We start from the raw sequence: 115,343 nt of genomic DNA, 5'->3' as shown, positions 1-115,343 counted from the left end.
TCATATAAGCTGATTGACAACGTTTCCTTGGATACATCAATTCCCACTACTTTCTCATAGCTCTTCATCGTAAAGCTCCTCATTTTTTTACTTGAGCTTTGCTTTCCTATACGCTATCATCGTAACACATGCAGGCTTTATGCCTAATGTTCCGTTCAGGTTTCGGAAAGCTGAAGGTGGGGACAACATTTCGAACGGTTTCGTTGAACCAATGACAATTATGTCCTTTATCACCTTCAGTGCTCTGGAACCTTATACAACTTTTTAATAGCCTGTTAAACAATTTTTCCTACTTTCTTAATATACGATGACAAAACATAATAAATTGTCTGGCATCCTCCCGAAAGAAGCCGAAGGATCTCACTCTATAATATTAATAATTTATGCAAATCTACTTATCTCAAATACTTTTAATTACCACCACTTCACGCGTTACACTTTACGCATCACGGTTTTAAAAATACTTGAAAAAACTGTTGAAGTTATTTATAATCATCCTAAACTATACTGCATTGGTAATACAATATTTTTGTGTTATAATTGTAAAAAAAGGAGGTAGTTTTATGGGAAACATTGGTGAATTTGTAAAAACAGCGGATTATAAGAACGAGAAGCATGTACCGGTTATTGAATGCCCTTCAGGTCTTAAAAAAGGTGAAGCATCCGATGTAGTGGTGAGTGTGGGAAAAGAAATTGCACACCCTAACACTACGGAACATTTTATCAGCTGGATTGCTCTGTATTTCAAACCTGAAGATGGTAACATTTACAATCTCGGCAGAGCTGAATTCCTTTCCCACGGTGAATCCGTTAAAGGTGCCAATGAAGGCCCTGCATACACAGATCCTGTGGCATGTTTCAGAGTTAAGCTCGAAGAAAAAGGAAAACTTGTTGCAGTAAGTTATTGCAACATTCACGGGCTCTGGGAAAGCGAAGTGGATGTGTCATTCTGATAACTAATGCAGGGGCATCTGTCCCCTGCTTTTATACAACACAGCCAATTGCAGCATTGTATTGATAATTTTCCAAAACATTAATCTCCTTATCCAGCAGCTCTTGCAGAAAATATTTTACGCCGTAAAGACTGACAACTCCACCGGCTCCGTATATTTCATATCTTGAAAAACGTTTTATTAAAGGCAGCAGACGTCTGGCAACGGACAAATTGACACCTGCAGATATTTCCTCAGTGGAAACACCTTCTGCAATTTTACCGACAATTTCGCTTTCGGAAAAAATTGCACAGGTACTGCTTAATTTACACGGTTTCTCCGTATAGGCAGCCATTTCATCTATATTTATACGTAAAATGTTAGCTGCATTTTCCAGAAACCTTCCTGTACTGGCGGCACATTTATCGTTCATAACAAAATCATCGATAAATCCGCCTGAAGCTTTTATCACTTTGCTGTCCTGACCGCCTATATCTATCAGTACAAAATCATCCAAACCGGTCTGTCTTCTGGCTCCCTGAAAATGAGCCTTTATTTCGGAAATGACCTCTGCATTGGAGAAATTCATAAGATTCCTGCCGTATCCGGTAGCTGTAATTTTAGAGTTAACGTTATCCAGCAAACTGTGCTCTATTTTAAGCTGGTTGGAAGAGTCCCTGCTTACATATTTTTTATAAAAATCTATTGTGTTATACTTATAAAAGCTTAACTCTCCCTCATTTTCTATGCAGATTTTTACAAATCTGCTGCCCAAATCCATGCCGGTTTTTGTCATTTTTTCCTTTCCTCAAGCATTTCTATAAATGATTCAACCCTTATTTTTGTTCTGGCGTCAACTCCGCCCGGCTCATTTCCCTCAATCGTTATCACGGGAACATCAACCTCTCGCTTGATAATCAAATCCTGCAGCTGTCTGTAGCAAAACGATTGCACATAATGAATAATACCATCCAGCTTCCGCTTTTTTATTTCACGATTAATATCTTCAATTCTGCAGGAGATATCATAAGGATAAGTGTAATCCAGATATTTTTCCACAATATCCCTCTTTTCAGAAATAATGGAAAACTGACGCTGAACCTCATTAAATGCAACATGCACACCTTTATTCTCAAGAAATTTATACAAATCTGTGAATATCGGCGGAACCCCTACAAACCCTATTCTGAGATTACTTTTTATCCTTTCTCTTCTCTCTGCTTCGTCTAAAAAAGTATCCAGATTATCTTCAAAACTCAAATAATCGCCGTTAAAATCCGTTGAGGATACAAGCCACAAATGATTTTCAAATCCGCTCACTTTATTATCAACGGTGAGTTCATCCAGCCTTTTTAACTTACTTCTGACTCCCTGTAAATTTCCCTGAAATTTCTGCACAGTATCAAGATCCGTACCAAGCTCATCAGCTAAAAGGCTCATTTCAGCTTTAAGGGAAACATAACGACTCTTGTTTTCATACGGGTAATTGAAAGTGGTAACATCTATACCTTCCGATCTGAAAATTTCGGTTAATGCATGATTATTACTGCAATCACCGCCTGTTACAGAAATAACTTTATCAACGCTGTTCTGCATAACAGAAGTATAAATACCTTTAATCCAGTTACAGGTATTCCTGGGGAGGCCTTCCTGCTCGGCAAAATCGATAAATGTGTGGGGGTTATTATCCGTTATAAAAATATTGTTAAGATCAACAGGGATAAGGTTTGCTGCAAATATTATTTCCACGGGGATAGTAGTGGTAAAGCCGACTTTTTTCATGAGATACTGAAATCTATATACCTTCTGATTTCCCTGTGGAGACCTTTGCGGTTTTTAAAATTGATATGATTGTTTTCAAAAAAGTTGTCAATTACATTGAAATCAGCTAGGTCTATCTGCCGTCCGTCCTCCAGGGCAACCCTGATAACCTTTGTTTCATCGTTTTCAGCAGTAATCTTCCCCTTTAATTTCTCATCAGATTTTAACAGTGTAACCTCAACAGTACTGCCGTTTTTCTCAAAATCGGCCTCATACCAGTTCATGTTGGAAAATACAGCCATCCATTTTGGTTCCATAACTAACCCTTTATAACACATATTGGTTTAATTCTCGCCGTTTTTTCGGCAATTTTCAGATTATGCACCACATCAACAACGTTTGCAACATCTTTGTATGCATCCGGCATCTCTTCCTTGAGTGTTTTTTTACCTCTGCTCATCACATAAATATTTTTAACCTTTAACTCCATTGCAATATTACGATCTCCGGCAGTTTTGACTGCTTTTTTGCGGCTCAGTACCCTGCCGGCGCCGTGGCAGGCCGAGTTAAAAGAAAGTTCCGGAGCATTTTTTGCACCCGAAAGGATATAGGAATATCTGCCCATATCACCCGGAATAATCACAGGCTGACCGGCTTTTTTAAGATGCTCCGGCAAATCCTTATGACCGGGAGGCAAAGCTCTGGTAGCTCCCTTCCTGTGTACATATATTTCACAGTTTTTAGATTTTAAATCAAAAAACTCTTTTTTTACTATATTATGAGCCACATCATAAATAAGCCTGTAATTTAAATTTTCCGGTTTTACTTTGAAATAATCCGCAACTGCTGAAACTGCCAGATTCATAAGGATTTGTCTGTTAGCCCATGCAAAATTGGCAGCACACGCCATGGCAGAAAGATATTTTCTTGATTCATCACTGTCAACAGGTGCACAACTCAGCTGCTTATCGGGAACACTAATTTTATATTTTTCAAGTGCCCTTTCGAAAATCTTGAGAAAATCGGTACAAATCTGATGACCAAGCCCGCGGGAGCCAGAATGAATCATCAGTGTTAATTTTCCTTCTTCAAGCCCCCAAAATTTTGCCGTTTCATTATCAAAAATTTCATCCACTAATCCAATCTCAAGGAAATGATTCCCGCTCCCCAGAGTTCCGCATTGATCTGAACCCCTCTCAATAGCTCTTTCTGAGACCTGCGACGGGTCTGCTCCGGAGAGGCATCCGAAGGATTCAGTGTTGTACAGGTCAGATTCGTTACCGTAGCCACTATTCACTGCCCACTTTGAGCCTTCCTGCAGCAGCTTTGTCATTTCTTTATTTGAAAGCTTTATATTTCCACCCTCACCCACTCCGCATGGAATCTTTTTATATAAATGCTTCACGAGAGACTCAGGGTTTTTAAGTTCCGATTTGTTAATATCAAATGTAATCAGTCTGACACCGCAGTTTATATCAAACCCGACACCCCCCGGCGTGATTACGCCTTTGTCGGCATAAACAGGAAGCACTCCGCCGATAGGAAGGCCGTAACCGTAATGAATATCGGGCATAGCATACACTCCGTTGGCTATACCGGGGAGCATTGCGGCATTCTTCAGTTGTGTAAGGCTTTGATCATTCTCTATATCTTCCATCATCATATCTGATGCATATAAGAATGCCGGTACATTCATTTCAGGATAATCATCTCTGGAAATTTTATATACATTCGCCCGTATTTTGTTTATCTTCACATTTACCTCAATTTTAAAATACTTCTACCATACAGTTTTGGTTTTGGCTCCGTCCACAAGAAGCGTAACACCGCTAATATAACTTGAAGCATCGGACAGTAAAAAAGCACCGGCTCTGCCTATTTCATCCGTTGTGCCATATCTTCTTAATGGAATGGAGGACATTTCATTTTTCTTATGTTTTTCCAGTGGGATATTCAGCATTTTTGAGTTTATTTCATCAAGGTGCTTTACCCTTTCCGTGTCTATTCTTCCCGGTACTAAATTGTTGAAACGGATATTTTCCGGACCGAATTCTACAGATAGACTTTTCATCAAGCTGGTTACACCGGATCGCATAACGTTTGACAGCAGCAGTGACTCTATAGGCTCTTTTACGGATGAGGAGGTCACGGACAAAACAGATCCCTTACCTTTTTCTCTCATTTTAGGCAGTACAGCCTTTATCATCCTCACAGCGCTCATAAGCGTTAGTTCAAATGCACTCTGCCAGTCTGAGTCGTAAAAATCCAGAAACTTTCCGGCAGGAGGGCCGCCGGCATTTACAAGCAAACCATCGGGGTCTCCCAATTTTGCCGTTCCGAATTCTACCCACTCCTTTATGGATCTGGCATCCGAAGCATCCAGAAAATGACCGACAACTCTGCCCTTTCCCAACTTATTCAATTCAGAAACACTTTTATCAACCTGCTCTTCATTTCTGCTGCCTATTAAAACATCCGCATCTTCCTCAGCCAAAGCTTTTGCCACACCTAAACCGATACCCTTTGATGATGCTGCCACAAACATTGCTTTGCCCTTTAGCCCAAGATCCATGGTTATACCCCTGTATTTTAGTATATTGAGCCCCTTGAATAAGTACCCCACCCAACCTCCCCTAATTTAGGGGAGGAGCTTTATCTCCCCTCCTATCAAAGAGTTAGGAGGGGATTAAGGGGTGGTAAAATTTATAAGAATACATTATTCAAAGGTCTCATATTTTTAAATATTTTACAAAATATCAATTTTACAAGTAGAAATCCGTTAAAAACATTAAATAGAAATCAGAAAACGATTAGATTATCGAAAGTATTTCTTCGGCGGCCTTCTTGGATGGATCGATTCGATCAAATTTACTGCTGATATTTTCTATATCTTTTTTAAACTTATCGTAATTATTAAGAATCATCTCAGTTTTGTTAATAATATTTTCTGCATTCATATCGCTCTGCAGTAATTCAGGAATAATTTCTCTGCCTTCAATGATATTAGGCAGTCCGGCATATTTTGTTTTTACCAGCATTTTGCCGATAAACCAGCTTAACGACCCAACTTTATACAACAAAATCATCGGCGTTTGATTTAAAGAAGTTTCCAAAGTTGCAGTCCCGGAGCAAACCCATGCAAGCTTGGAATATTTCATCACATCATAAGTACAGTTTTCTGCCATTTTGACTTTAGTGTTATCTGTATACTCTGCAATTACATTGGCATTCACACCGGCCGCCTTCGCAACAACAAATTCAAAATTATCTGCAAAATGTTCAGAGGCCTTAATCATTTCCGGCAACAATCCGGAAATTTCCCGTTTCCTGCTACCGGGCAATAGCCCGATAATCTCTTTATTTCCATCTAATGAGAGATATTTACAAAATTCGCTTCTGTTTGCAAATGTGTACTTCATATTGTCCACTACAGGATTGCCCACATAGGTCGCATCTATACCTTCCCGCTTAAATAGTTCTTCCTCAAAAGGGAGAATGCATAAGACTTTATCAATATATTTTTTTATTTTGTGTACCCTTGAATAATGCCACGCCCAGACCTGGGGAGCTATGTAGTAAACTACTTTACAATTTTTCGCATGTGCTTTTTTGGCAAACCTCAGATTAAAGCCGGGATAATCAACCAGTATAACCAAATCCGGTTTAACTTCATCGAGCTTTTCTTCAAGTGTTTTGAACATTCTGTAAATGAAGGGGATATTTGAAACGATATCATCCAGACCGATAATCGTCATTTGGTCTGTTCTGAAATACTGCTCCTGACCCAGTGATTTGAGGTTATCCCCGCCGGTACCGTATAAAGAAACATCCGCCAGCTTCTGCAGCTGACGGATGAGATTACTTCCGTGAATATCGCCGGACTCTTCGCCGGCAATCATAAAAACTTTCATTTATGCACAGCCGTCAACCACTGACTCGAATGATGAGATGGAATCCCCCTCACTTACAAATCCACATTCATAAACAAACGTTATAATGATTAATGCTAACATAAAATGCTTCATAATACTCTCCTCCTAAATAACTATTCAACCACTCTCGGGGTTATAAAAACCATTAATTCTTTTTTATCAACGATCTTTTGTTTAGACTTAAACAGCCACCCTAAGAACGGAATATTTTGTAAAAACGGTACACCCTGCACCGTGCTTGTTTCCGAATTTTCATAAATGCCGCCTATAACGGTTGTCTCACCATTTTCAAGCAAGACTTGAGTGGAAGCCTTCTTTTCTTCAGTAGTTGCAGTATTTGCAGTAACCTGCCCCAATGTACTTTTTTCAACCTCTATGTTTAAAAAAATCATGTTATTCGGTGTGATCTGGGGAGTAATATTAAGTTTTATACCCACATCCACTTCTTCAGTTTCTGTATTATCCCCGGTGGGAACGATTATAGCTGTGCTCCCGCTTTTGATTTCAGCTTCCTGGTTGTTCAAGGTAGTTATTCTTGGGCTGGATACTGTTTTAACTTTATTCTGAGTTTCAAGCGCGGATAAAGCAACATCCAGATTAAAAGTATTTGCTACATTTCCGAGGCTAAGGGCTAAAGCTCCTGCAGGATTCCCCACAGGTAAATTAACCAAATATCCGCTTCCACTCGGACCCGTTGCTGCTGTATTGCCTTCTACATTAATTGTATTAGGAAAATTTGCGGTGGTTGCAGATTGGTTATAATTACCGCCCCACTGGATACCAATATTCAGGTTGTTTGTGTCAAAAACTTCAACAATACGGGCCTCGATCTCCACCTGCGGTATAGGCTTATCAAGTTTCGCCAAAAGTTCTTTCGCCCTCTTAATCCCGGACTTAGTATCTGAAATAATAAAACTGTTAGTCCTGCTTTCTACCTGTATTTTGCCTCTCTCAGAAAGGACACTTGAAATTATTCCTTTGTACTCTGACGCATTGGAATAGTTTACAGACACTATTTCCGTATGGATAGGCTCAAATTTCTGTTGTTCTTTCTCCTGCTGTTTTGCATCAAGTTTAGCCTGTTGCATCTGCTGATAGCGTTCTTTGGTAACCACCCACGTAATATTATTTTCTTTAACTTCCATCAGATTGCTTTCTTTATATATCATCTCAAGGGCATTTCTGTAGTCCACTTTATCCAGATAGAGAGTTACTGTTCCCTGAACGTTTTTGCCGAAAACGAGATTCTCCGCCCTTCCGTAATAAACGAGTCTGATTGCCTCTTTAACATCCATATTTTTAATATTGATACTGATGAGGTCTTCTTTCTTAGTCTCTTTCTTTGATTTTTCCGCTGATTCAACTGGCTTAGCTTGCTCTTTCATCGTTATATCGGCTTTTGAAAACTTACTAAAGCTGCCGGTTATAAGTATGCCTTCGGGCATTTTATCAACTTTTGCGTAAATATCTCCATTGGGTTCAACAATCAAAGATGTTTTCCCGTTTATCTCCAAAACCTTTACTTTCTTAAAAGGCTGATTATCAAAAGCCACTACATTCTTAACTGAGTTTAAAAGTTTTAGCGGGGCATCAAAAGTAAGCACAAGATTGCCATCGATAACCTTTTTAGTGAAAGGTACGTCATTTGTCAGCTTTAATACAATACTTTGGTAATTGTTTACAAAAATATTGTCCATTGAAACAATATACTTTGCTTCCTCGGGTACTTCTGAAATATTGTTTGAAACTACAAGATGGTTGCCATCTTGTCCCGCAAAAATAGGCATGGATTTGGTGATTTCAAAAATAAATCTCACTTTCTGAGGTGGGTAATAACTGCCGACTTTAACGGATTCGATTAAGCCTTTCCCCGGATAAGCATCCCTGGCAAGTTCACTCTTCACTCCAAAAAGATCCAGGTAAAATTTACCGTCATCAAGATAACCGTAATCATATCTGACTATACCATCTACACCAATATTAACGAGAAGATCTGATCCGCTTGACAGATTGTTATAACTTTCCACGTAATTTGCCACTGTATGTTCGGATACATTTATACTTCCGGTATCCAAGCCGCTTTTGCCAATAACTTTTGTTTCCGATAAAGGTTTAAAATTTACTGTCAGCTGCCGGGCACTTTCATTGAAAGAATAGCTGACATCCTGTTTCAGCTTTACTTCTATCGTGGCGAAATTAGCAGAGGGTATAAGACTTACATTTTCAACTATACCGGCTGAATAATTATATGCCATCAGATCAGCTGAAAAATCTGCACTTTCCACCATTGCAATTATCTTATATGGCGTTTTTGAGTAATATGTATTAAATAAAGCCTCGCCGTCTGTGGCAATATTCATTTCATAGGTGTTATTATTTTTATCGACAGAAATGTTCGTAACGGAAATTTTTTGTGTGTCCTCATCAGCAGTCTTAACCGGTTTCTGAGCACACGATACCAGCAGAACAAGCATAATAAAAACGGAGAGCAGCTTGAGGAGATAAGGTATATGCAAAGCTCCCCGGCTAATATCTTTATAAGTGATTGGCGAATTTATTTTTCTACTGATAGTGGATTTCATATTACTTCCTCCTTAGGCTCCAATGTTAATTCTTTGATAACACTACGAACATTTCCAAAAATATCCTGTTCTCTTTGCCTTATACGCATTTTATTTCCGGAGATGTCAATAATTACACCTCCGTTTTTACCGATTCTATCGCCCGTTTTAACATAATATGTATTTCCTTCGGCATTGAGCACACCTATTACTCCTACATCTCCCTGCAATGTGCCTACCAGAGATATCTTTTCTAACGTAACATTCCTTAACGGATTAGCTGAGACTCCTTCCTCGAGTTGAGATTCTTTGTATATTTCGACAACTGACCTAAACGGATTCTTCTGGAACGTATATTCCAAAGGCACATATTTGTCAGCAAAAAGCCTCTTAAGCTCTTTGCCCTGCTCTTGAATATTACTCACATCAACCTTAACAGGCTTAACTGGCTCTTCTTTTCTCGGCGTGAATTCTGTTTTTTCAGAAAAACCGGGGATCATATCGCATGCTGCGAACAAAAGCACAATAAGCAATATAAAACAATAAACCAAATATTTGTTTAACATACATGGCCCCTTTAATAAATTACGGTATAATATACGCATCATCAATTCCCCTTCGGGACATTAAACATATACGAATTCAAACCCAAATTAACATTTAAAACAATTTCTCCTTCTTTATCTTTTATCCCTTTTATCTGCATACTCCTCAAATTTATAATTTTATCAAGATAATTCATTCTGTATAAAAAGCTTATTAACTCCACATACCCTGCTTCAACATTCATATTAAAATTAACTGATGAATGGAAATTATCTATCCGATTCAACCCAGCAGGCTGAAAAAGCAGAACCTTAACTCCGTTTTTCTCAGCCAGTCCTACAATTTGATCATACAGCTCATTATAGCTCCTTTCATTTGGCAGAACCTCCAATACCATGTTAAATTGTTTATTTAGCAGCTCAACTTCCCTTTTAAACTGGTCGTAACTTAAAGCAATCGGCTTCAGTCTTGAAACCTTAAGACTTAGCGAATCATACTGCTGTTTAAGCTGCGTAATTTTTTCCACCCTGGGCTGATACATAAAATAATAAAATAAAGCAACCAGGATAACTATTACTAATACTTCAACAATAATTCTGTATCGTAGTGGAACCTTTTCTAAAAAACGCATAATCACGCCCCACCCAAACGAACATCAGCGGTAATACTGAAGTCATTTATATCTATATTTTCTACCGTCTTTTTTCTTACGACCTGCAGATTAACATTTGTAAAAATTTTTGATTCATACAGATTAACAATAAATTCGTTTACCGAGGCTGTTCTCAAAGATGAACCGGATACATTGATACTGTTGCCGTCAAAACTGATAGAGCCTACCCAGACATCCTCCGGCATAGCCTTCTCAAAAACGGTTAAAATTTTATAGTAACCTTTTTGATCCTGTTTTAATTTCTTTACAATGTCAATTTTGCTTTGCAGTTCCTGTTTCTGTTGTTTAAAAGCATCAACTTCTCTTTTCACCTGTTGTAATTCTCTGTACTCTCTGTTCAACTTATCAATTTCTGTTTGAATCAGCTGGGCTTTACTGTTAAGTCCTTGTACAATGAGATTAAAACTAAAAACCAAAGCTACGACAATTATAAAAAACAATAGTAGCTCAAAATATACAGGACGAAATTTTTTCTTTTTACTTAGTAATAAATTAATTTTTATCATTTGTCACCCGCCTTTCGTAAAGCAAGCCCTACTGCAACGTTAAATAAGTACATATTCTGATTAAGGTAATCTAGATCCACTTTCTTATCCACTTCAATATTGGTAAAGGGGTTGAAATAGTTCACATCCAGAGAGGTTTGCTTGCTTATATTTTCTTTGACATTGTACAGATTGGAGCCTCCGCCGCAAATATAACATTTTAATACATTCTGGTGGCTACTGGTATAAAACATATCGAAAGTATTTTTAACTTCTGCGGCAAGCTGACTGCCGAACTCATCAAAAACACCCTGCAATTCCTCATTAAACTCCACCGCCTCTGCATCCCTTAGCAAAGTAGTGGCTTCTCTTTCGTTGACATTTAATCTCTGCTGAATAAGCTCGATACAGTCTTTCACTCCAAAGTTTGTTTCCCTGGAAAACTCGTACAAACCGTTCTTGACAAACAAAATGAGCATAGAAGAATGACCTATATTTATAATTGAAGTAATGTCGCTGTCTGTTCCATAACCCATTTCAAAAGCATTTATTAGTGAAAAGACTTCCAAATCAATCAACTCGGGTTTTAGTTTTGCTGATTCCAGAACGCTTATCATATCAGCTATCAAATCCTTCCTTGCAACTGCCAGCAAAACATCCGCCTGATCAACCTCCTGATCTTTGTTTAATATTTGATAGTCTATATTTACTTCATTTATATCCATTTGAATGTACTGTTCAGCTTCCCATCTAAAAACTTCATCGAAATTTTTAGCATCTATAGATGCTACAGTGAGGCGTTTGGCAATAACTGCATTCCCCTTGAGGGCACCCGCAACTCTCTTATGGGAAAATTTGTTGTTTTTGAAAATCTCCACTATCGAATTGACCAGTTCGCCATAATCAACGATTGTTCCTTCTGATATAACATCTGCAGGCAATTCCTTATGAGTGATATTGCTTAGAATATAGCCGTCTTTCTTGCTTTTCAGTTCCAATACTTTTACAGAGTTGCTCCCTATATCAACACCGATGAGATTTTCTTTTTTACCAAACATGACAACTCCTAAATATGCAATTTTCTATAAAAACAGCTCCGTCTCCCGGTATGACATGCAGGTCCTTTCTGTTCTACCAGGTAAAGGAGACAATCTCCATCGCAGTCCAGATATACTTCCCTTACTAATTGAATATTACCAGAACTTTCACCTTTTTGCCAAATTTTTTTTCTGCTTCTGCTGTAGTAATGTGCATAACCCGTTTCCTTAGTTAACTTTAAAGCCTCTTCGTTAACATAAGCCTGCATAAGAACTTCTTTATTATCAGCATCCTGCACTACCACAGGCAGCAACCCGTTCATTTTTTTCCAATCAATCAACGTTATCTCCTTTTATATTAACAAAATATTAAATAATCTGCAAATAAACTTATATAAATTATTTTTTCAGATAATTCTGAAAAAGCTCTTCAAACACCCTTTTTTCTTCCTCTTTGGTTAATTTAAGTCCTCTCATCTTCATTCCATGAACCAGCTTTCTCCACTCTTCTCTGGTTCTCTTTTTCTGATAAATTCTTTCCGTTGAATGACAGGTGCCGCAATGTTCTTCAATGACCTTATTTCTCTCGTAATCGGCACAACCTATCAATGTAAAAAAACTAACAAATACGAGGCAAAAGCTCACCAACCGGCATCTCGACATTTCTGATTCCCCCTATAGGTGTCTTAAGCATTACTTTATTTTCGCTGCATACTTCTCCTATCAAGGCAGCATCTGCCCCCACCTTAACACTTTTAATTTTATCAAGAATTTTAGAAGACAAGGCTGATTCAACTATCAGAAGAGCTGCACCTTCATTGGCAACACTCAACGGGTCAAATCCCAAAAACTCGCAGAGATACTTCACATCCTCCCGCATAGGAATTTCATCTTCATCAACCAAAAAACCGAGGCCGGTCTTATCAGATATTTCATTCAGCACTGCTGCTACACCCCCTCTTGTAGCGTCCCGGGCGAATTTAATCCCTTTATAGCCTGATACCTCAAAAAGCGGATTTAAATCTGCACAATCCGATTCAATTTCACTATCGATATTGAGCCCCTCCCTTTTTGATATAATACACATTCCGTGTCTCGCTATATCCGAAGTTAATATAATTTTGTCGCCGGTTTTTATTTTACCGTAGTCGTTAAGTTTCTTTTTTAAAACCCCAATGCCGGCGGTATTTACAAGTGGGGATTTCAGCCCCGAAGCAGAGATTACCTTTGTATCTCCGCACACTATCTGTACACCTGCCTCCTCGGCGGCAGCTCCGGCAGATGCAACAATTTTCTCCGTATCTGAAAATTTGTACCCTTCGGGAACAATTAGTGAAAATGATAAAAATTTCGGTTTGGCGCCGGAGACCGATAAATCATTGCAGGTTCCGTATACTGCCAGTTTACCGATATCACCGCCGGGGAAAAACTCCGGTTCCACAACGAACGAATCAGTGCTGAATGACAATTCTCCGTTTATATCCAGGTATGCGGCATCACCCAAATTTTCAAGAATACTATTACCAAAGTATTTGCAGATAATATCTTTGACAAAATCGTTTGTAGACTTTCCTCCGCTTCCCAGAGCCGAGGTTATTTTTTTATCTTCCATTTTTATTCAGCATCCTTCAAAACATTCTCAATTAAATTTATAGTATGCAGAACATGCTCCTTCAGACGAAACCATACAGGGCCCTACCGGATTTTCCGGATTACACTGCAAACTGAATAAAGGGCACAGATTTGGTTTTATATGCCCCTTCAGAACATCACCGCATCTGCACCCTTTCTTTTCACTAACCTGAGGTACTCTCACATTAAATTTCTCTAATGAGTTGAAAAGACTGAATTCTTCTTTTAAACCTAAACCGCTGTCTTCCAACTCTCCAAGGCCTCTCCATACAGCGGAACAGGGCTCAAATACAGTATCCATTATTTGAACGGCTTTCCGGTTTCCATTATCACTTACAACACGTGAATAATTATTATATACGCAATAATCTCCACTGTTTACCTGTCTGATAATCTGCAATATTGAGGAAAGGATGTCCAAAGGTTCAAAACCTGTAATTACAGCTGCCTTCCCCTTCTGTGCCAAAGGCTGATAAATGTTCTTGCCGGTTACCACTGAGACGTGTCCGGGGCATAAAAACCCGTTTATATCAAGTTTAGGATCATCCAGAAGATAACCCAAAACTTCGGGCATGGTTTTGCAGTAAGGAAGTATGGAGAAATTATTTAGTCCCATATTTTTTGCTTCAAGCACTGCCGAAGCGATTGCAGGTGCAGTTGTCTCAAAACCTATACCTACAAAAACGAATTCACGGTCAGGCTCTCTGGCTGCAGTTTTTACTGCATCCAGCGGGGAAAGCATCACACGGATATCTTTTCCTTCTGAGCGTAAATTAATAAGATTTTCACCACTTGAGCCGGGAACTTTCATTAAATCACCAAATGTCAGAAGTGACACATTATTATTTTTAACAATTTGAAAAATGGCATCTATTTCCCCCTGTGATGTTACGCAGACAGGACAGCCGGGGCCTGATATTAGCGACACATTTTCCGGCAGTACGCTCCTTATACCATATTTGAAGATGGATACAGTGTGAGTTCCGCAAACTTCCATGATTGTATATCCGGATTCTGAAGAAGATTCTTCTTCTATTTTTTTAATTAACCGTCGGGAGATCTCCGAATTGCGAAAATCAGTAATCAATTTCATCCGCTATCTCCATAATAGTTTCAAGAGTCTTTCTGGCTTCTTCAGGATCCATTTTGGAAATGGCAAATCCGACATGCACCATAACATAATCACCAATGCGGACTTCTTCAGGAAGCATCATCAAAGATACTTCTCTTTTTGTACCGCCTATATCCACAACAGCTGAAAACTCATCTTTCTCAATAATTTCCCCGGGAAGTCCCAGACACATATTTCACCCCGCTCTATAGTAACGCTTTCTGTTTATAATACAAATTAAAATACCTGAAAAAAACCCCCCAATATGAGCCCACCATGCTATTCCTCCTCCTGACGCAACAGCAGCCTGAGTGGAACCGCTTATGAACTGAATAAAAAACCATACCCCCAAAAAAATTATCGCCGGTATATCCACTATTGTAATGAAAAATATAAAAATTACCAGTGTCTTGACAGTGGCATGGGGATATCGGATAAAATAGTAGCCCATTACGCCCGCAACTGCTCCGCTTGCACCTATGGTGGGGATTCCGGAATTGGAAAACATAATAACCTGAGTTATTGCAGCTGCAAGTCCAAACATAATATACACGAACAAGTATTTTACATGCCCCAGGTCATCTTCTACATTGTCACCGAAAATAAACAAAAAATACATGTTACTTATCAAATGAAACCAGCCTCCGTGCAAAAACATCGAGGTGAAAAACGGATAAATTTTTTCAATGGCAGGCACAATTTCAAATGGAGCAAAAACTTTCAGAGGTATTAGACCATATTCAAAAATAAAATACCTCATTTCACTGCCCAGTGAAAGCTGATAGAAGAATATTGCAATGTTAAAAATTATAAGGAATGTGTTAATGTACGGTTTTCGCAAGGCTTTGATTGAATCGCTTATCGGGAACAATTGCCACCCTTCTTCTTTTTAAACAATTCTAATGACTTAAATGATATTTTACAATAAAAAAAGCGACCCCGCAGGGTCGCTTTTGAGTTATTTATGGCAGGTGTTACAACTGGTTCCCCTCGGAACTCTCTCTTCCTTATGGCATGGAAAACACAATTCCTGGTGGAATGAATTATTTATTCCAGAAAATTTTGTAAGATCTGCCTTAAGGGTTCCAGATTCTGGTTTATCGTGACATTCAGAGCACTCAAAATTCTGATAGTGCATCTTATGATCAAAGATAACAGGTTTCTTCGTTGTTTCAATGTTGTGCCTTTCGGCAAGATTAATTGTTTCAGGAGCAATCGCTACAAGCTCAGGCGGATTTGAAACCTTCTTCTCTTCTTTTTCAGCTTTTTCTTCCTCTTCTCCGCCGCCGATCATTTCGCCTTCTTCTTTACGCTCAATCAGACTTTTATAACCGCCTTTTGCACTTTCCTCGTCATAATTGTGGATTTTTTCGATAAGAGCTTCCGCTTTATCCATCATCATGGAAAAATAATCGGGGTTGTGCACTCCGGATGATCCGTCCATCTGCATTGCTCTGACCAATCTCTTAAGATCAAGGAAAAGATCTCTCTTTCCTTCCGGCATTTCAAGCCTTTCGTGGAAAAGCTCTTTATAATCTTCCTCAATTTTGCTCAGACGGCTTTCAAAAGTATCCTGGAACATAACCATCAAGTCACCATATGATGAATCGTGGCATTGCACGCAGGTTTCTGTTGTGGGTCTCGCATAAGGGTCTGTGTGACAGTCTGTACATGCAAGACTTTCCATATACCACTTGAGATTTTCAACACCCTGTTCTTTTGCAAACGTACCCGCCTGAATATCCACCTGAAGCTTATGGCATTCTGCACATTCCATATTTTCAGGAGCGGAAATGTTCGGATTCTCTTCCCTCTCATTATGATGGCATTCAAAACAAGTGGCCATTTTAGGCAGGTTGTGAAGCTCGCCCTTGTGGGCAACACCAAGGTGACAATCTACACAATTCAGGCCAACTTCTTCAATATGGAATTTGTGATTGGGTTTTACACCCACATCAACACCTTCATCCATAATATCAGGTCTTCCGAATGATTTTCTGAAACCGGGGTTATGTACCGAATCAATAAGACGAAAATCTATACCAACATTCATCAATCTGTTATTCCAATGCTTTTTATTCACACTGTCCGTATGACAGTGCATGCATGTTTCATTAGGAACCAATTCAGCGGCATATTCCTTATCAGTTGCCCCTTTCATGAGAATTTCCATTTTATGTTCCTGGGATTTGAAAAATTCACCATACAGATCTTTCAAACCACCCACCTTAGCTTCCATATATCCGATAATTCCCGGGTCACCGTGACAGTCCAAACACTCCACTTCAGCTGTGGCATGAAGACTCTTCTCCCAGGTATAATATTCTCCGAGCGGCCCCACTTTTTCCGCGGGATGGCAGTTTTGACAAAATTCAGGCTCCGAAGTATAGTGTAGAACCTCAACATTGGCAAAAGTAAATCCTACAATAATTACAATAATAATAGCTACAAATAAAACAGGATCTTTTCTGGTGAAATCTTTCAGTTTCTGCCACATAGTATCCTCCATAAAAAAAGGAAGGGGAGAAATCTCCCCTAAAGATTGTTATACTACAAAAAGAAGTATCAAACTGACAACAAGTGCATAAATTGCCAAAGACTCGATCATAGCAAGACCGATGATCATAGGAGTAATGATTTTACCTGATGCACCGGGATTTCTGGATATACCTTCAACAGCTTTAGCTGTGGCATTACCCTGACCTATACCGGTACCATGTGCAGCAATTCCAATACCAAGGCCTGCACCAAGATAAATTGCCCACTCAGCAGATGATGCACCACCATCAGCAGCAAAAGCGCTTGCTGAAAATGCTCCTATGATCAACGCCACGTTGATCAGAATACGTAATACTTTAGACATACTACTACCTCCTGCGGTTTATGTTGCTTAATGTGCTTCTTCAAGAGCACCACTAATATAAATCATTGTTAACATCATAAAAACATATGTCTGCAAAACGGCTACAAAGATGCCGAGAAAATATATGGGCAGAGGCACCAGAAATGGTACAAGCATAAAAAGAACCATAAGCAGCACTTCTTTACCAAAAATGTTTCCAAAAAGCCTCACAGAAAGGGATACAGGTCTTGAAATATGACCTATAACTTCAATTATTATCATTAGAGGGGAAAGCCACAAAATTGGCCCCATAAAATGCTTAATATACCCAGCGCCGTGTCTTTTAATGCCTATAAAATTATACGTAACAAACACTATTAACGCCGGGGCAAGTGTAGTGTTGAGATTTGCAGTGGGAGAACTGAAACCCGGGACTAAACCCAGTACATTCGAAAAAAGCACATATAATCCTATGGCAAAAACCAAAGGGAAATAAGGTTTTCCGTCTTTACCCATAATGTCCATACACATATCATAAACGCCGTTAACTGCCAGTTCTATAGCGTTTTGGCTTCTATCAGGCACCATTTTGTTTTTCCTTGAAACAATAAGTCCGATTGCCAGTGATATAAGAATTACTACAAAAGTCATCAGAACATGAAGATATTTGGCAGTAATTTCATGCGGTAAAAAGGAAAAAATATTAAGTGGGTGTTCCATCAGTATCCCTCCTGAGTTCTAATATTCCACCTACGGGTATAGATATTGCATTTATCAGTAAACCGGTAAGCAAGCCTATATAGCTCACTTCAAAATTCTTAAAAAAAGCAAAAAGCAGTATCCCTGTCAGCAAAAGTCTGAACTGAGAATTAAAAACCAAAGCCTTTGCATATCCACCGTTAAGTGTGCTCTTCAGTTTAAACGCAAGTCCTATAAAATTGCCAAACGAAACAGCCCAGCCTGCTGCAAGGCTTAACGCAAAAGTACCGCTGTAGAAAATCTTGAATACTGTATACAAAATCACAAAAAAAATCAATGAGATTATTACGATTTTTTTAATTCTCATCGTCTTTATCGTTTTTATCATATATATCCGTCTTCTTTAAGAAATAAAAAACATTTTTAAAACCTGCTATTATTCCCAAAATCATAAAAATAAGTGTCAGCCAGGGTTTGGTACCAAAATATTTATCGAGATACACACCCATAAGGGTTCCCACAACAATGGCAAGCACCATGGAAATACCTATGGTACTTGCGTTAAGCCATTGTCTGGAATTTTTATCAAACTTTCCTTTACTCATCAATATCCCTTTCTCAGCGTTATCTTGAAGCAAGCCCGTAAGCATTATCTATATCTATCGTAAAAGCAACACCTGTACCTGGCTCATCGAAATTGATAATTTTATCCAGCCCGCTCATAAAATCTTCCAGAAGCTCATTCTCCACTGTGGTAAAAACAACCTTATTGGATGCCTTACTGCCAACCATGAGCTCTTTAAAAGCAGCAAATATAGGAATATCATATGTAAGAATCTTGCCCATACCTACCGAATCCATTACTGTACCGCCCTTCACATCTTTTTCCACGAAGTATTCAATAACCTCCTCCAAAAGATCGGTTTTGTTCAGCACAATAAGGACTAGCTTCATCTTAATCTTCTATAAATCTTTAAGCGCATTGTAATGTGCTTTAATAGTGTACTCAATATCTTCATCAGAATGTTTATCGGATACAAAAGTAGCCTCAAATTGACTGGGAGCTATCGTAATCCCCTGTTTCAACATCCCGTGGAAAAACTTCGCAAACTTATCCGTATCGCTGGATGTAGCCTCTTTAAAACTGGTGACTTCACCTTCTTTGAAAAACAAACAACCCATAGACTCTATAGTATTGAAAGCATAATTCACATTGAGTTTTCTGCAATTATCACGCATTCCCTGCCAAAGTTTTTCCGATTTCTCAGCTAAGTTTTTATGAAATCCGGGAGCGCAGACTTTATCAAGAGTAGCCAGACCTGCAGCCATAGCCAATGGATTTCCGCTCAGCGTCCCGGCCTGAGTAACTGGTCCGGTGGGAGAAACCATCTCCATAATTTCCTTCTTGCCGCCATAGGCACCAACAGGAAGACCTCCTCCTATAATTTTACCCATCGTTGTAAGGTCAGCATCAACACCAAAATATTCACCTGCCCCGCCGGGAGCAAGTCTGAAGCCTGTTATTACTTCATCAAAAATAAGCAGGATACCTTCATTTTTACAAAATTCTTCCAAATCTTTCAAAAAACCGTCTTTTGGCAGTACAACACCCATATTGCCGGCCACTGGCTCCACAATAACTGCAGCAACTTCCCCTTTATTTTCTTTCACCAGCTTTTTAACTGAATCGAGATTATTATACTCAGCCACCAATGTATTTTTTGCATAATCATCCGGAACACCAGGGCTGCTGGGCTGACCGAAAGTCAGTGCCGCACTGCCGGCTTTAACAAGCAGACCGTCTGAATGACCGTGATAACATCCTTCAAATTTTATTATTTTATCCTTTTCGGTATATGCCCTTGCCACTCTGATTGCCGACATTACTGCTTCAGTGCCTGAGTTCACCATGCGGACCATATCCATAGACGGAACATTTTCCACAACTTTTTTTGCAAGTTTCAGCTCCAGCTCAGTGGGGGCACCAAAACTCGTACCATTTTTGGCAGCATTGACCACGGCATTAACCACATCCTCGTCTGCATGGCCTAAAATCAAAGGACCCCATGAGCAGATATAGTCAAGGTATTCTTTATCATTGATATCATACACTTTAGAACCATGAGCTCTTTTGATAAAAACCGGATCTCCACCAACAGAACCAAAAGCCCTTACCGGACTGTTTACACCGCCCGGTATATATTTTTTGGATTCTTCAAAAAGATTCATACTTCCCCCTTTTCTAATTTTTCCAGCTCATCATACTTATAAATTAATTCTTCTTCAAGAGAATCTATATTTTTATTCACCTCGGCCAGACGTTCCCATTCCGTTTCCAGTTCGTTTCTTTCCGAATAAAGCTCTTCCAGCTGATCTTCTATCTCCAGGATCATCTCTTTAGCCTGATCCACTTTAAAATTGTTAACCCGTTTCTTTTTAACACTAATATTTTTACTCTCTCGTTTTTTCTTATCATTAACAGACTGATACTGCAAAGAATACTTTTCAATAATATTATCAATACTGCCATAATCCTCAAAAATGCCTGTATCTTTAAATACTATATATTTATCTGCGATACCTTCCAGAAAGTATCTGTCATGGGAAACAAGCAAAACTGCACCGGAAAACCTCAACAGTGCTTCCTTCAGAGCTTTTACACCCTCAATGTCCAGATGGTTGGTAGGCTCATCAAGTATAAGAAAGTTGGCACCTTTTAAAACAAGTTTAATAAAACAAACCCTGGTTTTCTCACCACCGCTGAGTACTTCGATTTTTTTATTCATATCTTCACTTTCAAGCCCAAGTCTTGCAGCTGTACTCAGCACGTCATTCACATCAAGCTCAGTGCTCATATTCAGAAGCTCTTCCATGACAGTGTGATCCGAATTCAAATTTTCAAAATTCTGATCCAGATACCCAACCTGCACCCTGCTGCCCAGAGAAAAATCACCGGATAACCCTTTCATACGCCCCGCAATCACTTTCAGAAAAGTCGATTTTCCTGTGCCATTAGAACCTATAAGAGCAGTTTTTTCTCCTTTGTATAATTTAAAGGAAATGTTTTCTTTTATAATATCGCTTCCATAACCTATCCCAAGCTTAGTAACATCAAGGACCGTTGCATTTTCCTCTCTGTTTTTGCCTATATCAAAAGATGATGTATTGTTTTTTTCGGGTGTAAATAGACTCTTTTCCTGATTTTCTAAATCATCTAGCATTTTTTCTCTCATTGTTACCTGCTTGGATTTAATACCTGCCCTGTATTTCCTGATAAACTCTTCAAGCTCTTTTTTCCTGTCATCAATTAAACGTTTCTGCTTTCTTCCCTTTTCAATCTCTATATTCAAATGCTTTTCAAATTCTTCATAATTCAAGTTAAAACTCATCAGATTTTTATCAGCCAAATAGAGAACACCTGTTGCTGTATTTCTGATAAATCTTCTGTCATGACTCACAAAAATAACTGTTTTGTCCGTATTCTTAATAAAATTTTCCAGCCAGATAATCATACCGATATCAAGATGGTTCGTAGGCTCGTCCAACAGCAGAATATCGCCTCTGCCGGCTAATACTCTTGCAAGTTTCCCCCTTATCTTTTCCCCGCCGGATAATTCGCCGAAATCTCTCTCCCACTCAGATTCTGCAAAACCGAGACCTTTAAGTACTGTCCTTATTTTTGCTTTATATTCATATCCGCCTTCCTTTTCATACTTCAGCATTAATGAATCCAGCTCATCAGGTGTCAGATGCTTCTGCATCTCTGTTTCCATCTTTAATAAGTCTCTGTAATCTTCAGTCATAAACTCAAACAGTGTCCCTTTAAAACAGGTTTCCTGGCTGATCGAAGCGATTTTTGATGACTTGGCCAGAATAATATCACCGGAATCTGCCGGAATGTCCCCGGAAATAATCTTCAAAAGGGTGGATTTGCCACTGCCGTTTTGTCCGATAAGTGCAACCTTCTCACCTTTGTTAACAGAAAACGAAACATCACGGAAAACAGGATCGGCAGCGTAGCTTTTATTAATATACTTAACATTTAGTACATTCACACATCATCCCCGATAATATATCTGTTCAAGGACGGTCTTTTTGCTGACATATTCCAAAGCTGAAATTCTGACATAGGCTTCTTTCAATGATGAAGCCTGGGCAAATACACCATGTTCCTTCACAACCACAAGACAGCTTTTTTCGGCGGCAGACGCCACATTCTCAGCCAGCTGCATACTGCCGCTTCTGCCTTCAACAACCGGTATGTTCTCCAGGAAAGGCAACACTTCGGAAAGCTGAAATGAAAGTTGTGATTCATGCTTTGAAAGAATAACTGTATATAAGCTGTGGGTGTGTATTACGCTTTTAAAAGATGTTCTTTCATATATCTTACGATGAACACACAATTCAGATGAAGCACTTTTTTCAGCAGGAAATTCCTTTTTAATATTAAGCTGCAAAATATCATTTTGTCCCAGATCGTCAAGCATAGCTCCTGATGCAGTAATATACAGCAGATCACCCTGCAAAAAAGAAATATTACCGAAGAATGAGGTTGTCATCCCCTCTTCTACACATTTTTTGCCATAAAAAACAAACTGATCTTCTATTCTCATAACAAACCTCTATAATTTAACAATCTTATCAGCATGAACAGTTTGCCTGACCCTGTTTGTGGTATAAAGAATGCTTTTACCATTTCCGGCGTAAACTTTCATTTTATCAGCGATAAAATTAATACTCCTGCGGTCAAGAGATGTAAAAGGCTCGTCGATAAAAACCAGTGTATGCGAAACAAACAGCGACATGAGAAACATCAGTCTTTTTTGCCCCTCACTTAAAAGCATAGGAGAAACTGTACTTTTACCTGTCAGCCCCAGATTTTGCAAAACCTCATCAGCCAATCCTCTGTCTGAAGTTAAGCTTATGATTTCTTTCTCAACTGTTGAATGATATATAAGGTGTTCCGGAAACTGCAGACAGGCACCTATTTCATTATTATCAACAAACTTTCTAATTTCCCCTCTGTCAGGTTGTATGAGCCCCAATAATGTTTTTAGCAACACTGTTTTTCCGGAACCATTGCATCCGTAAACACATGTAATACTGCCTTTTAAAAGCTCAAAAGAAATATCATGAAATATTGTTTTCCCATCCGCAGACAAGCTCAGCTGATCAGCATAAAAATACATCTATCTCTCACAGATTAATTATCACTTCAGCTACATCATCCAGAATATTTTCATGTGTAGCAATAACAAATCCCTTTTTACCGGATTTCTCCACTATTGTTTCATAGACATTCATCATTTCATTATCATCAAGCATCTCAAAGGGCTCATCTATTATAACAATATCCTTATTGCTTTCAACTGCAATCAAAACGGATAGTTTTTTAAGCTGACCGCCTGATAATTCATCAATATCCATATTATTGTAGCTGTCAAACTTATCAGAGTTCAATCCTGCTATTTTAATCTCATCCTGGACGTTTCCCATTACAAAATTAAATTCGGGGTTGGCATGAACAAAATATTTAGTACTTTCTACATCTTTATATTTAAGCGAGACCATGCCGGAATCGGGTTCAAAGATATCTGCAATTAATTTCAAAAGTGTGGTTTTGCCTGTGCCCACCATTCCTTTGATAAGACAGACTCCACTAAAAGCGCCGGTGAAATTGATATCCTTCAAAATTATTTCATTGTTTCTTGAAAAATTCAGATTTTTTGCTTCTAAAAAAAAAGGGGGGCTTTTAACCCCCCTTTTCATATCTGATTTATTCATATATGCTTATTCACTTTTTTCTGCAGTTTCCTCATTTTCCGAAGATTGCCCGGGTGTACTGATATCCTCTACAAATTCTATTATTGCAGAATTAGCGTTATCACCTTCCCTGTATCCAGTTTTCAGTATCCTGGTGTATCCACCCGGTCTGTTTTTGAATTTAGGTGATATTTCATCGAAAATCCTGTGAACCGCTTTTTTATCGGGGAGTCGTCTTAAAGCGAGTCTCCTGGCGGAAACATCACCTTTTTTGCCAAGTGTGATCAAGGGCTCAACAAACTGTCTGAGAGTCTTCGCTCTGTCTACAGTTGTTTCTATTCTTCCATGTTCCACTAAAGATTTAGCCATGTTTCTCAACATAGCATATCTATGTGGTGTTGATTTACCTAACTTTTTTCCGGATATTCTGTGACGCATTTATTCCTCTCCCTCAGATTCATTTTTCTCAGTATAACCGATACTCTCCAAATCCATTCCTAAGCTCAGTCCCAGCTCACTCAAAACTTTTTTAATCTCTTCCAGTGACTTTCTTCCAAAGTTTTTTGTTTTCAGCATTTCTGCATCAGTTTTGGAACAGAGCTCAGCCAAAGTCTTAATTTCAGCATTTTTAAGGCAGTTATATGCCCTCACTGACAGCTCAAGCTCTTCGATGCTTTTATCCAAAAGTTCAAGGATTTGCTCATTCTTCTCATCAACTTCATCTTCCTCTTCTTCATACTCCGGCTCTTCAAAATTGATAAAAAGTTCCATATGATCTTTTATAATTTTAGCAGCAAATGCAATGGCATCTTCAGGGTTGATGGAACCGTCGGTTTCAAGCTCAAGGATGAGTTTATCATAATCTGTACTGTGGCCAACCCTTGCATTGTCAACTGTGTAGTTAACCTTTCTTATTGGTGCAAAGACAGCATCAACAGGAATGATATCCACTTCATCAAATTTCTCCTTCATATCCTCAGCAGGGACATATCCGACGCCTCTTTCAACAAACAACTCCATATTGAGCGTTACATTGGGATCGGTGATGGTTGCAATGTGCTGACTTCCGTCCAGAACTTCAACATTTGGATCACCAATAATGTCGGCAGCTGTAACGTTGCCTTCACCTTTTTTCTCAATTCTTACTTTTCGCTGCTCATGGGTATGAAGCTTAAGATCAAGAGATTTGACATTAAGAATAATATCAACAACATCTTCAAGAACTCCGGGTATAGTTGCATATTCGTGGTTTACACCATCAATTCTAATGCCGACAACAGCACTCCCTTCTATCGAAGAGAGCAAAACCCTTCTTAAAGCGTTGCCCACAGTAATACCGAAGCCTTTTTCATACGGTTCTATAGAATATTTCCCGTAATTCTTTGTAACTTTTTCCTGCTCAATTTTTTTCGGCTTTATAAGGCTTCTAAAATTCATTACTATCATTAAATAATCCTCCAATACTAACTAACCTATAGTTACTTAGAGTAAAGCTCGACAATCAGGTGTTCGTGAATGTCATAAGCTATATCATCTCTAGCGGGCAATCTGTTAACAGTGGATTTATATCCCGATTTGTCGACTGCAACCCATTCCGGAATTCCTCTGCCTTCCGCCGTTTCAAGCGATTCATTTATACGTGGAATTTTGCGGCTTTTCTCTTTCAGTTCAACAACATCCCCGGGTCTAACCTGAAATGAAGGGATATTTATTTTTTTGCCGTTTACAACAAAATGATTATGATTGACAAACTGCCTTGCTTCGTTCCTGCTGCTTGCAAAACCTGACCTGAAGACAACATTATCCAGCCTTCTCTCAAGTATCTGCAGCAGATTCTCACCGGTAATGCCTTCCCTTTGCACCGCTTTTGCAAAATACACTCTGAACTGTGCCTCTAAAACACCATATATCCTTTTAACCTTCTGTTTTTCCCTTAGCTGCATTCCATAATCACTGATTTTTTTACGCATCTGACCGTGCTGACCGGGTGGATACCCTTTTTTCTCAAAACCGCACTTGTCTTTAAAGCACCTTTCACCTTTCAAATACAGCTTTTGTCCTTCTCTCCTGCATAATTTACATACCGCTTCTGTATATCTAGCCAAAGCTAACCTCCAACATTATACTCTTCTTTTCTTTCTCGGTCTGCAGCCGTTATGTGGCACAGGAGTAGTGTCCCTGATAACTGTTATCTTAATACCTGCAGACTGAATTGCCCTGATTGCATTTTCCCGGCCCGCTCCTGGACCTTTCACATTAATTTCCACCTCTCTCATTCCGTTATCAAGAGCCTTTTTGGCAGCAGATTCAGCTGTCAGCTGAGCTGCATAAGGGGTGGATTTTCTCGAATTCTTAAACCCTTCTCCGCCGCTGGCTGACCAGCAGACCGTATTGCCGTTAATATCGGAAAAAGTAACAATTGTATTGTTAAATGTCGACTGAATGTGCGCTACACCCTTGGGGATATTTCTTTTTTCTCTTCTTTTTCTTGGCTTAGCCATGATTCCTCCACTCTATGCTAAACTTATTTTCTTTTTATACTGCCTCTTCCGGCCATGCCCCTTCTTGTGCGGGCATTACTGCGTGTTTTCTGCCCTCTGCAGGGCATATTGTTTTTATGTCTGTATCCTCTGTAACAGTTAATCTCCATGAGGCGTTTAATGTTCATAGCCTTTTCTTTACGCAGATCACCTTCCACCATCAGATGAGAGTCGATAAATTTCCTGATTGCGGAAATTTCCTGCTCACTGAGTTCACTAACTCGTTTTGTGCGGTCTACCCCGGATTCTTCAACAATTCTCAAAGCGGTACTCGGACCGATTCCGTAGATATAGGTAAGCCCCACTTCCACTTTTTTATTATTAGGTATGTCAACACCAGCTATACGTGCCACTAATTGCCTCCTTAACCTTGTCTTTGCTTGTGACGGGGGTTTTCACAAATAACTCTTACAATTCCCCTGCGCTTAATTACTTTACACTTTTTACATATCGGTTTTACACTAGCTTTCACTTTCATTACTGACTCCTTGCTTATTTGTGCCTGTAAGTAATTCTTCCTCTTGACAGGTCATACGGGGAAATCTCTACGGTAACCTTATCACCCGGTAGAATCCTGATAAAATGCATACGCATCTTGCCTGATAAATGAGCCAAAACTTCGTGTTCGTTTTCCAGCTCTACTCTGAACATTGCATTGGGCAACGCTTCAAGTACTGTGCCTTCAAACTCGATAGTATCCTTTTTCCCCATACCAATTCCTTAGTTTGTTAATATTTCCGGCCCGTTATGGGTAATTGCCACAGTATTTTCATAATGTGCAGCAAGCCCCCGGTCTTTTGTCACGACTGTCCAGCCGTCATCCAGAGTTTCAACCTCATAACTGCCTTCAACAACCATAGGTTCTATTGCTAAAACCATGCCAGCCCTAAGCCTTGTGCCGCGGTTAGGTTTCCCGTAATTAGGTATAGCAGGGTCTTCATGCAACTCCCTGCCGATTCCGTGTCCGTAATAATCCCTTATTACATTAAATCCATTTTCTTCGACATAAGTCTGAATAGCATTAGAGATATCAAGCAGTCTCCCGCCGACTTCAGCCTTTTCAATTCCTTTAAAAAAACTTCCTTTTGTTACGTCTATCAGTTTTGACGCTTTGTCACTTATTTCACCGACAGGGTATGTCCTGGCGGCATCTCCGTGAAAACCGTCTTTATATGCTCCAACATCCACACTTATTATATCGCCGTTTTTGAGAACATTCTCTCCTGGTATTCCGTGAACAACCACTTCGTTTATCGATACACAAGCTGAACCGCTGAACCCCCGGTAATTTTTAAACGAAGGCGTAGCTGAGCGGGAAATTATAGTATCATAAACATATTTGTCAATAGTTTTTGTGGTAACACCGGGTTTTATAATATCGTATAAACCGTTAAGAACCTCTTTTACAATTGCCCCGGCTTTTCTCATATATTCCAGTTCACTGGAAGATTTCAATATAACCATATGTCAGCTTAAAATATCTTTAATATTTTTATATACCTCATCGGGAGTTTTTTCACCGTCCACAGTTGTCAGTATACTCTGTTTTCCATAGTAATCCTTTAACTGCACTGTCTGCTCGTGATAAACGTTCAGTCGTTTTTTTATTGTTTCCTCTTTATCGTCATCCCTTTGAATAAGCTGAGTGTTGCATTCATCACAAATTTCTTGCTTTTGCGGGGGATCAAAAGAAATATGGTAACCTCTGCCGCACTGCGGACAGGTTCTTCTGCCGGTCAGCCTTTCTATAATTTTTCCGTCATCCACTTCCAGAGAAATCACATGTGTCAGAGATATATTCAGATCTTCTTTAAGCATTTTATCCAGAGCTTCAGCCTGAGGTATGGTTCTGGGAAAACCGTCAAGTATGAAACCGTTCTGGCAATCATTTTCTTTCAAACGATCTTTTACAATGCCTATAATCACATCATCCGGCACCAGTTTGCCTTCATCCATATACTGCTTGGCAAGTTTTCCGAGTTCACTTCCATCTTTTACAGCTTTTCTGAGGATATCACCTGTTGAAACTTGCACAATTCCAAAATCCTTAATAATCTGTTCAGACTGAGTACCCTTACCCGCCCCCGGAGGGCCCAAAAAAACCATATTAATCATGCAAAACCACCTCTTTTAACTTTTCCTCTCTTTAAAAATCCGTCATAATTATGTGTTATCAGATGCGATTCAATACGCTGAATAAGATCAAGCCCCACACCTATTACAATAAGAAGACTTGTGCCGCCGAAATAGAACGGAACGTTAAACCAGGATATGATAAACTGGGGCAAAATCGCCAAAACAGAAAGATACAGTGCTCCAATAAATGTCAGTCTGGAAAGGACATAATCGATAAAATCTGACGTTGCTTTGCCGGGTCTTTTGCCTGGTATGACTCCACCGCTTTTCTGTATATTGTCAGCTACATCATCCGGATTAAAAATGATAGATGTATAAAAATAAGTGAAAAACACAATCATTACTACATACAAAATATAGTAAACTGGCGATGAGGGGGAAAACCACACACCGATCTGAGAAAAAATTGAATTTTGTGAAAAGGTAGAAAGAGTACTGGGGAATGACATAATGGACGCGGCAAAAATTATCGGGATAACATTTGCCGGGTTCAGCTTCAGGGGCAGATAAGAATTAGAAACATTCCCGCCTCTGGTTCCGGCTCCGGCCTTCCGGACATACTGAATAGGCAGTCGTCTGCTGGAAATCTCCACATATACAATAGCTGCCGTAACACCAAGTATAATCGCAAGTACAACAATCAGTGTGATAATCTGAAGTTCCCCGGTCTGCATCATTCTAAAGGTGTTTGCCACTGCAGCAGGAAACCTTGCAACAATACCAGCAAATATTATAAGGGAAATACCATTGCCGATACCTTTTTCCGTTATCCTCTCACCCAGCCACATAAGAAAGACAGTACCTGTTGTCAGGGTCAGAGCTGTCACGAGTCTGAATCCCCACCCCGGAAACATAACAACTGCCGTGCCCGTTGGAGAATTCATGGCTTCCAGCCCTATAGCTATACCAAGCCCCTGCACAGCACTTATGCCAACTGTACCATACCTTGTGTATTTCGTTATTTTCTCCTGGCCTTCTGAGCCCTGTTTCTTCAGTTCAGCCAAGTGCGGAACAACAACTGTTAATAACTGTATAATAATTGAGGCGGAAATATAAGGCATAATACCAAGTCCGAAAACGGTTAAACGACTGAGAGCACCTCCGGTAAACATGTCAACCATACCAAGAATGTTACCGGACTGCTGGGCAAAAAACTGCTGCAGCGCATCAGAATTTATACCTGGCGTGGGTACATGTGTACCGATTCTATAAACTATTAACAAGGCAAGTGTAAACAATATCCGTCTTCTTAATTCGGGTACCGAAAATATGTTCTCAATCTTTTTAAACATTAATAACCTCAATAAATATTATATTTCCGCGTTCCTGTGATTCTTTTGATTTGTATATCCCGTCAGCTGAGCTCGCTTCCGGCTTTTTTAATCTTCTCTTCCGCAGAACCGGATACTTTATCAACATCAAACGTTAATTTTTTGGAAAAATCACCTTCACCGAGTACTTTTATCAAATCTTTTTTACCCTTTATAAGTCTTTTTTCAACAAGTGTTTCTCTGTTTACAGTTTCCCCGTCTGCGTACTTTCTCTCTATATCCGCTAAATTCACAATTTCGACAGTTTTGGCAAATTTCGAGTTATCGAAACCTCTTTTAGGCAGTCTTCTGGTAAGCGGCATTTGACCGCCTTCAAAGCCTGGCCTCACGCCTCCTCCGGATCTTGCCTTTTGACCCTTATGACCTCTGCCGGAAGTGGTACCAAGACCACTGGAGCCGCCTCTGCCGCGCCTTTTTCTGTTTTTATTGGCATTATCTGCCGGTTTTAAGTCGTGCAAATTCATTTAGACACCTCTTAGATAATTTCCTGTACAGTTTTTCCTCTTGCTGCGGCAACTTCTTCCAGAGTTCTTATACTTAAAAGCCCGTTTAATCCTGCATAAAGAAGATTCAAAGGATTTCTGCTCCGTGTGGATTTAGCAAGTATGTTCTGAACCCCTGCAAGTTCAAAGAGCGACCTCGTAACGCTCCCAGCAATGATACCCGTACCGGGGGCAGCAGGCTTCATAACAATTTCGGCCGCACTGTATTTTCCAATCGTTTCGTGAGGAATAGTCCCCTTTACCACAGGAACCTCCACGAGATTCTTTTTGGCATCATCGGAAGCCTTTTTTATGGCATCAGGTACTTCACGGGCTTTTCCCTGGCCTATACCTACTCTCCCATTGTAGTCGCCTACCACAACAATAGCAGTAAATCTGAAAATTCTACCGCCTTTTACAACCTTTGTAACCCTTCCTATGTTTACAACTTTATCCACTAACTGGTTATCATTTGTGCTCAATGTATCCTCCTTGTTTAAAATTCGAGGCCGGCCTCTCTTGCAGAATCTGCAAAGGCCTTGATATTGCCGTGATAAATATATCCGCTTCTGTCAAAAACAACCTCTTTGCAGCCCTTTTCCATAGCTCTTTCGGCAATCCTCTTGCCGACATCTGTTGCAGACTGCTTATTTGCATTACCTCTATGGTCTTTCTCTATACTTGATGCTGATGCCAATGTCACACCGTTTTCATCATTTATCAATTGTGCGTAAAAATATTTATTGCTTTTAAACACACACAGTCTGGGTTTATCAGCTGTACCTGATATTTTTTTTCTTATTCTGAAATGTTTTTTTCTTCTGACTTCACTTCTGCTTAACTTAGCCACTTCTCACCCCACTATTTTCCAGATTTGCCGGCTTTTCTTATGATACGCTCATCCTCGTACCTAACACCTTTGCCTTTATAAGGTTCAGGCTTTCTAAGCTTTCTTATATCAGCCGCAACCTGGCCGACCTGTTGCTTGCTTACACCTTTAACAATGAGTTTCTGATTGCCCTCAACGGCAAATTCAATGCCTTCAGGGGGTTCCACAACAATAGGATGTGAATAACCCAGGGAAAAATCCAAGTTTTTTCCCTTTAGAGCAACCCTGTATCCTACACCTTCTATGAGAAGTGTGCGCTGGAATCCTTCGGATACACCTATAATCATATTGTTAATAAGTGTCCGGGACAAGCCGTAAAGGGATCTACTCTTCTTACTTTCATCATTAATGGAAACCGAAATATTGCTGTCATCAAGATTTACATCAACCAAAGGGTGAATTCGTTCAGAAAGCTTGCCCTTAGGTCCTTCAACAGCTACGACATTATCTTTTACACTAACTTTGACACCGTTTGGTATCTCTATTGGTTTTTTTCCGATCCTTGACATAATTTATACCCCATTTACCAGATTTGACACAGATATTCACCGCCGATTTTTTCATTAATACAATTCTTGACGGTCTTTAATCCATGGGAAGTAGATACGATTCCTGTGCCCAGTCCACCAAGTACAGGGCTGAGATTTTTTGATTTTACGTATTGTCGTCTGCCCGGTTTACTAACTTTTTTAAGGCCTTTAATAACCGGATCACCCAATTCGGAATACTTCAGAAGGACATTAATCGTGCTCTTATTGTTTTCTGTCTCTACACGATAGTTCTTAATATACCCTTCGTTTTTCATTATTTCCAGAATTGATTCTTTTAATTTGGAATATGGCAAACTAACCTGCTGATGATTCACCATATTTGCGTTTCTGATACGTGCCAGCATATCCGATACTGGATCAGTCATTACCATAATTCATCTCCTTTTTTCGAGGTAATCGATATCCAAGCTGCTTACCAGCTTGCTTTTTTCACACCAGGTATCATCCCCTCATTTGCCAGCTGCCTGAAACAAATCCTGCACATATCAAACCTTCTTATGTAAGATCTTGCTCTGCCGCAAATGGGGCACCTGCTATATTCTCTTACCTTAAATTTTTTCTTTCTCATTGCTGAGTAATATTTCGATGTTTTTGCCACAATTTCCTCCTAACTTTCTGCAAATGGCATTCCAAGTGCCCTTAGAAGCTCTCTTGCTTCCTCGTCTGTTTGTGCTGTTGTAGTTATAATAACATCAAAACCTCTAATTTTATCAATTTTATCATAATCAATTTCCGGAAAAACAATTTGCTCTTTAAGTCCGAGAGCATAATTTCCCCTTCCATCAAAAGATTTAGGGTTTACACCGGAGAAATCCCTCACTCTGGCCAAAGCAACATTGATAAGGCGGTTTAAAAATTCATAAGCCCTTTCACCTCTTAGTGTGACTTTACACCCTATAGGCATACCTTCTCTCAGCTTAAATCCGGCAATTGATTTTTTGGCTTTGGTAACAACCGGTTTTTGACCGGCAATCATTGTCATATCACTAACAGCATTTTCCAGAATTTTAGGATTACCAATAGCCTCTCCAACACCCATATTAAGAACAACTTTTTCTATCTTAGGTATCTGCATCACATTCTTATACCCAAACTTGCTTTGCAGGTGTGGAATCACTTCATTTCTGTATTTTTCCTTCAAAACAGACATCCTATACCTCTCTATTAATCTTTATCGACAATTTCGCCGCATGACTTGCAAAATCGCTGTTTCTGTCCGGAGCCGAGGACTTTTATACCTAGCCGCACGCCGGAGTCACATTTTTTGCAGTAATACATTGCATTTGAAATGTCTATCGGCATCTCTTTTTCATGAATTCCGCCGTCCGGATCCATAGGATTCGGTTTTGTGTGCCTCTTTACTACATTGACATCCTCTAAAAATAACTTAGCGTTTTTTTTGTCAACTTTAAGTATTTTAGACTTTTTGCCCCTGTCTTTTCCTACTTTAACAATAACAGGATCATTTTTTTTCAGTTTATATTTTACCAATGCCATTATTACCTCCTAAAGTACCTCAGGAGCCATGGAGACTATTTTTACAAATCCCTTAGCTCTCAAATCCCTTGCAACAGGGCCGAAAACACGTGTACCAAGTGGCTCGTTATTTTTGTTAATCAAAACGGCAGCATTATCATCAAATTTGATATAGGTTCCGTCTGTACGCCTGTTCTCTTTTCTTGTCCTAACTATTACTGCCTTGACAACAGAGCCTTTTTTAACATTACTGTCAGGTATGGCATCTTTTACACTCGCAACTATAACATCACCAATTCTGCCGTATTTCTTTTTTGAGCCACCAAGCACTTTAATACACTGTATTTCTCTCGCACCAGAGTTATCTGCCACTTTTAGATTAGATTGTATCTGAATCATATTTATACCCCTAAACTATTTAACTATTATCTGCAGCCCCAATCGGACGTTCTATCAACTTTACAAATCTCCAGCGTTTGGTTTTGCTGATAGGTCTTGTTTCCATAATTTCCACTATATCGCCCACTTGACACTCATTGTTCGGATCATGAGCTTTAAACTCTTTGCTTCTTTTAATATACTTTTGATATCTGCTGTGAAGCTTTAGCCCTTCAACTTTGACAACGATCGTTTTGTCCATTTTATTACTGGTAACAACGCCCTTTCTTGTTTTTCTTACACCTCTTTCCTGCATCTTATACCTCTGCTTTTTTCTCTTTTAAGATTGTTTTCAATCTGGCGATATCTCTGCGCGTCAACTTAATTTTCGACGTATCTTCCAGCTCTCCGGTTGCCAGTTTAAATTTGAGTCTGAACAAATCTTCACGAAGCTCTTTTTCCTTATTTTCTATTTCATTAGCTGTCATTTCTCTTATCTCTGAAGGCTTCATTCTTCGCCTCCTTCAACCTGTGATTTTCTGACAAACTTACACTTTACAGGGAGTTTGTGGGAAGCAAGTCTCAAAGCTTCCTGCGCTTTCTCTTCTGAAACTCCGCGTACTTCGTACAATATTGTACCTTCTTTTATGGGAGCTACATAGAATTCCACAGCGCCTTTACCTTTACCCATTCTTGTTTCAGCAGGTCTCTGAGTAATTGGCTTATGGGGAAAAACACGTATAAATACCTTTCCTCCTCTACGTAAAGACCTGTTGATAGCAATCCTGGCAGCTTCTATCTGCCTGCTGGTAATCTTCCCTTTCTGGGTGGCCTGCAAACCGTACTCACCAAATTCTATGGAATTGCCTTTTGTGGCCTTTCCTTTGATCCTGCCTTTAAACTGTTTTCGGTATTTTAACTTTTTTGGCATTAACATGATTAATCTACCTCTGCACTACTATTATTCTTAGCTTCAATTATTTCACCTTTAAAAAGCCAGACCTTAACACCGATTATCCCATATGTGGTCAAGGCTTCGGAATAACCGTATTCAATATCTGCTCTCAGAGTTTGAAGAGGAACTCTGCCTCTTATGTACCATTCGGTTCTAGCCATATCGGATCCGGCAAGTCGCCCGGATGACATTACTTTTATCCCCTGAGCTCCGGCTTTCATAGCCTGCAGTACGGCCTTTTTCATTGCCCTACGGAAGGCAACCCTTCTGATCAACTGGAAACCTATGTTGTCAGCGATTAACTGTGCATCGGTTTCAGGTTTTTTAATTTCCCTGATACCAACCTGTACATCAGCAGCAGTGAACTTATTGAGCTCCTTTTTCAGTTTCTCTATCTCAGCCCCTTTCTTGCCTATAACAATCCCGGGTCTGCTTGTATTGAGAGTTATTTTAAGTTTAGAGCCCATCCTTTCTATATCAACTGAAGACACCCCGGCCTGTTTCAGCCTTTTTTTAAGAAAATCTCTGATTTTAAGATCTTCCATAAGATTTTTTCTGTATTCTCTTTTACCTGCATACCAAACGGACTTCCAGTTTTTATTAACTCCAATCCGAATTCCCACAGGATGTACTTTTTGCCCCACTATTTCACCTCCACTATTCCGACAAAACAACTGTTATGTGACTGGTCCTTTTGCGTATCATAGTCGCACGGCCGTAGGCTCTCGGCATATATCTTTTCAGAATAGGACCGCCGTCAACTCTGATTTCCTTTATCTTCAATCCGGAAACATCTCTCACGCCATGATTTTCTTCAGCGTTTGAAACCGCAGATTTGATAACCTTCGTAATATCTTTCGCCGCTTTCTTAGGAGTAAAATTAAGAATATCTATCGCGGCTTCTGCGCTTTTGCCTCTTACTAAGTCAGCTACGAGACGAGCTTTTCTGGGAGATACTCTTACATACCTTCCTTTAGCTTGAACATCCATGATCATCCCACCTATCTCTTAACTTTTTTATCGTCTTTTTTATGGCCGCGAAACGTACGCGTCAAAGCAAACTCACCGAGCTTGTGACCGACCATATTTTCAGTTACATAAACAGGGATAAATTTGTTACCATTATGTACTGCAAATGTCAAACCCACCATTTCAGGCAGAATCGTACTTCTTCTTGACCAGGTTTTAATAACCTTCTTATCCCCTTTCTCTTTTGCTGTATTTACCTTATCCAGCAAATGATCATCTATAAACGGTCCTTTTTTGAGGGATCTCGGCACGTTATCCTCCTTTATCTACGCCTTGAAATAATATATTTATTTGTCGGCTTGTTACTCTTTCTAGTTTTATAACCCTTAGTTGGTTTACCCCATGGCGTAACAGGGTGTCTGCCGCCGCTTGTTCTGCCTTCACCACCACCGTGAGGATGGTCGATCGGGTTCATGGCAACGCCGCGTACACTTGGGCGTATTCCAAACCATCTGTTCTTTCCGGCTTTACCAACAGACAGATTTTCATGTTCAGGATTGCTAACCTGGCCGACTGTTGCCCTGCATTCGGCATTTACCAGTCTGATTTCACCGGACGGCAGTCTCACGTGGCAATACCCTTTCTCCTTTGAAAGAAGCTGGGAATATGTACCGGCAGACCTTGCCAGCTGGCCGCCTTTACCAGGCCTGAGTTCCACATTGTGCAACACTGTCCCAACGGGGATTTCTTTCAGCAGCAGTGAGTTGCCGGGCTTTATATCGGCATCTTTACCACTTAAAACATGATCTCCCACTTTCAGCCCGATAGGAGCAAGAATATATCTTTTTTCTCCATCAGCATACACAACCAGTGCAATCCTTGCACTTCTGTTAGGATCATATTCTATTGTTTTAACGACACCGGGGACATCAATCTTATTCCTCTTAAAGTCAATTACTCTGTAAAGCCTCTTGTTTCCACCGCCTTTATGCCTGACGGTAATCCTTCCGTAACTGTTTCTTCCACCTTTTTTAGCCAGAGGTTTAACCAATGACTTTTCAGGCTTCTCAGCAGTTACATTGGAATAATCATCATTCGTTCTGAACCTGACACCAGGTGACGTTGGTTTATATTTTTTAACACCCATAACATTCCTCTCTTAAACAAACTCAAGCTTTTGATCTTCTTCTAACATAACCACCGCTTTTTTCCAGTCGTCTCTTCTTCCCAGAGTTAGGCCGAAACGCTTCTTTTTGCCCTTAAAATTCATGGTCTTTACATCTTTAACCTTAACTTCAAAAAGCTCTTCCACAGCTTGTTTTATTTGTACTTTGTTAGCCTGCGGATGAACCGAAAATACGACTTGGTTCTGATCTTCCTTAAGGCTCACGGCCTTTTCCGTAATCAAAGGCTTTTTAATTACATCATAAACGGATATCATTTTTCCAGTACCTCCATAACATTTTGAAGGCATTCCTGAGACATCAAAATATTTTCAGCATGTACTGTGTCGTACACATTTAATCCTTGCACATTCAACAACTTTACATAAGGGATATTTCTAAATGCTTTTATCATCTTTTCATCGTACTCTGTAAAGAGGACAAGCACGTTTCTTTCGGCTTGCGATTTTGCCAAAATCTCAGCAGCTTCTTTAGTTTTGCCGTTTTCAGTAGCAAGTTTATCAAAAACCTTCACGCTACCATCTTTAAGCTTTGAACTAAAGGCAGATTTTAAAGCCGATCTAACTTTCTTTTTGGGCATCTTATATGCATAACTGCGGGGCTGAGGACCAAACATTGTGGCACCGCCGACCCAAAGAGGGGACCTGGATGAGCCTGCTCTTGCCCTGCCTGTACCTTTTTGCCTCCAGGGTTTCTTACCGCCTCCGGATATATTAGCCCTGTTTTTTGTGGCGTGTGTTCCGGCTCTTCTGCCTGCGAGCTGCATTTTAACAACCTCATGAACAAGCCAGGGTTTTTCCGGATAATCCATCAACTGTTCGGATATATCCAATTCATCCACTTTGTCTGCATTCGTATTTATAACATCCAATTTGCTCATAACGACCTCTAATTACTTTTTTGTTTCTTAGTAGATTCCCTTAAAAATACAGTGGAATTTTTATGCCCGGGAACAGCTCCGGCTACTAACAACAGATTTTTCTCCGGCATAACTCTAACTACTTTGATTCCCTGAACGGAAACTTTTTTACCGCCCATTCTTCCCGGCATTTTTCTTCCTTTTGGTGTTTCAGCCGGCATTTCACACATACCGATCGAACCGGGTTCACGGTGAAAATTCGAACCGTGCGAAGCAGGGCCGCCGCCAAAGTTATACCTTTTCATGACACCCTGGAATCCTTTACCGATAGATTTTCCCTGCACATCGACTACGTCACCTTCTACAAAGGCTTCCACTGTAACTTCCTGACCTATCTCAAACTCGTCAGGATTTTCAACCTTCACCTCTTTGAGTACCTTAAAAGGCTCAAGATTGTTTTTCTTAAAATGTCCCAACATAGGCTTGGTTACATTTTTAACTTTTTTAATCTTTTGATACCCCATTTGTAAAGCATTGTAGCCGTCGCTGGCTACGTTTTTCTTCTGTACCACTGTGCAAGGGCCTGCCTCAATAACTGTAACAGGAATTACTTTACCTTCAGGAGTAAAAATCTGACTCATCCCTATTTTTTTTCCTAATATTGCCTTAAACATTGACCTGCCCTACCTTTATAGTTTTATTTCAACATCCACACCAGCTGATAACTCCAGCTTCATAAGTGCATCAATAGTTTGTGGGTTGTGCTCAAAAATATCAACAAGTCTCTTGTGAGTCCTGATTTCAAACTGGTCTCTCGCCTTCTTGTTGACATGGGGAGATTTCAGGACTGTAAATTTTTCCTTTTTCGTGGGCAATGGTATAGGGCCCACCGTTTGTGCCCCCGTCCTCTTGGCCGTGCTGACTATATCCTTTACTGCTTTATCCAGTATTTTATGATCGTAGCCTTTTAATTTTATTCGTATCTTTTGTTCAGCCATTATATACCTCTATTACTCCACGATTTCTGTAACGACACCGGCACCTACTGTCCTGCCGCCTTCACGTATAGCAAATCTCAACCCCTGCTCCATCGCTATCGGTTGAATCAAATCCACGTCACAGCTGATATTATCTCCGGGCATTACCATCTCTACTCCCTCAGCCAATGTTATCACTCCAGTCACATCCGTCGTACGGAAGTAAAACTGTGGACGATATCCGCTGAAAAATGGCGTATGACGACCACCCTCTTCTTTTGTCAATATATATGCCTCACACTTAAACTTACGGTGCGGCGTTATACTACCTGGCTTCGCAAGTACCTGACCACGCTCTACATCATCCTTCTTGATACCTCTAAGAAGTACACCTACATTATCTCCGGCTTCTCCTTCATCAAGTATCTTACGGAACATCTCAACTCCCGTTACCACAGTCTTACGGGTGTCTGTAAGCCCTACTATCTCTATCTCGTCCTGTACCCTTACCTTACCTCGCTCAACTCTTCCCGTAACTACTGTCCCACGGCCGGATATACTGAATACATCCTCGATCGGCATCAAAAACGGCTTGTCTATATCACGCTCAGGAGCAGGTATATAATCATCCATCGCCTGAAGCAATTCCCATATACACTTCGTCTTCTCTTCATCTTCAGCATTCTCCAACGCCTGCAGTGCACTACCCTTGATTATCGGAATATCATCTCCGGGAAATTCATAGGTGTTTAGAAGATCTCTTATCTCAAGCTCTACAAGCTCAAGCAACTCCTCATCATCCACCATGTCGCACTTGTTCATGAAAACTACTATACTGGGAACTCCTACCTGTCTCGCCAAAAGAATGTGCTCCCTTGTCTGAGGCATAGGGCCGTCCGCTGCACTTACTACCAATATCGCTCCGTCCATCTGCGCTGCACCTGTAATCATGTTCTTTACATAGTCTGCGTGACCAGGACAGTCTACGTGTGCATAGTGGCGCTTGTCGCTCTCGTACTCAACATGAGCAGTGGCTATCGTTATACCACGCTCCTTCTCCTCAGGGGCCTTGTCTATATTACCAAACTCAATATAATCTGCGTACCCCTTTAATGACAGTACATGTGTCATCGCTGCTGTCAATGTCGTCTTACCATGGTCAACGTGGCCTATCGTGCCTACGTTTACGTGAGGTTTCTTCCTTTCGTACTTTTGCTTGGACATCCTTTCCTCCTGACTCTATACTCTTGATTTTGCAATTTCTTCAGCAATGGTCGCAGGGACTTCCTCGTAATGGCTAAACTGCATTGTATAAGTAGCCCTGCCCTGCGTTAATGATCTCAGGTTCGTAGCATAGCCGAACATCTCTTTAAGCGGAACATAACTGTTTATAACCTGAGTATTGCCTCTGGAATCCATACCTTCAACTCTTCCTCTCCGGGAGTTTAAATCTCCCATAACATCACCCATATATTCTTCAGGTACAACAACTTCGACTTTCATTATAGGCTCCAGTATAACCGGAGAGGCCTTTTTCATCCCGTCCTTAAAACCCATCGAAGCCGCAATTTTAAAAGCCATCTCTGATGAGTCAACTTCATGAAACGATCCGTCGTAAAGGGTTACTTTAACATCAACAACGGGAAAACCTGCCTGAACACCGGCTTCCATTGCCTCTTCGATACCTTTTTGAACTGCAGGGATGAAATCTTTAGGGATGGCCCCACCCACAATCTTATTTTCAAACTGAAAACCTTCGCCAGCTTCAAGAGGCTCAAGCTCCAGCCAAACATGACCATACTGCCCTCTACCACCGGACTGTTTTATATATTTAGATTCCTGCTTAACGGTCTTTCTAATTGTTTCTCTGTAAGCAACCTGCGGACTTCCTACATTAGCTTCAACCTTGAATTCTCTCAACAGCCTGTCAACAATTATGTCCAGATGCAGCTCGCCCATTCCTGATATAATGGTCTGACCTGTTTCGTCATCCACTTTTACTTTAAAAGTGGGGTCTTCCTGAGCAAGTTTTGCCAGAGCTGAGGACAGTTTATCCTGATCACTGCGTGTTTTGGGCTCAATAGCAACCGAGATAACAGGCTCGGGAAATTCCATAGACTCAAGTTCTACAGGATCCTTTTCATCACACAGAGTATCCCCTGTGGTTGTAAACTTCAAACCGACGGTGGCACAGATATCACCGGCAAAAATTTCTTTAATCTCTTCCCTTTTATTTGAATGCATCTTCAGAAGTCTGCCAACACGTTCTTTTTTACCTTTGGATGCATTGTAAATATAGTTCCCTGCCTCGAGGCTTCCCGAATATACTCTGAAATATGTTAACTGTCCCATATAAGGATCAGTTGTTATCTTAAAAGCAAGCGCTGCAAAAGGATCATCATCAACCGGTCTTCTAACAACCTCTTCCTCAGTACCTGGTTTAATTCCCTTGATGGGAGGTACATCAAGTGGTGAAGGCATATAGTCAACAACAGCATCAAGCAGAGGCTGCACACCTTTATTCTTAAAGGCACTCCCACAAAAAACGGGAGTAAATTCGAGATTATTCGTCCCTTTCCTTATTGCAGAAACCAATTCCTCTTCGGAGATATCTTCACCTTCAAAATATTTTTCCATCAATGTTTCATCTGTTTCACAAACCATCTCAACAAGGCTTTCCCTGTATTTTTCAGCCTGCTCAACATATTCAGACGGAATGTCTATATAGTCATATTTGGCACCAAGCTCCTCACCGTGCCAGACAATACCTTTCATCCTGATAAGATCAATAACACCTTCAAAAGAATCCTCCACACCGATGGGCAGCTGACAGACCAAAGGTCTCGCATCCAGACGATTTTTTATCATATCAACAACTCTAAAGTAGTCTGCACCCACTCTGTCCATTTTGTTGACAAACGCAATCCGTGGCACACCGTATTTATCAGCCTGACGCCAAACTGTTTCCGACTGAGGTTCAACACCACCTACCGCACAAAAAACTGCTACTGAACCATCGAGAACCTTAAGAGACCTTTCCACTTCCACAGTAAAATCAACGTGTCCGGGAGTGTCTATAATATTAATCCTGTGATCCTTCCAGAAACATTGGGTTGTAGCTGAAGTAATCGTTATTCCACGCTCTTTTTCCTGCTCCATCCAGTCCATAGTTGCAGCACCGTCGTGAACTTCGCCGATTTTATAATTTACACCTGTATAAAACAGGATTCTTTCTGTTGTTGTTGTTTTACCCGCATCAATATGTGCCATGATACCGATATTTCGCTGTCTTTCGAGCGAATACTTTCTAGCCACTAATACCTCCTTCTACCATCTGAAATGAGCGAAGGCTTTATTTGCTTCAGCCATTCTGTGAGTATCTTCTCTCTTTTTAATTGATACCCCTTTATTATCAGCTGCGTCCATTATCTCTGAAGCAAGCCTCTCAACCATTGTCTTCTCTCTACGGGCTCTTGCTGCTGCTATCAGCCATCTGATACTTAACGCCTGTCTTCTTTCAGCTCTAACTTCAACAGGCACCTGATAAGTAGCCCCGCCCACTCTTCTGGATTTAACTTCCAGCACGGGCTTTATGTTATCGATGGCTTTTTTAAACACATCCAGCCCTTCTTCTCCGCGTCTTTCCTTTATCATATCCATCGCATCATAAAATACTTTCTCCGCAACGGACTTTTTACCGTCATACATAAGACTGTTAATAAACTTGGTAACCAAAGTTTCATGAAAGATGGGATCAGGGATTATTACTCTCTTTTTCGCTACTCTTCTTCTAGCCATAAAAACACCTTCCTACTTTGGCCTTTTTGCGCCATATTTTGATCTGCTCTGCTTTCTGTCAGCAACACCGGCTGTATCCAGAGCACCTCTGACTATCTTATATCTAACACCAGGTAAATCCTTTACCCTGCCGCCTCTTACCAGCACAACAGAGTGTTCCTGAAGATTGTGGCCTATTCCCGGTATGTATGCTGTAACCTCAGCACCGTTGGTAAGCCTCACCCTTGCAACCTTTCTCAATGCAGAGTTAGGCTTCTTGGGTGTTGTAGTATAAACTCTTACACAAACTCCCCTTCTCTGAGGATTATCTCTCAATGCAGGAGATTTTGTTTTCTTCCCTACTTCTTTTCTGCCCTTTCTCACTAACTGGTTCAAAGTTGGCACCTAAACACCTCCAAAAGTTGAAACGTTTGTATTTTTTATCCCTTTTATATCCTGCTTAATCAGCCTTTTAGGCACTGCAGTATTATCATTACGCATAAATATACTTACCTCAAAATGAGCCTCAGATATTATCAACGGTTTTTACTAATGTCAAGGTTTATTATGCGATTTTATTAACGTATCAAAAAAGCGGGAGAAAATCTCCCGCTTATCAGTTTTTCATAAACTTGAATTTTTCAGTCTTAATGTGTTCAGAACCTGTACCGGCAGGGATAAGTTTACCCATAATCACATTTTCCTTAAGTCCTCTCAGCTTGTCTGTCTTACCGGAACACGAAGCATCTGTAAGTATTCTGGTTGTTTCCTGAAAACTGGCTGCAGAAATGAAGCTTTCAGTGTTCAGGGCTGCCTTTGTAATACCCTGTAGTATAGGTCTGCCTTTGGGAGGTGTAAGCCCCTCTGCTAAAAGGTCCTGCTGAACTTTGGTAAAATCGGCTTTATATACCTCTTCATTAGGCATAAATTCAGAATCACCGGGGTCTTCAATTAAAATTTTCTTTAGCATCTGTTTTGAAATAACCTCAATGTGTTTATCGTTAATAGTAACACCTTGTTTCCTGTAAACTTCCTGTATCTCATTAACGATATACTTCTGCAACTCTTCTTCACCGAGAACTGACAAAATATCATGGGGATTAACAAGACCGTCAACAAGCGCTTCACCTGCTTTAACTCTGTCTCCCTCTCTGACATTTACATATTTCTGGATTGAAATATTGTAGTTCTTCCTATCGCCCGTTTCCTCATTTTCGATAACAACTTTTCTGTAGCCTTTTGTACTGCCTTCTATTTTTACCACACCGTCAATCTCAGCAATGATACCGGGTTCTTTCGGCTTTCTGGCTTCAAAAAGTTCGGCAACCCTGGGAAGACCCACTGTGATATCTTTTGTTTTTTGGGTTTCCCTCGGTATTTTCGCTACAACATCGCCGGGATACACCTCTTCCCCCTCTTCGACTGTTATCATAGCTCCGACGGGAAGGATATATCTCTCCGCAGTTTTATTTTCTTTGTTTTTTATAGAAACTCTGGGCTGCTTCTTATCCCTAGTATTACTAATCACAACTTTCTGTGAAAGTCCGGTAATCGGGTCAATATCCTCTTTCAGAGTTTCCCCTTCAATAATATCACCAAAGGCTACCCTGCCTTCCTGCTCCGTCATGATTACCGCTGCAAAGGGATCCCATTCGGCCAACAGTCTGCCCTGATTAACAGTTTCACCGTCTTCCACAAGGATTTTCGTTCCATATGTAATGTTGTATTTTTCAACTACCCGGCCGTCTTTATCCACTATCTGAATACTGCCGTTTCTGTTAAGAACAACATTCTGTTCGTAGCGGTTTCTGACAAGGTTAATGTCCACAAATTTCACTTTACCGCCGAATTTGGCATTTATACCGGATTCTTCAGCGGACGCTGATGCTGCGCCACCAATGTGAAACGTTCTCATCGTCAGCTGTGTACCCGGTTCACCAATCGATTGTGCAGCAATTATACCAACAGATTCACCTACTTCCACTTCTCTTCTTGTGCCCAGATCCATGCCGTAGCAATGCTTACATACACCATGATCCAGCTCACAGGTCAGCACTGATCTTACGGTAATCCTGTCAATACCAGCACGCTCTATTTTCTCTGCGATGTCTTCCGTTATAAGTGTATTTGCTTCAATAATCAGATCGTCGGTAACCGGGTCATAAACATCTTCAAGAGTATATCTTCCGTATATTCTTTCCCCGAGAGTTTCAATAACTTCACTGCCTTCCATAAGAGCACTTATCTCTATACCCTTAATAGTTCCGCAATCTTCATCGGATACTATTACATCCTGGGACACATCCACAAGCCTTCTTGTAAGGTATCCTGAGTTAGCAGTTTTAAGAGCGGTATCAGCGAGACCTTTCCTTGCTCCGTGTGTTGAAATAAAGTACTGAAGCACTGTGAGACCGTCTCTGAAATTAGAAATAATAGGCGTTTCTATAATTTCCCCTGAAGGTTTGGCCATAAGGCCTCTCATACCTGCAAGCTGACTAATCTGCGCTTTACTTCCCCGTGCACCTGAGTCAGCCATTACAAATATAGAGTTATAAAATTTTTCATGTTTATCTTCCGCACTCTTATCACCGCCAAGGTTAGCCAGATTGGTCATAAGTTTATTGGTGATAGAATCGTTTGCACGTGACCATATATCGATTATCTGGTTATAACGTTCGCCGGCTGTCAGAGCTCCTTCACGGTAATGCTCCTCTATATCCATAACCTTATTAAAAGCTTCATCAACAAGCTGCTGTTTCTCTTCAGGAATAACAAAATCGTCTACACATATCGAAAATCCGGCTTTTGTGGAATAGCGGAAACCTAAATCTTTTAAGTCATCCAGGAACTTAACCGTATAATAGTTCCCATGTTTTTTATATACATAATCAACGAGCTTTGTCAGCTCCTTTTTACCGAGAACTCTGTTCACAACCTCAAAATCCACTCCTGTCGGTACCACTTCAAACAGAATAACCCTTCCGGTTACGGTATCGTAGAGTTTATCATCTATCCTGACCTTAATTCTGGCATGCAGATCAAGCTTGTTCTGATCATATGCAACCACAACTTCCTGAGGTGATGAAAAAATCTTTCCTTCGCCCTTTGCGTTATCCATGCCTCTGGTCAGATAGTAAATCCCCAGTACCATATCCTGAGTGGGAACAGAAAGGGGTTTCCCGTGAGCTGGTGAAAGTACACTGTTAGTTGAAAGCATAAGGGTTCTGGCTTCCAGCTGCGCCTCGAGAGATAACGGAACATGAACTGCCATCTGATCACCGTCGAAGTCAGCATTAAAAGCCGGGCAAACGAGAGGGTGCAGCTGTATGGCCTTACCTTCAACAAGCTTCGGCTCAAAAGCCTGAATACCCAGCCTGTGAAGTGTTGGCGCTCTGTTCAGCATAACAGGATGTTCTGATATGACTTCCTCGAGAATATCCCAGACCTCAGAGCGTTGTTCCTCAACCATTTTTTTAGCCTGTTTAATGGTGGCGGCCAGCCCCTTTTCCTTTTCCAGTTTATAGTAAATAAAAGGTTTGAAAAGTTCCAAAGCCATCAGCTTTGGAATACCGCACTGATGCATTTTCAGATGCGGACCGGCAACAATTACCGAACGTCCGGAGTAATCAACCCTTTTGCCCAGAAGGTTTTGTCTGAACCGCCCCTGTTTACCCTTAATCATGTCACTGAGGGATTTTAAAGGACGTTTATTGGATCCTCTGATGACCCTGCCTCTTCTTCCGTTGTCAAAAAGTGCATCCACCGATTCCTGAAGCATCCTTTTTTCGTTTCGTACAATGATTTCAGGAGCATTAAGCTCAATTAGTTTTTTGAGCCTGTTGTTTCTGTTAATCACACGTCTGTAAAGGTCATTCAGATCACTTGTTGCAAACCGTCCCCCGTCCAGTGGTACAAGGGGTCTCAACTCGGGCGGGATTACCGGCACAACATCGAGTATCATCCATTCAGGCTTGTTGCCACTGCGGCGGAAAGCCTCCATTATCTTAAGCCTTTTGGCAATCTTGAGTTTTTTCTGCATACTTCCTGTTTCTTTAAGCTCAGTTTTCAGCTCAATTATGGAAAGATCAAGGTCAACTTTTTTAAGAAGATCCTTTATAGCTTCAGCGCCCATCTTGGCAACAAAGGAACCGTGACCGTACTCTTCAACCAACTTCCTGTACCTTTCCTCACTGAGCAGTTCTTTCTCTTTTAAAGGGGTTGATTTCGGATTTATTACAATATAAGATTCAAAATATATGACCCGCTCAATATCCTTGATATTTAAATCAAGCATTGCCCCTATACGGCTTGGCGAGCCTTTGAAGAACCATATATGACACACCGGTGAAGCAAGGTCGATATGACCCATGCGCTCCCGTCTTACTTTGGACTGAATAACTTCCACACCACACTTTTCACAGACAATGCCTCTGTGTTTCATACGCTTATATTTGCCGCAAAGACATTCCCAGTCCTTCACAGGACCGAATATTTTTGCACAGAAAAGCCCGTCCCTTTCCGGCTTAAAAGTCCTGTAATTTATTGTTTCTGGCTTCAAAACTTCACCGGAAGACCAGCTTCTTATCTTTTCCGGTGACGCGATTCTCACTCTTAAAGCATCGAAGAAAACCGGGCTTTTATCATCCTTAGTCGGATTACTTTTAATAGCTGTCACTTAGCCCTCCATTAATTTTCTATTTCATCAATTTCTTCTGTCGTTTCCTCTTTGTCGAGCTCTTCTTTTGTCATTAGCTCAACATCGAGTGCCAGACCTTGCAGTTCCTTTATCAGAACGTTAAAAGACTCGGGCATGCTTGCCTCAAAGTCCAGATTACCGTTAACAATTGCTTCATAAACCTTTGTTCTTCCTTCAACATCATCCGATTTAACAGTCAGCATCTCCTGAAGCACATGGGCCGCCCCGTAGGCTTCAAGCGCCCAGACTTCCATTTCACCAAGTCTCTGACCGCCGAATTGAGCCTTGCCTCCAAGAGGCTGCTGGGTAACCAGAGAATACGGACCTGTTGATCTGGCGTGAATTTTGGTTTCCACAAGATGATGAAGTTTTAGTATATACATTACGCCAACAGTGACTTCCTGATCAAAGCGTTCACCTGTCCTTCCGTCAAAAAGTACCGTCTGTCCGTCTGTCTGGAACCCGCTCTTTTTCAACATTTCCTTAATATCTGATTCCTGTGCACTGTCGAATACGGGGGTTGCAATATGCAGACCGAGTGCTCTTGCAGCCCATCCCAAGTGTGTTTCCAATACCTGTCCCACGTTCATACGGGATGGAACACCAAGGGGGTTCAGTGCAATTTCAGCAGGGGTACCATCGGGCAGGAACGGCATATCCTCTTCAGGCAGTATTCTGGAAATAACACCTTTATTCCCATGTCTTCCCGCCATTTTATCGCCTACCATCAGCTTGCGTTTAACAGCGATGTAAACCCTGACGGACTTTAATACACCGGCAGGAAGTTCATCGCCTTTCTCAACTTTCGATTTTAAATCCTTAAAATCTTCCTCAACCATTTTTATTCTATCAAAATATATGGCGTTTATCTGCGACAATTTATTTTCGAATTCATTCTTTTTCTTTACGGGCAGCATTACAAGCTCGGAATAGTCAAGCTTGTTTAACACTTTTTTGGTAAGTTTGCTGCCGGCATCAAGCTTCACACTTTCCGTTTCGAATGAATCCTGCAGAGTTTTGCCGCTCAGCAAGTCGACTATTTTATTCTTTCTTGCCACTTCAAGAGATTCCAGTTTCTTCTTATAGTCGTACTTTATCTTCTCGTACTCTTCGTGCTCAATTTCTTCAGTTCTCTCATCCTTTTCCACACCACGTCTTGTCATACACTGGACATCTACAACTGTACCTGTAATACCAGGAGGAACCCTTAGTGAGGCATCCTTTACGTCTCCGGCTTTTTCACCGAAAATTGCCCTGAGTAATTTTTCCTCGGGAGTGGACTGAGACTCTCCTTTGGGAGTGACCTTTCCCACCAGGATTTCACCCTCACTAACCTGAGCACCCGTTCTTATGATACCGCTTTCATCCAGGTTAGCAAGTGCTTCCTCACTCACATTTGGTATATCTCTGGTAATTTCTTCAGGTCCCAGCTTGGTATCTCTGGCTTCAACTTCGTATTCCTCGATATGAATGGAAGTGAAAGCATCCTCTTTTACGAGTTTTTCAGAAACCAGAATTGAGTCTTCGTAGTTGTAACCCATCCATGGCATAAACGCCACAATAACATTCCTGCCCAGAGCAAGATCACCCCTGTCTGTAGCAGGACCGTCAGCAATAGGATCGCCTTTAGCCACATAATCGTTTTTATTAACAATTGGTTTGTAATTGATGCATGTGTCCTGATTGGATCTTCTGTATTTTACAAGTTCGTAGACATCTATTCCGAAATCATCCTCTTTCTCATAGCGAATAACAACCTTCTCAGCATCTACGTAATCCACATATCCTTCATTTTTGGCAGTTATTACGGCTCCGGAGTCTTTGGCAACTTTGCTCTCCATACCGGTGCCGACTATCGGTGCATCTGTCTTGACCAGCGGTACCGCCTGACGCTGCATGTTAGATCCCATAAGTGCCCTGTTAGCATCATCATGTTCCAGAAAAGGAACAAGTGCAGTGGAAACCGAAACTATCTGCATCGGTGCAACGTCCATATATTGAATATCTTCCTTAGGCGAAGTAACTGACTCTCCTTTGTACCTTGAGGCCACAACCTCTCTGATAAAATATCCGTTTTCATCCAGAGGGGCATTAGCCTGGGCAATGCAAAAATCCTCTTCTTCAATGGCTGACATGTAGACAACATCATCCGTTACTCTGTTGTTTTCAACTTTTCTGTAAGGTGTTTCAATAAAACCGAATTCATTTATCCGGGCAAAAGTCGTTAAAGAGGTTATCAAACCGATGTTGGGTCCTTCAGGTGTTTCAATAGGGCAAATTCTGCCGTAGTGAGATGTGTGAACATCCCTTACTTCAAACCCCGCTCTTTCTCTGTTAAGTCCTCCGGGACCCAATGCCGAAAGTCTCCTTTTATTCGTAACCTCACTTAGAGGATTTGTCTGATCCATAAATTGCGAAAGCTGGTAACTTCCGAAAAATTCTTTTATGGAAGCAGAAAGAGGCTTGGCATTAAGGAGATCCTGAGGAGACAACTCCTCTATATCCTGAATACTCATCCTTTCTTTTACAGTTTTTTCCATCCTGGTAAGGCCGATTCTTATATGATTCTGAAGCTGTTCGCCCACAGCCCTGACCCGTCTGTGACCGAGGTGGTCAATGTCATCTACTTTATCGAGCCCCTGTCTTATATTGTCAAGCACCCTGACTGTTTCCACTATATCTTCCGGTGTCAGTGTAGTTGTATCAAGGGGGGTATTTAATTTCAGTCTTTTGTTAATTTTCAGTCTTCCCACTCGGGATAGGTCATAACGTTTTTCATTAAAGAACAGATTATCAAACAGATTCTGTGCAGTCTCAAGAGTGGCCGGTTCACCCGGGCGCAACTTCTTGTATATTTCCAAGAGTGCTTCTTCCTGTGTTTTAACCTTGTCAGATGCTAAGATATCTCTTATGGCACTGTCGCTTGACTGCCTGTCAATACTCAAAACTTTAAAAGATTCTATACCGTTATCTTTCAACCTTTCAAGAATTTCTTCGCTGATAGGGGTGTTTGACTCTGCAATAATTTCCCCTTCCAGATCAGCAATATCTTCAGCTATATATGTTTCTTCAATATCCTCTATATTTATCGGTATATATTGGATTCCAGCTTTAACAAGCCTCTTTCTTGCTGCTTTTGTAATCTTGTAGTTAGCTTTTACAAGTATTTCACCGGTTTCATCTTTGATTTCACAGCTGTTTCTTCTGCCGATAATTTTTTCCGGATCAAAATCCTTAACCATCCCGTCATCAGTGAAATGTATCGTTTCTGTACCGTAATAAGTACCGAGTATTTTCTGTTCATCCAGACCAAGAGCTTTTAGAAGTACGGTTACGGGAATCTTCCGTTTTTTATCAATTCTGACATACATCACATTCTTTGCATCAAATTCAAAATCTATCCAGGAACCTCTGTAAGGGATTATTCGCGCACTATACAAGTGTTTTTCCACAACACTTTTTCCAGCCGTAGCATCTTCAAAAAATATCCCCGGGGAACGGTGTAACTGATTAACAACTACCCTTTCCACACCGTTAATGACAAATGTACCCCTTTCCGTCATTAATGGAATATCACAAAGATAAACTTCAGCCTCTTTTGCCGATAAAACGGATTTTTCATTGGTTTCTTCATCTATATCATAGTTCACCAAACGAACTTTTACTCTAAGCGGAGCAGCATATGTTGTTTTACGCTGTATTGCTTCAGATGCAGTATATTTTGCTTTATCAAGAGCATAGCTCACATATTCCAAAATAGATGTCTCATTGAAATCGGTAATGGGAAAGACTTCCCTGAATACCTGCTCCAGACCTTTTTCCAGTCTTTCGTGCGAAGGTACATGCTCCTGGAGCAGCTGGGCATATGATTCCTTCTGGACTTCGATTAAGTCCGGTAAATCTACCACCTGTCTGATTTTTGAAAAATTTAATCTTTCGATGGAATTTGAAGATTTTGTCATGTTTTCCACCTGCCGGGAATTATATTTTGATTACTAAGATACATTAAGGGCGCAGCTGCGCCCTTAATGAATATATTGCGTTAAATTTTAAAAATAGTTACTTTATTTCTATTCCTGCGCCGACTTCCTCAAGTTTTCCTTTGAGTTCTTCCGCTTCCTCTTTGGTAACACCTTCCTTAACAGGTTTTGGTGCACCGTCCACAAGAGCTTTGGCTTCTTTAAGGCCAAGTCCGGTTATCTCTCTGACAACCTTAATAACCTGAACCTTCTTATCACCAGCTGATGATAACACAACATCAAACTCAGTTTGTTCAGCAGCTTCTTCAGCAGCTTCGCCGCCTGCAGCCGCACCGGGAGCCATAGCCATAGGTGCTGCAGCAGAAACACCAAATTTGTCCTCGAGCTCTTTAACAAAGTCAGCCAGCTCGATAACAGACATATTTTCGATAAATTCAACTACTTGTTCTTTTGTGATAGACATATCCTATCCTCCATAAGTTAATTATTTTCTTTTTGATCCTTAATGGCATTAAGCACATTCAAGAAGTTCCTTGGAACATTTGCAAGAAGGGAAACAAAATTTCTTGCCGGCGCTGTCATGCTTCCTAACATTTTCGACAACAATTCCTCTCTGGAAGGTATATCCGCAAGGGCAATAATATCCTGTTCGCTTAACACTGCTCCTTCAAAATACCCACCTTTGATATCGAAAGCGTCGTATTCTTTGGCAAACTTTTTGAACTCTTTGGCAACTGCTGTTGGTTCTCCTTTAACAATGGCGCAAGCTGTAGGTTGTACAAGGTGCTCATGAAGTCCTTCTATTTCCTGTTTTTCCAGGGCCAGTTTCAAAAGTCTATTTTTAACAACTTTAAAGTTGCTGTCTAAAGATTTTATTGTACTTCTGACATTTTCCATCTGAGGAAAGTTCAATCCTTTAAAATCTGTAAGGAAAATTGCAGAAGCTTCGGATATTTCGGTTGAAAGTTCTTCTACTAACTGCTCTTTATCACTTCTTTTCAATTTAGTCCTCCTCTTTCCGGCCGCATCTATAACAACCGGTTTCCGCAGGATTTACGTTTGCACACCTGCTTCTTCAACCAGAATTACTTTCGATTTTTACAGTTTCAGTTCTCCAAGCAGTTGTTGTTGGTCAACTTTAAGTCCCGGTCCCATCGTTGTAGAGATATAAACTCCCCTTACATACTGCCCCTTGGCAGACTCGGGTTTCGCTTTTACCAGCGAATCGATCAAAGACTTAAGATTTTCAGCCAACTGTGTGCTTTCAAAACTTTTCTTTCCAACCGGGGCATGTATTATCCCGGCCTTGTCAACCCGGTATTCTATCATACCGGCTTTCAGATCACTTACCACTTCTTTAATATTGTTTGTTACTGTGCCCACTTTGGGGTTGGGCATTAACCCTCTTGGCCCTAATAACCTACCTAACTTACCTACGCTTGCCATCATGTCGGGTGTTGCAACTACCTTGTCAAAGTCAAACCAACCTCCCTGAATTTTGGTCACCAAATCGTCGTCGCCTACATAGTCAGCACCTGCGTCTTTTGCCTCCTGGGCTTTATCCCCTTTTGCAAAAACAAGAACTTTCACGGTCTTGCCAGTTCCATGGGGCAAACTTACAGACCCCCTGACCATTTGATCTGCATGCCTCGGATCTACTCCCAATTTAACAACAGCTTCCACTGTCTCGTCAAAGTTAGCAAAAGTTACTTCCTTGAGCAGGCTCAAAGCTTCCTGCAATTCATAGCTTTTAAGCCTGTCAATCTTACTTAAAGCTTCTTTATATTTTTTCCCATGTTTAGCCATGATTACTCCTTAAATTTAAAGTTCTACTTCCACTCCCATACTTCTTGCAGAACCGGCAACAATTTTAACAGCCTGATTTATATCATTGGTGTTTAAGTCCGGCAATTTAACCTCAGCAATCTTTTTGACCTGATCTGCAGATAATTTACCTATCTTCTCAAGCTTGGGACTGCCGGAGCCCTTTTCTTTGTTCAATTCCTTTTTAATAAGTATGGAAGTTGGCGGTGTCTTCGTAATGAAGGTAAAAGACCTGTCTTCATACACAGTGATAATCACAGGGATAACCATGTCACCCTGATTTTGTGTCGCCGCATTGAAAGCTTTGCAAAATTCCATAATATTCACACCCCGCTGACCCAGGGCAGGACCAACTGGTGGCGAAGGATTAGCTTTCCCCGCGGGTATTTGTAATTTTATTTGACCTAATTCTTTCTTAGCCATTGCATTTCCTCCAAAAATTTAGCCCACACGTTTAACTTGTAAATAGTCGAGCTCAATAGGTGTTTGTCTTCCGAAAATACTCACTATTACTTTTACTTTTTCTTTCTCAGGGTTCACTTCGTCCACTACACCGTTAAAACCTAAGAAAGGACCGTCGACAACTTCCACGGTATCTCCTTTCATATATTTGGCGGCCATACGTGGAGCTTGTGATTTAGCCAGATCAATCATGGCTTTTACATCCTGCTCAGGAATCGGAACAGGGTTTATCCCTCCGACAAAGCCGGTTACTTTAGGTATTGACTTAACCTTATGCCAGTTAGTGGTGTTCATTTCCATATGAACAAGTATATACCCCGGAAAAGTTTTTTTCTTGCTTATTTTCTTTTTTCCTTTTTTGAGTTCAACTACATCTTCTGTGGGTATAAGCACATCATCAATATCATCATATAAATTTTCATTTTTAATCTTTTCTTCCAGCAGTTGTTTAACTCGCTTTTCAAAACCGGAATATGTGTGAACAACATACCATTCTTTAGCCATCAAACTACCCTATCAACAGATTGAAAAGTCTCGAAAGCCCGGCGTCAACTATACCCAAAAATATGGAAATGACAATTACAAGCACAATTACTACAGCAGTTGTACCGATAGTGTCATCTTTGCTGGGCCAGGTTACTTTCTTTAATTCTTCTTTTACTTCGGTTAAAAACGTTGTTATTTTTCCCACAATGAACTCCCAATACAAAAAGGATATGGCAGGCCAGGAGGGACTCGAACCCCCAACCCCCGGTTTTGGAGACCGGTGCTCTGCCAATTGAGCCACTGGCCTACTTATATCTTATTTGGTCTCTTTATGAAGTGTATGTTTTCTGCAATGCTTGCAGTATTTACTGAATTCCAGTTTACCTGTAGTCGTCTTTTTATTTTTCGTCGTATTATAGTTTCTGTTTTTGCACTCAGTGCAAGCCAATATCACAATATCTCTCATTATCTATTACTCCACGATTTCTGTAACGACACCGGCACCTACTGTCCTGCCGCCTTCACGTATAGCAAATCTCAACCCCTGCTCCATCGCTATCGGTTGAATCAAATCCACGTCACAGCTGATATTATCTCCGGGCATTACCATCTCTACTCCCTCAGCCAATGTTATCACTCCAGTCACATCCGTCGTACGGAAGTAAAACTGTGGACGATATCCGCTGAAAAATGGCGTATGACGACCACCCTCTTCTTTTGTCAATATATATGCCTCACACTTAAACTTACGGTGCGGCGTTATACTACCTGGCTTCGCAAGTACCTGACCACGCTCTACATCATCCTTCTTGATACCTCTAAGAAGTACACCTACATTATCTCCGGCTTCTCCTTCATCAAGTATCTTACGGAACATCTCAACTCCCGTTACCACAGTCTTACGGGTGTCTGTAAGCCCTACTATCTCTATCTCGTCCTGTACCCTTACCTTACCTCGCTCAACTCTTCCCGTAACTACTGTCCCACGGCCGGATATACTGAATACATCCTCGATCGGCATCAAAAACGGCTTGTCTATATCACGCTCAGGAGCAGGTATATAATCATCCATCGCCTGAAGCAATTCCCATATACACTTCGTCTTCTCTTCATCTTCAGCATTCTCCAACGCCTGCAGTGCACTACCCTTGATTATCGGAATATCATCTCCGGGAAATTCATAGGTGTTTAGAAGATCTCTTATCTCAAGCTCTACAAGCTCAAGCAACTCCTCATCATCCACCATGTCGCACTTGTTCATGAAAACTACTATACTGGGAACTCCTACCTGTCTCGCCAAAAGAATGTGCTCCCTTGTCTGAGGCATAGGGCCGTCCGCTGCACTTACTACCAATATCGCTCCGTCCATCTGCGCTGCACCTGTAATCATGTTCTTTACATAGTCTGCGTGACCAGGACAGTCTACGTGTGCATAGTGGCGCTTGTCGCTCTCGTACTCAACATGAGCAGTGGCTATCGTTATACCACGCTCCTTCTCCTCAGGGGCCTTGTCTATATTACCAAACTCAATATAATCTGCGTACCCCTTTAATGACAGTACATGTGTCATCGCTGCTGTCAATGTCGTCTTACCATGGTCAACGTGGCCTATCGTGCCTACGTTTACGTGAGGTTTCTTCCTTTCGTACTTTTGCTTGGACATAGTACTCCCTCCATTGTTTTAAAGCCCACGACCGGAATTGAACCGGTGACCTCGTCCTTACCAAGGACGCGCTCTAACCGACTGAGCCACGTGGGCATATTTCTTTTATACAAACAAAAAATAGACGAAGGCACACTTTTACTACCTCCGTCTTATTCTTCTCAAATTTAAGCGGGCGACGGGATTCGAACCCGCGACCCTCAGCTTGGAAGGCTGATGCTCTAGCCAACTGAGCTACACCCGCATTTATGGGGAGAGGAGGATTCGAACCTCCGAAGGCAAACGCCAGCAGATTTACAGTCTGCCCCCTTTGGCCACTCGGGTATCTCCCCTATAAAAGCTGGCGAAGGGACTTGAACCCCCAACCTACTGATTACAAGTCAGTTGCTCTACCAATTGAGCTACGCCAGCAATAAGTAGCGGATGTGGATAGTATCCAAATTAAATTTTTTTGTCAAGTTTTTTATACATTTTTTTCCAAAATTCCATGAAGCAGCCTATCACACTCTCATAAAATAAAAAACTGTCAATTGGGAACAACAAGAACATTTCCCGGCATTAATTTCGCATTCTCAAGTCCGTTCACCCTCATAATTCTATTTACGGAAGTACCGAATCTTTTTGCAATGTCCCATAGTGTATCGCCACGCCTCACTACATATTTTGCACTGCCTTTTTTAGCCACTCTGACATAATCAAATTCTGTTCTCTTGGAAACAACTACAGTATCCCCCGGATGTATAAGACGGGGGTTTATTCCTTTATTCATAGCCAGAAGATCATTAAGGGACAAACCGAAACGGTGTGCTATGTCATAAAGATTATCCCCTTTTTTCACAATATACACAGAAGGAACGTAAGGTCTGACTTCTCTTAGAAACCTGTCATAATAACCGGCAGTATAAAGTTTTTTATTGGGGACAAAAACAATTCTGTCATATACTATCCTGTTGTAATTAATACCGTTTAAACGTTTAAACTCATAAACAGATGTATTAAATTTATTGGCAATTTTCCAAACCGATTCGCCCCTTTCAGCTCTGTAAATTTTCAGACCGAGAAAATCTTTTGGAGACCCTTCAGCAAGAGCAGCTTTCACCATCCCGCCTTTCCCGAATGGTACTCTGAGTGCAAAACCGTCTGTTGGCGGGGTTATAGGCTTTTTAAGCGAAGGGTTAAGCTCTTTCAGCTTTTCCACGGATATATTAAACCTGTCGGCAATGACATATAAATTCACCGGCTGATTAAGGGTAACCTTATCATAAACAAGCGGCGATGTATCCGGAACTTTAAATCCGTATTTCATATAATTGTTATAAAGTATTGTAAGTGCGATAAATTTGGGGACATAATTTTCCGTTTCCCTGTATAAAAATCTGTGCTCTTTCAACTCAAAGAAATTTTTTGTATCATAACGTCTTATTCCCTGGACAACTTTATAGTAACCGCCGTTATAAGCAGCTATTGCAAGAAACCAGTCTCCAAGATTCTCATACAAATACTTTAAATGTTCGGCAGCAGCCTCAGTTGATTTTTCAAAATCCCTCCTCTCATCAACCCAAAAATTATTCTTCAAACCGTATATCTCGCCGGTGGATTCAATGAACTGCCACATCCCTCCTGCATCGGCATGAGAATAAGCACCTACATTAAAACCGCTCTCGGCAAAAGCCAGACATGCAAGATCAAGCGGTAATCCGTGTTTCAGAAAAATATCCTGTACTATATACATATATTTGTAAGACCGGTTCAGCCACTTCTGAAACGTATGGGGATAACGTCTGCCATATAACTCTAAATAATATTTAACTCTTTCAGTAACAACAATGGGGATATCATATTTTGATTGTTCTTTAACTTCAGGGTCAATATCCAGTTTTTCGTCAAAAATACCGGCATGTTTTACCGATAATTCAGGTTTATAGAGATTTTTTAAAGTAAAATCAGGCAGAAAAGGTTCACCTGAAATGTTATCCGTTTTTGACATATTATCTGTACCTGTTTTATAAGAATTTTCAGGTGCAATATTCCCGGCACCTGCCTTCTTATTATGAAAAAACTGACTGCTGTTTATCGACGAACAGGATATCAGAAACACGGACACAAAAACAAAATAAAATATTCTTATCATAAATGACATATATATTCTCCAATTTCCAGAATCAAGTGCATCATTAAAAAATCCATATCAATTTTCACAATATACCGCAAACATTAAATGCGGACTTTCACAGATTTGGCATGAGCTGTTAGTTCTTCACTGTTTGCAATGCCCATAACATCTTCAGCGCATTCTCTCAAAGCATCTTTGGAAAAATTTACAATGCTGCTTCTTTTAAGAAAATCATATGCACCCAAAGGTGAAAAAAATCGAGCCGAACCTCCGGTTGGCAGAGTATGATTGGGCCCGGCAATGTAATCACCGACAGCTTCAGGTGTATAATGCCCCAGAAAAATTGCTCCGGCATTCCGTACTTTAAACATCAGTTCGTAAGGGTTTGCCACGCACAATTCCAAATGTTCAGGAGCAATCTTATCAGAAACCTCTGCAGCCTCTTCAAGGTTTTCAACCAATACAATGGCACCAAAATCCTTTAAAGAAGCCTCCGCTATATCTTTTCTCGGCAATTCGCCCAACTGTTTTTTCAATTCAGCATTTACGCTTTCAGCCAACGCTTTTGAATCGGTAATTAAAACAGATGAAGCCATCTCATCGTGTTCGGCCTGACTGAGCATGTCAGCTGCAACGAATTGAGGACGGGCAGATTCATCGGCGATTATTGTTATCTCACTCGGGCCGGCAATCATGTCAATATCCACAAAACCGAAAACAAGCTTTTTAGCCAAAGCAACAAATATATTACCAGGCCCTACAATTTTGTCCACTTTTTCAACCGTTTCAGTCCCATATGCCATGGCTGCCACAGCCTGAGCACCGCCTATTTTATACACCTTTTTAACTCCACCGAGATACGCCGCAGCCAAAACACTTTCCTGAATTTTGCCGTGTGCAGCAGGAGTTGACATTACAATGTTTTCCACACCTGCAACATTTGCCGGGACACTGTTCATCAAAACTGACGAGGGATAAACCGCTTTGCCGCCGGGAACATATATCCCGACATTTTCAACAGGGCTGATTTTCTGACCGAGAATGATCCCGTTATTCCCGTTAATAAGCCACGTCTTCTCCATCTGTTTTTCATGATAAAAACGGATGGACTTTTCAGCCTTTATCAGCGAATTTTTCAATCCGCTCTCCAGTTTATCAAAAGATGACTTCAGTTCATCCACGCCAATTACATAGCTTTCATTCAAATCATGATTATCAAACTTCTTTGTATACGATTTTACAGCTTTATCGCCGTTGATTCTTACATCTTTCAGTATATCCATCACTATGGACAAATATTTCTCGTCGAAAAGTTCTCCCCTGTTAAGAATTTTGTTAAGTTTATCGCTGTTCTTGTCAATTATCATACACCACCTGCCGGATATTTATCGGTTTTTGGACAGAAGCTCATCCACAATATTTAAAATATCTTCAGAACGCAACTTCTCATCTTCTGCAAAAGAGGAAATTGCCGGAGCGTCAGCATGACCTGTAATCATACCAAGATCGGTATCAAAGCCATTTTCTTTGCATACACTCTTAATAATTTGTTTAAATTTATAAACGATATCGTCATGCACAGAACCGTCACTGTGAGGCATAATAAGATAAAATACATCTCTTCCAAATCTGCCGATCATATCACTTTTACGGAAATTTTCATTCATCAAACCGCCCAGGTCCCTTATAAATTTATCTCCTGCACGATGACCGTATTTATCCACAATCTTTTTAAGATCATCTATTTCAAAAAGGTAAAAATCAAAAGGACAGCCATAGCGCATATATCTGTGAAGCGCTTGATTAAGAAATTCATACATAGCAAGGGTGTTATAGGTGTTACTCGTTATGTCCACCCGGGACTGTCTGTAAAGTTTTTGGGAATCATAAATTTTTCTAAGAGAAACTGAAATCTTAAAAGACAGATCCCTGATAAAATCAAAACTGCTTTCCCCGTCAAATCTTGAAGGATCTTTGCTGTATAAATTAAGGCTGCCGATAATTTTATTATTTTCTATTACAGGTGAAAAAAGATATGAGCCAAAATCATCACCTTTCAAATCAAACTCATTTATCATATTGGTTTTACCCGAATCACAATACGGTCTCTTCTCAAGATAAAAATATCTGAATGTCCGGTCTTCAGTAAAAATTATATTGTCCAGATAATCAATCTCACCGAACACTTCCTCTTCAAAAACCACGTTATTTACAAAAAGCAGAACCCTGTCAATGGAAAAGATTTCTTCAAGATATCTCAGCGGCTTCTCTGAATAATCCTCAAGATTCTCCGACATCAAGAAAGCATATTCAACAACCTTAAAGCCTTCATACTTGGCTTCATTTTCTTTGACCAAACCGAGAATGCCTTCGAGTTCTCTTTTCAACTCACCGTTTTCTTTCAGAATATTGTTTACTTTGCTCATATCGCACCCTTCACAGCAGTGATAATCATTTTATTTCAATGCCCCCAAATCTTTGCCGATCTTCCCTTTAACACTCATATTGACATCCAAATGAACGATTTTTTCCATTATATCTTTGAGTTTATGAAACACTGTATCCACTTCACCATCTTTAATTTCAAAAATCAGTTCATCGTGAACCTGAAGTATAAGTCTGCCGTTAACATTTTTATCTGCAAGATATGCAAACGTATCAAGCATTGCCTTTTTTATAATATCAGCTGCAGATCCCTGTATCGGTGCATTTATTGCAATTCTCTCCGCTCTGCTGCTCAGAGCTTTGTTTTTGCTTGAAAGTTCTTTGACAAAACGTTTTCTTCCAAAAAGTGTTTCTGTATAACCCTGCTCTTTGGCACGTTTTAAAGCATCTTTGATATATGAATCAACCTTAGGGTACAATTTAAAATATTTATCAATAAACTCTTTGGCTTCCTTTTGGCTTACCCCGGTATCTCTGGCCAGACCGTAAGGGCTCAGCCCATAAATAATACCAAAATTCACCGCCTTTGCAATCCTTCTTAAATTACTGTCAACATCCTTTTCATCGATGTTAAAAATGGAAGCGGCAGTTTTTTTGTGTATATCCGCATCCGCTTCATAAGCTTCCAATAATGTTTTATCACCTGATAGATGTGCCAGAAGCCTCAGCTCAATTTGGGAATAGTCGAAAGAGATAAGCGAATAATCCTCCTCCGGTATGAAAGCTGACCTCACCCTGGAAGCGATTTTCCCCCTTTGGGGTATATTCTGCAAATTCGGATTGGAGGATGAGAGACGCCCTGTAGCTGTACCTACCTGGTTAAAAGTTGAATGAACACGGCCGGTCTTTGAGTTTACATAGTCACCGAGTTTCCCTGTATAGGTGTTTTTTAATTTTGAATACTCTCTGTGTGTCAGTATCAACTCCAGAAGCTCTGCATATCCGGGATTCATTATAATTAGATTTTTCAGTGATTCTTCGTTGGTGGAATATCCCGTTTTTGTTTTTTTGTATGGTTTTATACCAAGCTCATCAAACAAAACTTCAGAAAGCTGTTTAGGCGAATTGAGATTGATTTCCTTATTCAATGCTGAAAATATTTTCCCCTCAATCCGACTCAATTCACTTGCAAGCTCATCATCAACTGCTTTCAACTTTTCTCTGCTGAGTTTGATACCGTCAAGCTCCATACAGGCCAAAACCTCGGCTGTAGCAACTTCTATATTTTCATACACATCTTCAAAATCATTCTTTTTAAATTCTGTATAAATACTTTCCGCCTGCTCATTCAGTCTTTTCAAAAATGCACTGACATCCTCTTCCTTCTGTTTTTTTATGCCGCCGGAATCCGGATCGTTGAGCCAGGAAATTATCTCCAGATCAAGGACACCTTTTACAGGCGATTGAAGATGTTTATATATGTTCTTGTATGAAAAAACATATTTAGCCTGTGAAGCTTTTTTGTAATCTTTTTCTACATTGTAGTTGTGTGAATCAGCCGTATAAAACGAACCTTCCACGAAAGCTGCTAAGTCAGGTTTGCCGACATCACCGTTGCCCAGATCTACATTTTCGTTTTTGCCGAAAAGCCTTTGTTTTATCTGATTCAGCTCGTATTTTTCCAGAAACTCCAAAAGACTGCTTTCATCGAATCTTTCACTTTTATCAAATTCAATTTCAGTTCTGATGGGCTCAGTCAATTCTTTGCTTAAGAAAGCGTCATCCCTGTATTTTTCCAGTTTATCCCTCACTGAGGATTTCAAATCATCAAGATGCTTATAGATATTCTCCAGACTCCCGTATTTCTTAAGTAAAGGAGCTGCAGTCTTAGGACCGATACCTTTCACACCGGGGATATTATCAGAAGAATCGCCCACAAGCGCCAGGAAGTCAGGGATCTGTTCCGGAGTAACTTCGAATTTATCAACTACTTCTTTTACACTGATTACCTTATTATTCTGATAATCGTAAATCTTAACTCTGTCATTAACAAGCTGATATATGTCCTTATCTTTGGTAACTATATAAACGTCATCCTCACAATCCTCAGACAGGGTAAAAATAATATCATCAGCCTCAACTCCCTCTTTTGCAAAAACATTCACACCCAGCAGCGGAATAACATTTTTAAGCATTTCAATCTGAGGTATGAGATCCTCGGGAGCGGGCTGTCTGTTTGCTTTATATTCCTCATCCATGCCGTGACGCTCTGTTTTGCCTTTTGAATCAAAAGTCACGATCATTTCCTCAGGATTGAGCTCTTCCTTAAGACTCAGCAGAATATTCAGAAAAGTATGAACCACTGATGTCGGTACTCCCCTAGTGTTCGTAAGCTTGGGAGTTTTATAATATACCCTGTATGCAACTGAATGACCGTCAATAATTAAACGCATAAATCAACCTTTCCAAAACGATTTTTATCTAAATTTACAACATCTCATAAGAATTTAAAAGACAATTTTTATATCGCTTCAATTCAAGTGCAGCAAAAATCTACCAATTGCAACATCCAAAATTTACACATTTATATGCACCAGTCGGAAGTATCTGAGTTAGTTAAGCCTTTTTGGGTAGTAGAGACTGTCCAGGTTCAAGGCTGATGAAAGTTTGGTTATTCCTGGTAATTTATAGTTATTAATTCAAGCAAACTTACCGCTTAACACTAATATCAAGTTTCGCACTTCTCTGTGTCATTGCGAAACCCTGTGAAAACAGGCTTGTGGCAATCTCAAAATAAGAAAAGTATGGAGATTGCTTCGTCGTTATCACTCCCTGCCCTGTTAAATGCCACAGGCAATCAGCGAAGCTGATATTTAACAGGGTGAACAAAGACTTTCAATAGGTGCAAGTGCGAAACTTGAGCTAATATTTTATTCAACTTTATCAACCCTCTCAATCACCTTGCCCCTTGTAACTCAGCCCTTTAACCCTCTCACCACTTCATTATTTGACCATCTCATTATCTCCTTATTAAATTAAGTTAGTGTAAATATTAAAAAATATGAAGTTGCCAATATCTAAAAGTATTGACATATTCATCCGCCGGGGATAAACAAAAATTACATAAAAATATGATAAGAGGGTTATATTATGTTAGAACGTTTATTCAAGTTTTCCGAACACAACACCAACGTAAAAACCGAAATTATCGCAGGTATTACTACTTTTATGACCATGGCTTATATCATTTTTGTAAACCCTGCAATACTTTCCAAAACCGGAATGGATTTTGGAGCTGTAATGCTGGCAACGGTTATTGCGGCAGGTTTCAGTACTATTTTCATGGGGCTGTTCGCCAATTATCCTTTTGCGCTGGCTCCAGGTATGGGTTTGAACGCTTATTTCGCGTTCACAGTTGTAGGTCAGATGGGTTATTCCTGGCAGACAGCTCTCGGAGCAGTTTTCATCTCAGGTGTAATATTTCTTATCCTCACCGTTGCCAGGATAAGGGAAGTCATTGTCTATTCCATCCCAGAATCCCTTAAACTGGCCACGGCAGGTGGCATAGGTCTTTTTATAGCATTGATAGGTTTGAAGGAGGTCGGCATTATTGTCAAGAACCCTGCCACTCTTGTCTCACTTGGTGATATGACAGCGGCATCCGCAATAATGACGATTATTGGAATAATTATAATCGGTGCTCTTATCGCCAGAAAACTCAAAGGTGCTATACTTATCGGCATACTGATTATATGGATCATAGGACTCTTGGCAGGGCTGTCTGAATTTAAAGGTATCATAGGAATGCCCCCGGATATATCACCGGTATTTTTCAAATTGGATATTTCCTCGGCTCTGGATATCGGCTTTTTCGGTATCGTTTTTGCATTTCTGTTTGTTGATTTGTTTGACACAACGGGAACTTTGGTTGGCGTTGCAAAACAGGGAGGATTTATCAAAAAGAACGGTGAATTTCCCCGTGTCAACAGAGCATTAACTGTAGACGCTGTAGGAACCTGTTTCGGTAGTGTTTTAGGGACATCCACCATCACAACATACATAGAAAGTGCTTCAGGGGTAGCTGAAGGCGGTAGGACAGGCTTAACATCCGTTGTAGTCGGCATCCTCTTTCTACTAAGTATGTTCCTTGCGCCCTTAGCCGAATCAATACCGGCCTATGCAACTTCGCCGGCGCTGGTCATTGTAGGAGTTTTCATGCTGAAAACAGTCACCAAAATCGATTGGGAGGATATGACGGAAGCCCTTCCTTCATTTATGGTAATAATATCTATGCCGTTTTCATACAGTATCGCAACAGGTATTGCCATGGGATTTATATTTTACCCCATAACAAAGACTTTGGCTGGAAAAGCTAACGAAGTTAAACTTACCGTATGGATTTTGGCGCTTATTTTTATAGCAAGATTCATATACCTTGGGACTGCGTAAAATATGAAAACACTTTTTGAAAACGTTTTTATCCCGGATTTTGACAAAAACGTATTTTTCAAATCAAATGTTTTGATTAACAACGGTGTTATTGCAGAAATCACCGACTCCAAACCTTATGCGGACGAATACTATAACGGTGACAGTCTGCATATAACGCCGGGTTTTATCGACTGCCACGTGCACATTGAAAGTTCTCATCTCACTCCCTCTGCTTTCGGTGATGTCGTATCGAAACACGGCACTCTTCATGTCGTTACCGACAATCACGAAATTGCAAATGTCGGGGGTATGGGCGCAGTTGAATATTTCATGGATGAAGCGAAACATTCCTTTTGTAATATCAAATTTGCCGTTCCTTCATGTGTCCCGGCAACACCTTTTACCACATCCGGTGCCCAATTGGGTATTGATGAAATATCGTCTCTGCTGGAAAAAGAAGAAACGGTAAGCTTAGGTGAGATGATGAATAACCCAGGGGTTATCCAGGGCGAAGAAAAATTTGTAGTATCAATCGCAAAAGCCAAAGCTTTAGGTAAAGTCATTAACGGCCATGCACCGGGACTTAGCGGAGAAGATTTGTTAAAATATGTTGCTGCAGGTGTGATGGATGATCATGAAAGCGAATCATACCACGATATTAAAACCAAGCTTGAAGCCGGCCTTAAGATATTCTTAAGAGAGGGTTCTGCTGAACACACCGATAATAAAGCTTACGAACTTATAAACGAGTACCCGGACGATATAATGTTCTGCACAGATGACAAATCATTAAACCACATTTTGAGAGACGGTCATATAAGTTATAATGTTAATAAAGCTTTAAAGCTCGGGATACCACCTGTTAACGTTCTGAAAGCCGCCAGCCGAAACGGATTGAAATATTATGGACTGGACAGGTATTCAGAAATCAAGCCTGGAATGTATGCAAGTTTTACCATCGCCGACATCAGCAGTAAATCTTTTGAAATAAAGGATATTTACATCGACGGTAAAAATCTCTCCCATTTTTCTCAAAAAAACAGCTTCACACCGGTCCCTGAAAAATTGCAAAACTCGATGAATATTGCCAACCAGTCCGAAATCCCCCAAATGAACAATGAACAGGCATGCATCCGAGTTAAAGACGGAAGTCTGATAACAGAACATTTGGTTGATTCATCAAAAACATATGACCTGGAAAATGACATACTGAAATTATGTGTATTCGAACGATATGGATACGGAAACCGTGCATCCTGTAAAATTAACGGTTTTAATCTGAAAAGAGGAGCATTTGCTTCTTCCATTGCCCATGACTGTCACAATATCGTGGCTGTGGGCACAAGTGATGAAAGTATCCTAAAGGTTGTAAATTCAGTTATAGACAACGGGGGAGGACTGGCAGTATCTGATGATAACAGCCTCTTCACACTCCCCCTTGAAATCGGCGGGCTCGTAACATCGAAGGCTCCGGGGGCGGTAGTGGAGAGCTTAGTGCGTATCAACGAACAAATCGCAGAAATGGGCTGCACATTGACAGATCCTTTGGGAACACTAAGCTTTATGGCGCTGGAAGTAATCCCTCATCTAAAATTAACAGATAAAGGATTGTTCGATGTGGATAATTTCCGTTATCTTTGAAAAATGCCATTATGGGGGTGGGTGAGTTCAACGTTCAACGTTATTTAGCGCTTAGCACTAACTAAATGTCATAGCTCTTAAAAAATGGGAAGTGAAAGCTTACACAAAGTACTTTTTTGTGTTTTGCAAGTGGGTAGCACCAGCCGGAGGCTGGTAAATATATTGTGTATCACAAATTTATCGGTCTTCGACCGATGCTAGTGGAATACATTACTTCAGTCCCGCAAATCTGTAAATAATGAATTACAAAAAAGGATTTGCCCGGCTAAAGCCGCGCTTCCTGACTTGTGCAAAACTCTTGAAGTCTCAAATATATATTTTTGAAAACAAAAAACCGGAGCGTGAACTCCGGTTTTTCTATATTTACTTCAGATTCTTGGGTATCAGAACCGTTCCTTTTGCTATTTCGTCATTTATACTGCATTTGCCGTCATAGCAGGCATCCTTTCCGGAAAGCACCGTCTCATCAACATCAAAATAATATTTTTTCAAATATCCGTCTACATCTTTCTCTACAACAGCCTTTGTGGACAAATAGTTATTGTGATATCTGGCGTTTACAAAAATTTCTACAGAGCCCTCAGCCGGTTTTTGGTAGGAAAAGGTCGTTTTGTTGACATTAGACTTATTCTCTTTTCTCACAAAACCATCAATCTCATAAAAATCCATTTGCGGATAACCGTTTTGTCCTGCTATATTTTCATTCCAGAATTCCGGTGCTGACTCAGGCAGTTCAATGCCAAACAAAGCCCCCATTTTGGACAAAATATTAACATCGGAAAGTGCTGAATATTTATGCTCATGCACAACATCCGTTTTTATTAATCTGCCATCAAGAGATGTGTAGCTGCTTTCACTTTCAAGAGAAGTAAGCGCCGGCATGATAATATCGGCATTGGAGTTAAATTTATTTTTATACATGTCCACAGAAACAAGCATATCAACATTGTCAATTGATTTATTTAAGGATTTATATGCCCCGTAAGTTTCAGAAGGATAAAAACCAACAGCCAAAACCGCTTTAATTTTAGAATTAACCATTTCTTTATTCAGTTTTGCAGGAGTATATCCGTTATCCAGAATACCCGAATTAACAAGAGCAGTAATATTCGCCTTGTCACTTACGAGGAAGAAGTTTTCCACTTTATCAGAGCCAACATAATCATAGAAAGCATAGATACTTTCAGGCTGCTTTTCAGAGGAGATGTATTCATTACCGACAATAAATGTCACATGTTCTGCCTGGTCTATATATTCCCTTATACTGGCAGGGATATCGTCACCGGCCGTTTTTATATCTTCAAAAATACCTGCATAATTACCGTAGTCGGCAAGGAGACTGGCATCAGTAAAATAATCGTATTCATATTTCTGTGCACCGATCGTGACCAGTTTTGCATTGTTATGAATAACAGCGTTCATAACATTCCATTTGACACCTAATGCCTCATTGGCCAAATCAGAACCTATAACAAAAATCAAATCTGAGCTTTTTATCCCTTCAAGGCTTCCGATATTTTCATAAGTATCAAACTTTTCCTTGTGCAGCTTATAAAAACTTCCGTTCTCAAATTCTATATCAGCTACAACTTTATTAATGTTCAATTCGTCCGAAAGTTTTTTGTATCCAAAAACAGCTTCATTGCTGAGTCTGCTTCCCAGAAGCAGTACTATGGATTCGTCCCCATAGCGCTCTTTAATATTGCTTAATCGGTCTTTAAACTCATCCAGGGCATCGCTCCAGCTTACTTCGGAATGCTTCCCGGAACTTTTCATCAAAGGTGTTTCAATCCTGTCCTTATGTTCCGGATGTTTAAATGCATACCTTCCCAGTGAACAGATAAAACTGTTTTCAGTGGATCTGCATCTGAATATCTCATTATCATGAATATTTACCTCAATTTCACAACCCACAGGACACATATTGCAAAATGTGTTTTTCTTATCCAAATCCCAGGATCTTACACTGTGTTTATAAGGTTTATCCAGTAAAGCACCAACAGGGCAATAATCGACACAGAGCCCGCAGAAGTCACAGTTGAGCTCTGTGCCGTCGGTTGTGTTTATTATGTTGTTAAATCCCCGCTCCTCTATCTTCAGTGCAGAACAGCCGGTTATCTCATGACAGACCTTCACACACCTTTCGCACATTACACACAAATTCGTATCATTTATTATAAAATTCCAGTCAAAAACCGGTTTGTCGGGCTTTACTGAAGGGACACTTTCTTCATTAATGCCAAACTCATATGCCATATCCTGCAGCATGCATTCCCCGGCTTTATCACAAACAGGACAGTCAAGAGGGTGCTTTATCAGAATAAAGTCCATCATCCTCTTTCTGTCTTTTATTACTTTTTCGGTATCGGTAAAAACTTTCATTCCGTCCAAAGCATAGGTTACACAGGCCGCCGCGGGCTTATCTATTCCTTCAATTTCAATCAGGCAGAACCTGCATGCACCGGTGGGAGTTATTTTCTCCAGATAACACATTACTGGAATATAAATATTATTCCTTTTGGCCACTTCAAGTACAGTATCCCCTTCGTTAAAAGGGTATTTTTTGTTGTTAATATATATTTCAGGCATAAACAAACCCCAAGCTATTTATTTTCTTCCAGCCCAACCATGGCCATTCTCATGCATCTTAAGCAACGTGTAGCTTCCATATAAGCCTGCTTTTCACTATAAGGTTTTTCTATTTCTTCAAAATGGGCAACTCTTTCTTCTGGGGATAGTTTCTCCTGGTGCACTCTTTCGATAGTAGCAGGATCGCAGAGTTTTTCATTCTTATCAAAAACTTTACTGTTATAAAGGGTCAGCTCAAGCTTTTCTTCATCGGTCAGATATACATTTCCTTCCATCATGTATCTGTCCATCATTTTTGCCGCCCATCTGCCGGCACCTATTGCTTTCACAACAGTATTAGGTCCCCATTCACAGTCACCGGCGGAAAACACACCCTCAACATCAGTAATATATAAATCATCTTTAACTTTTATCGTATCCCATTTTGTAACATCGATTCCATCTTTTTCACTTAAAAAACTCAGGTCAGGATACTGTCCGATCGCAGGGATAACAGTATCAACCTCCAGCACGAAATTTGAACCTTCAATGGGTACGGGGCGTCTTCTCCCTGAGTCATCCGGCTCTCCCAGCTTCATCTTCACACATTCCACTCCGACAACCTTTCCGTTTTCCGCCAGTATTTTAACCGGATTTGCCAGAAAATGAAAATTAACACCCTCTTCAATAGCATCCTCTATTTCATAGTCCTCAGCAGGCATCTGTTCCCTTGCTCTTCTGTATATCAGACTCACCTCTTCGGTATCCATACGAATCGCTGTTCTCACACAGTCAATAGCAGTGTTACCACCACCGACAACGAGCACTTTTTTTCCAATATTTACTTCTCTTCCGGCGGCAAAATCATTGAGGAAATAAATACCACCTGCAACTACTCCCTCATATCCTTCTTTCTCACCTTCAACGCCCATATCACGGCTTTTCCAGGCACCAATTCCAATCAAAACCGTATCATAATCCGCTTTCAAATCATCCAAAAATATATCTTCACCGAGTTTGGTATTGTATTGAATTTCCACACCGAGAGATTTTATTATATCAACTTCTCTTCTAAGCAAGTCTCTGGGCTGCCTGTAGTCAGGGATTCCCCTTGCAACCATGCCTCCGGGCTCGCTTATCATATCGTAAATTTTTACCGAATGTCCCAACTGAGCCAGATAATATGCCGCAGTCAGCCCCGCAGGACCGGCTCCCACAATGGCAACCTTTTTACCTGTAGGCTCTCTGTATACAGGGATATCGGGGTTTTTGTGGTGGTAATATTCGTAATCCCATGGAGTACGCTTCAAAACCATTATACTTACAGGGTCTTCAGTAAGCCCCCTTCTACAGTTTTCTTCGCACGGATGCGGACAAACTCTCCCGCAGACACCGGGCAAAGGCATAGTTTCTCTGATGATAGCCAGTGCTTCCAAAAACCTGAAATCCTTGATAGCCTCAATAAACTGAGGTATCTTTACATTAGCCGGACACCCGGCTGTACATGGAGCTGTTAAATGACGGACATACTTGCCGGCTTCAGCATTGGAATTATTCTCAGCCTCATCAGCAAAATTATCTATAAATCCCAGAACAGGAATCACAGAGGTTGGAGCAACGGTACACTTCGCCGAATCGTTAATGGAAACACACAAATCACGCAAAAGATTCAATTTTTCTTTGCTGAAATTTTCCCGGAGTTTAAAAAGTTCTTCTGAAACAATTTTTGTTCCCACTCTGCCGGGAAAACATCTTCCACAGCACCCATAGGTACTTATTTCGCTCATATACTCTGCCAGTGCGTTTAAAATATCGGTTTCCTCCTCAAAAACAAGAAAACCGTCCCAATCAACAAACGTCTTTAATTTTTTACCGTTGAAGTCTTCATCGATTTTCACAGGGGCATCAGTCCATTTATCTTTAGACTTCCCCCTGTTATCTATTACCTCACCTTTGAAAAAACCATACAAAACTTTAGCCATTGCCCACTCCAATATTTCATTGTGCTTTATTACACCAACGGTATACTGTATACAGTTGGCTATAACATAAAAATATAACGTTGTCTATATTTTTATTACCATAAGTACTTCATTATTAAATACCAGTCAATGCACAAAAAATGTCCTATTTAAAGAAACGAAAAGAGAAATAATGATTAGAGAGAATCTGCAAATGCAAAACTTTGATTAATTGATTCAAATAAATTATCTAAATTATCAACGTATCGGGCGGTTTTTATTTTCTACACTTGATGTACCGGACAATAGACTGCCGTGCGTCCCGCAATTCTTTCTTTTTTCAAATTATGCTTCACGTCTTTAGGGCATGTCATATCATCCATATGCGCCAAAAGCCAGTCATCCGGAAACGGATTAGCCGGTACGCCGATCTTAATTGCTTTCTCAAGTATATCACGCATCACCTTATAAATCTTTTTCCGCTCGTTGTTGCTTAAACCTTTAATCTTTCTGTGCGGATCAATATCCGCCTGAAATAACAATTCATTGGAATACTCGTTTCCCAGGCCGGCTATATTTGACTGATCCATTAAGAACGCTTTGATATTCTTCCGCTCGTGTTCTGACAAAAGTTTCAAAAATAAATTTCCGGAAAGCTCCAATGCATCCGGCCCCATTTCCTTAATCGTTGCAACTTCATCAACCTTATCCACCAGATACACGGAACCCAGCAGACGTTTATTAATCCAGAACAGACGCGATTCGTCATGAAATTCAATTGTCAATTGAGAATATTTCTTCTCATCCTCCGTCTTGGCTTCACCCTCACGATAAGAAATATTACCGGTCATTCCGAAATGTAAAATCAACATTTTCCCGGAGTTGGCGAGATTTATTATCAAAAATTTTCCACGCCTTTTTGTTGCTGCAAACTGCTCTCCTTTGAGTATGCGACTCAACCCCTGACAATTCGTATTTTTCAAGACGCGCTCATCTCCGCATTGAACAGCTGAGATTTTTTTATGGAGCGCAACTCGGTCAATATAATGCTTAAAATAGGTTACATCAGGAAGCTCAGGCATATCAGATATCCAATGATTTTCTGTGAAGTTTGAAATCTTTCCAAGGGTCTTTCTTTTGCGAAAGTCGCTTGAAAATATTTTTCATATGGTACTTCTGTGAATTCTCAATATACGGCAATTCCTCCCATTCAAGCGGCGTGGCAATCGGAGCACCTTCAACAGGACGAAGAGAATATGGAGCCACGGACGTTTGCCCGAAGGCATGACGCAGATAATCCAAAAACACGCGCCCCTGCCTTTTATCTTTTCGGGGCTCGAGCGTAAATCGATCCGGATATTTCTTTACCAACTCCCTGAGTACATCTCTAACATATTGCCGGATAATATCAAAGTCATATTCAGGTTTTATCGGAATAACGACATGCAACCCCTTTGATCCGGTCGTCATAACATAAGTCACAAAACCCATTTCCTTGAACAAGTCACGCAATTTATAAGCAGCAAACTTCACTTCGCTGAATTCACCGGATTTGGGAGGGTCGAGGTCAAAAATCAGTTTATCAGGCATTTCGATATTGTCCTTTTGCGACAGCCAAATATGAAACGTAATCGCCCCCTGCTCGGCCATATAAATAATATCGGCTTTTTCATTAACAATTGCAATATCCTGTTTTTCCCCTTTCCGTAGTGTAACCGTTTTCCTTTGCACCCATTCGGGGAAATAATCCGGTACCTGTTTGTGATAAAAACCTTCCTCGCCGATCCCTTCGGGGAACCGTTGCATTACCACAAGCCGGTTTCTGATGTGCGGGAGCATGTATTCCGCAATACGGTCGTAATAATTCAAAATTTCTCTTTTGGTAATGTTTGCATTTGGATAAAACACTTTATGCGGGTTGGAAATTTCAATCGTTCTGCCGTTTATCTTTTGTTTCATGTCTTTCGTACTTCCTTGTTTACATATTTGAATTCTTTTTTTGCTGTTTTCTTGTTTATATACCTGCTTAAATGATAACAATAATCGAAAAATCATGCAAAATACTTTTAAAGGGGATATTATTGTAATTAATACTGTATGAGCTATATGCCAGGGAAACGGTTAAATTAGCCTGTGGCTATAACCAAAAAACGATAAAATTCAAAAAGATTAGGATGGTGCCCGGGGCCGGAATCGAACCGGCACGGGAGCAGGCTCCCACAGGATTTTAAGTCCTGTGCGTCTACCAATTCCGCCACCCGGGCAAAGTGGCTAAATGCCTGAATTGTGGGGTTTTTATATGCTTGTTTACAAAAAATGTCAAGTTTAAAAACCGGTAAGGTACTTTAAAATGAAAGTCCGTATCGGCACAATTGCAGCTCCTTTTTGCAAGTCTGATTACCCTAACAAGCACACTTGCATATTTGTTTGCTATATCGTTTCTTACAGTAGAGACCTCTCCGCTTCGGTCGAGGTGACAGTTTTCTGGCTACTCGACCGGGAAAAATGTCATTCCGAGTGGAGCGAAGTGGAACCGAGGAATCTCTATCTATATATTAACGATTTCTGCGTTTCTGCTTACAATGACACATAAACCACTTTTCAAGCATCATTTATTCTTCATTAGCTCATAGATATCCATAGGTAGCTTTCCTTTTTGTTCTGAAAGCTCTTTCATCTGTGATTCAGGAGTAACGCGGAATCCCTTGCTCTTCAAAATCTTCAAAGCTTTATTTATATCAATATCATACTTTTTGCACACTTCCCCCAGAGTCATTTTCCCCAGTCCTGTGGGGACTTCTTCACTTCCTTCAATCTTGGCCGGTTTTATAATCTTGTACACTTCAGCAGGGGTCATCCCGGCTCTCTCAGATATTTTCAAAAGTGTTTCATTTTCGTCTTTAACAGCTATCCCCTTATCCTCAAGAAGTTTTATTGCCTTTTCAAAATCTAAGTTCATCTTGCTGCACAAACTTTTTAATCCTGAAAGTTCGGCATGCCCAAAAGGAGGTGTTCCGTATTCTTGTGCCCAATATTTATCCATGCTGGTGGCAATGTTTAAAAAACTCTCAAAAGGCGGAAATTTATAAAGACTCCCTGCAGTAAAAATCAAAGTTATCAGCAATGCTGCAATAAAATTTGGCGTAAACAAAACTATTCTTTTTGATTTGTTTTTAAGGTAATTCAATATCGCATTCCAATTTAAATAAATATGCAAAACGGAACTAACGAGAAATAATAAAACCCCCACGTCATGGACTTCAGCATATTGAGTTTTATTAAGTCCTAAAAGCTGCCAGTTCACCCAATAGGCAACTTTTCCCTCGGGTACAATAAAAAGAAACACACCTGAATAAACCACTACAGTAAATGACAGCAGCATTACAAGCGAAACAATTTTTCTAAAATTTAGCATTAAAACCCTCCGATATGATTTTACAGTTCAAAAAACTGCATTGATTTCCAGCATCTTTTCTTTCAATAAGGCATATTAAATTTAGATGTGAAATCCAATTTTAATAATCAATATCATTTTTTATGCCAAAAATTAACACATTATTAAGAAAAGAGAAATAAAATATCAACAAAAAAAACAGTGCAAAAATTGCACTGTTTATATGAAAATATTGCACATATTAAAATTGAAAGACAGAAAATCAGACTTATAATTAAAAACAGGGGGCTGACCCCCTGTTAAATCTTTAATAAGCTTCCGCTTCCTCATCATATATTTCTTCTTCCGTTACGGGATCACTGAAAACCTTGTATGTCCAAATCTGATAAATCAGGACAATAGGAACAAAAATAGCCACAACCACCGTCATAATTTTAAGTGTATATACACTTGAGGATGAGTTTATGGCAGTTAAGCTGTATGCTGTATCGATACTCGACGGGATAAGATTAGGAAACAGTCCGTAAATCCCCGTAAAAACCACCATAAGGATTGTAACACATGATGCATAGAATGCTTTGACATACGATGAATTCATAAACACATAACTCAAAAGCAATGCAACAACGGCAAGTACAGGTATCACAAACCCAGCAGGTGCTGCAAAAAAGTTATCATACAGGTTTGTGGCAAACCAGGTGTGAACAAGAAAAAGAACCGCTACAATCAAAAGAATTGGCCAGAGCTTTTTGGCAAGCTTCTGAGCTCTTTTTCTCAAATCACCCGTTGCCTTTATAGACAGCCACAAAGAAGCATGAACAAGAAACAGGCAGACAAAAAGTATACCGGTTAAAATGCCGTATGGATTGAGCAGCGTAAAAATATTTCCATGATAACCTGCCGCATCTATAGGCAGGCCCTGGAAAATGTTCCCGAAAGCCACGCCAAACAGCAATGCTGGAATAAAGCTGCCAATAAAGATGGCAAAGTCCCATCCTTTCTTCCAGCTTTCCGAATCTTTTTTCCCTCTGAATTCAAAAGACACACCTCTGATAATCAAAGCAAAAAGAATAATAAGCAAAGGGGTGTAAAGATAGCTGAACATATAGGCATATGTGGTCGGAAATGCTGCAAAAGTAGCACCTCCTGCGGTAATTAACCATACCTCATTTCCGTCCCACACGGGTCCCAATGTATTGATAACCATCCGTCTTTCCGTATCATTTTTTGCAATAAACGGGTGCAGTATACCTGCTCCCAGATCAAATCCGTCCAGCATAAAGTATACTGCCCACAAAAGTCCCCATAGACCAAACCATATCAATTGAAAAACATTCGCTTCCATAATAATCCTCCTTTAAAAACCTTTTACGCAGTTTTCTCGGGCTCGGGCCCTTTTCTGGAAAACTTCGCAAGAAGAGATAAATCAACAACAGCCAAAATGCCGTAAAAAATGAAAAATCCTATCAGTGACGTCCAGACCTGACCTGATGTCACACTCTTTGAAACGGCGTCTGAAGTCTTCATAACACCGTAAACAATCCATGGTTGACGGCCAATTTCAGCTACAATCCATCCAACCTGAGCTGCAATAAAGGGTAGAGGAATTGCATAAAGCATAAGCCTCAGAAACCATCGTTTATTCTCCAGAGAATCTTTCTTTGAATAAATAAAAGCCAGCAGGCTGAGAACTATAAAAATCGTTCCTAGAAAAACCATCAGCCTGAAACTAAGAAAAGTAGGCCACACAGGAGGCCTTTCATTTCTCGGGATGTCCTTCAGTCCCGTCACCTCAGCATTAAAATCACCGTGGGAAAGATAACTCAAAAGACCTGGGATGGGCAAAAATTCAAAGGCATTTTGCTCATTCTCAGCATCAGGCCATGCAAACATATATATCGGTGCATTCTCCTGAGTCTGCCACAGAGATTCCATAGCAGCCATCTTTGACGGTTGTGTTTTTGCCACTTCCTTAGCATGGAAATCGCCTATAATTGCTATCCCAAGAGACATAATCAAACCAAAAATAGCAGCTATCTTAAAAGACCTTTTGAAAAAATCCAGCTGATTCTTTTTCAAGATATGATAAGCGGCAACACCCATTACAAAAAATGCGCCTACGATATAACCGCCCATCACAGTATGAAAAAATTTCAGCCAGGCATAAGGAGAGAATATCACTTCGGCAAAATCATTTAACTCTGCTCTGTTATTCCTTAAAACATACCCTACCGGATGCTGCATCCAGGCATTTGCGATAAGAATCCATAATGCCGACATATTGGAGCCTAAGGCCACCATCCACATAGCAAAGGCATGAGCCTTTTTTGAAATCTTTTTCCACCCGAAAATCCAAACGCCAAGGAAAGTGGATTCCAGGAAAAAAGCCATAGTGGCTTCAATAGCAAGCGGAGCTCCGAAAATGTCTCCTACATATTTTGAATATTCAGCCCAGTTCATGCCAAACTGAAACTCCATTGTAATACCGGTAACAACACCAACAGCAAAGTTTATAAGAAATAATTTCCCCCAGAACTTGGTCATCCTGAGATAGGTTTCATTGCCCGTTTTCACATACATTGTTTCCATAATGGCCACCAAAACCGAAAGACCCAGTGTCAACGGAACAAAAATAAAATGGAACATTGCAGTCATGGCAAACTGCACTCTGGCAAGCATTAAAGCATCCATAACAACCTCCTTGTGTTAATTATAAAGGCTTTCAAGCTCTTTATCCTCAAAAATAAAATCTTTAACCTTTGCCTTTTTCAGCTGATCAATTATTTGATTTTGAATATTTGAAAAAAAGTAAGTAATGTTACAAATAGGGTTAAGCTCACACTCTTCAGGCTTATCAACACAGATATTTATACTGCTGTTAAACCCCATGCAAACAAGCACATCATAAAGCGTCAAATCAACAATTCTGGGGCTCACTTTAATACCGCCGTTTTTACCGGTTTCAGTAATAATTATACCACATTTTCTTAACTTATGCACAATTTTAATAACTATAGGTTTGCTCAGGTATAGTCTTTCACATATTTCTTTGATCTTAATTTTCTCGTTTTTGCCGGCTAAATATGCAACAATCCTTATTGCGTAATCAGCTTCCCTGTGAATAAAATGTGTCATTGTTTACCTCTTAAGTAAACAAATAAAATATCGGATAAAATTTGTCAATATTTTTTTGCAAAAGTTTTGACAGGTTCTCTGCATTTCTGTAATCTTTTTATAAATTGAGAACTTTGAAAAATTTAAACGTTATAAATTTTACCACCCCCAATTTCTCATAAATCTTTGGCAGGTGGAAAGACGGGGTACTTGTTCAAAGCTCTCTAATCTACACCCGGTCGGCAACGCTCCGGAATTTATCAGAGGTGCTAATGAAAACAGTTTTCTGGTTCAGAAGAGACCTTAGAATAAAAGACAACCCCATTTTGGCAGCACCCAGTGAAATCTGCCTCCCCATTTTCATATTTGACAAAGATATCCTCGGAGATTTCAAAGCAAGCGATCCACGCATCACTTTTATTTTCAATCAAGTAAAGAAGCTGAAAAATGATTTAATAAAAAATGGAATGAATTTGGCAATATTTTACGGCTGTGCTGACGAAATTTTCAGATATCTGAAAAAGGAAGGCTACAACAAGGTCATTTTTTCCCAGGATTATACCAAAAGATCCATTGAAAGGGACAGGCAGATTTCTGAAATCATCGATACTACAGTAGTCCGGGACAATTTCCTTTTTCATCCTTCAGAAGTCAGGAAAAACGACGGAACTCCCTATAAAGTGTTCACACCTTTTTACAGGACCGCGAAAAATCAACTGGATGAGAGCACTCTTATTGAATTCCCATTTAATTATTCGAAAATTGCAGGCTTTAACTACGATAACATTTATATCATTGAAAACAGTGAAATAGTTAAGAAGCCGATAAGCATTGAAAGCATAGGCTTTGTGGAAAATTATGTTGATAATTTTGCTGCGGATAAAAGTCCCGAATATTTATGTGAAAGATTGAAAAACCTGATAAACAATTACGAGTCAAACAGGGAATACCCTGCTCTGGATGAAACTTCTCACATGGGAGTTCATTTGAGATTCGGTACAATTTCCATCAGAGAGCTGGTAAGATTTGTTAAAGCGCTTAAAGAGGATGGTTTTCAAACAGAAACATTTATGAAACAACTTTTGTGGAGAGAGTTCTTCAATTCCGTATTATACAATTTCCCCCACAGCGAGTTTAATAATTTCAAAGATGTCAATATTCCCTGGGAAAATGATTTAAAACTTTTTGAACACTGGAAAAGCGGGACAACCGGTGTGCCGATAGTGGACGCAGCAATGAGACAGCTGAATAAGACTGGATATATGCATAACAGATTGAGAATGGTTGTTGCATCATTCCTCACAAAGGATCTTCATACAGACTGGCGGTGGGGGGAAGAATATTTTAAACAAAAGCTATTCGATTACGAGGCCTCCTCCAATATAGGATCATGGCAGTGGGCAGCAGGCACAGGCTGTGATGCACAACCCTATTTCAGAGTGTTTAATCCTTACAGGCAGGCAGAAAAGTTTGACAAAGACGCTGAATTTATAAAAATGTGGGTTCCGGAATTACAAAGTATTAAAGCCGGCGGGATACACAGAGAAGACTATCTTTTCAAAACTCATGTTAAAAATTATCCGCGTCCTGTGTGCAAGCATAAACACGAAACAAGCAAAAGTATAGAGCTTTTTAGAAAACACTTTAAAAATTGACAAAAAGGCATAATTGATGAAATTTTAATCACTCATCTCTTAAAGCAAGTGATACTGAAAAAAAGCATGTGGAATTTATGTAAAAAATATGTAAAACCTTTTATAAACAAAGGTTTGAAACAACAAAGTATTTATCATATGAGGTAACTTACTATGAAAAAAGAACTATTAAAAATCGAAAAAAATGTTGAAAACCCGGATACCCATCTAAAACACGACGGAGATATTCAAATTGACGCCGATGTTCTAAAAGGAGCTACAGTGGAAGCTGCGGGCAGTATAACGGCTGATAATGCATTCGGCGTGCAGCTGATAGCCGGCGGTGATATCAAAATACGAAACGAAGTGGCTTCTTACAAAAACAATGAATCCGTTATATATTCAAACGGCAGGTTTTCTGCAGAGAAAGTTTCAGGATCCACCGTAGTTGCAGAAAAAGGCGCAGTAATCAACATTGTTGAAAACTCAAGGGTCATCTCCAATGATGATATATTTGTAAACTCATGTATAACTTCCTCAGAAATATCTTCCTTAAAATCCATATGTGCAAGGAAAACCGTAAGCAAAAACAAGCCCACGGTTCTTGAATCCGGACGATCAGTTATTATCGACGAAAAAGTTGCCTCTTTATTCAAAGAAAAGAAAACGCTGCTTTCGAGACTGGATAACATCAAAAGATATCTTGTTAAAATCGATAATGCCGAAAAGAAAGAACAGCTGCAGCGAAAATATGATTCAATAAATGATATGATAACAAAAATCAGCGTTAACATTTCAGAAAACGCAGAATTAGCCAGGGAAAAGGCCGTTTTCGGGATAACTATAAAAGAATCGGCAGAAGCTGGAACAAAATTAATTATGAAAGCCTCAAAACTTGACCTTGAAAATGACGTCACATCTTCTCACTTTACGTTAAAAGATGAAGAAATCATTAGGAAAAACTTAGAAGGAGGCAGCTGATGAAAATAGGTTTAATAGGATTGGGAAAACTCGGCAGTGCAATGGCGAAGAGGCTGGATGAGCAGGGGCATGAATTAATCGTTTATAACAGAACATTAGAAAAAGCTGAAAAATCAGGTTTCAAATATGTTAACTCACCTGCAGAACTTGCTGAAAAAGATGTAAAACAAATAATCATAAATGTATATGACAGTAAGGCTGTTAACGATATTATTGGTGCAAATAACGGACTTCTGGAAGGTAATCTTAAGAATAAAATAATTATCGATACAACAACAAACCACTTTGACAGCGTACCAAATTTTCACAGGCTGGTAAAAAACGCCGGCGGTAATTACCTTGAAGCACCTGTTATAGGCAGTGTTATCCCTGCAGAGAAGGGCATGCTGATGATTGTGGTGAGCGGCGACATTAAAGCTTACGAACAGGCGCGTGTGGTTTTCGATTCCCTGGGAGGCAAAATTTTTCACTTTCCCGAAACTGGAAAGGCAACAAAGATAAAACTGATAAATAACATGGTGCTGGCATCGTTTATGGCGACCCTGTCGGAAGCGGTCTCCATGGCAGAAAAAGCGGGTTTCAGCAAAGATGAGGCTTTAGATCTGCTGGCTGCAGGCGCAGGTGAATCAAAGATTCTTAATGCAAAAAAGGCGAAGCTGCTAAGCGGGGATTTCAGTCCGCACTTTTCAACAAGGGCTCTTGTGAAAGATCTCGAATACATGGAAGAATTGGCCTATAGCTTTCAGCAGCCAGCACTTATAGGCGGACTATTAAAACAGATGTATACAATGACCGGAGCTAAAGGTAATTTTAATGACGATTTTGCAGCAATTTACGATTTAATAAACAACAAGTAAAAGCCGTGATGGGCGAGTTCAACGTTCAAGGTTCAATGTTGAGACAAAGATTACTACTTCACGTAATTGTCGGCATAAAATCGTAGATCCTTCGACTCCGCTCAGGAGGACACAATATACTGTCACCTCGAGCGAATCCGCCTCTGTCCAACAAATACCAGGCGGAGGAGTCGAGAGGTCTCTTTTTTTTAATATAATATAATAAGCATATATGCAATTATGCTTATTATTTAGAACTTATTTTCTCAGCCAGTGCCGGGGCAAACTGGTTGACATCAGCAACAACAAGCACATCGGCAACTTCCGCAATAGGGGCGTCTTTGTCCGTATTTACAGCCAGAATAAAGTCTGATTTTTTCATTCCTGCCAGATGCTGTATTGCTCCGGATATACCACAGGCCACATAAAGTTTCGGCGCAACTGTCTGACCAGTTGTCCCCACCTGATGGCTGTGCTCAACCCATTCAGAATCCACAACCGGTCTGCTTGCCCCAAGCTCACCACCAAGGGCTTCAGCAAGTTTTCTGACATTTTCAACATTTTCTTTTTTGCCCACACCACGGCCTGCACTCACGATTATTTCCGCCTTCGTCAGATCTACACCAACGGCTTCTGCCTTTTCATAGCCTTCAAATTGAATTTTCGACTCTACAGAAGGCACTTCAAGATTTATAACTTCCGGAGTTCCTTCGTAATCATTCTCAGGATTAAAAGCTCCACCCTGTATTGTAATAATACCTTTTCCGCCTGTGGAAACCTTTCTCCAGAGCTTACCATTACAGGCGGGCAGTATAAAATTATCGTCATCTACATCCACAACTTCAGTAACCTGTGGAAAAGCCAGTTCAGCAGACAAACGCGGAGCAAGATCCCAGCCGTATGAAGTGTGTGGCAGAACGATAAAATCTGCCTTCTCTTTTTCCATAACTTCTGCAATCAGTTTTTTATGCAGAGAAGGATTGTATTCACCTGCCTTTTCACTATCGGCCAGATAAATCTTTCCTTCACATTTCGGCAAATCCGTCTCATCCCCCACACCAAACATAACATAATCCGCTTTTAATTTATCAGCAAAAGCAATTAGCTCATAATTTGATTCCAGAAATTTTTTGCTTTTATATTCTGCTACCAAAAGTAATTTCATTTTTTCCTCCTATTTCAAAACAGATGTTTTTTGTTTTAGGATATCCAGGGTTTTTTCCACAAGTTCATTCACATCACCCTCAAGAATTTCTGCGGCACCTTTCTTTTCAGGATAATCTATATCAGTAAATGTAAGCAGATTTTCAGTATCAAGCGGCTCAACCGCTTTTATCTCTTTTTTCTTCGCCTTCATAATATTGGGCAGAGTGGGATACCTGGGGGTATTAAGTCCCAGCTGGCATGTCAGAACAACAGGGGGCTTCACTTTGACTACCGCCTTTTCACCGCCTTCAAGCTCCCTTTTTACCTGAATCTCACTGTCTTTATACTCAAATTCTATAATGGTTGTAATACACGGATAGTCCAGAAACTCGGCCAGAAGAACTCCAACCTGCGCAGAACCCCTGTCCTGAGACTGCAGACCTGTAAAAGCAATGTCAAAATTTTCATCCTTCACATATTCATAAATATTTTTTGCCACCGAATAAGAATCTTTTTTATAATAATCGCCATCCTTAATGTGTACGGCCCTGTCACAACCCATGGCCAATGCCTTTTTAACAGCCTCTTTGGCTCTCTCAGGACCGAGAGATACGACAACCACTTCAGCATCACCGGTTTGCTCTTTCAGCTGCACAGCCTGCTCTACGGCATATTCATCGTATTCATTCATTCTGAAAGCAAGGTCTTCCTCCGAAAACCATTTATTGTTCTTATCAAGCTTGAATTTTGATTCCATATCCGGAACCTGCTTCACACAAACAAGAATTTTCATCAGCTCCTCCTTTTTATCCTGTCAACTAATATTTCAGATATATCTCTGACTTTTATCTTATCCTCCACTTCCGCGGTTTTAATACCGTCCTCAAACATACTGAGACAGAAGGGACAGTTCGAAATCAGCATTCCGCTACCTGTATCAGCAGCCATTTTTGCCCTGGCGGCATTCACTTTTGTACCGATTTTTTCATCAACCAGTATCCTACCGCCGCCACCACCGCAGCAAAAACTCTCATAGCGGTTTTTATCCATCTCATTAATCCTGCCGCCCGCTGATGTTATTAAAAATCTGGGCTCATCCAGAATGTCGTTATAGCGTGCCATATAGCATGAATCATGATAAGTGCACTCAAAGTCTTCAGATTCTAAATTGAAACCTTTTTCTTCAAACATTTTATGTAAGAATGTCGTATAATGCTCCACCTGAATTGAGCCATCCAGCCCCAATTGCCTGTAATCTTTGGAAAGAGTGTTGAAGCAGTGAGGGCAGGTTGTAACAATCCTTTTAACATTATACTCTGAAAATTTTTCTATATTTTCCATCGCCATCATCTGATAAAGATATTCATTACCCAGTTTTCTTGCAGGCTCTCCGCAGCATTTTTCTTCTTTGCCCAGAATACCCACTCTCACGCCCAGCTCATTGCAAATACTGACGAAATTCTTTGCAACATTGATATTTCTTTTATCGAAAGAGGCAAAGCAGCCCGGAAAATACAAAATATCCACATCTGCCTGCTTACTCACCAGGCTTACATCAAGGCCGTCTGCCCAATCCCCCCGTTTGGCAAATCCAAAACCGAGCGGGTTTCCGTTCACTTCCAGACTGTCTGTTGCCGTAATAACTTCGTCACCGGGAAATTCACCTTTCATAAGAACCATATTTCTTCGCATTTCAAGTATTTTGTTTACATGCTCAATATCCGCCGGACACGTTTCCTGACAGGCTCTGCAGGTGGTACACGACCACAAAACATCAGGCGTTACAAAGTCCACCATATTTTCAGTGTTTTCGTAAAATGCAGCCTCCTGAAACTGCTGAATAACTTTCATAGGTGATAAAGGTTTGTCTGTAGCATAAGCCGGGCACCTATCCTGACATCTCTTGCACTTGGTACAGGCATCTCCGTCAAAAATGTCCTTCCATGTAAAATCGTTCAGTTTTTCACACCCGAACTGCTCGGCTTGCTCGTCTTCAAGGTCAGGTGTGTTGATAAATCCTTTTACTCTGTTGTCTTTGAACAACAGATTGGCTGACGTAGTGAAAATATGTCTGAGCTTGGTAAACGGAATCATACCTATAAAAGTCATTGCAAGCAGAAAATGAAACCACCAGATAAACTTGTGAGCACCCTGCAGGCTTCCGGCATCGAAACCTGCAAAAATATTGGCAACAAACAAACCCACCGGAGAAAAATAAGGCAGGATACTGCCGCTTCCCAGCTCGGTAACAGACATTCGCAGCCCTTCAATAACATAACCCGTAATTAATATAACAAGCAGAATCCCGTGAATAATATAATCGTCTCTGATAGTTTCCAGCCCTTTCGGTTTTATGAAAAACCGTCTTATCAAAAGAGCCGACAACATTACAATTGCAGCCAACCCTGCTAGATCAAGCACAAGGGAGAAAACGAGATAAAAAATACCCGTTAAAAATTTAATGCCGAACAGCGGATTGGTAAAATCAGCCTGAATCAAAACCAAAAGGGTACCGATAAAAAGTAACAAAAAACCCCAGAAAAAGATACCGTGAAAGATACCCGGAATTTTCTCTCTTATGACCTTCTGTTGGCTGAAAACATTTCTGAGCATATAAAAAATTCTATCAAAAAGTAAATCCAGACGATTTTCAGAACCGCCCATCTTGTAAACAAGATATCTTTTATAAAAACCGAAGACCATTATGCCTAAAGCAATAAATGCAAGCAAATACATCGGAATAAGAACACCGTGCCCGACATTCCAGTATATCTCTCTTGTAAATTCCATTAACCCCTCCGGCTTTCCCGCTATTTCATCAGCATTTTGGCTATTGTGATACGCTGCACCTCATTTGTTCCTTCATAAATCTCCGTAATTTTTGCATCCCTCATCATCCTTTCCACTTCATATTCCGTTATATAACCGTAACCGCCGTGTATCTGCACCGCCTCAGCCGCAACATAGCTTGCAGCTTCGGAAGCATACAGTTTTGACATCGCCGATTCTATAGCATTTGTTTTTTTCATATCCTTAAGCCAGGCTGCTTTATAAGTGATAAGCTTTGCAGCCTCTATTCTTGTTATCATGTCAGCCAGTTTGAACTGTATCGCCTGAAAAGAGCCTATAGGTTTGCCGAACTGCTTTCTTTCCATTGCGTAATTTTTTGCCTTTTCAAATGCCCCTTCAGCTATTCCCAGCGCCTGGGCGGCTATACCTATTCTCCCGCCGTTCAACGTTTCCATTGCAATTTTAAAACCGTCACCTTCGCTGCCGAGAAGATTTTCTTTCGGTATTTTTACATTATTCAGATTTACAGCCGTTGTATAGCTGCCCTTGATACCCATCTTTTCTTCATTACGCAGAATCTCAACACCATCTGTTTTCAGATCCAGAATAAAGGCCGATAAGCCTTTGTGTTTTAATTGCTTATCCATTGTGGCAAAAAGAATGCCGTAACCTCTGAAGCCGCCGTTTGTGATGAAAATCTTATTTCCGTTTACAACGAAGTGTTCCCCTGCGTCTTCATATTTAGTGGAAATATTCGCAACATCACTGCCGGCTTCCGGCTCCGTCAGCATAATACAGCCTATTTTTTCACCTGAGCACAAAACGGGAAGATATTTCTTTTTCTGCTCTTCGCTGCCGAACTGTAAAACGGGGTCACAGCACAGAGAAGTATGCGCTGAAATCAGAACACCGGTGGACGCACAGGCTTTGGAAATTTCTTCAATGAGAAGTATGTACGACATATAATCCAGACCAGCTCCGCCGTAATCTTCCGGAATATACGAACCCAGAAATCCCAGCTCGGAAATCTGTTTAACAATGCTCCCGGGAATTTCATGCATTGAATCTATTTCAGCCGCTGCCGGCGCCAGCTCTTTTTTTACGAAATCCGCCACCGAGTCTTTTAATATTTTATGATCTTCACTCAGATTAAAATCCATAATATTCACCTACTCCCCTTTAAATTCTGGTTCTCTCTTTTCAAAAAAAGCCTTCATCCCCTCTTTCTGATCTTTTGTGGAAAAAAGTATAGAAAATGCCGATGCTTCAATTGTTAAAGCTTCCTCAAGACTCAGATTAAAGCCCTTATCTATAGTCTGCTTTGCAAGACCTACTGCCATCGGTCCCCGTCCGGCTACTTCCTTGATATATTTTTCCGTTTCCGCAATAAGTTCCTCCGGCTCGGTTACCTTATTAACGATCCCCAGTGCAGCCGCTTCTTCGGCTTTTATAAACCTGCCGCTGAAAATCAGTTCCTTTGCCACATTAGGGCCTGCTACTCTTGAAAGCAGCTGGGTGCCGCCGAAACCGGGGATTATCCCCAGTTTAACCTCCGGAAAGCCGAACAAGGCATTTTTCGATGCGTAAATGAAATCACAGGCAAGAGCAATCTCAAACCCTCCGCCAAGAGCATAGCCGTTTACAGCTGCTATTACAGGCAAAGGGCACTCTCTGAAAGCCCGTATCAGCTTATGACTGTTTTCAGCAAATTCTTTTGCCTCTGACGCACATTTATCCTTCATCTCATTAATATCACCGCCTGCTACAAAAGCCTTTTCGCCGGCGCCCGTCAAAACCACGGCCTTTACATCTGAATCTTTCACACCGCCCACAATTTCCGTCAACTCATCCATAATGCTGCGGTTGATTGCATTAAGCTGCTTTTGCCTGTCGATGGTTATGTAAAGGATATTGTTTTTCTTTTCTGTTTTAAGATACTCGCTCATAATTCCCCCTTTATTTAATGTTAATACGGACTATTAATTATACTATATAGCAATCATACTTTCTTTGTCAATATTTATTATAACACTATATCATTTTAATTGAATAATTATTCACATACAAAAAACCGTTAAAAGTAATACGTAGTAAGTTATGTGTTGTTGAGGTATAATACGCACACTCAACTTTATCAACAATCTCAACCTGGCCAATGTCCTTAACCTCAACTTTTGCAACCACTTTCCTGTCTTACTCCCTCTTCACCTCACTCTTTCCCTCCTTCGCCGCTTCACTATCTCACACAGAACATATTATTCTGGACAAAATCTCTGAAATGTGGTATATAAAACGTTGTTTTCAAATATAAGAATTTTAATTCACAAGGAGTCCGTTATGAGAAAAATCATGCTTCTCCCGGTTATAATTTTATCAATCGTTTTATTTTCTGCTTTCGCAAAAGCTGAACCTGCCAAAACTATTGTCCTTGACAACAACACACTACTTCTCAACGGTTCGGGTTACCGTTCAAAATTTTTTATAAAGGTATACAGAGGCTCACTGTACCTCACAGATAAAATATTGTCTGACACTCAGAGTATTAAAGACGAAGAGGTTATTTTCAAAAGCGGGTATCCCGGTGCAATTAAAATGGAATTTGTATACAGTGAAGTGGAGGCAGAAAAAATCAAGGGTGCTTTCAGGGAAGGAATTGAGAAAAATTCGCCGGAACTATTAAACACTGATTATGTTAATAATTTTATAAGTACTTTTAATTTCAATGTAGTTGAGGGAGATATTATAACCCTTTTCATTAAAAATGAAGATACCGTAACTGTTTTCTACAAAGAAAAAACTTTAAATACCATAAATGGCGGGAGTATCGGAAAAGCTGTTTATAAAATCTACCTGGGAAAAGAACCGGCTGACGGCAGTCTCAAAAGTGATATGCTTGGCGGATAATCTGCATAAGGAGTTTATATGAAATACAGATTCAAGGAAGAAATAAAGGTTCGGTTTGCAGATTTGGATGCCTACGGTCATGTAAACAATGCCACTTTTTTCACTTATCTTGAAACGGCCAGAACAAATACCTTTTTAAGCACATTTAATAACTTGATGGAAAAGGGAATTCTACTGATCGTAGTAAAAGCCGAATGCAGCTATCTAAAACCTATAACTTTGAAAGATCGCGTCTTCGTGGAATTCGGTATTACTTCCAAAGGAAAAACCAGTTTTGTAATAGAATATGAAATCAACAACGGCAAATCTGTAACGTTTGCCACTGCATCAACAACAATGGTTTGTCTTGACAAAAATTCAGGGAAACCCGTTAAAGTACCCGGTGGACTGGAGGAATATCTATTCGACTAAACCAAAAACGGGGGAATTCCCCCGTTTTTTAAAAAATATATTTTTCCGCATCTATAACTGCATCTGCAAGAAGTCTCTGGTTTTCCAGAAGTCCGGCAGCATCGTATTTTGTAAACCTCCTGATACCGCTTAATAACATTGTAAGATTGTCTCCCTCTTCAACAAAATATGCAGCTTTCTTAGCCGCCCTTGTAATGTCCTCAACTTCGTTAAAAAGAAAAACATTCACTGCCGCTTCAAGGAGTTTTTTCTTCTTTTCATTGGATTTATCATAAATTTTAAGCGCCCTGAGTACTGTACTTTCAATGGCAAATATTCCTATTGCCACATCAGCCAGCGCCATGAGAATCTCCTGCTCATTTTTCATCTTTTCCATATGTTTCTGTACAGCTGCTCCTGCAGTTACCAAAAATACCGTTTTCAGATCTTCCAAAATTTTGAGCTCTTTTGCAAACAAACCTTCTTCCGGCTCATCAAAAGATGGCGTCATAAGCGATTCCATGGCTTTCATTGCTTCTTTTTGTAAAGGAAGTTCACCTTTCATAGTTTTTTTAAGAAGAATACCGGGTGTAAGCAGTCTGTTGATTTCGTTTGTCCCTTCAAAAATCCTGTTTATCCTTTCATCCCGATAAAACCTTTCTGCCGGATATTCCTGAGAATAACCGTAACCGCCGAAAATCTGAACGGTTTCATCCACAACATAAGCCAGAACTTCACTGCAGAAAACTTTTGAAATCCCGCATTCAACGGCATATTCTTCAATTGCCTTCTGATATTCCTCGTAATAATTTTCCACATCTTTATCAATATGGGCAAGCCTGTCATCTAACAGTCCCGCAAGCCTGTAAACCAGCGATTCGGAAGCAAACGTTTCGGCAGTCATTCTGGCAAGTTTTTCTTTTATAGCCCCAAAATTGCTGATTTCCGTACCGAACTGTTTTCTTTCATTGGCATATCTAACGGCTTCGCCCAAAGCATCCTTACATGCGCCTGTTGTAGCCGCAGCCAGCTTAAAACGTCCCACATTCAGCACATTAAATGCAATTTTATGCCCTTTGCCTATTTCTCCCAAAACATTTTCCACCGGCACTTTAGCGTTATCAAAATTAACCTGACGGGTGGATGAGCCTTTTATCCCCATCTTTTTCTCTTCGGCACCAAAGGAGATACCTTCAAAATCCCTTTCCACGAGAAAAGCTGTAAAATGCTCCTTGTCCACCTTTGCAAATACGGTGAAAAGATCGGCAAATCCTGCATTAGTAATCCACTGTTTGGTTCCGTTTAGCAGATAATACTTGCCGTCATCAGATAATACAGAACTTGCTTTGGCACCCAAAGCATCACTTCCCGAACCTGGCTCAGTAAGACAGTATGCAGCAAGCATTTCACCTGTCATCAGTTTTTCCAGATATTTCTCTTTCTGCTCCTTTGTCCCGTAATATATTAGCGGCAGCATACCGATACCCGTATGGGCTGCATACGCCACAAGAAAAGAGCCTCCCGGTGCCAGTTTCTCAGCCACCAGCATACTTGTAGCCTTATCAAGCTCAAGCCCGCCGTACTCCTCCGGAGCATCTATCATAAGAAGTCCCAGTTCTCCGCATTTTTTCATCCCCTCAATTACAATATCAAAGTTTTGATTGTCTATTTCCTCAATATGCGGAACGATCTCGTTCATTACAAACTGCTCGGTGGTTTCGGCAATCTGCTTCTGTTCATCGTTAAAATCTTCCGGAGTAAAAACATCATCCGCATCTGTTTTTTTAATCAAATATTCTCCGCCCTTCAGTAATTTTTCACTCATTCTCCACCTCTGCTTAACGTTTTTCATTAATTCCAAAATTATTGTTCTTTATTAATTTCGAGTAAATCCGCAACCAATCACCTATCCCACCCATACTGCCCATAATACCCATAATACTACTGCCCTACCTCACTATTTCACTATCTCCTCACTTACCACTTAGCACTTAGCACTAAATTTTCATATTCTCAAAAATACCGGCAGCGCCCATTCCTTCACCTATACACATAGTAACCATGCCGTATTTCTCCTTACGCCTTATCATTTCATGCAGAAGAGTGGCTGTCAGCTTTGCTCCCGTACATCCCAAAGGATGCCCCAGAGCTATTGCTCCTCCGTTCACATTCAGCATGGATTCATCCAGCCCCAGCTCGTTAATTACAGCGAGTGACTGTGCTGCAAAAGCCTCATTCAGCTCGATCAATCTTATATCGTTTTGTTTCAGACCGGTTTTTTCCAATACATCGGGAATCGCCTTAACAGGGCCGATACCCATAATTTCAGGCGGTACACCCTTGACTGAAAATCCCAGAAATGAAGCTATCGGATCTTTGCCGAGTTTTTTCAGAAAATCTTCTGAAACCACAACTGCTGCTGCTGCTCCGTCAGTCACCTGCGAGGCATTCCCTGCCGTCACTGTACCGTCCGCTTTGAAGACCGGCTTAAGCTTGGCAAGCCCCTCTACAGTGGTATCGGCTCTTATGCCGTCATCCGCATCAACAGTGAATTTCTCTTTTTTAGCTTTGCCGTTCACAAGCTCTGTTTTTTCCACATCCACGGGGATAATCTCATCGGCAAATCTGCCTTCATTTGCAGCTTTGGCAGCCTTTTCATGGCTCATGCAGGCAAATTCATCCTGTTTTTCCCTGCTTATTCCATACTTATCGGCAACAAACTCAGCCGTTATCCCCATGGCCGAATATACTTCAGGCCATTCACTCACCAGTCCCGGATTGGCGGAAAACTTTGTACCGCCGAAAGGAATCATTGTCATTGACTCAACTCCACCGGCTATAATACAGTCTGCAAATCCGGACATAATCCTTTCTGCAGCTATGGAGATGGTCTGCAGACCTGATGAGCAGTATCTGTTCACCGTCTGACCGGGGACTTCATATCCCAGACCGGCCTTCAAAAGTGCAATTCTTGCAACATTAAGCCCCTGTTCGGCCTCGGGAAATGCACAACCCATTATCACATCTTCCACATTCTCCTTTGAAACACCTGTTTTTTCCATAAGTCCTTTAATGACAGCAGCCGCCAGATCATCCGGCCGGGTATCCTTAAAACCGCCTTTCTTAGCCTTGCACCCGGCTGTTCTGTAAGCTCCTAAAATATATGCCCTTCTCATTATATCCTCCGAAATATTAATTTCTTAACGGTTTCCCTTTCTTCAGCATATGCTGGATTCGCTCCAGTGTCTTTTTCTGACCACACAGCTTGAGAAATTTTTCCCTTTCAAGATCCAGCAGATAATCCTCAGTAATAAGTGTTCCGGCATTCACATCGCCGCCTGTGATGACATCAGCTATCATTTCACCGATGTATTTTTCATACTCAGTAATAAAGCCGCCCTGCATCATATTCCAAAGCTGAACTTTTATACTGGCTGCAACACTTCTTCCCGGAGCCTTCAAACCAGTCCTCGGTCTGCCGGGCACATAATTTCTGGCCAAATCAAGCACCTTAGTTTTCGCATCATAAATAAGTCTGTCTATATCCATACAGACGGCATCTCCTTCACCCATATAATCCATATTAAACAGCTCCCACGCACCCATTGAGTGCTGAGCCATACCTATCTGTTTGAAATATTTAAAGATAAACGGAGAAACATCCGTTTCAAATTTTGCCGCTTTATCAATTGCCTTAATAGCAAGCTCCTTAGTACCGCCTCCGGCAGGAAGTAGTCCCACACCGGCTTCCACAAGTCCCATATAAGTCTCAGCATGGGCAACCCTTGCATCCGAATGCAGCGAATATTCACATCCGCCGCCTAGAGCAAGATTAAAAGGTGCCGCCACCACAGGAACCTTTGAGTATTTTATAGACATTGTGGCCTTCTGAAACTGCTTAACCATCATATTGATATCGTCAAATGCCCCCTCTGCTGCAGCAACAGCCAGAAGCATAAGGTTTGCTCCGGCAGAAAAAGCTTTACCCTGATTACCTATAACCAGCCCCGCCCCTTCATTCTCTGCACGGGCAATGGCTTTTGGCGTCATACTCATAATATCGCCGCTGATTGCATTCATTTTCGAATGAAATTCCAGGCAGAACACCCCGTCTCCTATATCCAGAATTGAGGCGCCGGCGTTTGATTCCACAACCCTATTTTTCGATTTCAGAATTTCAAAGTCGATTTTATCATATTTTACAGGAACCTCTTTGTATTCGCCGGATGTTAAATCATAGTAATATTTAACACCGTTCTCCAGTTTATAAAAAGACTCTATTTGTTCCAGTTCGTCCGGAACTTCCACACCGTCATTTTTTGCTTTCTTTACAAATTTCTTTACGCCGATAGCATCCATTATCTCAAAAGGACCCAGCTCCCAGTTAAAACCCCATCTCATTGCATTATCCACATTGACAATATCATCAGCAATTTCCGGTATACGTTTAAAAGCATACAGCAGGCCGTCTCTTAAAACGCGCCAGGCAAATTCAGCGCCTTTATCGTCAAAAGCAACCATCCTTTTTACCCTTTCTCTCGGGTCATCCAGCTGTTTTACCGTCTGAACAGAATTAAACTTCGGCTTTGCCGGCTCTTTATATTCTCCCGAATTATAATCGTAATAATAAATTACGCTTTTACCTTCTATTTTCTCCTTTTTGTAAAACCCTTTTTTCGTCTTATTACCGTGCAGCCCCTTTTCAATCATTCCTTCCAGAAAATCGGGCAATCTGTAAATTTCACGCTCCTCATCATTTTTTAACAGCCCATAGGAGTTCTTTCCGATATGTCCGATGGTGTCGACACCCACCAAATCGGCAAGCCTGAAAACAGCAGTTTTTGGAAGCCCTATAGCCTGGCCGGCTGCGGCATCCGCCTCCTCCACGGTCATATTCATTTCCTGCAAATGTTTAATAGCACTGAAAATAAGATAGACACCAATTCTGTTGCCCACAAAGTTCGGTGTGTCCTTTGCAAAGACTATTCCCTTGCCCAGTCTTTTGCTGATGAATTTTTCCATAAAATCCACAACACTCTTATCCGTATATTTACACGGAACCAGCTCCAGAAGACGCATATACCTGGGTGGGTTAAAAAAATGGGTGACAAGAAAATTTTTCCTGATATCTTCCGGCAAAACCTCCGCCATGTCATTAACCGACAAACCGCTGGTATTTGTGGAAAGAATTGCACCATCTTTATAATTTGGGATAATTTTATTTTTCAAAACATCGTGCTTTATTTTCATGTTCTCAACAACAACCTCGATTATCCAGTCAGCTTCGGATATTTTATGTATGTCGTCCTCAAAGTTACCCGTTTCTATAAGTTTTATATTATCCGGCAGATAAAACGGTGCCGGTTTCATCTTTTTAAGACCGGCTATATTATTGTTAGCAATTCGGTTGCGAACTTCTGGATCGTTAAGCGTCAACCCTTTTGCTTTCTCCTCATCGGTAAGCTCTTTCGGAACAATATCCAGTACCAACACCTCAATACCGGCATTTGCCAAATGAGCCGCTATTGTAGAGCCCATCACGCCGGAGCCCAGAACGGCCGCTTTATTAATCTGTCTCATTGTTTCTCCTCCGTTTTCTCATTTTTATATCCCTCGGGCTGGTAGCCGTTTTCCAGATACATGCTTTCTATCATTTCTCTGTATTTATCGTAAATTATACGCCTTTTAAGTTTCAATGTAGGTGTCAGTTCGCCGCCTGCAATCGAAAAATCTCTCGGCACAATACTAAACTTTTTAATAGTCTCATATTTTGGAAGGTTTGAATTAATCTCTTCTATCCTGCTTCTGAAAAGCTCGGTCACTTTCTCGTTTTTAACCAGATCTCCCACATCAAAAAATTTCAGTTTGTTTTCACGGGCAAACTCGAACAATCTTTCGAAGTTGGGCACAATTAAAGCAGTCAGATAAGGCTTATTGTCACCGTGTACATAAACCTGGGAAATATATTTATCCAGTTTCATTTCATTTTCTATGGGCTGCGGCGCAATATTTTTGCCCCCGGCGGTAACGATTATCTCTTTTTTTCTATCCTTTATAAAAATAAATCCGTCCTCATCAATTTCAGCAACATCGCCGGTTTTTAACCAGCCGTCTTCGGTAAACATCTCTTTTGTCTTTTCATCATCGCGAAAATATCCCTTCATCACGGCGGGACTTTTCACCATTAACTCACCGTCTTGTGCCACTTTAAACTCCGTATACTCGAAAGCAGTACCAACGGAGCCAAATTTAACGTCATCAAGGGTGTTAATGCTTATAGCCGGACTTGTTTCCGTTAGTCCGTATCCTTCCAGTATCGGAATCCCTATCACCCAGAAAAACTCATTAATAGTCTTGTCAAGCGGTGCTCCGCCTGAAACAAAAAATTTCATCCTCCCGCCGAACCGCTGCCTTATTTTTCTGAAAACAAGTTTGTCATAAAACCTGTATTTAACCTTTAGTGATTCGGGCAGATCCTTTGTGATGTATTTTCTTCTGACATATTCTTTTCCCACATCAAGTGCCCGGTGAACAAGCTTGCTTTTTATCACAGACATTTGGTGAATATTGTCAAATATCCTGGAATATATCTTTTCAAAAAGTCTCGGAACGCTGATCATTACTGTGGGGCGAATCTCGGTCATATTTTCGGGAACTTTCTCTATGCTTTCGGCAAAAGCAAGTTCACAGCCGTTCATCAATGTTATATAATACCCCACTGTACGCTCAAGCGCATGACTGAGAGGCAGAAAACTCAGCAGAGTTTCTTCATTAGTCAGGGATTTAACCTTTTTAATACCATATTCGGAGTCGTAAACAATATTTTCATGTGTAAGCATTACCCCTTTGGGAGTACCGGTGGTGCCTGATGTGTATATTATGGTAAGTATGTCGTCCTTATCCACTTCATCTATCCTGGATTCTATTTCAGCTTTTTCTTTTTCCGTAATGGGCATCGATATTTCCGAAAGCTGAAACAGCGTATAAACAGGCAAAAGTTTGTCACCGAGAAAACGCTCAAAAGAAATCACCGTTTCCACATGGGGAATTTTTTCTCTGACGGAGAGCAGCTTATCATATTGTATTTTGTTAGATACAAACACTATTTTAGCTCCGCTGTGATTAATAACATATGCCGCCTGATCAGCTGTATTGGTTGCATAAACAGGGACGGTAATGGCTCCCACAGACAGAATACCCAAATCAGCTATAACCCATCCCGCACGATTTTCGGACAAAATTGCCACTTTCTCACCTTTGCCGATTCCCAGCTTCAACAGCCCTCTTGCGCACATAAGGACACGTTCATAAAAATGGGAATAGCTTAGACTGATATACTGTCCTGCCTTTTTGTACGTAATGGCAATCTTTTTATCATAGACCTTCGCGTTTTCTCTCAACATTTCAGGGATAGACTTAAATCTCAATTCATACATCGTTATCATCCTGGTGAACGAATATTCATTTTTACTATTGATAACACCTGAAAACTAAGTTGTCAATATTTTAAAATATTTTTATATTATTAGACATAATATTCTTTTCTTATGTGAGAGAATGAAAGATTTGAATAATTCAGGAAACCAGCAAGAAATACCGTGAAGAGTAATACGTGAGGTGGTGAGTTAGGGAGATAGGAAGAGAGGTTTTGGATATCATATGAGCTGTAAAACCTTTGAATAATGTATTCTTATAAATTTTACCACCCCTTAATCCCCTTCTAACTCTATGATAGGAGTGGAGATAAAGCTCTTCCCCTAAATTAGGGGAGGTTGGGTGGGGTACTTATTCAAAGGTCTCGCTGTGGTAGTTCAAATTTATGTTCAAAACTCGATTTTGGACAACAAATTACTACCCTTTATCTCTCTACCTCACTGTTTCACCGATAGCTTTCGGCTTTCAAAAAATGAAAATACACATTTCTCAAAGATCTGCAATCTGTTTAAGTCACATTAGTTTATATAAAAAAAAGACCTCCATAATAGGAGGTCTCCGGAGAACTAACAATATTTTTCAGACTAAAATTATTATTTTTTAGGTCCTATCCATACCTGCTGAGTGTTTACAAACATTTTGATTCCGTGGGGACCTAATTCTCTGCCGAAACCCGATCTTTTAACACCGCCGCTGGGCAGTCTCGGGTCTGTCTTTACAATGCCGTTTACAGCAACCTGACCGCTCTCGATTTCAGATGCCATTTCTGCACCTCTGGATGCACCTGTCCATATACTGGCAGCCAGCCCGTATTGCGTGGCATTAGCCAGCTTTAAAGCTTCATCAGCATCTTTCGCTTTCATAACAGCTGCAATCGGTCCGAATGTCTCCTCACAGCTTGCCGTCATTTCAGGCTTAACATCGGCCAGCATTGTAACAGGATAATAGAAACCTTTACCTTCAGGAATTTCTCCTCCCAAAACAAGTCTGGCTCCTTCTTTTACAGAAGCCTGTACCTGACGGTGCAGATCATCCCTTAAATCTTTTCTGGCAATGGGTCCGACATCTGTGGATTCATTTCTCGGATCTCCCACTTTATATTTCTCAAATCGCTCTTTCATAAGGTCAATCATTTTATCATATACAGGCTCTTCCACAATAATCCTCTTAGCGGCAATACATGACTGACCTGCATTAATCAGCCTCATTAAACATATAGTATCGGCTGCCTCTTCAAGGTTGGCATCACTTAATACAACACTTGGGTCAGAGCCACCCAGCTCCATAACGGAAGGCTTAATTTCTGAGCCGGCGATAGATGCAATTTTGGAACCTGCAAAATCAGAACCGGTAACGGAAACTGCGCGTACAGCATCATGACGTATTACCCATTCTATACTTGCTGAAGTTATAACCAGATTCTGAAAAACACCTTCGGGAACTCCGGCATCAACAAACGCCTTTGTTATATATTCAGCACATTTTGGAACATGGGAGTCATGTTTCATCAGGCAGGTATTTCCGGCCATAAGCGCCGGCGCATAAAACCTTGCCGCCAGCCAGAAAGGTGCATTCCAGGGCAAAACTCCCAGCACGGGCCCCAAAGGAAGATACTGCACATAACTCTTGGTGGCGTCGGATTCAATATACTCTTTCTTTAAATATTCTTCTGCATGATCTGCATAGTGCTCCGCACACCACGCTGCTTTCTGTACCTCACCTCTCGCCTCTTTTATAGGTTTGCCCATTTCTTCCACCATAGGCATGGCGTAGTCATCAAGATTATCCCTCATAACTTTTGCAACTTTTCTCAGATACCCCGCTCTTTCTTCAAAACTGGTTTTTTTCCAGAAATCATAATACGTTTTTTCTGACAGCTCCAGTTTAGCTTCGATATCTTCCTGAGAATCCAGAGGCTTTTCATAAACTACCTCTTCAGTGGCCGGATTAGTTGCAACCAGTTTTGTCTTCGCCATAAATACCTCCTGATTAAATCTATTTACTTTTTGCTTTTGTGCTTTTGCCGGCTGCAGCTTTTTCAGCAGTTTTCTTCAATTTTTTATCTTCTTCCACAGCTGATGCAATTTCGATCCTCTGGTCAGCACCTTCTATTCTCTTTTTACCTTCTTCTTCCTTTATTATAAAATCTTCCTCAAGATTAAAAAAGGATTCACAACCGTTTGCCGTCACTCTTATCGTATCTGAGATACCGCAGGTTTTATTGCCGTCAACTCCCCATACCCACGGGATGATATGGAATGTCATACCCTCTCTTAGTACCGTTGAATTACCGTGTGCAAGGCTAAGAATATAGCCTTCATCCCAGCTTGGCGGAAAAGCTACTCCTATAGAATATCCTGAGCGTGTTATCAGAACGCCGTATTCATCGTTCACAGTAATAATATTCCTTATAAGGTTATCCACATCGGAAACCGTAACTCCCGGTCTGATCAAATCTTTTGCACTGTTTAATGCCAACTTCATCCTCTCCTGGGCATATCTCATATTATCACTCAAATCACCCAGAATAACCGTCCGCATCATTGCAGTATGATATTGTCTGAAGCAGCCGCCGACTTCCATAAACACATGCTCACCCGGCTGAACCACACGTCCTTCCCACGTTGCATGCCCGATCATTGTTCTCGGGCCTGAAGTCACATACGGCATAACTGCCGGAGGCTCCCCGCCTGCCTTGAACATAGCAGCAGAAATTTCGGCTCCGATTTCATTTTCAGTAACCCCGGCTTTGGCTGCTTCTATACCGGCTCTCATTCCACACTCCGTCGCCTTTGCTGCTTTTCTCATTACGTCAATTTCATAGTTCGATTTCGTAATCCTTCCCTGCTCAACTATTCCGAAACAATCATTTAGACGCCCGTCCGTCAAAGTGTGCTGCAGAGAGTCCTGCTGATATGCAGGGAAAAAGTAGCTGTTTCTTTCATACCCAATTGTTTTCTTGGAAAGCCCCATCTCTTTCAAACTGCTCACAAGCATCTGGATGGCATCCTCAGTATCCGAATAGGGTCTGGTTATTTCCACCCATGTACGTGCTATTACATTGGATTCTTCCAGTTTTCTTGTGACCATGAAAGGCTCACTTTCCAGCGGTACAACAAGCGCTTGAAAAAATGAGTAACCGGTGGTTTTATAATCAGTGAGATAAAGCAGGTTTTCAGGATCTGTGATGATAACAGCATCCAGGAGTCTTTCTGCCATCCTTGACCTTAACTCATCAATTCTTCTTTTGTATTCCTCAAAGGGAAATGTCATGTCATCTCTTTCAATCATGGCTTACCTCACCCAATTACTTTTTTGTATGCATCAGAAAAGATCCGCAGGCCTTTTTTCAAATCCTCTTCCGGAATAGTCAAAGGAGGGATAAATTTAAGAACCTCCCCTCTGCTTCCGCAGACACCGATAAGCATCCCGTTTTCGAAGCATTCTCGTGCAATTGCTTTTGCTTTATCACCGTTCGTAACATCAAATCCTACAATCATACCTCTTCCGCGTACTTCCACATCATCATTTCCCTCTGCAAGGTCTTTCAGGAAAGACGACATGTATTCACCATGTTTTTTCGTTTTATTCATCAGTTCATCATTGTCAAAGTAATCCAGCGCTTTTGTCCCGGCCACAAACGAAAGCCCCTGACCTCTGAATGTACCCGTATGCTCTCCCGGACTCCATTTCTCGTCATACTCAGGCTTATTAAGTGTCATGGCAAGGGGTGTTCCGTACCCGCCGATACCCTTGGCCAGAACAATTATATCAGGATCAAGATCTGTACCGTCAAAACTGAAATATGAGCCTGTTCTGCCGCAACCCACCTGGATATCATCAATGATAAAAAGTGCTCCAAGATCTCTGGCAAGCTGCTGTATACCTTCAAGCCATTCAAGGTTGCCGACTCTTACACCGCCCTCAGCCTGTATTGTCTCAACCAAAAACGCTGCAGGAGCATTTACACCGGAAGATGGGTCGTTAAACATAGCCTTTAAATCGGCCAGTGATTCCATGCAGTTTTTTCCAGTACCAAAGGGCCATCTGATAACATTGTCAAGTGAAACCCCGGCTGCATTTCTGAAATAATGATTTGCAGTGCAGGCTAGCGAGCCCAGTGTCATACCGTGAAAACCGTGGGTAAATGCAACAACATCATCACGGCCGGTAACTTTTCTGGCCAGTTTTAAAGCCGCTTCAACAGCATTTGTCCCTGTAGGGCCTGTAAACTGCATCTTATACTTCATGTTTCTCGGTTTTAAAATAGTTTCCACAAACTTCTCAATGAAACTTCTTTTTGCACTCGTATACATATCCAGACTGTGCGCCACGCCGTCTTCTTTTAAAAACTCTATCATGGCTTCCTTCATCTTTGGATTGTTGTGACCGAAATTCAGGACGCCGGCCCCGGCAAAAAAATCCACATATTCTTTGCCGTTCTCATCAACCTGCTTCGCATTGGAAGCTGATTTAAAGACCGTAGGGGCTGCTCTGCAGTAAGCCCTGATTTCTGATTCCCATTGCTCAAAAATTTCCATACTGTTAGCCATACTCCACCTCTTATTTATTGTCTATGCCGGCAAGCTTCACTAATAATTCAGCCGCCGGTTCTATCAGTCTGTCGTTAAAATCGTAAGCTGCATTGTGGCAGGCAATATTGTGCCCGTTACCGTCATCACTGCCTATAAGCGCATAAGCTCCGGGAATCTTTTCCAAATAATAACTGAAATCCTCCGAAGCCATAACAGGCATTTTTATATCGCTCTTCCAATTCTCCCCCAACGTGTTTTGCAAGCATTCTCTCATATATGCCGCAGAATCAGCATCATTTACTGTGGCACCGTAACGTTTTCTCAATTCCACTTCAGCTCTGACCCCATAAGCATCGGCAGTTTTCTCTGCAATATTCTTAATCATCTCGCCCACTCTGTCCCTCATCAGGGTATCTGAAATACGTATACTTCCTTCAATTCTTGAATGCTCCGGAATAGTGGTTAAGCCGCTTGGAGCTTCAAAAGATGTTACCGAAACAACTGCAGAGTCCTGCGGGGCAACCCGTCTGCTCACTATCTGCTGCAACGCTGTTACCACTGCTGATGCTGCCAGCACCGGATCTCTACAGATTTCAGGCTGACTTGAATGTCCGCCTTTACCGTAAAAGTCGATATGAAAAGTACCGTTTGCAGCCATGACCACACCGTCCGGGCAAGCTGCCTCACCAAATTTTATACCCGGCCAGTTATGCCAGCCGAAAATACAATCCACATCTTTCAGACACCCTTCTTCCAATATTCTCTTTGCTCCGTGTCCGCCTTCCTCACCCGGCTGAAATACCAAAGTTACAGGTCCGCCCAGCTTTTCCTCATTTTCTTTCAATATAAGAGCGGCAGCTATAAGGGCAGATGTATGTCCATCATGACCACAGGCATGCATAACCCCGGCATTTTGCGATTTATAAGGGGCTGCAGTTTTTTCATCAATAGCAAGCGCATCAATGTCCGCACGCAATGCCACATGTCTGCCTTTAGCTTCGGGTGCAAGCACAGCGATAGTTCCTGTTTCAGCACTCTTTTTCCATTGTATCCTATTATCTGTTAAAATTGCTCTTATATACGCAGATGTATTATACTCTTTCCATGCAGTTTCAGGCTGTGAATGAAGCTTGTGCCTCAACTCAACTGCAAATTTTAGTATTTCAGCCCGCTCTAATGACATTATACCACCCATCGGGAATATATTTTCAAAAGTACAACAACAAGCACTGTAAATAATTAAGGCCAACGTTGTTTGAAAACTGTCTGAATTACTGCCGACAGCTATTGATATACTTAATTTTGGTGCCTATTGATAAAACATAGCTTAACCCGTGTATCTTTCAATAGAAAAAACTCTTAATTGAAAAAACAAGTTAAATTTTAGTTTACATTGACATATTTTAAATATGAAAAATTTCAAGCACAATTATACTGTTTTATTTCATGTGTAAAATTATATTTTAATTGAATTAAGAGAGTGTTATCAAGCTTGCTCTCTATATTTTTTCTATATAATTTTATAATTAAAGTCAATAACAAAACGCAATATATAAATTTTTTTAAGTACTTCTTCAAAATTTAAGGTGTATACCGTAATGCGTGATACCGTGATGAGTAATGTGCGATGGATGATGGGTAAGAAAGAGGTAGTTGGAGGTGATTGAGGTAGTTGATGTTATTGAGGTAATAAGGGTCTTAGGGTAGTATGGTTTGTAGATGTATTAAATAAGTTAAAAGGTAATCGTGCAAACAATTATATCAACTTTCTAAATATCTGCCTCAATCTGGACTTTTCTCCTTGCTCCTAGGCCATGTAAGCTTAACGCTTAGCACCAACAAAATGTCATAGCTCCTAAAAAATGAGAGAGTTGCAATAAAATACAGCTTGAAAAAATCTGTTTATATTTTTATTGTACATTACCTGTTTAAGAATATTAAAAGTTTATAGAGAGATGGAAATGTTTAGAAAATTTGCGGAAAGGAATATAGTCGTTTTCGACGGCGGAATGGGCACCACAATTCAGAATGAATCAATCCCCGAAACATTATGGGGGGATTTTCATGGGTGTAATGAATACCTTAATATCAGTGCTCCGGAAATCATGAAAAATATTCACAGAAAGTATTTTCAGGCTGGAGCTGACGTTGCTGAGACAAACACTTTCGGTGCCACAAGACTGATTTTAAGTGAGTACGGCCTTGAAGATCAAGCATACGAAATAAATGTTGCCGGGGCGAAATTGGCCCGCGGGGCTGCCGATGAATTCTCCGATAAGTTTGTTTTCGGATCGATGGGCCCCGGAACTAAACTGCCCAGCCTTTCCCAGATATCATTTGACGATTTGTACGAAATGTATAAAGAGCAGTCAAAAGGTCTGATAGATGGGGGCGTCGACGGATTAATCGTGGAAACTTCGCAGGATTTATTGCAGATAAAGGCCGCTTTGAAAGCGATTTTTGATAACCTTGAAGAATTAAAAATCGATTTACCGGTAAGTGTTTCGGTAACTGTTGAGAATACAGGCACAATGCTTGTAGGCTCTGACATTTCAGCAGCCGCTGCACTCATCGGCTCCTATCCGGTATTTTCTTTGGGGCTGAATTGCGGCCTGGGGCCGGATATGATGCATAAACCACTCAGCGAACTTACCAAATACTGGAACAGAAGTGTATCATGCATACCTAATGCAGGTCTGCCTGAAAATGTTAACGGGAAAACCGTTTACACGATGACACCCGGGAAGATGGCTGAAATATTCAAAGGATTGCTGGATGAATTGCCGCTGAATATTATCGGTGGGTGCTGCGGTACCGGTTACGAACATATAAAACAACTGAAAAATATAGCAAAATCTTTTCATCCTTTAAAACCTTCCGGGACAGCTGCAGGTCTGTCATCAAGTCTATACACATCCACTTCACTGACACAGACACCACCTCCTGCTATAATAGGTGAGAGGGCAAATGCCAACGGCAGTAAAGCTTTCAGAGAATTATTGTTAAACAACGATTATGAGGGAATGTTAAATGTCGCCAAAGAGCAGGAAGACGCCGGAGCCCATTTTATCGATGTTTGTGTTGCATATGCAGGGCGAGATGAAATGTTTGATATGCAGCATTTTGTCAGCTTATTAAATAAAACCCTTTCCGCTCCCATTGTAATTGACTCAACGGAGCCTCCGGTGATAGAAACTGCTCTTAAAAATTATTCGGGAAAACCCATTATCAATTCAATAAACCTTGAAGACGGCGGTGGCAAGCTGCACAAAATACTTAAGCTTGTTCAAGACTACCCTGCCAACGTTATCGCTCTTACTATTGATGAAAACGGCATGGCAATGACAGCAGATGAGAAATTTAAAATTGCTGAAAAGATTTATAATATATGGACTAAACAATACAATCTTGCTCCTGAAGGGCTGATATTCGACCCGCTGACTTTCTCCATCGGAAGCGGAGATACTTCCCTTAAGTTTGCAGCTGTGGAAACATTAAACGCCATAAAAATGATAAAAGACAGATTGAAAGGAGCAAAAACGGTATTGGGAGTCAGCAATGTTTCATTCGGACTATCCAAAGAAAGCAGGATTTTTCTAAACGCCGTTTTTCTGGAAGAAGCAGTGGAAAACGGTCTGGATATGGCGATTGTCCATGCATCGAAACTTATTAATCTATCCTCTATGGATAAACATGAAATAAATTTGTGCAAAAATCTGATTTACGGTCGTGAAAATGGACTTAATAAATTTATTAACCATTTTTCAGGCAAAAGCCTGCAAAGCGAAGAAGAAGTTGAAGAAGATATAACCGAAGAAGAAGCTCTGGTTAAAAAGCTTAAAAAAGGTAATAAAAAGGACCTTGAAAAAGTAATAGACACTCTTCTGCAAAAATACAAACCTTTTGAAATAATTAATGACATTCTGATGCCCGGAATGAAAGAGATCGGAGAACTCTTCGGCAGCGGCAAAATGCTCCTGCCTTTTGTACTTCAGTCTGCTGAAGTCATGAAGAAATCTGTCACCTATCTGGAAAAATTTATTAACAAAGAAGACACGGAAACAAAAGGTAAAGTCATTTTGGCCACTGTAAAAGGTGATGTGCATGACATAGGTAAAAACCTTGTGGAAATTATTTTATCCAATAACGGTTACGAAGTGTATAATTTGGGAATAAAGGTTCCTGTCGATGAAATGATTGAAAGGGCGAAAGAGGTAAAAGCGGATGCAATAGGTATGAGCGGTTTGCTTGTCAAATCCACCGGCATAATGAAGGAAAATATAGCTGAGATAGCTCAAATGCAACTGGACACAACCGTTCTGCTGGGCGGTGCCGCACTTACTGAAGGGTTTGTAAAAAACGAATGTGAGCCGCTTCTTGAGGGAAAAGTACACTACTGTGCAGATGCTTTTTCTGCTCTTAAATACCTGAAAACAAAACCATCCCAAAGAAGAAAAATTTCAGGAAAACCACAGATTAATCAAGTAAAATCAGATACAACAGGCGACGAGCAAACAAGAAACGATCTGAGTACGGACGATATACCTATCCCGCCTTTCTGGGGCAGCAAAATTGAAGAGAATATTGATATTAACGATGCGTTGAAGTTTATGAACAGGCAGACCCTTTATAAAACACGATGGGGCTATAAAAAGAGCAGTGCAAGTACCGAAGCAGAATATATGAAATTATTAAAAGATGAAGCTGACAGTGAATACAACGAGATACTGCTAAAACTTAACAATGAAATCAAAATTAATCCTAAAGTAAGTTATGGATATTTCAAGTGCCAGAGCAGTGAGGAAACATTAAAAATATATGATGAAGACGAGAAACTGCTCGCTGATGTTGTTTTCCCGAGAAGTTCCAAACCACCGTTTCTCAGTATTCCTGACTATTTCAAGGACCACAAATCAGGGGAATTTGATGTTTTACCGCTGCAAATCGTAACCCTCGGAAATGAACCGGCGGAGTACACAAAACAATTGAAAGAAAACCACAGCTACAAGAAATATTTTCTTCTTCACGGCTTCTTTACAGAACTAACAGAAGCTTTGGCGGAATTCTGGCATAAAAGGATAAGAGAAGAACTTAAAATAGATAATAAGGACTCCGGTTCTATTGACGGAATACTTAACGCAAAATACCGAGGCCTGCGCTACAGTTTCGGTTATCCATCATGTCCGGATCTGTATGGAAATAAAATTATTGGTGATCTGCTTTCAATGGAGAAAATAAATATCAGCCTGACTGAGACTTATCAGATGGTGCCAGAGTTTAGTACAAGTGCACTCATCGTTCACAACCCGACGGCTGAATATTTTACGCTGTGAATTTAAAGTATTTGAGGTGCCAACCGCGCACATCCCGCCCACCAAATTGTGGCGGGATGCTTGGTATTTGAGGTAGTTACTGCTGTGAAGTTACCGGCTGAGTTTACTAATAACAAATATACCACTCAACTAATATACCAATACACCACACAACAAATTTATTCATCCGGATGCAGTACAGCGTGCAGAAACTCTTTAGTTCTCTCTTCTTTCGGCTCCGTCAATATGTCAGCCGGCGACCCCTGCTCCACAATCGATCCGCCATCGATAAAACATACCCTGTCAGACACCTGTCTGGCAAAAGGAATCTCGTGCGTAACAAGAAGCATAGTAAATTCATGCTGCTCAGCCAGCTGACGGATTACCTGTAAAACTTCACCAACAAGCTCCGGATCAAGTGCAGAAGTCGGTTCATCAAAAAGCAGAATTTTAGGTCTCATAGCCAAAGACCTGGCTATACCAACGCGCTGCTGCTGCCCACCGGAAAGCTGTGCGGGAAATTTATCCGCCTGATCAGACAGCCCCACCAATTCAAGAAGCTCATCAGCCCTTTCGACAGCTTCCTTTTTTGAAAGCCCCAGCACCCTTATAGGTGCCTCCGTCAGATTACGGCGAACTGTCATATGCGGAAACAGGTTAAACTGCTGGAAAACCATTCCGAGCTTTGAGCGCATTTTTCTCAAATGTTGTTGGCTTGCAGGGATAAGCTTGCCGTTGCGTTCTTCATGCCATAATGGCTCACCGTCAACATAAACCACACCACCATTTATTGGCTCCAATGTCATCAAAATCCTGAGTATCGTTGATTTACCGGAACCCGAAGGTCCAATAATCGTTACCATCTCATTAGGCTGGACCTCAAACTCAAGCTCATCTAGAACCACCACATCACCGAATTTTTTTGTAACTTTATCAAATTTAATCATAGGTTCGCTCATTTTTACCTCGCTTATTTAAGTGGTATTCCGCTCTTGGGAAGTTTCATATCTATAAAACGCACTAAGAATGATGACAGCAGTGTTAATATAAGATACAGTCCCCCTACCAAAGAAAGAGGAACGAGATAATTATAAGTTCTGTCTCCGATAATTCTGGCCAGGGTCATCATTTCCAGAACAGTGACAACACTTAAGATGGGGACATCTTTCATAATTGAAACAAGATAATTCCCCAGCGCCGGTATAATACGTGGTACAGCCTGGGGCAGAATAATATGAAAAAAACCATAAGCAGGTGGTAAGTTTAAAGCTTTAAGTGCCTCGTGCTGCCCCCATGGCACCGCTTCCAGCCCGCCTCTGTAAACTTCGGCACAATATGCGCTGTACTGCAAACCAAGCGCAACAGCTCCGGCAACAAATGCCGGAAGAGTAATCCCGGTAAGCTGAGGGAGAACATAAAAAACAAAAAACAACTGTATAAGCAGCGGGGTGTCCCGCAAAAATTCAATAACAAATGCAGCCGGATAGCTGATTATCTTCAACGGTGCTCCCTTTAAGGCTGCCAATATCAAACCGATAATCATTGCCAAAATAAAACCCACAACTGTAGCTTTTAATGTTGTAACAAGCCCTATCAGTAAAATAGGTAGAATAGACGCTGCAAAAGCAAGATTTGAAGTTGTAACCCATTCAATCCCGTATAACATCACTTACCTCCCGCTGCACGGCGCCAGGTTCCAACATACTGGCTTAGCATTTTAAGCATACCTGCCAGTACCAGAGCCATACCGAAGTACATAAAAAGAGCCAGTGTATAGACCACGGCACTTTCCTGTGTTAGATTTCTAAGCCTTTCCGAGACAAAGGCCAAATCCGATATTGTAATAAGAGAAACCAAAGCGGTATCCTTCAAATTTTGAATGGCAAGATTGCCAAAAGGCGGCATCATTTCAGGTATTGCCTGAGGCAGAGCGATACGCCATAATGTTTGTTTGGGAGTAAAATTGAGAGCAGTAGCCGCTTCGTATTGTTTTTTAGATACTGCCTGTATGGCACCCCGCACAACCTCAGCGCCATATGCACCTATATTTGCAGATAATGCCAGAATTCCCGCAATAACAGGCGGAATACGAGTATCAACTCCCATAAACTGGCCTACCAGAGGTAAAGCATAAAACAGCCAAAACATCTGCACCAGCAAAGAAGTGCCCCTGAAGACTTCAATATATGTAACGGAGGGGACTTTAAAATACCAGTGCCGGGAAAGCTTTCCGAGTCCAAACATAAAAGAAAAGATGGCTCCGAGAATGGTGGAATAGAACGTTAACTTAACAGTAATCCATGCCCCATCCATCATTGGTCCCAAATAATCTATCCAGTTCATTCATCCCTCCGCTACCCTGTATGCAGGGATATAATAAGAAAGCGCCCGGCTTTTTAAAACCGGGCGCCTATGTGATACAGTTTTACTTAAATACCTTCTCCGGAGCAAAGCTCTTTAGTAGTATGTTTAAAAGAACCTTCTATGTCAGCAGGTGTAAATCCGTTTTTCTCGAGAATATTTCTCCACTCATCAGTCTTTTTAAACTTTTTCAGCTCTTTACTGAACGCTAAGCGAAAATCATCGGATCCTTTATTAAAGGTAAAGCTGCCCCAGCTACGGATCTCTTTACCATCTATCACAGGATCTACAAAAGGATCGGCCAGTTCAACTTTATCACTCTTCTTCGCCAAATTAGCTGCAGTAAGTCCTGTTGCAGCATAAGCATCGGCTCTTCCTGTGGCTACAGTTGAAATAGCGTCAGCATTTGTCTGAATCATAACCATTTGTGACTGTGGGACATCAATCTCCTGAAGCATTTCAAGCTGATCGGCACCAGCCATAATGGCAACTTTCAGATCTTCACGCTTAGCAAAGTCCCTATGTGAATGAATATCTTTAGGATTTCCGGCTTTCACCAGCAGTCCTTCACCATAGGAGGAATTGGGCACTGTAGCATAATCCACCTGTTTACAACGCGGAGGCAGAATGGCCTGCTCTGCTGCCGCCATATCAAAACGATTTGCTTTTAAGCCGGGGATCAGAGAACTGAAACTTGTTACAACCCACTGAATATCTTCAATACCCATTCTTTTCAATACCGCTCTGGCAACTTCCGGTCCGGCTCCCATTGCATTACCGCCTGCATCTACATAACCGTAGGGGATTTCATTTGCAGTGGCAACACGAACAAATCCTCTTTCTTTAATGTCCTCAAGTGTAACCTGGGCTGAAGCAACACCAGCTGATAAAAGTGCAAACAACCCTACTGCTAAGAAGCTGATTCCTAACTTTCTGAATTTGTTAAACATAATCACGTACCTCCTTTACTCGCTTTTTTCTAAGCGGCTCTTTAAACCGTCTTATCCATACAATGTATATTAAAACCTTTGCCGTTATCCGCAAAGACTTTATATTCAGCAGTTAGTCAGTTAAAGTATAACATCTATTTTCATGATAGCATAATATAATTGTTTTATATAAAAAAAAACAGGGTTTGTCAAATTGTTTAAACCGACTTTATTCCAAAAACTATTGGTATATTTAAGAAAATATAAAGTGAATTTTATAACCATTCAAAATTAAACAAATATAAAAAATATTTTATATCCCGCAGGAAACCGGGGTTTTAATCAATTATAATTCAATTGTGACAGATGGGGTATCAGGAACAGACACCCCAAATCAAATATCATTAAAAACAAGACCTGTCTGTAATTTCGGATAAAAATAAGTGGATTTTTGCGGCATCACATATCCATTTTCAGAAATTTCTCTGACAACTTCAATAGGTACACCGTTCAATATGAATCCGACTGCTTTATTTTTTTCAGCTGCTTCACGTACTTTCTCCTCGCTCTGCATAAAAGAAATGCCTTCTTTATTAAGAAGTTTATCTTCGGAAAAGCCCATGACACCTTTTAAGATAAGTTCCTGAAGGATATAAGTGTCAACTCTTCGGTAAACGGGGTGAAGTTTTTCATAATCGTCGTCCTTAATTGACAGACCGTAATATTTGTCCCCGTAAACCATTACTATCTTGCAATTCTCTTTCTTATTCAGAAACTTCTCATAGCGGGTATGCTCAATCTCCTCAACTACAAAATAATTCTCAAGCTTCTCAAAAAACACTTTTTCGTCAAATTTATCATCTATATCAACCACTCTGTGAGTGGGAAATATCTTTAGACCTTCGTCATAAAAATTGACAAACATCATCATTGCAAAGTCGTAAGGCTTTAACTCATCTGCTGCATCTTTGTTCTGCTTTCTGAAAAAGTCCCTCAGATTAAGAGAGGTCTCGTACCTGTGATGCCCATCAGCAATATAAATAGATTTGTTTGACATAAACCTGGATATTTTATTAACAATATCCTGATCCTGTATAAGCCATAAAGAATTCTTGACGCCGTCATCATCAACTGCTGAAGCTGCAGGCATCGTCTTCTTCGCACTGGCAAAAGCCTTTTCCAGCTCATTTTCCTTATCCAGATAAAGTCCGAAAATCTGGCTGAAGTTCGCTTTGCAAGCCTTCATCAGCTCGTATCGGTCTTTTTTGGGTCCGGCCAACGTCTTTTCATGGGGGAAAACTTTCCCTTTACCAAATTCTTCCAGCTTCATCAAACCAACAAAACCGGTCCTGACATATTTTTTGCCTTCGTACCTGTACTCCTGCTCATAAACGTAAAATGACGGCACATCATCTTTTACCAGGACTTTTTCCGATTTCCATTGATTGTAGAGTTTACCGGCATTATTGTACTTGTTTTTGCCCTCGGGCAGAATAAGATGGACAACGTTATACGGTGATTTTGTTTTAAAGCTCTCTCTTTCACTCTCGCTTATCACATCATAGGGGGGTGAAACAACATGTTTCAAAAGGGCTTTTTCCAGATTGTATCTTACTCCTCTAAAAGGTCTAACGGTAACCACAATTAACCTCCCGTTATTTGCATATTATTCTGGCAAACTTACGTTTACCAACTTTTAAAGTATATTCTCCGGCTGCCGGGCTCATCTCAATATCACTGATTTTCTCCCCGTTCACAGATACAGCCCCCTGCTTGGCAAGCCTTCTGGCATCACTGTTGCTTGAAGCAAAATTCAGCTTTCTTATTATCTCCAGCATACTTTCACCATTAACTTCCAAAACAGGCATATCCTCCGGATTTTCCCTTTTGGAGAACACCCTTTCAAAATCCGATTTGGCTTTTTCTGCTGCACTTTTATCGTGGAATTTTTCCACAATTTCACATGCAAAATCCTTTTTCACATCCATCGGATGCAGCCTGCCGTTTTTGATGTCCTTTTTTAAATCTTCTATGGATTTCATACTTCTGTCGCTCAGTAAAAGCATGTAGCGGAACATAAGCTCATCTGAAATAGACATAAGTTTACCAAACATATCCGATGGACTTTCGGTAATACCTACATAATTGTTTAAAGATTTACTCATCTTCTGCACACCGTCAAGACCTTCAAGTATAGGCATAGTCAAAGCGATTTGGGATTCCTGCCCGTAGGCCTTCTGAATTTCTCTTCCCACAAGAAGGTTGAATTTCTGATCAGTCCCCCCTAACTCTACGTCTGCCCTTAAAGCAACAGAGTCATAAGCCTGAACCAAAGGATATAAAAACTCATGAATACTAATTGACCTGTTGGATTTATAGCGCTTGTTAAAATCATCCCTTTCCAGCATTCTTGCAACGGTGTGCTGTGAAGCCAGCTTAATCATGTCCGCGGCAGTCATCTTATTCATCCAGTGACTGTTGAAAGCAATCTCCGTTTTCTCCGGATCCAGTATTTTAAAAACCTGCTCTTTATACGTTTCAGCATTTTTCACTATTTCTTCCCTCGTCAAAGCCTTTCTGGTTTCAGACTTTCCTGAAGGATCACCTATCATACCGGTAAAATCACCTATTAGAAAAATCACCTGGTGTCCCAGTTCCTGAAAATGTTTTAACTTTTGTATCAGCACTGTGTGTCCAAGATGCAAATCGGGAGCTGTCGGATCGAAACCGGCTTTTACCCTGAGAGGCTTCTCTTCTTTTATAGATTTCTCTATCTTTCTAACCAGTTCTTCTTCAACGATAACCTCTTCAGCCCCTCTTTTTATGTGCTGAAGCTGATCTTTTAAAGGCAACAAATTCTCCTCCTACAAATACATTTTATTCAGATAAATATCAATAATCCTGTTACCATAGAAAATATAAAAAATTGTTGCAAGAGAAATAAAGGGGCCGAAGGGAATTGGGAAGTTCCGGCTTTTTTTCCAAACAATAAACGGCAGTCCCACAATTACGCCTGCGAGCGAACTGAAAAATAATATAAAAAACAAAGGTTTAAAGCCGAGAAATGCACCGATCATTGCAAAAAGTTTCAAATCGCCGCCGCCCATGCCCTCTTTTTTTGTCAGAATATAATAAACGAATGAAGGAACCCACAGAATCAAAAAACCAGCAGCAGCTCCGATGACAGAATTGATTATACCCGGATTGAAAAAAAATGATAGTATTAAACCGGCACCGATGCCGCCAATGGATATTTCATCCGGAATTATCCCGCACTCATATTTTTCATCGAATGCGGTAAACAGATCTGTAAAAGCAGCGGCAAGTAACAAAAAAACAAAAATAAGATATTTTATCAGGATAAGGCTGAAACCGATTTTAATATAAACAGATAAAAATAAAAATGCTGTAACAAACTCCACCAGAGGATACTTAAGTGAAATTTTTTCACCGCAATTCCGGCATTTACCCCTGAGTAAAATAAAGCTGAGCAGGGGGATATTGTCGTAAAACCTGATTTTGGATGCACATGCAGGGCAGCTTGAAGACGGTGTTACTATGGAAACCCCGTCAGGCAAACGTGCAATAAGTACATTCATAAAACTTCCGAAAATTAAGCCGAGTATAAAAACAAGGGTAGGAATCATCTGAAAATTTTATCCGGTCTTACTAAAATATAATTTTTTGTGTTTTGTTAAGTGACAGTACCTAAAGATATAAAGACCAAAAATATTCAAAGGTAAAATAAAAACTTTGCTGCTGCTAAACGTCATTATCCACCCCTTCTGCAGACAAAAAGACTAAACCGTGCTTGTCGGCAAATTTCACACACTCTTCAAAATCCACAACAAAAGTTTTGCCGGCCTCAACAGCCAATACAGAGCCGTTATTATCTGCGATTTTCTTCAATGTGTCAATACCGACTGTAGGTACGTCAAACCGTTCGTCCTGCCGGGGTTTTGCTGTTTTTACAACGACTGCTTTCCCGCGGGCTAACCTGCACCCGCGCTCAATCGCAGCATCTGTGCCTTCTATGGCTTCCACGGCCATAACAGCTTTATTTTTAACCACCACAGTCTGACCGATGTCAAGCCTTCCCAGCTCAATGGCAGAATCCAGGCCGAACCGGATATCCTCCAACTGTTTTTTATCCGGTTTCTTTTTGGTGAACACCCCTTTGCCGGCAAGAAGACTTTTTAGTATCTCCGTTTGTTTTAAAACCTTTATCCCTTCATTTTTCAAAAGGTCAACCACGGCAAGCATAATCGTGTCATCCTTCCTGTCCTTAAGGTTTAATAATGTTTTTACAGCGAGCATGTCAAATTTCAGATTACTGTAAATGAGCTCTTTGGTTATTTTTCCGGCAAAAAGGACACTCTTAATGTCCTCTTCCTTTAAAATTTTCAGAATTTTTTTTATTTGTGTAACACTCACAGTATAAATTTTTCTGCTGTAAGGGGAAAGATTTTCGGAGACAGACTCGGACAATGATATAATAAGAACATCATGACCATTTGCCGACAATACTTTGGCAGCAATCAGAGATATTTTACCATAACCGGCGATCAGGCCTATTTTCAAACAGATACCTCACATCGGCCTTCTTTTTTACTGATTATTTCATCAACTTTAAGAGCAAGTTTAAGAGATCTGAGCTCATGTTCAACAGGTATCATTCTTACTACATTTCCTTTGACACAATCCACAAAATGCCTTATCTCAAGCATCAGCGGATTATCCTTGTAGACAAACAGCCTTTCGGTAATATACTCATTTTTGTATCTGAGCTCCCTCTCTCCGAATATATGCTGTGATGAACCTTTACGGTAAATATTTATATCCTGATTTGTGTAATCCAGAAATACAAAAGTGTCTTCCTGGCTGATACTGAGGGTCCTGTCCTTTTTCTGCGTTATACGGCTTACAATAATATTGGCAACTGCATTGTTTTCAAAAATAAGATTTACCGAAGCAAAATCAGGCAGATTGGAATAAACTTTGCTTCCTTTTGCCTCAACATCTATTACATCTTTACCGACAATGTTAAGTATAATATCAATGTCATGTATCATCAAATCCAATATAATACTGTCATTCTTCACCCTTTCATCATATGGCCCCACTCTCCTTGACTCTATGAGAAAAGGATTCCTGACGATTTTTTTCAGTTCCTGAACAGCACCGTTAAACCTTTCCACGTGCCCGATATGCAGAGTGAGCCCCCGTTGTCTGGCTATTTCAAAAAGCTCCTGGGCTTCTTCAATGTTTGTAGTAATCGGTTTTTCCACAAGCACATGTTTATCGGCCAGAAGGCAGTCCTTAACAATCTGATGGTGGTATTTAGTCGGCGCAGCCACCGTGACAGCATCCACCTTATCCAGAATTTCTCTGTAATCTGTGGACCCGGCAACATTGTGGTGTTCAAGTGTTTTATCCAGTACCTCTTTGTTAACATCGCTGAGGGCAGAAAGCTCAATATCTCTGATGGTTTCATACAGGTTCAGATGATATTTCCCCATTCTTCCTAATCCGATTAAACCCATTTTCAACATAACTATCTCCTTAATACCCCGCGTTTTGAATTCTTTAAAAATTCTGCAAATTCTTTCACTTCTGCAGAATCAGCCACTTTAACTATTTCGTTGACTGCATCGTCCATCAGATATTCTTTATTTAAAAAGATTTTCATAACCTTTTTTAGACTGCTCAACTGCTCTTTTTTAAAACCGCTTCTCCTCAAGCCGACTGAATTTAACCCGTGTATCTTTGCAGGATTTCCTTCAGCCAGGCAGAAAGGGGGTACGTCCTTGGCAATTCTTGAAAATCCGCCTATCATAGCACCCTTGCCAATTTTGACAAACTGGTGTATTCCGGCCATTCCGCCGAATACAACATTATCCCCGACAGAAACATGTCCGGACAATCCGACAAAAGACGTGATTATTACATTATTGCCCACTTTACAGTCATGCCCTATATGCGAAGTGGCCATAATATAACAGTTATCACCTATTTCAGTGACCCAGTCCTCTTTTGTGCTTGCCCTGTGTATAGTGGAAAACTCTCTTATAGTACAGTTTTTCCCGATAATTAATCTGGTGGCTTCATTTTTGAACCCGATATCCTGAGGAGCTCCACCTATATGAACATTAGGGGAAAGTACAGTGTTATCCCCGATTTCCGTATACGCTTCCACAATGCTGTTTCTGCCGATTCTGACATTTTCACCTATTATGCAGCCCTCACCTATAAATGCTCCGGCTTCCACCTGAGCACTCTCTGCAACGACTGCGTCGGAACTTATCTGGGCACCCTTGTCTATCATTCTTTCTCCCTGATCATGGCCATAAACTCAGCTTCGCAAACAGTTTCTCCTTTTACAGAAGCAACCCCTTTCATACGCCAGATATTTCTTTTACGTTTAAGCAGCTCCGCATCCAATATCAAGTTATCACCGGGAACAACAGGTTTTCTGAATTTTACATTTTCTATAGCCATAAAATAAACAAGATAATTGTTCACGTTATCTTCATCTATCCTGTTAAAGGCCATAAGCCCACCCGTCTGGGCAAGTGCCTCAACAATAAGAACACCCGGCATCACGGGATTATCCGGAAAATGACCTTGAAAAAACTGCTCATTAAATGTTACATTTTTCAAAGCTTTGATCTTATCTTCATCTGCTTCCAACACCCTGTCCACAAGCAGAAAAGGATACCTGTGAGGCAGTCTGGATAAAATATCTTTAATGTTCATTTTTCCTCTTCCTCTTTTTTCTTCATATACCTGACAACTTTATATAAATCTTTGAAAGCGGTTACATTTCTCCGCCAAAGTTTGTGGTCCACAACAGGGATGCCTGAATATATACCTTTCTTTTCTATATCAGATGCCA

119 protein-coding genes and 6 tRNA genes (2 of these 125 cut by a window edge) are annotated in these 115,343 nt (G+C 40.5%); 9 read left to right on the top strand and 116 right to left on the bottom strand.

The genetic code is table 11. From position 1 onward, the window contains the following. Positions 1–68 carry part of the coding region annotated (locus UMU13_RS04140; protein WP_328217319.1) for an IS110 family transposase on the bottom strand (this coding region is incomplete at its 3' end). 228 nt of the annotated region lie to the left of the window's left edge, so 68 of the 296 annotated nt are shown. Positions 69–563: 495 nt separating this feature from the next. On the opposite strand from UMU13_RS04140, the gene UMU13_RS04135 reads away from it, so the two are divergent. Continuing rightward, complete coding sequence (locus UMU13_RS04135; protein WP_328217317.1) at positions 564–953, top strand: class II SORL domain-containing protein; 390 nt, start codon at positions 564–566, stop codon at positions 951–953. Between the two features lie 31 nt (positions 954–984). On the opposite strand, the gene UMU13_RS04130 is transcribed toward UMU13_RS04135, so the two are convergent. The 81 genes from UMU13_RS04130 to UMU13_RS03730 form a co-directional block, all read right to left on the bottom strand. Further along, positions 985–1,728, bottom strand: a complete 744-nt coding sequence (locus tag UMU13_RS04130) for an acyl-CoA dehydratase activase (protein ID WP_328217316.1) — start codon at positions 1,726–1,728, stop codon at positions 985–987. Further along, positions 1,725–2,714 carry a 2-hydroxyacyl-CoA dehydratase family protein gene (locus UMU13_RS04125; RefSeq protein ID WP_328217315.1) on the bottom strand — a complete coding sequence of 330 codons (990 nt, stop codon included), beginning with the start codon at positions 2,712–2,714 and terminating at the stop codon, positions 1,725–1,727. The genes UMU13_RS04130 and UMU13_RS04125 overlap by 4 nt, the downstream gene beginning before the upstream one ends. Beyond that, positions 2,711–3,010, bottom strand: a complete 300-nt coding sequence (locus tag UMU13_RS04120; protein ID WP_328217314.1) for a hypothetical protein — start codon at positions 3,008–3,010, stop codon at positions 2,711–2,713. Before UMU13_RS04120 ends, UMU13_RS04125 begins: the two co-directional genes overlap by 4 nt. A gap of 2 nt (positions 3,011–3,012) precedes the next feature. Beyond that, positions 3,013–4,449: an RtcB family protein gene (locus UMU13_RS04115; protein WP_328217313.1), complete on the bottom strand. Its 1,437-nt coding sequence runs from the start codon at positions 4,447–4,449 to the stop codon at positions 3,013–3,015. A gap of 24 nt (positions 4,450–4,473) precedes the next feature. Beyond that, complete coding sequence (locus UMU13_RS04110) at positions 4,474–5,316, bottom strand: SDR family oxidoreductase (protein WP_328217311.1); 843 nt, start codon at positions 5,314–5,316, stop codon at positions 4,474–4,476. 187 nt (positions 5,317–5,503) lie between these two features. After that, the gene (gene lpxB / locus UMU13_RS04105) at positions 5,504–6,604 is read right to left on the bottom strand and encodes a lipid-A-disaccharide synthase (protein ID WP_328217310.1); all 1,101 of its coding nucleotides are present in this window, start codon (positions 6,602–6,604) and stop codon (positions 5,504–5,506) included. Positions 6,605–6,738: 134 nt separating this feature from the next. Continuing rightward, the gene (locus UMU13_RS04100; protein ID WP_328217309.1) at positions 6,739–9,207 is read right to left on the bottom strand and encodes a type IV pilus secretin PilQ; all 2,469 of its coding nucleotides are present in this window, start codon (positions 9,205–9,207) and stop codon (positions 6,739–6,741) included. Then, positions 9,204–9,752, bottom strand: coding sequence for a pilus assembly protein PilP (locus UMU13_RS04095; RefSeq protein ID WP_328217308.1), 549 nt, complete (start codon positions 9,750–9,752; stop codon positions 9,204–9,206). The genes UMU13_RS04100 and UMU13_RS04095 overlap by 4 nt, the downstream gene beginning before the upstream one ends. A gap of 41 nt (positions 9,753–9,793) precedes the next feature. Next, positions 9,794–10,363, bottom strand: coding sequence for a type 4a pilus biogenesis protein PilO (locus tag UMU13_RS04090; RefSeq protein WP_328217307.1), 570 nt, complete (start codon positions 10,361–10,363; stop codon positions 9,794–9,796). Positions 10,364–10,365: 2 nt separating this feature from the next. Further along, positions 10,366–10,911: a PilN domain-containing protein gene (locus UMU13_RS04085; RefSeq protein ID WP_328217306.1), complete on the bottom strand. Its 546-nt coding sequence runs from the start codon at positions 10,909–10,911 to the stop codon at positions 10,366–10,368. Then, entirely contained in the window at positions 10,908–11,948 is a 1,041-nt protein-coding gene (gene pilM / locus UMU13_RS04080; RefSeq protein ID WP_328217305.1) for a type IV pilus biogenesis protein PilM, read from the bottom strand. The genes UMU13_RS04085 and pilM overlap by 4 nt, the downstream gene beginning before the upstream one ends. A gap of 8 nt (positions 11,949–11,956) precedes the next feature. Next, positions 11,957–12,268, bottom strand: a complete 312-nt coding sequence (gene hisI / locus UMU13_RS04075) for a phosphoribosyl-AMP cyclohydrolase (RefSeq protein WP_328217304.1) — start codon at positions 12,266–12,268, stop codon at positions 11,957–11,959. Between the two features lie 58 nt (positions 12,269–12,326). Continuing rightward, complete coding sequence (locus tag UMU13_RS04070) at positions 12,327–12,536, bottom strand: hypothetical protein (protein WP_328217303.1); 210 nt, start codon at positions 12,534–12,536, stop codon at positions 12,327–12,329. A 10-nt stretch (positions 12,537–12,546) separates the two neighbouring features. Continuing rightward, complete coding sequence (gene hypE / locus UMU13_RS04065; protein ID WP_328217301.1) at positions 12,547–13,539, bottom strand: hydrogenase expression/formation protein HypE; 993 nt, start codon at positions 13,537–13,539, stop codon at positions 12,547–12,549. A 27-nt stretch (positions 13,540–13,566) separates the two neighbouring features. Further along, the gene (gene hypD / locus UMU13_RS04060) at positions 13,567–14,652 is read right to left on the bottom strand and encodes a hydrogenase formation protein HypD (protein WP_328217300.1); all 1,086 of its coding nucleotides are present in this window, start codon (positions 14,650–14,652) and stop codon (positions 13,567–13,569) included. Beyond that, positions 14,636–14,863, bottom strand: a complete 228-nt coding sequence (locus UMU13_RS04055) for a HypC/HybG/HupF family hydrogenase formation chaperone (RefSeq protein WP_328217299.1) — start codon at positions 14,861–14,863, stop codon at positions 14,636–14,638. The genes hypD and UMU13_RS04055 overlap by 17 nt, the downstream gene beginning before the upstream one ends. Positions 14,864–14,866: 3 nt before the next feature. Next, positions 14,867–15,511 carry a rhomboid family intramembrane serine protease gene (locus UMU13_RS04050; RefSeq protein WP_328217298.1) on the bottom strand — a complete coding sequence of 215 codons (645 nt, stop codon included), beginning with the start codon at positions 15,509–15,511 and terminating at the stop codon, positions 14,867–14,869. Between the two features lie 117 nt (positions 15,512–15,628). After that, positions 15,629–17,167 carry a NapC/NirT family cytochrome c gene (locus tag UMU13_RS04045; RefSeq protein WP_328217296.1) on the bottom strand — a complete coding sequence of 513 codons (1,539 nt, stop codon included), beginning with the start codon at positions 17,165–17,167 and terminating at the stop codon, positions 15,629–15,631. A 48-nt stretch (positions 17,168–17,215) separates the two neighbouring features. Beyond that, positions 17,216–17,533 carry an ATP synthase F0 subunit C gene (atpE, locus tag UMU13_RS04040; RefSeq protein WP_013885698.1) on the bottom strand — a complete coding sequence of 106 codons (318 nt, stop codon included), beginning with the start codon at positions 17,531–17,533 and terminating at the stop codon, positions 17,216–17,218. A gap of 27 nt (positions 17,534–17,560) precedes the next feature. Continuing rightward, entirely contained in the window at positions 17,561–18,232 is a 672-nt protein-coding gene (gene atpB / locus UMU13_RS04035; protein WP_328217295.1) for a F0F1 ATP synthase subunit A, read from the bottom strand. Next, complete coding sequence (locus UMU13_RS04030) at positions 18,216–18,599, bottom strand: ATP synthase subunit I (protein ID WP_328217294.1); 384 nt, start codon at positions 18,597–18,599, stop codon at positions 18,216–18,218. The genes atpB and UMU13_RS04030 overlap by 17 nt, the downstream gene beginning before the upstream one ends. Continuing rightward, complete coding sequence (locus tag UMU13_RS04025) at positions 18,568–18,816, bottom strand: AtpZ/AtpI family protein (RefSeq protein ID WP_328217293.1); 249 nt, start codon at positions 18,814–18,816, stop codon at positions 18,568–18,570. Before UMU13_RS04025 ends, UMU13_RS04030 begins: the two co-directional genes overlap by 32 nt. Before the next feature lie 19 nt (positions 18,817–18,835). After that, positions 18,836–19,165: a hypothetical protein gene (locus UMU13_RS04020; protein WP_328217292.1), complete on the bottom strand. Its 330-nt coding sequence runs from the start codon at positions 19,163–19,165 to the stop codon at positions 18,836–18,838. A gap of 9 nt (positions 19,166–19,174) precedes the next feature. Continuing rightward, positions 19,175–20,440, bottom strand: coding sequence for a glutamate-1-semialdehyde 2,1-aminomutase (gene hemL, locus UMU13_RS04015; protein ID WP_328217291.1), 1,266 nt, complete (start codon positions 20,438–20,440; stop codon positions 19,175–19,177). Next, positions 20,437–22,266, bottom strand: a complete 1,830-nt coding sequence (gene abc-f / locus UMU13_RS04010) for a ribosomal protection-like ABC-F family protein (RefSeq protein ID WP_328217290.1) — start codon at positions 22,264–22,266, stop codon at positions 20,437–20,439. Before abc-f ends, hemL begins: the two co-directional genes overlap by 4 nt. 3 nt (positions 22,267–22,269) lie before the next feature. Beyond that, positions 22,270–22,824, bottom strand: coding sequence for a class II aldolase/adducin family protein (locus UMU13_RS04005; RefSeq protein WP_328217288.1), 555 nt, complete (start codon positions 22,822–22,824; stop codon positions 22,270–22,272). Positions 22,825–22,833: 9 nt separating this feature from the next. Continuing rightward, a complete protein-coding gene (locus UMU13_RS04000) occupies positions 22,834–23,400 on the bottom strand; it encodes an ABC transporter ATP-binding protein (RefSeq protein ID WP_328217287.1) in 567 nt (188 codons plus the stop codon). Between the two features lie 7 nt (positions 23,401–23,407). Beyond that, positions 23,408–23,995 (bottom strand): ATP-binding cassette domain-containing protein, encoded by a 588-nt coding sequence (locus UMU13_RS03995; RefSeq protein ID WP_328217286.1) that lies wholly within the window; start codon positions 23,993–23,995, stop codon positions 23,408–23,410. A gap of 6 nt (positions 23,996–24,001) precedes the next feature. Further along, entirely contained in the window at positions 24,002–24,412 is a 411-nt protein-coding gene (gene rplQ / locus UMU13_RS03990; protein WP_328217285.1) for a 50S ribosomal protein L17, read from the bottom strand. Further along, on the bottom strand, positions 24,413–25,417 hold the full coding sequence (locus UMU13_RS03985) for a DNA-directed RNA polymerase subunit alpha (RefSeq protein WP_169310299.1): 1,005 nt from the start codon (positions 25,415–25,417) through the stop codon (positions 24,413–24,415). It abuts the gene before it with no gap. A gap of 35 nt (positions 25,418–25,452) precedes the next feature. After that, positions 25,453–26,079, bottom strand: a complete 627-nt coding sequence (rpsD, locus tag UMU13_RS03980) for a 30S ribosomal protein S4 (protein WP_328217284.1) — start codon at positions 26,077–26,079, stop codon at positions 25,453–25,455. A gap of 15 nt (positions 26,080–26,094) precedes the next feature. Then, positions 26,095–26,475, bottom strand: coding sequence for a 30S ribosomal protein S11 (gene rpsK, locus UMU13_RS03975; RefSeq protein ID WP_303702189.1), 381 nt, complete (start codon positions 26,473–26,475; stop codon positions 26,095–26,097). Positions 26,476–26,498: 23 nt separating this feature from the next. Then, the gene (rpsM, locus tag UMU13_RS03970) at positions 26,499–26,867 is read right to left on the bottom strand and encodes a 30S ribosomal protein S13 (protein WP_303701216.1); all 369 of its coding nucleotides are present in this window, start codon (positions 26,865–26,867) and stop codon (positions 26,499–26,501) included. A gap of 11 nt (positions 26,868–26,878) precedes the next feature. Beyond that, a complete protein-coding gene (gene rpmJ / locus UMU13_RS03965) occupies positions 26,879–26,992 on the bottom strand; it encodes a 50S ribosomal protein L36 (protein ID WP_013885683.1) in 114 nt (37 codons plus the stop codon). Positions 26,993–27,006: 14 nt separating this feature from the next. Further along, entirely contained in the window at positions 27,007–27,225 is a 219-nt protein-coding gene (gene infA / locus UMU13_RS03960; RefSeq protein ID WP_013885682.1) for a translation initiation factor IF-1, read from the bottom strand. Positions 27,226–27,234: 9 nt separating this feature from the next. Next, positions 27,235–27,978: a type I methionyl aminopeptidase gene (gene map, locus UMU13_RS03955; protein ID WP_328217282.1), complete on the bottom strand. Its 744-nt coding sequence runs from the start codon at positions 27,976–27,978 to the stop codon at positions 27,235–27,237. A 3-nt stretch (positions 27,979–27,981) separates the two neighbouring features. Then, complete coding sequence (locus UMU13_RS03950; protein ID WP_328217281.1) at positions 27,982–28,629, bottom strand: adenylate kinase; 648 nt, start codon at positions 28,627–28,629, stop codon at positions 27,982–27,984. Continuing rightward, the gene (gene secY / locus UMU13_RS03945; protein ID WP_328217280.1) at positions 28,626–29,942 is read right to left on the bottom strand and encodes a preprotein translocase subunit SecY; all 1,317 of its coding nucleotides are present in this window, start codon (positions 29,940–29,942) and stop codon (positions 28,626–28,628) included. Before secY ends, UMU13_RS03950 begins: the two co-directional genes overlap by 4 nt. 62 nt (positions 29,943–30,004) lie before the next feature. Further along, the gene (rplO, locus tag UMU13_RS03940) at positions 30,005–30,445 is read right to left on the bottom strand and encodes a 50S ribosomal protein L15 (RefSeq protein ID WP_328217279.1); all 441 of its coding nucleotides are present in this window, start codon (positions 30,443–30,445) and stop codon (positions 30,005–30,007) included. Positions 30,446–30,456: 11 nt separating this feature from the next. Continuing rightward, positions 30,457–30,945: a 30S ribosomal protein S5 gene (gene rpsE / locus UMU13_RS03935; protein WP_303701211.1), complete on the bottom strand. Its 489-nt coding sequence runs from the start codon at positions 30,943–30,945 to the stop codon at positions 30,457–30,459. A 14-nt stretch (positions 30,946–30,959) separates the two neighbouring features. Continuing rightward, the gene (gene rplR, locus UMU13_RS03930) at positions 30,960–31,313 is read right to left on the bottom strand and encodes a 50S ribosomal protein L18 (protein ID WP_328217274.1); all 354 of its coding nucleotides are present in this window, start codon (positions 31,311–31,313) and stop codon (positions 30,960–30,962) included. A gap of 11 nt (positions 31,314–31,324) precedes the next feature. Beyond that, positions 31,325–31,861 (bottom strand): 50S ribosomal protein L6, encoded by a 537-nt coding sequence (gene rplF, locus UMU13_RS03925; protein ID WP_328217273.1) that lies wholly within the window; start codon positions 31,859–31,861, stop codon positions 31,325–31,327. A gap of 14 nt (positions 31,862–31,875) precedes the next feature. Beyond that, positions 31,876–32,274, bottom strand: coding sequence for a 30S ribosomal protein S8 (gene rpsH / locus UMU13_RS03920; protein ID WP_442902130.1), 399 nt, complete (start codon positions 32,272–32,274; stop codon positions 31,876–31,878). Between the two features lie 41 nt (positions 32,275–32,315). Continuing rightward, on the bottom strand, positions 32,316–32,501 hold the full coding sequence (locus tag UMU13_RS03915) for a type Z 30S ribosomal protein S14 (protein WP_328217271.1): 186 nt from the start codon (positions 32,499–32,501) through the stop codon (positions 32,316–32,318). A gap of 9 nt (positions 32,502–32,510) precedes the next feature. Beyond that, on the bottom strand, positions 32,511–33,053 hold the full coding sequence (rplE, locus tag UMU13_RS03910; protein WP_328217270.1) for a 50S ribosomal protein L5: 543 nt from the start codon (positions 33,051–33,053) through the stop codon (positions 32,511–32,513). Between the two features lie 14 nt (positions 33,054–33,067). After that, positions 33,068–33,400, bottom strand: a complete 333-nt coding sequence (rplX, locus tag UMU13_RS03905) for a 50S ribosomal protein L24 (RefSeq protein ID WP_328217268.1) — start codon at positions 33,398–33,400, stop codon at positions 33,068–33,070. A 9-nt stretch (positions 33,401–33,409) separates the two neighbouring features. After that, entirely contained in the window at positions 33,410–33,778 is a 369-nt protein-coding gene (gene rplN / locus UMU13_RS03900; RefSeq protein WP_328217266.1) for a 50S ribosomal protein L14, read from the bottom strand. A 19-nt stretch (positions 33,779–33,797) separates the two neighbouring features. After that, positions 33,798–34,073, bottom strand: a complete 276-nt coding sequence (rpsQ, locus tag UMU13_RS03895; protein WP_328217264.1) for a 30S ribosomal protein S17 — start codon at positions 34,071–34,073, stop codon at positions 33,798–33,800. Position 34,074: 1 nt separating this feature from the next. Beyond that, positions 34,075–34,269, bottom strand: a complete 195-nt coding sequence (rpmC, locus tag UMU13_RS03890; protein ID WP_013885668.1) for a 50S ribosomal protein L29 — start codon at positions 34,267–34,269, stop codon at positions 34,075–34,077. Further along, positions 34,266–34,694 (bottom strand): 50S ribosomal protein L16, encoded by a 429-nt coding sequence (rplP, locus tag UMU13_RS03885; RefSeq protein WP_328217262.1) that lies wholly within the window; start codon positions 34,692–34,694, stop codon positions 34,266–34,268. Before rplP ends, rpmC begins: the two co-directional genes overlap by 4 nt. Before the next feature lie 2 nt (positions 34,695–34,696). Further along, positions 34,697–35,356, bottom strand: a complete 660-nt coding sequence (rpsC, locus tag UMU13_RS03880) for a 30S ribosomal protein S3 (protein WP_273266731.1) — start codon at positions 35,354–35,356, stop codon at positions 34,697–34,699. Between the two features lie 13 nt (positions 35,357–35,369). Beyond that, positions 35,370–35,702 carry a 50S ribosomal protein L22 gene (gene rplV / locus UMU13_RS03875; protein WP_328217260.1) on the bottom strand — a complete coding sequence of 111 codons (333 nt, stop codon included), beginning with the start codon at positions 35,700–35,702 and terminating at the stop codon, positions 35,370–35,372. Positions 35,703–35,713: 11 nt separating this feature from the next. After that, positions 35,714–35,992, bottom strand: a complete 279-nt coding sequence (gene rpsS / locus UMU13_RS03870) for a 30S ribosomal protein S19 (RefSeq protein ID WP_328217259.1) — start codon at positions 35,990–35,992, stop codon at positions 35,714–35,716. Positions 35,993–36,003: 11 nt separating this feature from the next. After that, positions 36,004–36,828 carry a 50S ribosomal protein L2 gene (gene rplB / locus UMU13_RS03865; RefSeq protein WP_328217257.1) on the bottom strand — a complete coding sequence of 275 codons (825 nt, stop codon included), beginning with the start codon at positions 36,826–36,828 and terminating at the stop codon, positions 36,004–36,006. 12 nt (positions 36,829–36,840) lie between these two features. Further along, entirely contained in the window at positions 36,841–37,122 is a 282-nt protein-coding gene (locus UMU13_RS03860) for a 50S ribosomal protein L23 (protein WP_013885662.1), read from the bottom strand. Next, a complete protein-coding gene (gene rplD, locus UMU13_RS03855; RefSeq protein WP_328217256.1) occupies positions 37,119–37,745 on the bottom strand; it encodes a 50S ribosomal protein L4 in 627 nt (208 codons plus the stop codon). The genes UMU13_RS03860 and rplD overlap by 4 nt, the downstream gene beginning before the upstream one ends. 8 nt (positions 37,746–37,753) lie before the next feature. Beyond that, the gene (rplC, locus tag UMU13_RS03850) at positions 37,754–38,398 is read right to left on the bottom strand and encodes a 50S ribosomal protein L3 (protein WP_328217255.1); all 645 of its coding nucleotides are present in this window, start codon (positions 38,396–38,398) and stop codon (positions 37,754–37,756) included. 15 nt (positions 38,399–38,413) lie between these two features. Further along, positions 38,414–38,722 carry a 30S ribosomal protein S10 gene (rpsJ, locus tag UMU13_RS03845; protein WP_273266736.1) on the bottom strand — a complete coding sequence of 103 codons (309 nt, stop codon included), beginning with the start codon at positions 38,720–38,722 and terminating at the stop codon, positions 38,414–38,416. Positions 38,723–38,734: 12 nt separating this feature from the next. Continuing rightward, on the bottom strand, positions 38,735–39,925 hold the full coding sequence (gene tuf / locus UMU13_RS03840; RefSeq protein WP_013885646.1) for an elongation factor Tu: 1,191 nt from the start codon (positions 39,923–39,925) through the stop codon (positions 38,735–38,737). A gap of 15 nt (positions 39,926–39,940) precedes the next feature. Continuing rightward, entirely contained in the window at positions 39,941–42,016 is a 2,076-nt protein-coding gene (fusA, locus tag UMU13_RS03835) for an elongation factor G (protein WP_328217252.1), read from the bottom strand. A gap of 12 nt (positions 42,017–42,028) precedes the next feature. Beyond that, positions 42,029–42,499, bottom strand: a complete 471-nt coding sequence (gene rpsG, locus UMU13_RS03830) for a 30S ribosomal protein S7 (RefSeq protein WP_013885657.1) — start codon at positions 42,497–42,499, stop codon at positions 42,029–42,031. Between the two features lie 12 nt (positions 42,500–42,511). Continuing rightward, on the bottom strand, positions 42,512–42,883 hold the full coding sequence (gene rpsL, locus UMU13_RS03825; protein ID WP_328217249.1) for a 30S ribosomal protein S12: 372 nt from the start codon (positions 42,881–42,883) through the stop codon (positions 42,512–42,514). 211 nt (positions 42,884–43,094) lie between these two features. Further along, a complete protein-coding gene (gene rpoC / locus UMU13_RS03820; protein ID WP_328217248.1) occupies positions 43,095–47,153 on the bottom strand; it encodes a DNA-directed RNA polymerase subunit beta' in 4,059 nt (1,352 codons plus the stop codon). A gap of 11 nt (positions 47,154–47,164) precedes the next feature. After that, positions 47,165–51,136, bottom strand: a complete 3,972-nt coding sequence (rpoB, locus tag UMU13_RS03815) for a DNA-directed RNA polymerase subunit beta (protein WP_328217246.1) — start codon at positions 51,134–51,136, stop codon at positions 47,165–47,167. A gap of 97 nt (positions 51,137–51,233) precedes the next feature. Further along, positions 51,234–51,617 carry a 50S ribosomal protein L7/L12 gene (rplL, locus tag UMU13_RS03810; RefSeq protein ID WP_013885653.1) on the bottom strand — a complete coding sequence of 128 codons (384 nt, stop codon included), beginning with the start codon at positions 51,615–51,617 and terminating at the stop codon, positions 51,234–51,236. A 17-nt stretch (positions 51,618–51,634) separates the two neighbouring features. Beyond that, a complete protein-coding gene (gene rplJ / locus UMU13_RS03805) occupies positions 51,635–52,156 on the bottom strand; it encodes a 50S ribosomal protein L10 (protein ID WP_328217245.1) in 522 nt (173 codons plus the stop codon). 96 nt (positions 52,157–52,252) lie between these two features. After that, positions 52,253–52,960: a 50S ribosomal protein L1 gene (gene rplA, locus UMU13_RS03800; RefSeq protein ID WP_328217244.1), complete on the bottom strand. Its 708-nt coding sequence runs from the start codon at positions 52,958–52,960 to the stop codon at positions 52,253–52,255. A gap of 15 nt (positions 52,961–52,975) precedes the next feature. Next, a complete protein-coding gene (gene rplK, locus UMU13_RS03795) occupies positions 52,976–53,401 on the bottom strand; it encodes a 50S ribosomal protein L11 (RefSeq protein WP_328217243.1) in 426 nt (141 codons plus the stop codon). Positions 53,402–53,419: 18 nt separating this feature from the next. Continuing rightward, a complete protein-coding gene (gene nusG, locus UMU13_RS03790) occupies positions 53,420–53,944 on the bottom strand; it encodes a transcription termination/antitermination protein NusG (protein WP_328217242.1) in 525 nt (174 codons plus the stop codon). A 4-nt stretch (positions 53,945–53,948) separates the two neighbouring features. Next, positions 53,949–54,131 carry a preprotein translocase subunit SecE gene (gene secE, locus UMU13_RS03785; protein WP_328217241.1) on the bottom strand — a complete coding sequence of 61 codons (183 nt, stop codon included), beginning with the start codon at positions 54,129–54,131 and terminating at the stop codon, positions 53,949–53,951. Positions 54,132–54,157: 26 nt separating this feature from the next. After that, positions 54,158–54,233: transfer RNA gene (locus tag UMU13_RS03780), tRNA-Trp, on the bottom strand. A gap of 9 nt (positions 54,234–54,242) precedes the next feature. Further along, on the bottom strand, positions 54,243–54,392 hold the full coding sequence (gene rpmG / locus UMU13_RS03775; RefSeq protein WP_013885647.1) for a 50S ribosomal protein L33: 150 nt from the start codon (positions 54,390–54,392) through the stop codon (positions 54,243–54,245). Between the two features lie 6 nt (positions 54,393–54,398). Next, complete coding sequence (tuf, locus tag UMU13_RS03770; protein ID WP_013885646.1) at positions 54,399–55,589, bottom strand: elongation factor Tu; 1,191 nt, start codon at positions 55,587–55,589, stop codon at positions 54,399–54,401. 22 nt (positions 55,590–55,611) lie between these two features. Further along, positions 55,612–55,685 (bottom strand) — tRNA-Thr (locus tag UMU13_RS03765). Between the two features lie 74 nt (positions 55,686–55,759). Next, positions 55,760–55,833 (bottom strand) — tRNA-Gly (locus UMU13_RS03760). 5 nt (positions 55,834–55,838) lie between these two features. Next, positions 55,839–55,921: transfer RNA gene (locus tag UMU13_RS03755), tRNA-Tyr, on the bottom strand. A 6-nt stretch (positions 55,922–55,927) separates the two neighbouring features. Continuing rightward, positions 55,928–56,000 (bottom strand) — tRNA-Thr (locus tag UMU13_RS03750). A gap of 115 nt (positions 56,001–56,115) precedes the next feature. Further along, the gene (locus UMU13_RS03745; protein WP_328217239.1) at positions 56,116–57,720 is read right to left on the bottom strand and encodes a lytic transglycosylase; all 1,605 of its coding nucleotides are present in this window, start codon (positions 57,718–57,720) and stop codon (positions 56,116–56,118) included. Between the two features lie 83 nt (positions 57,721–57,803). Beyond that, positions 57,804–59,069, bottom strand: a complete 1,266-nt coding sequence (gene hisD, locus UMU13_RS03740; RefSeq protein ID WP_328217238.1) for a histidinol dehydrogenase — start codon at positions 59,067–59,069, stop codon at positions 57,804–57,806. Between the two features lie 18 nt (positions 59,070–59,087). After that, the gene (locus UMU13_RS03735; protein ID WP_328217237.1) at positions 59,088–60,128 is read right to left on the bottom strand and encodes a GGDEF domain-containing protein; all 1,041 of its coding nucleotides are present in this window, start codon (positions 60,126–60,128) and stop codon (positions 59,088–59,090) included. Positions 60,129–60,158: 30 nt separating this feature from the next. Then, positions 60,159–62,540, bottom strand: a complete 2,382-nt coding sequence (locus tag UMU13_RS03730; RefSeq protein ID WP_328217235.1) for a DNA polymerase I — start codon at positions 62,538–62,540, stop codon at positions 60,159–60,161. Positions 62,541–63,237: 697 nt separating this feature from the next. On the opposite strand from UMU13_RS03730, the gene UMU13_RS03725 reads away from it, so the two are divergent. Then, entirely contained in the window at positions 63,238–64,536 is a 1,299-nt protein-coding gene (locus tag UMU13_RS03725) for an NCS2 family permease (protein WP_328217234.1), read from the top strand. A gap of 3 nt (positions 64,537–64,539) precedes the next feature. Continuing rightward, positions 64,540–66,159 (top strand): adenine deaminase, encoded by a 1,620-nt coding sequence (ade, locus tag UMU13_RS03720; protein WP_328217233.1) that lies wholly within the window; start codon positions 64,540–64,542, stop codon positions 66,157–66,159. Between the two features lie 363 nt (positions 66,160–66,522). On the opposite strand, the gene UMU13_RS03715 is transcribed toward ade, so the two are convergent. The 9 genes from UMU13_RS03715 to UMU13_RS03675 all read right to left on the bottom strand — a co-directional run bounded on the left by UMU13_RS03715 (position 66,523) and on the right by UMU13_RS03675 (position 77,217). Further along, a complete protein-coding gene (locus UMU13_RS03715; protein ID WP_328217232.1) occupies positions 66,523–68,748 on the bottom strand; it encodes a molybdopterin-dependent oxidoreductase in 2,226 nt (741 codons plus the stop codon). A gap of 14 nt (positions 68,749–68,762) precedes the next feature. Further along, a complete protein-coding gene (locus tag UMU13_RS03710) occupies positions 68,763–70,709 on the bottom strand; it encodes an FAD-dependent oxidoreductase (RefSeq protein WP_328217231.1) in 1,947 nt (648 codons plus the stop codon). A gap of 263 nt (positions 70,710–70,972) precedes the next feature. Continuing rightward, positions 70,973–71,770 carry a DNA-formamidopyrimidine glycosylase family protein gene (locus UMU13_RS03705; protein ID WP_328217230.1) on the bottom strand — a complete coding sequence of 266 codons (798 nt, stop codon included), beginning with the start codon at positions 71,768–71,770 and terminating at the stop codon, positions 70,973–70,975. Between the two features lies 1 nt (position 71,771). Then, positions 71,772–72,647 carry a non-homologous end-joining DNA ligase gene (ligD, locus tag UMU13_RS03700; RefSeq protein ID WP_328217229.1) on the bottom strand — a complete coding sequence of 292 codons (876 nt, stop codon included), beginning with the start codon at positions 72,645–72,647 and terminating at the stop codon, positions 71,772–71,774. Between the two features lie 216 nt (positions 72,648–72,863). Next, positions 72,864–72,952: transfer RNA gene (locus UMU13_RS03695), tRNA-Leu, on the bottom strand. A gap of 344 nt (positions 72,953–73,296) precedes the next feature. Then, a complete protein-coding gene (locus tag UMU13_RS03690) occupies positions 73,297–74,103 on the bottom strand; it encodes a DUF4405 domain-containing protein (RefSeq protein ID WP_328217228.1) in 807 nt (268 codons plus the stop codon). A 286-nt stretch (positions 74,104–74,389) separates the two neighbouring features. Then, a complete protein-coding gene (cydB, locus tag UMU13_RS03685) occupies positions 74,390–75,427 on the bottom strand; it encodes a cytochrome d ubiquinol oxidase subunit II (RefSeq protein ID WP_328217227.1) in 1,038 nt (345 codons plus the stop codon). A 23-nt stretch (positions 75,428–75,450) separates the two neighbouring features. Further along, positions 75,451–76,773 carry a cytochrome ubiquinol oxidase subunit I gene (locus tag UMU13_RS03680; protein ID WP_328217226.1) on the bottom strand — a complete coding sequence of 441 codons (1,323 nt, stop codon included), beginning with the start codon at positions 76,771–76,773 and terminating at the stop codon, positions 75,451–75,453. Positions 76,774–76,788: 15 nt separating this feature from the next. Then, complete coding sequence (locus UMU13_RS03675; protein WP_328217225.1) at positions 76,789–77,217, bottom strand: RrF2 family transcriptional regulator; 429 nt, start codon at positions 77,215–77,217, stop codon at positions 76,789–76,791. Positions 77,218–77,468: 251 nt separating this feature from the next. Here UMU13_RS03675 and UMU13_RS03670 point away from each other — a divergent pair, with 251 nt between their 5' ends. The 3 genes from UMU13_RS03670 to UMU13_RS03660 all read left to right on the top strand — a co-directional run bounded on the left by UMU13_RS03670 (position 77,469) and on the right by UMU13_RS03660 (position 80,668). After that, positions 77,469–78,851, top strand: coding sequence for a cryptochrome/photolyase family protein (locus UMU13_RS03670; RefSeq protein WP_328217224.1), 1,383 nt, complete (start codon positions 77,469–77,471; stop codon positions 78,849–78,851). Positions 78,852–79,004: 153 nt separating this feature from the next. Beyond that, positions 79,005–79,811: a FapA family protein gene (locus UMU13_RS03665; protein WP_328217223.1), complete on the top strand. Its 807-nt coding sequence runs from the start codon at positions 79,005–79,007 to the stop codon at positions 79,809–79,811. Continuing rightward, entirely contained in the window at positions 79,811–80,668 is an 858-nt protein-coding gene (locus tag UMU13_RS03660) for an NAD(P)-dependent oxidoreductase (protein WP_328217222.1), read from the top strand. Before UMU13_RS03665 ends, UMU13_RS03660 begins: the two co-directional genes overlap by 1 nt. Positions 80,669–80,894: 226 nt before the next feature. Here UMU13_RS03660 and UMU13_RS03655 read toward each other — a convergent pair whose 3' ends face one another. The 5 genes from UMU13_RS03655 to UMU13_RS03635 are packed head-to-tail and all read right to left on the bottom strand — an operon-like array spanning position 80,895 to position 86,529. Beyond that, positions 80,895–81,812, bottom strand: coding sequence for an electron transfer flavoprotein subunit alpha/FixB family protein (locus tag UMU13_RS03655; protein ID WP_328217221.1), 918 nt, complete (start codon positions 81,810–81,812; stop codon positions 80,895–80,897). Positions 81,813–81,821: 9 nt separating this feature from the next. Next, positions 81,822–82,586, bottom strand: a complete 765-nt coding sequence (locus UMU13_RS03650) for an electron transfer flavoprotein subunit beta/FixA family protein (RefSeq protein ID WP_328217220.1) — start codon at positions 82,584–82,586, stop codon at positions 81,822–81,824. Next, a complete protein-coding gene (locus UMU13_RS03645) occupies positions 82,586–84,583 on the bottom strand; it encodes a heterodisulfide reductase-related iron-sulfur binding cluster (protein ID WP_328217218.1) in 1,998 nt (665 codons plus the stop codon). The genes UMU13_RS03650 and UMU13_RS03645 overlap by 1 nt, the downstream gene beginning before the upstream one ends. A gap of 20 nt (positions 84,584–84,603) precedes the next feature. After that, positions 84,604–85,743 (bottom strand): acyl-CoA dehydrogenase family protein, encoded by a 1,140-nt coding sequence (locus UMU13_RS03640; protein WP_328217216.1) that lies wholly within the window; start codon positions 85,741–85,743, stop codon positions 84,604–84,606. Between the two features lie 9 nt (positions 85,744–85,752). Further along, complete coding sequence (locus UMU13_RS03635) at positions 85,753–86,529, bottom strand: enoyl-CoA hydratase/isomerase family protein (protein WP_328217214.1); 777 nt, start codon at positions 86,527–86,529, stop codon at positions 85,753–85,755. A 391-nt stretch (positions 86,530–86,920) separates the two neighbouring features. Between UMU13_RS03635 and UMU13_RS03630 the strand changes: the two genes are divergently transcribed. Continuing rightward, complete coding sequence (locus UMU13_RS03630; RefSeq protein WP_328217213.1) at positions 86,921–87,487, top strand: chalcone isomerase family protein; 567 nt, start codon at positions 86,921–86,923, stop codon at positions 87,485–87,487. An 18-nt stretch (positions 87,488–87,505) separates the two neighbouring features. Beyond that, a complete protein-coding gene (locus tag UMU13_RS03625; RefSeq protein WP_328217212.1) occupies positions 87,506–87,898 on the top strand; it encodes an acyl-CoA thioesterase in 393 nt (130 codons plus the stop codon). Between the two features lie 28 nt (positions 87,899–87,926). Here the strand turns inward: UMU13_RS03625 and UMU13_RS03620 are convergent, their stop codons facing one another. From UMU13_RS03620 to doeB2, 8 genes are all read right to left on the bottom strand, one after another. Next, complete coding sequence (locus UMU13_RS03620) at positions 87,927–89,702, bottom strand: acyl-CoA dehydrogenase family protein (RefSeq protein WP_328217210.1); 1,776 nt, start codon at positions 89,700–89,702, stop codon at positions 87,927–87,929. Between the two features lie 172 nt (positions 89,703–89,874). Next, a complete protein-coding gene (locus UMU13_RS03615) occupies positions 89,875–91,053 on the bottom strand; it encodes a thiolase family protein (protein ID WP_328217209.1) in 1,179 nt (392 codons plus the stop codon). 16 nt (positions 91,054–91,069) lie between these two features. Next, complete coding sequence (locus UMU13_RS03610; RefSeq protein ID WP_328217208.1) at positions 91,070–93,457, bottom strand: 3-hydroxyacyl-CoA dehydrogenase/enoyl-CoA hydratase family protein; 2,388 nt, start codon at positions 93,455–93,457, stop codon at positions 91,070–91,072. Continuing rightward, positions 93,454–95,313 carry an AMP-dependent synthetase/ligase gene (locus tag UMU13_RS03605; protein WP_328217207.1) on the bottom strand — a complete coding sequence of 620 codons (1,860 nt, stop codon included), beginning with the start codon at positions 95,311–95,313 and terminating at the stop codon, positions 93,454–93,456. The genes UMU13_RS03610 and UMU13_RS03605 overlap by 4 nt, the downstream gene beginning before the upstream one ends. A 591-nt stretch (positions 95,314–95,904) precedes the next feature. After that, positions 95,905–97,287, bottom strand: coding sequence for an NAD-dependent succinate-semialdehyde dehydrogenase (locus UMU13_RS03600; protein WP_328217206.1), 1,383 nt, complete (start codon positions 97,285–97,287; stop codon positions 95,905–95,907). 19 nt (positions 97,288–97,306) lie between these two features. After that, positions 97,307–98,602, bottom strand: a complete 1,296-nt coding sequence (doeA, locus tag UMU13_RS03595) for an ectoine hydrolase (RefSeq protein ID WP_328217205.1) — start codon at positions 98,600–98,602, stop codon at positions 97,307–97,309. A gap of 8 nt (positions 98,603–98,610) precedes the next feature. Continuing rightward, a complete protein-coding gene (locus tag UMU13_RS03590) occupies positions 98,611–99,852 on the bottom strand; it encodes an aspartate aminotransferase family protein (RefSeq protein ID WP_442902131.1) in 1,242 nt (413 codons plus the stop codon). A gap of 22 nt (positions 99,853–99,874) precedes the next feature. Next, positions 99,875–101,029, bottom strand: a complete 1,155-nt coding sequence (gene doeB2, locus UMU13_RS03585; RefSeq protein ID WP_328217202.1) for a N(2)-acetyl-L-2,4-diaminobutanoate deacetylase DoeB2 — start codon at positions 101,027–101,029, stop codon at positions 99,875–99,877. 778 nt (positions 101,030–101,807) lie between these two features. On the opposite strand from doeB2, the gene metH reads away from it, so the two are divergent. After that, positions 101,808–105,179, top strand: a complete 3,372-nt coding sequence (gene metH / locus UMU13_RS03580) for a methionine synthase (protein WP_328217200.1) — start codon at positions 101,808–101,810, stop codon at positions 105,177–105,179. Between the two features lie 158 nt (positions 105,180–105,337). Here the strand turns inward: metH and ehuA are convergent, their stop codons facing one another. From ehuA to lpxD, 12 genes are all read right to left on the bottom strand, one after another. Then, positions 105,338–106,117, bottom strand: a complete 780-nt coding sequence (gene ehuA, locus UMU13_RS03575; RefSeq protein ID WP_328217199.1) for an ectoine/hydroxyectoine ABC transporter ATP-binding protein EhuA — start codon at positions 106,115–106,117, stop codon at positions 105,338–105,340. An 11-nt stretch (positions 106,118–106,128) separates the two neighbouring features. Further along, on the bottom strand, positions 106,129–106,824 hold the full coding sequence (gene ehuD, locus UMU13_RS03570; RefSeq protein WP_328217198.1) for an ectoine/hydroxyectoine ABC transporter permease subunit EhuD: 696 nt from the start codon (positions 106,822–106,824) through the stop codon (positions 106,129–106,131). Continuing rightward, a complete protein-coding gene (ehuC, locus tag UMU13_RS03565) occupies positions 106,824–107,501 on the bottom strand; it encodes an ectoine/hydroxyectoine ABC transporter permease subunit EhuC (protein WP_328217197.1) in 678 nt (225 codons plus the stop codon). The genes ehuD and ehuC overlap by 1 nt, the downstream gene beginning before the upstream one ends. 86 nt (positions 107,502–107,587) lie before the next feature. Then, positions 107,588–108,469 (bottom strand): ectoine/hydroxyectoine ABC transporter substrate-binding protein EhuB, encoded by an 882-nt coding sequence (gene ehuB / locus UMU13_RS03560; protein WP_328217196.1) that lies wholly within the window; start codon positions 108,467–108,469, stop codon positions 107,588–107,590. Between the two features lie 373 nt (positions 108,470–108,842). Continuing rightward, on the bottom strand, positions 108,843–110,090 hold the full coding sequence (locus tag UMU13_RS03555) for a DUF1015 domain-containing protein (protein WP_328217195.1): 1,248 nt from the start codon (positions 110,088–110,090) through the stop codon (positions 108,843–108,845). A 13-nt stretch (positions 110,091–110,103) separates the two neighbouring features. Beyond that, entirely contained in the window at positions 110,104–111,303 is a 1,200-nt protein-coding gene (tyrS, locus tag UMU13_RS03550) for a tyrosine--tRNA ligase (RefSeq protein WP_328217194.1), read from the bottom strand. A 9-nt stretch (positions 111,304–111,312) separates the two neighbouring features. Beyond that, complete coding sequence (locus tag UMU13_RS03545) at positions 111,313–112,095, bottom strand: prepilin peptidase (RefSeq protein ID WP_328217193.1); 783 nt, start codon at positions 112,093–112,095, stop codon at positions 111,313–111,315. 115 nt (positions 112,096–112,210) lie between these two features. Beyond that, the gene (locus tag UMU13_RS03540) at positions 112,211–113,029 is read right to left on the bottom strand and encodes an LpxI family protein (RefSeq protein ID WP_328217192.1); all 819 of its coding nucleotides are present in this window, start codon (positions 113,027–113,029) and stop codon (positions 112,211–112,213) included. Continuing rightward, the gene (locus tag UMU13_RS03535; RefSeq protein ID WP_013887031.1) at positions 113,026–114,000 is read right to left on the bottom strand and encodes a Gfo/Idh/MocA family protein; all 975 of its coding nucleotides are present in this window, start codon (positions 113,998–114,000) and stop codon (positions 113,026–113,028) included. Before UMU13_RS03535 ends, UMU13_RS03540 begins: the two co-directional genes overlap by 4 nt. Positions 114,001–114,002: 2 nt before the next feature. Continuing rightward, a complete protein-coding gene (lpxA, locus tag UMU13_RS03530) occupies positions 114,003–114,773 on the bottom strand; it encodes an acyl-ACP--UDP-N-acetylglucosamine O-acyltransferase (RefSeq protein WP_328217191.1) in 771 nt (256 codons plus the stop codon). Continuing rightward, positions 114,770–115,204 (bottom strand): 3-hydroxyacyl-ACP dehydratase FabZ, encoded by a 435-nt coding sequence (fabZ, locus tag UMU13_RS03525; protein ID WP_328217190.1) that lies wholly within the window; start codon positions 115,202–115,204, stop codon positions 114,770–114,772. Before fabZ ends, lpxA begins: the two co-directional genes overlap by 4 nt. Next, on the bottom strand, positions 115,201–115,343 hold the end of the coding sequence (lpxD, locus tag UMU13_RS03520) for a UDP-3-O-(3-hydroxymyristoyl)glucosamine N-acyltransferase (protein WP_328217189.1). The gene runs 871 nt beyond the window's last position; only the last 143 of its 1,014 coding nucleotides appear in the window; its start codon lies off the right edge, out of view; the stop codon is at positions 115,201–115,203. The genes fabZ and lpxD overlap by 4 nt, the downstream gene beginning before the upstream one ends.

The sequence above is a fragment of the Flexistipes sp. genome (assembly GCF_036172515.1).
Lineage (GTDB): Bacteria > Chrysiogenota > Deferribacteres > Deferribacterales > Flexistipitaceae > Flexistipes.
The sequence above is the reverse complement of the archived record's forward strand: the minus strand, read 5'-3'. Positions and strand labels throughout refer to the sequence as shown.

Coding starts and splice junctions, on each gene's coding strand:
- UMU13_RS04135 (WP_328217317.1), top strand. CDS start 564: ATGGGAAACATTGGTGAATTTGTAAAAACAGCGGATTATAAGAACGAG.
- UMU13_RS04130 (WP_328217316.1), bottom strand. CDS start 1,728: ATGACAAAAACCGGCATGGATTTGGGCAGCAGATTTGTAAAAATCTGC.
- UMU13_RS04125 (WP_328217315.1), bottom strand. CDS start 2,714: ATGAAAAAAGTCGGCTTTACCACTACTATCCCCGTGGAAATAATATTT.
- UMU13_RS04120 (WP_328217314.1), bottom strand. CDS start 3,010: ATGGAACCAAAATGGATGGCTGTATTTTCCAACATGAACTGGTATGAG.
- lpxB (WP_328217310.1), bottom strand. CDS start 6,604: ATGAAAGTTTTTATGATTGCCGGCGAAGAGTCCGGCGATATTCACGGA.
- UMU13_RS04100 (WP_328217309.1), bottom strand. CDS start 9,207: ATGAAATCCACTATCAGTAGAAAAATAAATTCGCCAATCACTTATAAA.
- UMU13_RS04095 (WP_328217308.1), bottom strand. CDS start 9,752: ATGTTAAACAAATATTTGGTTTATTGTTTTATATTGCTTATTGTGCTT.
- UMU13_RS04090 (WP_328217307.1), bottom strand. CDS start 10,363: ATGCGTTTTTTAGAAAAGGTTCCACTACGATACAGAATTATTGTTGAA.
- UMU13_RS04085 (WP_328217306.1), bottom strand. CDS start 10,911: ATGATAAAAATTAATTTATTACTAAGTAAAAAGAAAAAATTTCGTCCT.
- pilM (WP_328217305.1), bottom strand. CDS start 11,948: ATGTTTGGTAAAAAAGAAAATCTCATCGGTGTTGATATAGGGAGCAAC.
- hypE (WP_328217301.1), bottom strand. CDS start 13,539: ATGGAAGATAAAAAAATAACCTCGGCTCTGGGAAGCGGAGGAAAGTCT.
- hypD (WP_328217300.1), bottom strand. CDS start 14,652: ATGAAATTGATTACTGATTTTCGCAATTCGGAGATCTCCCGACGGTTA.
- UMU13_RS04055 (WP_328217299.1), bottom strand. CDS start 14,863: ATGTGTCTGGGACTTCCCGGGGAAATTATTGAGAAAGATGAGTTTTCA.
- UMU13_RS04045 (WP_328217296.1), bottom strand. CDS start 17,167: ATGTGGCAGAAACTGAAAGATTTCACCAGAAAAGATCCTGTTTTATTT.
- atpE (WP_013885698.1), bottom strand. CDS start 17,533: ATGTCTAAAGTATTACGTATTCTGATCAACGTGGCGTTGATCATAGGA.
- atpB (WP_328217295.1), bottom strand. CDS start 18,232: ATGGAACACCCACTTAATATTTTTTCCTTTTTACCGCATGAAATTACT.
- UMU13_RS04030 (WP_328217294.1), bottom strand. CDS start 18,599: ATGATAAAAACGATAAAGACGATGAGAATTAAAAAAATCGTAATAATC.
- UMU13_RS04025 (WP_328217293.1), bottom strand. CDS start 18,816: ATGAGTAAAGGAAAGTTTGATAAAAATTCCAGACAATGGCTTAACGCA.
- UMU13_RS04020 (WP_328217292.1), bottom strand. CDS start 19,165: ATGAAGCTAGTCCTTATTGTGCTGAACAAAACCGATCTTTTGGAGGAG.
- hemL (WP_328217291.1), bottom strand. CDS start 20,440: ATGAATCTTTTTGAAGAATCCAAAAAATATATACCGGGCGGTGTAAAC.
- UMU13_RS04005 (WP_328217288.1), bottom strand. CDS start 22,824: ATGAGAATAGAAGATCAGTTTGTTTTTTATGGCAAAAAATGTGTAGAA.
- UMU13_RS04000 (WP_328217287.1), bottom strand. CDS start 23,400: ATGTATTTTTATGCTGATCAGCTGAGCTTGTCTGCGGATGGGAAAACA.
- UMU13_RS03995 (WP_328217286.1), bottom strand. CDS start 23,995: ATGAATAAATCAGATATGAAAAGGGGGGTTAAAAGCCCCCCTTTTTTT.
- rplQ (WP_328217285.1), bottom strand. CDS start 24,412: ATGCGTCACAGAATATCCGGAAAAAAGTTAGGTAAATCAACACCACAT.
- rpsK (WP_303702189.1), bottom strand. CDS start 26,475: ATGGCTAAGCCAAGAAAAAGAAGAGAAAAAAGAAATATCCCCAAGGGT.
- rpmJ (WP_013885683.1), bottom strand. CDS start 26,992: ATGAAAGTGAAAGCTAGTGTAAAACCGATATGTAAAAAGTGTAAAGTA.
- infA (WP_013885682.1), bottom strand. CDS start 27,225: ATGGGGAAAAAGGATACTATCGAGTTTGAAGGCACAGTACTTGAAGCG.
- map (WP_328217282.1), bottom strand. CDS start 27,978: ATGGTTATATTGAAATCTTCCAGTGAACTGGAATATATGAGAAAAGCC.
- UMU13_RS03950 (WP_328217281.1), bottom strand. CDS start 28,629: ATGATTAATATGGTTTTTTTGGGCCCTCCGGGGGCGGGTAAGGGTACT.
- secY (WP_328217280.1), bottom strand. CDS start 29,942: ATGTTTAAAAAGATTGAGAACATATTTTCGGTACCCGAATTAAGAAGA.
- rplO (WP_328217279.1), bottom strand. CDS start 30,445: ATGAATTTGCACGACTTAAAACCGGCAGATAATGCCAATAAAAACAGA.
- rplF (WP_328217273.1), bottom strand. CDS start 31,861: ATGTCAAGGATCGGAAAAAAACCAATAGAGATACCAAACGGTGTCAAA.
- rpsH (WP_442902130.1), bottom strand. CDS start 32,274: ATGGTAATGACTGATCCAGTATCGGATATGCTGGCACGTATCAGAAAC.
- rplE (WP_328217270.1), bottom strand. CDS start 33,053: ATGTCTGTTTTGAAGGAAAAATACAGAAATGAAGTGATTCCACACCTG.
- rplX (WP_328217268.1), bottom strand. CDS start 33,400: ATGGCATTGGTAAAATATAAACTGAAAAAAAATGATCCTGTTATTGTT.
- rplN (WP_328217266.1), bottom strand. CDS start 33,778: ATGATTCAGATACAATCTAATCTAAAAGTGGCAGATAACTCTGGTGCG.
- rpsQ (WP_328217264.1), bottom strand. CDS start 34,073: ATGCAGGAAAGAGGTGTAAGAAAAACAAGAAAGGGCGTTGTTACCAGT.
- rpmC (WP_013885668.1), bottom strand. CDS start 34,269: ATGAAGCCTTCAGAGATAAGAGAAATGACAGCTAATGAAATAGAAAAT.
- rplP (WP_328217262.1), bottom strand. CDS start 34,694: ATGTTAATGCCAAAAAAGTTAAAATACCGAAAACAGTTTAAAGGCAGG.
- rplV (WP_328217260.1), bottom strand. CDS start 35,702: ATGGATGTTCAAGCTAAAGGAAGGTATGTAAGAGTATCTCCCAGAAAA.
- rplB (WP_328217257.1), bottom strand. CDS start 36,828: ATGGGTGTTAAAAAATATAAACCAACGTCACCTGGTGTCAGGTTCAGA.
- UMU13_RS03860 (WP_013885662.1), bottom strand. CDS start 37,122: ATGATATCCGTTTATGATGTAATTAAAAAGCCTTTGATTACGGAAAAG.
- rplD (WP_328217256.1), bottom strand. CDS start 37,745: ATGAGCAAATTGGATGTTATAAATACGAATGCAGACAAAGTGGATGAA.
- rplC (WP_328217255.1), bottom strand. CDS start 38,398: ATGTTTAAGGCAATATTAGGAAAAAAAATAGGGATGAGTCAGATTTTT.
- rpsJ (WP_273266736.1), bottom strand. CDS start 38,722: ATGGCTGAACAAAAGATACGAATAAAATTAAAAGGCTACGATCATAAA.
- tuf (WP_013885646.1), bottom strand. CDS start 39,925: ATGTCCAAGCAAAAGTACGAAAGGAAGAAACCTCACGTAAACGTAGGC.
- rpsG (WP_013885657.1), bottom strand. CDS start 42,499: ATGGCTAGAAGAAGAGTAGCGAAAAAGAGAGTAATAATCCCTGATCCC.
- rpoB (WP_328217246.1), bottom strand. CDS start 51,136: ATGACAAAATCTTCAAATTCCATCGAAAGATTAAATTTTTCAAAAATC.
- rplL (WP_013885653.1), bottom strand. CDS start 51,617: ATGTCTATCACAAAAGAACAAGTAGTTGAATTTATCGAAAATATGTCT.
- rplA (WP_328217244.1), bottom strand. CDS start 52,960: ATGGCTAAACATGGGAAAAAATATAAAGAAGCTTTAAGTAAGATTGAC.
- rplK (WP_328217243.1), bottom strand. CDS start 53,401: ATGGCTAAGAAAGAATTAGGTCAAATAAAATTACAAATACCCGCGGGG.
- nusG (WP_328217242.1), bottom strand. CDS start 53,944: ATGGCTAAAGAATGGTATGTTGTTCACACATATTCCGGTTTTGAAAAG.
- rpmG (WP_013885647.1), bottom strand. CDS start 54,392: ATGAGAGATATTGTGATATTGGCTTGCACTGAGTGCAAAAACAGAAAC.
- tuf (WP_013885646.1), bottom strand. CDS start 55,589: ATGTCCAAGCAAAAGTACGAAAGGAAGAAACCTCACGTAAACGTAGGC.
- UMU13_RS03745 (WP_328217239.1), bottom strand. CDS start 57,720: ATGATAAGAATATTTTATTTTGTTTTTGTGTCCGTGTTTCTGATATCC.
- hisD (WP_328217238.1), bottom strand. CDS start 59,069: ATGATAATTGACAAGAACAGCGATAAACTTAACAAAATTCTTAACAGG.
- UMU13_RS03735 (WP_328217237.1), bottom strand. CDS start 60,128: ATGAGCAAAGTAAACAATATTCTGAAAGAAAACGGTGAGTTGAAAAGA.
- UMU13_RS03730 (WP_328217235.1), bottom strand. CDS start 62,540: ATGCGTTTAATTATTGACGGTCATTCAGTTGCATACAGGGTATATTAT.
- UMU13_RS03725 (WP_328217234.1), top strand. CDS start 63,238: ATGTTAGAACGTTTATTCAAGTTTTCCGAACACAACACCAACGTAAAA.
- ade (WP_328217233.1), top strand. CDS start 64,540: ATGAAAACACTTTTTGAAAACGTTTTTATCCCGGATTTTGACAAAAAC.
- UMU13_RS03715 (WP_328217232.1), bottom strand. CDS start 68,748: ATGCCTGAAATATATATTAACAACAAAAAATACCCTTTTAACGAAGGG.
- UMU13_RS03710 (WP_328217231.1), bottom strand. CDS start 70,709: ATGGCTAAAGTTTTGTATGGTTTTTTCAAAGGTGAGGTAATAGATAAC.
- UMU13_RS03705 (WP_328217230.1), bottom strand. CDS start 71,770: ATGCCTGAGCTTCCTGATGTAACCTATTTTAAGCATTATATTGACCGA.
- ligD (WP_328217229.1), bottom strand. CDS start 72,647: ATGAAACAAAAGATAAACGGCAGAACGATTGAAATTTCCAACCCGCAT.
- UMU13_RS03690 (WP_328217228.1), bottom strand. CDS start 74,103: ATGCTAAATTTTAGAAAAATTGTTTCGCTTGTAATGCTGCTGTCATTT.
- cydB (WP_328217227.1), bottom strand. CDS start 75,427: ATGGAAGCGAATGTTTTTCAATTGATATGGTTTGGTCTATGGGGACTT.
- UMU13_RS03680 (WP_328217226.1), bottom strand. CDS start 76,773: ATGGATGCTTTAATGCTTGCCAGAGTGCAGTTTGCCATGACTGCAATG.
- UMU13_RS03675 (WP_328217225.1), bottom strand. CDS start 77,217: ATGACACATTTTATTCACAGGGAAGCTGATTACGCAATAAGGATTGTT.
- UMU13_RS03670 (WP_328217224.1), top strand. CDS start 77,469: ATGAAAACAGTTTTCTGGTTCAGAAGAGACCTTAGAATAAAAGACAAC.
- UMU13_RS03665 (WP_328217223.1), top strand. CDS start 79,005: ATGAAAAAAGAACTATTAAAAATCGAAAAAAATGTTGAAAACCCGGAT.
- UMU13_RS03660 (WP_328217222.1), top strand. CDS start 79,811: ATGAAAATAGGTTTAATAGGATTGGGAAAACTCGGCAGTGCAATGGCG.
- UMU13_RS03655 (WP_328217221.1), bottom strand. CDS start 81,812: ATGAAATTACTTTTGGTAGCAGAATATAAAAGCAAAAAATTTCTGGAA.
- UMU13_RS03650 (WP_328217220.1), bottom strand. CDS start 82,586: ATGAAAATTCTTGTTTGTGTGAAGCAGGTTCCGGATATGGAATCAAAA.
- UMU13_RS03645 (WP_328217218.1), bottom strand. CDS start 84,583: ATGGAATTTACAAGAGAGATATACTGGAATGTCGGGCACGGTGTTCTT.
- UMU13_RS03640 (WP_328217216.1), bottom strand. CDS start 85,743: ATGGATTTTAATCTGAGTGAAGATCATAAAATATTAAAAGACTCGGTG.
- UMU13_RS03635 (WP_328217214.1), bottom strand. CDS start 86,529: ATGAGCGAGTATCTTAAAACAGAAAAGAAAAACAATATCCTTTACATA.
- UMU13_RS03630 (WP_328217213.1), top strand. CDS start 86,921: ATGAGAAAAATCATGCTTCTCCCGGTTATAATTTTATCAATCGTTTTA.
- UMU13_RS03625 (WP_328217212.1), top strand. CDS start 87,506: ATGAAATACAGATTCAAGGAAGAAATAAAGGTTCGGTTTGCAGATTTG.
- UMU13_RS03620 (WP_328217210.1), bottom strand. CDS start 89,702: ATGAGTGAAAAATTACTGAAGGGCGGAGAATATTTGATTAAAAAAACA.
- UMU13_RS03615 (WP_328217209.1), bottom strand. CDS start 91,053: ATGAGAAGGGCATATATTTTAGGAGCTTACAGAACAGCCGGGTGCAAG.
- UMU13_RS03610 (WP_328217208.1), bottom strand. CDS start 93,457: ATGAGACAGATTAATAAAGCGGCCGTTCTGGGCTCCGGCGTGATGGGC.
- UMU13_RS03605 (WP_328217207.1), bottom strand. CDS start 95,313: ATGTATGAATTGAGATTTAAGTCTATCCCTGAAATGTTGAGAGAAAAC.
- UMU13_RS03600 (WP_328217206.1), bottom strand. CDS start 97,287: ATGGCGAAGACAAAACTGGTTGCAACTAATCCGGCCACTGAAGAGGTA.
- doeA (WP_328217205.1), bottom strand. CDS start 98,602: ATGATTGAAAGAGATGACATGACATTTCCCTTTGAGGAATACAAAAGA.
- UMU13_RS03590 (WP_442902131.1), bottom strand. CDS start 99,852: ATGGAAATTTTTGAGCAATGGGAATCAGAAATCAGGGCTTACTGCAGA.
- doeB2 (WP_328217202.1), bottom strand. CDS start 101,029: ATGTCATTAGAGCGGGCTGAAATACTAAAATTTGCAGTTGAGTTGAGG.
- metH (WP_328217200.1), top strand. CDS start 101,808: ATGTTTAGAAAATTTGCGGAAAGGAATATAGTCGTTTTCGACGGCGGA.
- ehuA (WP_328217199.1), bottom strand. CDS start 106,117: ATGAGCGAACCTATGATTAAATTTGATAAAGTTACAAAAAAATTCGGT.
- ehuD (WP_328217198.1), bottom strand. CDS start 106,824: ATGTTATACGGGATTGAATGGGTTACAACTTCAAATCTTGCTTTTGCA.
- ehuC (WP_328217197.1), bottom strand. CDS start 107,501: ATGAACTGGATAGATTATTTGGGACCAATGATGGATGGGGCATGGATT.
- ehuB (WP_328217196.1), bottom strand. CDS start 108,469: ATGTTTAACAAATTCAGAAAGTTAGGAATCAGCTTCTTAGCAGTAGGG.
- UMU13_RS03545 (WP_328217193.1), bottom strand. CDS start 112,095: ATGATTCCTACCCTTGTTTTTATACTCGGCTTAATTTTCGGAAGTTTT.
- UMU13_RS03535 (WP_013887031.1), bottom strand. CDS start 114,000: ATGTTGAAAATGGGTTTAATCGGATTAGGAAGAATGGGGAAATATCAT.
- lpxA (WP_328217191.1), bottom strand. CDS start 114,773: ATGATAGACAAGGGTGCCCAGATAAGTTCCGACGCAGTCGTTGCAGAG.
- fabZ (WP_328217190.1), bottom strand. CDS start 115,204: ATGAACATTAAAGATATTTTATCCAGACTGCCTCACAGGTATCCTTTT.